This window comes from Sphingobacterium sp. UGAL515B_05 (genome assembly GCF_033097525.1).
GTDB lineage: Bacteria > Bacteroidota > Bacteroidia > Sphingobacteriales > Sphingobacteriaceae > Sphingobacterium.
In genome coordinates, this window is sequence record NZ_CP109907.1 from 2,941,247 (window position 1) to 3,056,589 (window position 115,343).

Annotated in this window: 92 protein-coding genes (1 of these 92 cut by a window edge); 44 read left to right on the top strand and 48 right to left on the bottom strand. The window is 38.8% G+C overall.

The features are described 5' to 3' along the window. The first annotated feature begins 503 nt into the window (after nt 1-503). Complete coding sequence (locus OK025_RS11865) at nt 504-923, top strand: hypothetical protein (protein WP_182984400.1); 420 nt, start codon at nt 504-506, stop codon at nt 921-923. 113 nt (nt 924-1,036) lie between these two features. Here the strand turns inward: OK025_RS11865 and rnr are convergent, their stop codons facing one another. The 3 genes from rnr to fsa form a co-directional block, all read right to left on the bottom strand. Beyond that, a complete protein-coding gene (gene rnr, locus OK025_RS11870; RefSeq protein WP_317669602.1) occupies nt 1,037-3,169 on the bottom strand; it encodes a ribonuclease R in 2,133 nt (710 codons plus the stop codon). Between the two features lie 256 nt (nt 3,170-3,425). Continuing rightward, nucleotides 3,426-3,854 (bottom strand): Fur family transcriptional regulator, encoded by a 429-nt coding sequence (locus tag OK025_RS11875; RefSeq protein WP_317669603.1) that lies wholly within the window; start codon nt 3,852-3,854, stop codon nt 3,426-3,428. A gap of 267 nt (nt 3,855-4,121) precedes the next feature. Next, nucleotides 4,122-4,781: a fructose-6-phosphate aldolase gene (fsa, locus tag OK025_RS11880; protein WP_317669604.1), complete on the bottom strand. Its 660-nt coding sequence runs from the start codon at nt 4,779-4,781 to the stop codon at nt 4,122-4,124. 181 nt (nt 4,782-4,962) lie between these two features. Here fsa and OK025_RS11885 point away from each other — a divergent pair, with 181 nt between their 5' ends. Continuing rightward, nucleotides 4,963-6,183, top strand: a complete 1,221-nt coding sequence (locus tag OK025_RS11885; protein WP_317669605.1) for an MFS transporter — start codon at nt 4,963-4,965, stop codon at nt 6,181-6,183. Here the strand turns inward: OK025_RS11885 and OK025_RS11890 are convergent. From OK025_RS11890 to OK025_RS11920, 7 genes are all read right to left on the bottom strand, one after another. Next, the gene (locus OK025_RS11890) at nt 6,169-6,612 is read right to left on the bottom strand and encodes a retropepsin-like aspartic protease (RefSeq protein ID WP_317669606.1); all 444 of its coding nucleotides are present in this window, start codon (nt 6,610-6,612) and stop codon (nt 6,169-6,171) included. The genes OK025_RS11885 and OK025_RS11890 overlap by 15 nt on opposite strands. A 126-nt stretch (nt 6,613-6,738) precedes the next feature. Then, entirely contained in the window at nt 6,739-7,677 is a 939-nt protein-coding gene (locus OK025_RS11895; RefSeq protein ID WP_317669607.1) for a malate dehydrogenase, read from the bottom strand. A gap of 357 nt (nt 7,678-8,034) precedes the next feature. Next, nucleotides 8,035-10,359 carry a BamA/TamA family outer membrane protein gene (locus OK025_RS11900; protein WP_317669608.1) on the bottom strand — a complete coding sequence of 775 codons (2,325 nt, stop codon included), beginning with the start codon at nt 10,357-10,359 and terminating at the stop codon, nt 8,035-8,037. Continuing rightward, a complete protein-coding gene (locus OK025_RS11905; protein ID WP_317669609.1) occupies nt 10,331-15,616 on the bottom strand; it encodes a translocation/assembly module TamB domain-containing protein in 5,286 nt (1,761 codons plus the stop codon). The genes OK025_RS11900 and OK025_RS11905 overlap by 29 nt, the downstream gene beginning before the upstream one ends. A gap of 379 nt (nt 15,617-15,995) precedes the next feature. Continuing rightward, on the bottom strand, nt 15,996-16,370 hold the full coding sequence (locus OK025_RS11910) for a DoxX family protein (protein WP_075994106.1): 375 nt from the start codon (nt 16,368-16,370) through the stop codon (nt 15,996-15,998). Nucleotides 16,371-16,390: 20 nt separating this feature from the next. Continuing rightward, a complete protein-coding gene (locus tag OK025_RS11915) occupies nt 16,391-16,732 on the bottom strand; it encodes a DUF4342 domain-containing protein (RefSeq protein ID WP_312338336.1) in 342 nt (113 codons plus the stop codon). 431 nt (nt 16,733-17,163) lie between these two features. Beyond that, nucleotides 17,164-19,800, bottom strand: a complete 2,637-nt coding sequence (locus OK025_RS11920; protein ID WP_317669610.1) for a valine--tRNA ligase — start codon at nt 19,798-19,800, stop codon at nt 17,164-17,166. A gap of 545 nt (nt 19,801-20,345) precedes the next feature. Between OK025_RS11920 and OK025_RS11925 the strand changes: the two genes are divergently transcribed. Beyond that, complete coding sequence (locus OK025_RS11925) at nt 20,346-21,968, top strand: LTA synthase family protein (RefSeq protein WP_317669611.1); 1,623 nt, start codon at nt 20,346-20,348, stop codon at nt 21,966-21,968. Nucleotides 21,969-21,972: 4 nt separating this feature from the next. Further along, nucleotides 21,973-23,898, top strand: coding sequence for an LTA synthase family protein (locus tag OK025_RS11930; protein WP_317669612.1), 1,926 nt, complete (start codon nt 21,973-21,975; stop codon nt 23,896-23,898). A 12-nt stretch (nt 23,899-23,910) separates the two neighbouring features. Here OK025_RS11930 and OK025_RS11935 read toward each other — a convergent pair whose 3' ends face one another. The 4 genes from OK025_RS11935 to OK025_RS11950 all read right to left on the bottom strand — a co-directional run bounded on the left by OK025_RS11935 (nt 23,911) and on the right by OK025_RS11950 (nt 30,840). Next, the gene (locus OK025_RS11935) at nt 23,911-24,981 is read right to left on the bottom strand and encodes a hypothetical protein (protein WP_317669613.1); all 1,071 of its coding nucleotides are present in this window, start codon (nt 24,979-24,981) and stop codon (nt 23,911-23,913) included. Nucleotides 24,982-25,337: 356 nt separating this feature from the next. Further along, the gene (gene odhB, locus OK025_RS11940; protein WP_317669614.1) at nt 25,338-26,579 is read right to left on the bottom strand and encodes a 2-oxoglutarate dehydrogenase complex dihydrolipoyllysine-residue succinyltransferase; all 1,242 of its coding nucleotides are present in this window, start codon (nt 26,577-26,579) and stop codon (nt 25,338-25,340) included. Nucleotides 26,580-26,642: 63 nt separating this feature from the next. Next, nucleotides 26,643-29,384 carry a 2-oxoglutarate dehydrogenase E1 component gene (locus tag OK025_RS11945; protein ID WP_317669615.1) on the bottom strand — a complete coding sequence of 914 codons (2,742 nt, stop codon included), beginning with the start codon at nt 29,382-29,384 and terminating at the stop codon, nt 26,643-26,645. 181 nt (nt 29,385-29,565) lie between these two features. After that, nucleotides 29,566-30,840, bottom strand: coding sequence for a deoxyribodipyrimidine photo-lyase (locus OK025_RS11950; protein WP_317669616.1), 1,275 nt, complete (start codon nt 30,838-30,840; stop codon nt 29,566-29,568). A gap of 464 nt (nt 30,841-31,304) precedes the next feature. Between OK025_RS11950 and OK025_RS11955 the strand changes: the two genes are divergently transcribed. The 3 genes from OK025_RS11955 (at nt 31,305) to OK025_RS11965 (ending at nt 34,624) form a co-directional block, all read left to right on the top strand. Beyond that, entirely contained in the window at nt 31,305-32,174 is an 870-nt protein-coding gene (locus tag OK025_RS11955; RefSeq protein ID WP_317669617.1) for a hypothetical protein, read from the top strand. Between the two features lie 197 nt (nt 32,175-32,371). Beyond that, on the top strand, nt 32,372-34,210 hold the full coding sequence (locus OK025_RS11960) for a UbiD family decarboxylase (protein ID WP_317669618.1): 1,839 nt from the start codon (nt 32,372-32,374) through the stop codon (nt 34,208-34,210). A 78-nt stretch (nt 34,211-34,288) separates the two neighbouring features. Beyond that, nucleotides 34,289-34,624: a HopJ type III effector protein gene (locus OK025_RS11965; protein WP_317669619.1), complete on the top strand. Its 336-nt coding sequence runs from the start codon at nt 34,289-34,291 to the stop codon at nt 34,622-34,624. Nucleotides 34,625-34,791: 167 nt separating this feature from the next. On the opposite strand, the gene OK025_RS11970 is transcribed toward OK025_RS11965, so the two are convergent. Together OK025_RS11970 and OK025_RS11975 are read right to left on the bottom strand one after the other, a co-directional pair. Then, nucleotides 34,792-35,253: a VOC family protein gene (locus OK025_RS11970; RefSeq protein ID WP_317669620.1), complete on the bottom strand. Its 462-nt coding sequence runs from the start codon at nt 35,251-35,253 to the stop codon at nt 34,792-34,794. 177 nt (nt 35,254-35,430) lie between these two features. After that, nucleotides 35,431-36,006, bottom strand: a complete 576-nt coding sequence (locus tag OK025_RS11975; RefSeq protein ID WP_317669621.1) for a Crp/Fnr family transcriptional regulator — start codon at nt 36,004-36,006, stop codon at nt 35,431-35,433. A 235-nt stretch (nt 36,007-36,241) separates the two neighbouring features. Here OK025_RS11975 and asnB point away from each other — a divergent pair, with 235 nt between their 5' ends. From asnB to OK025_RS11990, 3 genes are all read left to right on the top strand, one after another. Then, on the top strand, nt 36,242-37,930 hold the full coding sequence (gene asnB, locus OK025_RS11980) for an asparagine synthase B (RefSeq protein ID WP_317669622.1): 1,689 nt from the start codon (nt 36,242-36,244) through the stop codon (nt 37,928-37,930). Between the two features lie 326 nt (nt 37,931-38,256). Beyond that, nucleotides 38,257-39,825: a M20/M25/M40 family metallo-hydrolase gene (locus OK025_RS11985; RefSeq protein ID WP_317669623.1), complete on the top strand. Its 1,569-nt coding sequence runs from the start codon at nt 38,257-38,259 to the stop codon at nt 39,823-39,825. Then, on the top strand, nt 39,825-40,796 hold the full coding sequence (locus OK025_RS11990) for a polysaccharide deacetylase (protein ID WP_317669624.1): 972 nt from the start codon (nt 39,825-39,827) through the stop codon (nt 40,794-40,796). Before OK025_RS11985 ends, OK025_RS11990 begins: the two co-directional genes overlap by 1 nt. Nucleotides 40,797-41,023: 227 nt before the next feature. On the opposite strand, the gene OK025_RS11995 is transcribed toward OK025_RS11990, so the two are convergent. Both OK025_RS11995 and OK025_RS12000 read right to left on the bottom strand, forming a co-directional pair. Then, complete coding sequence (locus OK025_RS11995) at nt 41,024-43,207, bottom strand: S9 family peptidase (RefSeq protein WP_317669625.1); 2,184 nt, start codon at nt 43,205-43,207, stop codon at nt 41,024-41,026. A 261-nt stretch (nt 43,208-43,468) separates the two neighbouring features. Continuing rightward, a complete protein-coding gene (locus OK025_RS12000; protein WP_201667272.1) occupies nt 43,469-44,197 on the bottom strand; it encodes a DUF1080 domain-containing protein in 729 nt (242 codons plus the stop codon). Nucleotides 44,198-44,269: 72 nt separating this feature from the next. On the opposite strand from OK025_RS12000, the gene OK025_RS12005 reads away from it, so the two are divergent. The 3 genes from OK025_RS12005 (at nt 44,270) to OK025_RS12015 (ending at nt 46,252) form a co-directional block, all read left to right on the top strand. Continuing rightward, nucleotides 44,270-44,638 (top strand): dihydroneopterin aldolase, encoded by a 369-nt coding sequence (locus tag OK025_RS12005; protein WP_201667273.1) that lies wholly within the window; start codon nt 44,270-44,272, stop codon nt 44,636-44,638. Nucleotides 44,639-44,716: 78 nt separating this feature from the next. Beyond that, on the top strand, nt 44,717-45,427 hold the full coding sequence (locus OK025_RS12010; protein ID WP_317669626.1) for an ATP-binding protein: 711 nt from the start codon (nt 44,717-44,719) through the stop codon (nt 45,425-45,427). Nucleotides 45,428-45,808: 381 nt separating this feature from the next. Further along, on the top strand, nt 45,809-46,252 hold the full coding sequence (locus OK025_RS12015; protein WP_075994089.1) for an Hsp20/alpha crystallin family protein: 444 nt from the start codon (nt 45,809-45,811) through the stop codon (nt 46,250-46,252). Nucleotides 46,253-46,410: 158 nt separating this feature from the next. On the opposite strand, the gene OK025_RS12020 is transcribed toward OK025_RS12015, so the two are convergent. Continuing rightward, the gene (locus tag OK025_RS12020) at nt 46,411-46,848 is read right to left on the bottom strand and encodes a thioesterase family protein (RefSeq protein ID WP_317669627.1); all 438 of its coding nucleotides are present in this window, start codon (nt 46,846-46,848) and stop codon (nt 46,411-46,413) included. Nucleotides 46,849-46,965: 117 nt separating this feature from the next. Between OK025_RS12020 and OK025_RS12025 the strand changes: the two genes are divergently transcribed. From OK025_RS12025 to OK025_RS12040, 4 genes are all read left to right on the top strand, one after another. After that, nucleotides 46,966-47,469 carry a sigma-70 family RNA polymerase sigma factor gene (locus OK025_RS12025; RefSeq protein WP_317669628.1) on the top strand — a complete coding sequence of 168 codons (504 nt, stop codon included), beginning with the start codon at nt 46,966-46,968 and terminating at the stop codon, nt 47,467-47,469. After that, on the top strand, nt 47,459-48,100 hold the full coding sequence (locus OK025_RS12030) for a hypothetical protein (protein WP_317669629.1): 642 nt from the start codon (nt 47,459-47,461) through the stop codon (nt 48,098-48,100). Before OK025_RS12025 ends, OK025_RS12030 begins: the two co-directional genes overlap by 11 nt. Nucleotides 48,101-48,253: 153 nt before the next feature. After that, a complete protein-coding gene (locus tag OK025_RS12035) occupies nt 48,254-49,906 on the top strand; it encodes an ABC1 kinase family protein (protein ID WP_317669630.1) in 1,653 nt (550 codons plus the stop codon). Nucleotides 49,907-49,983: 77 nt separating this feature from the next. Beyond that, entirely contained in the window at nt 49,984-50,769 is a 786-nt protein-coding gene (locus OK025_RS12040; RefSeq protein ID WP_317669631.1) for an SDR family oxidoreductase, read from the top strand. A gap of 62 nt (nt 50,770-50,831) precedes the next feature. Here OK025_RS12040 and OK025_RS12045 read toward each other — a convergent pair whose 3' ends face one another. Both OK025_RS12045 and OK025_RS12050 read right to left on the bottom strand, forming a co-directional pair. Next, complete coding sequence (locus tag OK025_RS12045) at nt 50,832-51,425, bottom strand: YceI family protein (RefSeq protein WP_317669632.1); 594 nt, start codon at nt 51,423-51,425, stop codon at nt 50,832-50,834. 103 nt (nt 51,426-51,528) lie between these two features. Further along, a complete protein-coding gene (locus OK025_RS12050) occupies nt 51,529-52,116 on the bottom strand; it encodes a Crp/Fnr family transcriptional regulator (protein ID WP_075994967.1) in 588 nt (195 codons plus the stop codon). 245 nt (nt 52,117-52,361) lie between these two features. On the opposite strand from OK025_RS12050, the gene OK025_RS12055 reads away from it, so the two are divergent. After that, nucleotides 52,362-52,901 (top strand): GNAT family N-acetyltransferase, encoded by a 540-nt coding sequence (locus OK025_RS12055; RefSeq protein ID WP_317669633.1) that lies wholly within the window; start codon nt 52,362-52,364, stop codon nt 52,899-52,901. A 7-nt stretch (nt 52,902-52,908) separates the two neighbouring features. On the opposite strand, the gene OK025_RS12060 is transcribed toward OK025_RS12055, so the two are convergent. The 7 genes from OK025_RS12060 to OK025_RS12090 all read right to left on the bottom strand — a co-directional run bounded on the left by OK025_RS12060 (nt 52,909) and on the right by OK025_RS12090 (nt 62,237). Beyond that, nucleotides 52,909-53,310 (bottom strand): DUF1634 domain-containing protein, encoded by a 402-nt coding sequence (locus OK025_RS12060; protein ID WP_317669634.1) that lies wholly within the window; start codon nt 53,308-53,310, stop codon nt 52,909-52,911. A gap of 77 nt (nt 53,311-53,387) precedes the next feature. Then, complete coding sequence (locus OK025_RS12065; RefSeq protein ID WP_088162862.1) at nt 53,388-54,221, bottom strand: sulfite exporter TauE/SafE family protein; 834 nt, start codon at nt 54,219-54,221, stop codon at nt 53,388-53,390. A 232-nt stretch (nt 54,222-54,453) separates the two neighbouring features. Next, nucleotides 54,454-57,561 carry a CusA/CzcA family heavy metal efflux RND transporter gene (locus OK025_RS12070; protein WP_317669635.1) on the bottom strand — a complete coding sequence of 1,036 codons (3,108 nt, stop codon included), beginning with the start codon at nt 57,559-57,561 and terminating at the stop codon, nt 54,454-54,456. 21 nt (nt 57,562-57,582) lie between these two features. After that, nucleotides 57,583-58,674, bottom strand: a complete 1,092-nt coding sequence (locus tag OK025_RS12075) for an efflux RND transporter periplasmic adaptor subunit (protein WP_205400494.1) — start codon at nt 58,672-58,674, stop codon at nt 57,583-57,585. After that, the gene (locus tag OK025_RS12080) at nt 58,664-59,998 is read right to left on the bottom strand and encodes a TolC family protein (RefSeq protein ID WP_317669636.1); all 1,335 of its coding nucleotides are present in this window, start codon (nt 59,996-59,998) and stop codon (nt 58,664-58,666) included. The genes OK025_RS12075 and OK025_RS12080 overlap by 11 nt, the downstream gene beginning before the upstream one ends. A 176-nt stretch (nt 59,999-60,174) precedes the next feature. Beyond that, entirely contained in the window at nt 60,175-61,554 is a 1,380-nt protein-coding gene (locus OK025_RS12085) for a HAMP domain-containing sensor histidine kinase (RefSeq protein ID WP_317669637.1), read from the bottom strand. Beyond that, nucleotides 61,551-62,237, bottom strand: coding sequence for a response regulator transcription factor (locus tag OK025_RS12090; RefSeq protein ID WP_201667286.1), 687 nt, complete (start codon nt 62,235-62,237; stop codon nt 61,551-61,553). Before OK025_RS12090 ends, OK025_RS12085 begins: the two co-directional genes overlap by 4 nt. A gap of 160 nt (nt 62,238-62,397) precedes the next feature. Between OK025_RS12090 and OK025_RS12095 the strand changes: the two genes are divergently transcribed. Next, a complete protein-coding gene (locus OK025_RS12095) occupies nt 62,398-64,911 on the top strand; it encodes a phosphocholine-specific phospholipase C (protein WP_317669638.1) in 2,514 nt (837 codons plus the stop codon). A 93-nt stretch (nt 64,912-65,004) separates the two neighbouring features. Here the strand turns inward: OK025_RS12095 and bioD are convergent, their stop codons facing one another. Genes bioD through bioB form a run of 6 tightly spaced genes read right to left on the bottom strand, consistent with a single transcriptional unit; the run spans nt 65,005 to nt 70,721 of the window. Continuing rightward, nucleotides 65,005-65,637: a dethiobiotin synthase gene (bioD, locus tag OK025_RS12100; RefSeq protein WP_115046750.1), complete on the bottom strand. Its 633-nt coding sequence runs from the start codon at nt 65,635-65,637 to the stop codon at nt 65,005-65,007. A 54-nt stretch (nt 65,638-65,691) separates the two neighbouring features. Then, the gene (gene bioC, locus OK025_RS12105; RefSeq protein ID WP_317669639.1) at nt 65,692-66,441 is read right to left on the bottom strand and encodes a malonyl-ACP O-methyltransferase BioC; all 750 of its coding nucleotides are present in this window, start codon (nt 66,439-66,441) and stop codon (nt 65,692-65,694) included. A 5-nt stretch (nt 66,442-66,446) separates the two neighbouring features. Continuing rightward, on the bottom strand, nt 66,447-67,145 hold the full coding sequence (locus tag OK025_RS12110) for a DUF452 family protein (protein WP_317669640.1): 699 nt from the start codon (nt 67,143-67,145) through the stop codon (nt 66,447-66,449). Next, nucleotides 67,142-68,302 carry an 8-amino-7-oxononanoate synthase gene (locus OK025_RS12115; protein ID WP_317669641.1) on the bottom strand — a complete coding sequence of 387 codons (1,161 nt, stop codon included), beginning with the start codon at nt 68,300-68,302 and terminating at the stop codon, nt 67,142-67,144. The genes OK025_RS12110 and OK025_RS12115 overlap by 4 nt, the downstream gene beginning before the upstream one ends. After that, nucleotides 68,299-69,600, bottom strand: a complete 1,302-nt coding sequence (gene bioA, locus OK025_RS12120; RefSeq protein WP_317669642.1) for an adenosylmethionine--8-amino-7-oxononanoate transaminase — start codon at nt 69,598-69,600, stop codon at nt 68,299-68,301. Before bioA ends, OK025_RS12115 begins: the two co-directional genes overlap by 4 nt. A gap of 41 nt (nt 69,601-69,641) precedes the next feature. Continuing rightward, on the bottom strand, nt 69,642-70,721 hold the full coding sequence (gene bioB / locus OK025_RS12125) for a biotin synthase BioB (protein ID WP_115046756.1): 1,080 nt from the start codon (nt 70,719-70,721) through the stop codon (nt 69,642-69,644). A 143-nt stretch (nt 70,722-70,864) separates the two neighbouring features. On the opposite strand from bioB, the gene OK025_RS12130 reads away from it, so the two are divergent. Beyond that, the gene (locus tag OK025_RS12130) at nt 70,865-72,352 is read left to right on the top strand and encodes a PLP-dependent aminotransferase family protein (RefSeq protein WP_317669643.1); all 1,488 of its coding nucleotides are present in this window, start codon (nt 70,865-70,867) and stop codon (nt 72,350-72,352) included. Nucleotides 72,353-72,694: 342 nt separating this feature from the next. Here the strand turns inward: OK025_RS12130 and OK025_RS12135 are convergent, their stop codons facing one another. From OK025_RS12135 to OK025_RS12145, 3 genes are all read right to left on the bottom strand, one after another. After that, nucleotides 72,695-74,665, bottom strand: coding sequence for a transglutaminase domain-containing protein (locus OK025_RS12135; RefSeq protein ID WP_317669644.1), 1,971 nt, complete (start codon nt 74,663-74,665; stop codon nt 72,695-72,697). A 174-nt stretch (nt 74,666-74,839) separates the two neighbouring features. Continuing rightward, nucleotides 74,840-76,111, bottom strand: a complete 1,272-nt coding sequence (locus OK025_RS12140; RefSeq protein WP_317669645.1) for a TonB family protein — start codon at nt 76,109-76,111, stop codon at nt 74,840-74,842. Further along, nucleotides 76,098-76,676, bottom strand: a complete 579-nt coding sequence (locus OK025_RS12145; RefSeq protein WP_317669646.1) for a sigma-70 family RNA polymerase sigma factor — start codon at nt 76,674-76,676, stop codon at nt 76,098-76,100. Before OK025_RS12145 ends, OK025_RS12140 begins: the two co-directional genes overlap by 14 nt. A gap of 81 nt (nt 76,677-76,757) precedes the next feature. Between OK025_RS12145 and OK025_RS12150 the strand changes: the two genes are divergently transcribed. Both OK025_RS12150 and OK025_RS12155 read left to right on the top strand, forming a co-directional pair. Continuing rightward, nucleotides 76,758-78,620 carry a vWA domain-containing protein gene (locus OK025_RS12150; protein WP_317669647.1) on the top strand — a complete coding sequence of 621 codons (1,863 nt, stop codon included), beginning with the start codon at nt 76,758-76,760 and terminating at the stop codon, nt 78,618-78,620. A gap of 276 nt (nt 78,621-78,896) precedes the next feature. Beyond that, entirely contained in the window at nt 78,897-79,307 is a 411-nt protein-coding gene (locus tag OK025_RS12155; RefSeq protein ID WP_317669648.1) for a hypothetical protein, read from the top strand. 585 nt (nt 79,308-79,892) lie between these two features. On the opposite strand, the gene OK025_RS12160 is transcribed toward OK025_RS12155, so the two are convergent. Next, nucleotides 79,893-80,387, bottom strand: coding sequence for a hypothetical protein (locus OK025_RS12160; protein WP_317669649.1), 495 nt, complete (start codon nt 80,385-80,387; stop codon nt 79,893-79,895). 178 nt (nt 80,388-80,565) lie between these two features. On the opposite strand from OK025_RS12160, the gene OK025_RS12165 reads away from it, so the two are divergent. Further along, entirely contained in the window at nt 80,566-81,621 is a 1,056-nt protein-coding gene (locus OK025_RS12165) for a fatty acid desaturase (protein ID WP_317669650.1), read from the top strand. A 9-nt stretch (nt 81,622-81,630) separates the two neighbouring features. On the opposite strand, the gene OK025_RS12170 is transcribed toward OK025_RS12165, so the two are convergent. Both OK025_RS12170 and OK025_RS12175 read right to left on the bottom strand, forming a co-directional pair. Next, nucleotides 81,631-82,104, bottom strand: a complete 474-nt coding sequence (locus OK025_RS12170; protein WP_317669651.1) for a helix-turn-helix transcriptional regulator — start codon at nt 82,102-82,104, stop codon at nt 81,631-81,633. A 479-nt stretch (nt 82,105-82,583) separates the two neighbouring features. Then, nucleotides 82,584-82,766 (bottom strand): hypothetical protein, encoded by a 183-nt coding sequence (locus OK025_RS12175; protein ID WP_075994062.1) that lies wholly within the window; start codon nt 82,764-82,766, stop codon nt 82,584-82,586. 264 nt (nt 82,767-83,030) lie between these two features. On the opposite strand from OK025_RS12175, the gene OK025_RS12180 reads away from it, so the two are divergent. After that, on the top strand, nt 83,031-83,918 hold the full coding sequence (locus OK025_RS12180; RefSeq protein ID WP_317669652.1) for a sugar phosphate isomerase/epimerase: 888 nt from the start codon (nt 83,031-83,033) through the stop codon (nt 83,916-83,918). Between the two features lie 117 nt (nt 83,919-84,035). After that, the gene (locus OK025_RS12185; RefSeq protein ID WP_317669653.1) at nt 84,036-84,854 is read left to right on the top strand and encodes a universal stress protein; all 819 of its coding nucleotides are present in this window, start codon (nt 84,036-84,038) and stop codon (nt 84,852-84,854) included. Nucleotides 84,855-84,915: 61 nt separating this feature from the next. On the opposite strand, the gene OK025_RS12190 is transcribed toward OK025_RS12185, so the two are convergent. The 3 genes from OK025_RS12190 to OK025_RS12200 form a co-directional block, all read right to left on the bottom strand. Beyond that, entirely contained in the window at nt 84,916-85,359 is a 444-nt protein-coding gene (locus OK025_RS12190; protein ID WP_317669654.1) for a hypothetical protein, read from the bottom strand. Nucleotides 85,360-85,443: 84 nt separating this feature from the next. After that, nucleotides 85,444-85,947, bottom strand: coding sequence for a GNAT family N-acetyltransferase (locus tag OK025_RS12195; protein ID WP_075994058.1), 504 nt, complete (start codon nt 85,945-85,947; stop codon nt 85,444-85,446). A gap of 12 nt (nt 85,948-85,959) precedes the next feature. Further along, complete coding sequence (locus OK025_RS12200) at nt 85,960-87,003, bottom strand: prolyl oligopeptidase family serine peptidase (protein WP_317669655.1); 1,044 nt, start codon at nt 87,001-87,003, stop codon at nt 85,960-85,962. A gap of 455 nt (nt 87,004-87,458) precedes the next feature. Between OK025_RS12200 and OK025_RS12205 the strand changes: the two genes are divergently transcribed. From OK025_RS12205 to OK025_RS12230, 6 genes are all read left to right on the top strand, one after another. Next, the gene (locus tag OK025_RS12205; RefSeq protein WP_317669656.1) at nt 87,459-88,652 is read left to right on the top strand and encodes a DUF5009 domain-containing protein; all 1,194 of its coding nucleotides are present in this window, start codon (nt 87,459-87,461) and stop codon (nt 88,650-88,652) included. An 87-nt stretch (nt 88,653-88,739) separates the two neighbouring features. Beyond that, nucleotides 88,740-89,771: a glycoside hydrolase family 18 protein gene (locus OK025_RS12210; protein ID WP_317669657.1), complete on the top strand. Its 1,032-nt coding sequence runs from the start codon at nt 88,740-88,742 to the stop codon at nt 89,769-89,771. Nucleotides 89,772-89,825: 54 nt separating this feature from the next. Next, nucleotides 89,826-90,308 carry a thiol-activated cytolysin family protein gene (locus OK025_RS12215; protein WP_317669658.1) on the top strand — a complete coding sequence of 161 codons (483 nt, stop codon included), beginning with the start codon at nt 89,826-89,828 and terminating at the stop codon, nt 90,306-90,308. 69 nt (nt 90,309-90,377) lie between these two features. Next, the gene (locus tag OK025_RS12220) at nt 90,378-91,301 is read left to right on the top strand and encodes a hypothetical protein (RefSeq protein ID WP_317669659.1); all 924 of its coding nucleotides are present in this window, start codon (nt 90,378-90,380) and stop codon (nt 91,299-91,301) included. A gap of 126 nt (nt 91,302-91,427) precedes the next feature. Then, the gene (locus OK025_RS12225) at nt 91,428-93,152 is read left to right on the top strand and encodes a thiol-activated cytolysin family protein (protein WP_317669660.1); all 1,725 of its coding nucleotides are present in this window, start codon (nt 91,428-91,430) and stop codon (nt 93,150-93,152) included. 19 nt (nt 93,153-93,171) lie between these two features. Then, complete coding sequence (locus OK025_RS12230) at nt 93,172-94,737, top strand: S41 family peptidase (RefSeq protein ID WP_317669661.1); 1,566 nt, start codon at nt 93,172-93,174, stop codon at nt 94,735-94,737. Between the two features lie 81 nt (nt 94,738-94,818). Here the strand turns inward: OK025_RS12230 and OK025_RS12235 are convergent, their stop codons facing one another. Next, the gene (locus OK025_RS12235) at nt 94,819-94,962 is read right to left on the bottom strand and encodes a hypothetical protein (protein WP_317669662.1); all 144 of its coding nucleotides are present in this window, start codon (nt 94,960-94,962) and stop codon (nt 94,819-94,821) included. A gap of 406 nt (nt 94,963-95,368) precedes the next feature. Between OK025_RS12235 and OK025_RS12240 the strand changes: the two genes are divergently transcribed. The 7 genes from OK025_RS12240 to OK025_RS12270 all read left to right on the top strand — a co-directional run bounded on the left by OK025_RS12240 (nt 95,369) and on the right by OK025_RS12270 (nt 104,136). Continuing rightward, nucleotides 95,369-96,643, top strand: coding sequence for a C10 family peptidase (locus tag OK025_RS12240; RefSeq protein ID WP_317669663.1), 1,275 nt, complete (start codon nt 95,369-95,371; stop codon nt 96,641-96,643). A gap of 7 nt (nt 96,644-96,650) precedes the next feature. Then, on the top strand, nt 96,651-97,142 hold the full coding sequence (locus OK025_RS12245; protein ID WP_317669664.1) for a hypothetical protein: 492 nt from the start codon (nt 96,651-96,653) through the stop codon (nt 97,140-97,142). A gap of 240 nt (nt 97,143-97,382) precedes the next feature. Next, the gene (locus OK025_RS12250) at nt 97,383-100,475 is read left to right on the top strand and encodes a hypothetical protein (protein ID WP_317669665.1); all 3,093 of its coding nucleotides are present in this window, start codon (nt 97,383-97,385) and stop codon (nt 100,473-100,475) included. A gap of 10 nt (nt 100,476-100,485) precedes the next feature. Beyond that, complete coding sequence (locus OK025_RS12255) at nt 100,486-101,112, top strand: hypothetical protein (protein ID WP_317669666.1); 627 nt, start codon at nt 100,486-100,488, stop codon at nt 101,110-101,112. A 1-nt stretch (nt 101,113) separates the two neighbouring features. Beyond that, complete coding sequence (locus OK025_RS12260; RefSeq protein ID WP_317669667.1) at nt 101,114-101,458, top strand: hypothetical protein; 345 nt, start codon at nt 101,114-101,116, stop codon at nt 101,456-101,458. Between the two features lie 12 nt (nt 101,459-101,470). Further along, on the top strand, nt 101,471-102,517 hold the full coding sequence (locus OK025_RS12265) for a M12 family metallopeptidase (RefSeq protein ID WP_317669668.1): 1,047 nt from the start codon (nt 101,471-101,473) through the stop codon (nt 102,515-102,517). A 503-nt stretch (nt 102,518-103,020) separates the two neighbouring features. After that, nucleotides 103,021-104,136: a clostripain-related cysteine peptidase gene (locus OK025_RS12270; protein ID WP_317669669.1), complete on the top strand. Its 1,116-nt coding sequence runs from the start codon at nt 103,021-103,023 to the stop codon at nt 104,134-104,136. Between the two features lie 55 nt (nt 104,137-104,191). Here OK025_RS12270 and OK025_RS12275 read toward each other — a convergent pair whose 3' ends face one another. Continuing rightward, nucleotides 104,192-104,773, bottom strand: coding sequence for a hypothetical protein (locus OK025_RS12275; protein WP_293956534.1), 582 nt, complete (start codon nt 104,771-104,773; stop codon nt 104,192-104,194). A 303-nt stretch (nt 104,774-105,076) separates the two neighbouring features. Between OK025_RS12275 and OK025_RS12280 the strand changes: the two genes are divergently transcribed. After that, the gene (locus OK025_RS12280) at nt 105,077-106,333 is read left to right on the top strand and encodes a M12 family metallopeptidase (RefSeq protein ID WP_317669670.1); all 1,257 of its coding nucleotides are present in this window, start codon (nt 105,077-105,079) and stop codon (nt 106,331-106,333) included. Nucleotides 106,334-106,368: 35 nt separating this feature from the next. Here OK025_RS12280 and OK025_RS12285 read toward each other — a convergent pair whose 3' ends face one another. Then, the gene (locus OK025_RS12285; protein WP_317669671.1) at nt 106,369-106,824 is read right to left on the bottom strand and encodes a hypothetical protein; all 456 of its coding nucleotides are present in this window, start codon (nt 106,822-106,824) and stop codon (nt 106,369-106,371) included. A gap of 289 nt (nt 106,825-107,113) precedes the next feature. Here OK025_RS12285 and OK025_RS26780 point away from each other — a divergent pair, with 289 nt between their 5' ends. The 5 genes from OK025_RS26780 (at nt 107,114) to OK025_RS12305 (ending at nt 111,979) form a co-directional block, all read left to right on the top strand. After that, nucleotides 107,114-107,209 carry a hypothetical protein gene (locus OK025_RS26780; RefSeq protein ID WP_411567700.1) on the top strand — a complete coding sequence of 32 codons (96 nt, stop codon included), beginning with the start codon at nt 107,114-107,116 and terminating at the stop codon, nt 107,207-107,209. Between the two features lie 485 nt (nt 107,210-107,694). Next, entirely contained in the window at nt 107,695-108,849 is a 1,155-nt protein-coding gene (locus OK025_RS12290; protein WP_317669672.1) for a C10 family peptidase, read from the top strand. A 4-nt stretch (nt 108,850-108,853) separates the two neighbouring features. Beyond that, entirely contained in the window at nt 108,854-109,357 is a 504-nt protein-coding gene (locus OK025_RS12295) for a hypothetical protein (RefSeq protein ID WP_317669673.1), read from the top strand. 743 nt (nt 109,358-110,100) lie between these two features. Then, nucleotides 110,101-111,261 (top strand): sensor histidine kinase, encoded by a 1,161-nt coding sequence (locus tag OK025_RS12300; RefSeq protein WP_317669674.1) that lies wholly within the window; start codon nt 110,101-110,103, stop codon nt 111,259-111,261. 13 nt (nt 111,262-111,274) lie between these two features. Then, nucleotides 111,275-111,979, top strand: a complete 705-nt coding sequence (locus OK025_RS12305) for a LytTR family DNA-binding domain-containing protein (RefSeq protein WP_317669675.1) — start codon at nt 111,275-111,277, stop codon at nt 111,977-111,979. Nucleotides 111,980-111,986: 7 nt separating this feature from the next. Here OK025_RS12305 and OK025_RS12310 read toward each other — a convergent pair whose 3' ends face one another. Both OK025_RS12310 and OK025_RS12315 read right to left on the bottom strand, forming a co-directional pair. Continuing rightward, on the bottom strand, nt 111,987-115,070 hold the full coding sequence (locus tag OK025_RS12310) for a lantibiotic dehydratase (protein WP_317669676.1): 3,084 nt from the start codon (nt 115,068-115,070) through the stop codon (nt 111,987-111,989). Then, nucleotides 115,063-115,343, bottom strand: the 3' portion of a protein-coding gene (locus OK025_RS12315; RefSeq protein ID WP_248932189.1) for a hypothetical protein. It continues 106 nt past the right edge of the window; only the last 281 of its 387 coding nucleotides appear in the window; the start codon falls outside the window, past its right edge; the stop codon is at nt 115,063-115,065. The genes OK025_RS12310 and OK025_RS12315 overlap by 8 nt, the downstream gene beginning before the upstream one ends.

Genomic DNA, 115,343 nt, shown 5'->3' on the forward strand with positions numbered 1-115,343 from the left:
TAAATTTTATACCTAAATTATTTTAAGTTCGCAAAGATACTGATTCCCTTTTGAATATGAAATAGTTAGTGTATAAAATTTAGATTATTTTTTGAATTGGCGCTGCTCTTTTCTTGAATATCCTATGGCTTCTTTATTACCTCTTCATGCTTCTTTATTGCCCTACCATCCTAATGACATGGTCACCCTCTACGTTTAACCCACCTAAACTGTCATATATTGCAAAATTGGAGAGTTAACCCCTAATTGGTGGTTGTACAAAAATATAGACGGTTAAAGGATGGTTCAAGAGTAGAATAACGGGAGGGACGGTTTTTTCTTATTTCTGCTCTAAGCTGTTCTTTCTCTGTTTAATACTGTTTAAAAAACAGCCCTTTTTTAAATTTCTCTTCTACTGGTTTTCAGGTATATTGCACTTCCTGCATGTTTTTGCGTTCTGTTTGGCAAAGCGTTTGATAAAAACGTGTAAATATTTAGTAGAAACAAATTAATGTATTCAAATTATGAAAATCAAAATGAGATTAATGTATGCAGTGGTATTGGCCTTGGTAACCTTCGCTTTTGTTGGATGCTCAAAGGATAAAGATGAACCTATTCAAACAGGTGGAAGCATCGATGCAGCTGTTGGTACTTACAAGGGTAGTTTAGATCTATCGAATACAAGCGGACCGATGTTTGATAAAACCTTGACGGTTACAAAAATTTCTGACAATACTTTGAAAGTTGAGATTGGAGACAAAGCGCTAAAAATACCAGCAAAAGAGTTTAAGGTTATCAATAATATGAACATTGCAATTCAAACGGCTGGTGTTTCTCCAGAAGGATCATTTTTATTTGATGTGGAAAAAAAGACACTTCTTTGCCAAGGAAAGAAAACTACTGAAAATGAGGTCTTTTTCACTTTTGAAGGAACGAAACAATAAGTTTTTCCTTTCTTATTCAAAAAAAAGCGGTATTGACTTTAACCAATACCGCTTTTTTGTCGTATATCCAATTGGATGAGCTTAATACGCTGCCAATTATTGCAGATTTATTTTTAGGACAACAACGTAAAATCAATCTGCCTTTTATCCAGATCCACTTTCTTTACGCGGATTTGAACCTCATCACCCAACTGGAATTTCTTTTTCTTCCTTTGCCCAATGATCGCATAGTTCTTCTCGTCAAGGACGTAAAAGTCATCGGTGATATCCCGAAGTCTGACCATTCCCTCGCATTTGTTCTCTTCAATCTCCACATACATACCCCATTCGGTAACACCCGAAACAATACCGGTATATTCGGTGCCGATCTGATCCTGCAAGTATTCGGCCTGTTTGTACTTAATCGATGCACGTTCTGCTTCAGCGGCTTTTTTCTCCATTTGGGAAGAATGTTCGGCCATTTTTTCGTAATGCTCCGCATTGATTTTGGTACCGCCCTCCAGATAGAATTGTAAAAGACGGTGTACCATCACATCGGGATAACGACGGATAGGCGAGGTGAAATGGGTATAATAATCGAATGCAAGTCCATAGTGACTTGTCTTCTTTGTCGTATAGATCGCTTTGGCCATCGAACGTACCGCAAGTGAAGTCAGCATATTTTGTTCTTTGCTACCTTCTATCTTTGTCATCAGCGCATTTAAAGATTTAGCTGTTTCCTTATCCGTTTTGATGGTCAATTTATGGCCAAACCGCGCTGCAAATTGAGAGAAAGTTGTCAGCGTCTCCGGATTAGGAACATCGTGGAACCGGTATACAAAAGTAAGCTTGTTTTTTCCACGGCCTTGTTTACCAATAAACTCGGCAACCTTCCGGTTGGCCAATAACATAAAATCTTCAATCAGCTTGTGCGCATCTTTACGGACTTTGGTGTATACCCCTGTAGGTTTTCCATTTTCATCCAAGGTGAATTTTACCTCTTCACTTTCAAAGGCTATTGCACCATTCTTAAATTTACGCTCCCGCAGAATATATGCCAGTTCATTTAATTTTAGGATCTCTTCACTGAAATCACCCGATTTCGTTTCAATCACCTCCTGCGCTTCCTCATAACTGAAACGTCGGTCCGAATGGATAATCGTACGGCCGAACCATTGATGGTGCACATTGGCTTTTTCGTCCAATTCAAAAACAGCCGAAAAGCAAAGTTTATCTTCATGTGGACGTAAGGAACAAACGCCATTAGAAAGACGCTCCGGAAGCATCGGGATAACACGGTCCACCAAATAGACCGATGTACCACGGTTGAATGCTTCTTTATCCAATTCTGTGTCGGGTATCACAAAATGCGAAACATCGGCGATGTGAACACCAATCTCATAGTTGCCATTCTCTAATTTTTGGAAGGAGATGGCGTCATCAAAATCTTTTGCATCTGCCGGGTCAATGGTAAAGGTCGTAACGTTTCTAAAATCACGCCGCTTTGCAATTTCCTCCTTGCTTATTTTTTCCGAAATCTGATTGGCTTCAGCTTCAACTTTTTTCGGGAACTCCAATGGGAAACCATAATCGGCCAAAATAGCGTTCATCTCGGTGTTATTTTCCCCTTTGGTACCCAAAACATGTTTTACTGTTCCGACAGGATTTTTGCTCCCGCTTGGCCAGTCGATAATCGAAACGACCACTTTTTCTTTATCCTTGGCCCCATTCAGATTGTCCAAGGGAATAAAAATGTCGTGTAGCATCTTGCGGTCGTCCGCAATAAAAAAAGCAAAATTGTTGGAGATGCTGATCGTTCCTGTGAAATCAGTCTTGGCCCTTTGCAGAATTTCAACGACTTCACCCTCTTTCTTACGGCCACCTTTTCTTTTTTCGAAGGTATGGACCTTCACAATATCGCCATGGAGTGCCTGTCTAAGTTTCCGCGGAGCGATATAAATATCGTTTTCAAATTCATCATCAGGAATCACATAGGCGGAGCCATCGGCAGTCATATCTACCTTTCCTGTGACATAAACTTTAAGTTGCTTCAGATTAAATTTGCCGCGCTCGACCTCAATAAAAAGCCCATTTCTTACATTATCATGTAAAATATCGGCTATAGCGACTTTTGAGTCGTTATCGGTAAGATTCAGTTTTGACGAAACTTGTTTATAGTTGAGCGGCTTATTGCCCGATTTTTCGAAGATATCGATGATCAGTTGTGTTAAGACCTCTTTATATGGATTTTCTTTTCTTGTTTTCATTCACTTATTATTTATTATTATTCATTTACATCGGTCTTTGACAGCCCAATGGATCCTTTGACTGGCTACGATAATGGATTTTGAAAAACCAGTTTTTATCACAGATTACGAGCGCTGTACATCAAGATCGATGCCAATACAATATACGAAAAAAACTGCATTTGACAGGACAATAAGGAGCTAAACGGAGCATCTTCCGATAGCCAAGGAATAGACAGTTCAGCCGAAAAATAGTTTTGGATTCGTACAGCCTGATTTACTTTTTGCAATGATTGCACACACCGAGTGCATTGACGGCTATCGCTTCGAGACTAAAGCCTTGTGGGATCGATACTTTTGGTAAGGTCATATCTTCCAGACAGTACACAGAATTGCATACCCGGCAAATAAAATGTACGTGTTGGTCATGATGATCATGTTCTGAACAGTTTGTCGAACACATAGCGTAAGTAGCTGTACCATGTAGATCAAAGATTTTATGGATAATCCCTTTCTCTTCAAAGCTGGCTAACACCCGGTATAATGTGACACGGTCAATATCCTTGCCCAGTAATTTCTCCAGTTCCGGCTGCGAAATTGCAGACTCTTTCCTCGAAATAATATCAAGTACCTTCAACCGGGGTTGGGTAACTTTTAAACTATTTCGTTTGAGAATTTCTGGATATACAGTGTTGGAATCTTCCATGGATTTCTTCGTTAAGCCTTAGATCAAATACAAACTAAGAGAAATTTACTTTTATTTGCAAGTTAAAAAACTATGTGATGAATTTATTCATCCTATTTTTTCCCTTTCAATAGACCATTAACGAACGGGAACGGACCATTTCCTTTCTCAAAGATGCTTTTGACAGTACAAAAATACGGAATCTATTAAAAATAAGAAAACCGATAAGTTTAAGATTACTGTCATCTTACTTATCGGTTTTCGTTACTATATGGAAATATAGGAATCTTATTTGCCTGCAGCTTTCGCGTGATCAGCTAAGAATGTCGCTAGACCGCTGTCTGTCAATGGGTGTTTCAATAAGGCTAGGATCGCTGATAAAGGACCTGTCATAACATCAGCACCGATTTTAGCACAGCCTAAAATGTGTGCACTGTGACGTACAGAAGCTGCTAAAATTTGTGTAGGATAGTTGTAGTTATCATAGATTAAACGAATATCTTCGATCAACGCTAATCCATCTGTAGAGATATCATCCAAACGACCGATAAAAGGAGATACATAAGTTGCCCCAGCTTTTGCAGCCAATAGTGCTTGACCAGCTGTAAATACCAATGTACAATTTGTTTTAATACCTTTTTTACTGAAATATTTAATTGCTTTTACGCCATCTTTGATCATAGGGACTTTGACAACAATCTTGCTGTCAAGAGCTGCTAACGCTTCGCCTTCTTTGATCATTTCCTCATAGGTTGTCGAAATGACCTCAGCACTTACGTCGCCATCAACGATGGCACAGATCGCTTTATAATGGTTGATTACGTTTTCATCACCGCTAATACCTTCTTTGGCCATTAAACTTGGATTGGTTGTTACACCGTCTAATACGCCTAAATCTTGGGCTTCTCTGATTTGCTCTAGGTTCGCTGTGTCAATAAAAAATTTCATTGTGTATGTTATTGAATGATAATTATTTGATTATTCTAATGTCCAAAATAGTGATGCAAAGTTATTGATTATATTCCAGTATTGAAGCATCGATTTTCACCTATTGCATCATTATTTTTGCAAAAAAGAATCTCTTCTCCTTATTTTTTGTTATACTTTTAATATAGTATTATCTTTAAATATGCAGGTTTTCCGTTCTCTTCATTATAGAAATTTCCGTTTACATGTTATAGGACAAGCAATTTCCCTTATGGGGACCTGGATGCAGCGTATAGCCATCAGTTGGTTAGTCTATGAATTGACCGGATCTGTGTTTTGGCTCGGTTTTGTGCAGTTCATCTCCTTATTGCCTTCTTTGGTTCTGTCTCCATTTATCGGCAGTTTCGTCGATAAGCATAAAAAGTATAAATTGGTTCTGATGACCCAAATTGGTCTGATGATACAGGCTGGGATTTTGACCCTGGTCGTTTATCTGAAATGGGAGAGTGTCTTATGGCTTTCCGCCTTGGGGCTTATACAAGGGGTCATTAATTCTTTCGATGTTTTGGGGCGTCAGTCACTGATGATGTATTTGGTTGGGGACCGTAAAGATCTGCCGAATGCCATAGCGCTGAATTCAACAATTTTCAATGGTGCCCGAATGTTGGGGCCTGCAATAGGAGGTATTTTACTGAGTACATATGGTGAACTCGTTTGTTTTGCCCTGAACTTTATCAGTTTTGTTCCGGTCATTATTACATTATTGATGATGCAGGTCGATGAAACACATGTTCAACTGAGCAAGGGAAGCAATTGGGAAGGTTTGGTCGAAGGCTTTCGTTACCTCAAACGTTCGCCGCACATCTCCTCGCTGATTATTATCATGACATTCTCCAGCTTGATTGTTATTCCGTATACCTCGTTGCTGCCTGCCATCGCAAAAGAAATGTTTCATGGTGATGAACGTACGTTCTCCTGGTTTGAAAGTGCAGCCGGCCTGGGTGCCATGATTGGTGCTTTTAATATGGCCCGTTTAAAATCGGGTACCAATTTGCGCTATCAGGTGATGGGGGCTGCTGCCCTTATGGGAGTTGCATTATTGTTTTTGGCACATTCGAGTATGCTGCAGATGGCACTCGTCTATGTGATGTTGGTATCCTTTGCCATGATGATGCAAAACTCAAGTATCAATACGTATATTCAGACGCATGCCATACCGATCTATCGTGCCCGGGCGATCTCGTATTACGTCATGGCTTTTCAGGGGATATTTCCCATCGGTACACTGATGATAGGTTCGTTAGCCAGTTACTGTGGGCTTCGAACGACATTATACGTCATGGGTGGATTGGGGATATTGATCGCAATCGTGTACTATGGCTATCTCCGGCTCCATATCCACAAACGCCTATTTAAGTTTTAATTTCCGGGTTCTTAATTTTAAGGTGCACTTTGCATAATCAATGACAGCACCATAGTCTGCAAAAATATCTCCGCCCAGTACGCCGATCACTGGTTCTAGATCCATCTGCTGATAGGCATAGTTGATCGAGCTTAAATCCAGTACTGCAGTATTTAAGTTTTTTATCTGCCATTCACCTATGGTCAGACTTGGAATTTTTATGTTGAAACTCTCCATTGAATTGGTGCCAAGTCCTGTTGATAATGTTTCTGAAGGCTCAAGCTGCAATTGGTCCTCCAAAAGATGCCCCAATTGTGTTTTATCAAATACAGTTTTAGAAGCCCCTGTATCGATCACCATCTTGAACGAACGGTTATATATTTCTACATCGATTAAAATGTGTGTGCCCTGGCCTTGTAAATCCAATAATTGAAATGGTACTGTTGTCATATAGCCAAACATACCCAAAAATTCCCTTAAAAAAGAAATTTTAAAACCCGCAGTGTGTGTTGAACGCTCATAAAAAAAGCTGCTATTCTATAAATAACAGCTTTTCATCTTTTTATAGTTTATGCGCTACAGCGCTTTTATTTCTTTCAGTACATTATTCATTGTCCGTACTGCTTCTGCACTTTTATTGAATTTTTCTTTATCCTCTTCATCGAGTAGAATAGGCACGATCCGATCCCATCCTTTTTTATTGATGATAACCGGTACCCCAAGATTGATATCTTCTTGGCCAAATTCACCTTCCAGATACACAGAGGCCGTAAATAATCGGCCTTGATCGCGCACGATACTTTCGACAACTGCGGCAGTTGCAGCGCCCGGAGCATACCAGGCGGAAGTTCCGATCAAGCTGGTCAATGTGGCCCCACCAACCATTGTTTTGTGTACAATTTCGTCTTGCTCTTCCGGGGTAAGGAAATCAGTGACCGGAATACTGTTCCACGTGGAGTGCTTGATGAGTGGAATCATCGTTGTATCTCCATGGCCACCAATGACAATGGCATTGAGGTCGGCCGCAGAAGCATTCAGTTTTTCACTCAGTTGATATTTGAACCGGGCTGAATCCAATGTACCTCCCATTCCAACAATTCTATTCTTAGGTAATCCACTCGATTTAAGTGCCAGATAAGTCATGGTATCCATCGGATTAGAAACAATGACAATGATAATATCCGGAGAGTGTTTGACTAAGTTCTCTACAACTGACTTGACAATATTGGCATTTGTCCCAATCAATTCCTCGCGTGTCATTCCGGGTTTACGCGGAATTCCCGATGTAATGACGGCAACAGTAGAACCTGAAGTTGAAAGATAGTCATTGGTTACCCCTTTGATTTTTGATTCAAAACCCAATAAGGCAGCGGTTTGCGCCATATCTTGCGCTTTGCCTTCCGCAAAGCCTTCTTTAATATCCAATAATACAATCTCCTCGGCGACATTTCGACGGATTAAATTGTCCGCTGTAGTTGCTCCTACAGCTCCAGCACCAACAATAGTTACTTTCATATGTAAATAATTTGTTTATTCATGAGCTAATTTTCCGCTTAAGTATATACATCTGCCTTTTAATTATATAGCTGCCTTCGGCGGTCCTTATGCCACATTGGATATCCGGTCCATCTTCACGAATGCTTGTATTTTTTTATATGGATATTTCATGCGCATTTATGTGGATTATTAAATAATTCTTGAATTTAATCAATTATTATCAGTAAATCAATGTATTTAGCGGGAATAACTTGTTTTTTGACATAAGAAATAGAACCCTCCAAAATCGATGACTTTTATAAAATAGTAAAAAAATAACAGGCCTGAAATTTGTTCAAGCCTGTTATTTCTATCGTGTAAATCAAATTTGAAATCCTAGAACGGATAGCCGATGGCTAGGTTGAACATCAAATTATCCTTTCTCCATTTTGAACTTCCAAAGTCGATATCCTTAAATACCCAACGTTCTCCTTTTGGAAGATAGGGAATGCGGAAAGGTATTGACATATCTGTACGAATGATCAAAAACGTAAAGTCGAAGCGTAATCCAGCTCCACCGCCGACGGCTAATTCATTTAAAAAGTTCTTGCTGAACTTACCGCCCGGCTTGTTGACGTCATCCCGTTGCAACCACACATTCCCGGCATCTATGAATGCTGCCCAATGAACAAAGCCTGCTAATTTAGCTCTGTATTCTGTGTTAAGTTCCAATTTGATATCACCGGTCTGATCGGCATAGAAGAGGCCGTTGCTTAATTTTTCAGGGGCAACTGTTCCCGGTCCAATTGCACGAGCACCAAATGCCCGGATACTGTTAGGCCCACCTACATAATATTGTTTTAAATAAGGAAGTGACCGCGAGTTACCATAGGAATAGCTTAATCCTAAACTGACCCGTGAGGCAAGCTGCGAATTCTCCGACAATTTGAGATAGTGTCTGCCATCGCCACTGATCTTGATGTATTGGGAGAAATAAGCATCGAACAATTTGAACGTTTTCCCTTTATTGAAATCTGCTCCTTTTATCAAACCGAGTATGTTCCCCGAGAGGTCCAGGTTGCCTTTGAAATAAAATGTATTTTTCAAATGCTGCTTCATCGTGTTTTGAAACGTGAAGTTATAATTTGGGCCGATCGTAAATTGTGGATCTATTGCATGCCTTAACGCCGGAATAGTATCCATTTGTTTTTGGTAGTTTTCAGAAATACCTTTAGGCTGAACATAGGTAATCTCCATTAAAGCAAGATCGTGCTGCTTCTCCTCAGACTCCTGCCAGATGTAACCGTAATCCAATGCGATGGAATTTAAGGTATATGCTTTGCGGCGATTTAAAAATTCATAGCGGCCTTTGACGTAAGTCTTCGGAATAAAACGGCGCGTAGGAGAAATCCTTCCAAAAGGGGACAATATCCGCGGAAAGGTCAGTGTAGCCTCCATCCCGTAACGGTAATAACTCGAGTTGAGGTCGGCCGATCCACCGGTCTGGGTTTCATAACCACCGAATACATTAAAACTTAACTGCTCTGCGCCTTTAAATGCATTGCGTAAAGTCCAGTTGACATTAACTTCTGTACCATTGTATACCGAAGCCATTTTTCCCAATAGTTCCACGCGGAGTGATTTTTTTGGCAACGGGGTTAAGTAGTAGTAGACGTCAAGTGCGTTGGGAACTTCTTTGCTGTCAACAAAGTTGTTTTTGACAAATTTCCAGCTATTGAGATTCACCAGATGGCTGATGGTTTGGTTGTGGGCATTACGGTTGTAGACATCGCCGGGATGAAAGAAGATATGATTCGCGATAACAGGCTTTCTATAAAGATGCTGGCGGTCTATAAAATAGTAGCTGCTATCATATAGTTCCGCGTTACGGGTGGATCGCTGATAGCCAGAGCTTGTTTCCGTGTAGTTCGGGTAAATGTAGATTTTATTAATCTTTGAAGGTACCCTCGCCTGTGCCGGTGTTTCCTTCTTTACAGTAACATACATGTCGACCTTGTTGTTCCGGTGTGAACTGTCTACCTGAACCAGGATGTAATCAGGGCTGAAATAATAATATCCTTTATTTTTGAGGTCATTGTCGATGCGGTCACGCTCATTTAGGATAACATCAAGGCTATAATTTTTGCCCACCTGTAAGAGACTTTTATCGGAGCTCGAACGAATATCTTTACCCAGCTGCGTTGTGCTGTCAATATCAAATTGAACAGATCTTATTCGGTAGATAAAATTTGGCTTGGCTGTATAATTAACCGTTGCTTTTTTGTTTTCAACCAAAGTGTCGGATTTTACTTCAGCATTAAAGAAACCAAAATTCTCCAGACGATTGCGCAGTAGATTCTCATTATACTCGCGATTGACATCGCTCAACAATACCGGTTTCTCACCAATTTTCTTGAAAAATTTTTTAATGATATTATTCCCTACAGAATCGCCGGCCATATTGTTGAAGTACAACTTAAATGGTACGCCAGCTAAACGTTTATTGGGCTTTGGCATCAATGCCGCTTCTAAATGGGTCGCAATCTTCTCCTTATTTTCTTTGGAAATCGTGTCCGAATCGACTATCACATTGCCTTTGACATATAAGCTTTCCCCTTCTTTCAGATTCTTGGTTGACGAACAGGATGCTATAAATGCAGCGCATGAAACTATTCCAACAATATATTTTAGTTTAGTTTGCATGATAACTCCTTTCCTCATCTTCATTTTTTATAGCTGTCGTTCTGATGGTATCTATGTTTGATTTTGGACTATCGCTTTTCGGCGTACGTTTCGTTGAGTCCAACTGTTGTTTACGTTTTTCTTTTTCTCTTTCCTCCATACGTTTTCTGTACTCAGGGCTATGGGTCATTAAACTATCTCTGATGACTGTGCGTACGCTATCACGATAGACTGAATCGGTTTCCATACGTTCCACATCAAAACGTTTTCTGAAACCTTTGCTATTTGTGTCATAGTACTCTTTGAGTTTTTTCGAACTCATCCAGATTTCCTTAAACCGGTTGTAATCCATATTGATGATAAATCCGATACCCGTTTCTACATATTGGCCTTGGAGCGTGACCTGATATTGATTTTTACGATATACCCGTGCAAAATAGCGACCATCTTGCGAAAGTTGATAATCCAATTGGATATCTCCAGCAATATTGTTGGCGGTTTCTCCGGGGCGTGTATTTCCTTCAACTTCAAAATTAGAACCGACGGTAATTTTTAGACGATCATTTAAAAGCATTTTAGATACACCGATATTCAGATCTGTTCGGGTTTGGCCCGCTCCAGTAGCATAATCTTCCTCCGAAGTTAAGTTGAAATCCAGTTCTACTCCGGTGATAAGCTCGGAGGCTAGGCGGTTCAATTGACCGCTCAGGAATGAACTTATGCTATTTCTGACTATGGCTTCTGTGCCACCACCACCGGATAAACTTTCAAATGGATTGGTCGACATAAAGCGTCCTAAAACGATGAGTGAAAAGACCTGTTTGTTCAGCTCAGATGGATTTTCACGCAAGGTGGTCAATGCGTTATTTACTTTGCTGATCACATCTTGGGAAACAACCGAGTTGTTTTCGTCCAAGTCGATATCAAAATTCAGTTGCGGTTGGAACAATTTGTCTGTAATCTTCAACAAGACATTAAAAGGAATACGTTGCTTGTATAAATTAGCGTTTTCTGATCCCAGTTGCGTCGCTACAAGTTCCAGCGTTGGAGCTTTGGTTGTGTATGCCGCTGTGATATTAAGCTGCGCATCCAGGGGATCTCCGTTCCAGGTGATCGTACTTCCTTTTCGGAATGTAAAATCTTTTTTTACGGGACCAAAACTGAATGAGTAACTTCCTTTGTCTACGGTAAATGTACCTGACAAGGTAATTTTGCTGCTCGCATCAATGCCTGCATTCAGTTCCGCTTCTCCTTGGATATTCAGTGCATCCTGTGAACCGGCATCCAAGAGGATCTTAAATTTGGCATCTTTATCCGTTTGAAGATTCAGATCTACGTCGATTCCCGTCAGACGGGTTACGGTCATCGAATCTAATTTTGCAAATACGTTGGCTCTTGTGGTATCACTCTTATCAACAAATTCGACAACGCCTTTACGATCGGCCATCCCCGGATCCTCGTTTGGCATGACAAAGGTGAAATCGGTATCATCTAATACCTTGATTGTACCATCAACGATAGGCTTATCAAGATTCCCCCGGATGCGAAGGTTCGAGGTAAGATACATTTTACCATAGAACATATCGTTGTCGCTTTGTGTTGAATTGAGCACCTCAAAATTGTCCGTATTGATATTGAGATTAAAATCAAAATCAGTATACGTTTTGGTTTCTATGGATCCCGTTACCTTGGCAATATTCCCTTTTTTGTCTTCCAATGCAAATTTAGGGAAAGTAATACCCCTTTCATCCAGATGAATGGTTTCATCTTTAGCTTTGAAAAGTGCATTCAACATCGCAATATTGAATTGTGCATCTTTAAACTTCACATCGCCGTTAATGAGTGGTTTGGATGGCGATCCCGTTATTTTTAACTGGCCTTCAAGATTTCCCTTCGAGTCTTTTAGATAACCCAAACTGAATGCCTGAACCGTCTGCATGGAGAGTGGCGCAATATCTAAGGTGAAATCCAGGCTTGCCTCTCCCTGTGGAGGATTGATAAAATCACCACTTAATACCACATTGTTGCCATTTTCACTGATACTGATATTCGCATTATACGTGTTTTCTTTTTCATTGTTCACTTTTATGTTGACATTCCCGACAGTATCTTTTCCAATATAGAATTTGTCGATCACAAGATCGGATACAAAGACAGGGCTACTTTCCAAACGTGATATGGTTGCCTGACCATTAATCCCGCCGCCGAGATCGACAGTTTCACTTTCAAGCATTTTGCTTAATGTTTCAATGCGGAAATTTTTAAAGGCAATGTTGAGTGGCGAATTGAGCACACTATCCTGCGATGATATACTCAGCTCTTGTCCTTTATTACTTAAAATAAAGTCATTGGCCTGAATACCCGTACTGCCAAATTTGAGCACGTTGTTTGGATTTATCGTCCACTTGTCGTAGTTCAGCATCAGGCCATCCTGAAGTAGGCTAAAAACAAATGCTCCATTATCAACGCGCATATTGGCGCCCAAATGATACTGCTCTTTCTCTTTCTTGTCTTTAATCCAAAGGCCAAAATCCAAATTGTTTTGAATGACTTTACCACTGAAGACTGTATTCACCAGCTCGATATTGCTCACCTTGATTTTATTGATCAAGGCCGAATAGTAGAGCGTGCTATCGAGCGTATTTATATCTAAGGTAACGTTGTTGATCTCGGTACCATTATAAATAATCTTAGGGGCATCCAATTTGGCAAGAATAGTTTTTGACTGACTATTGAACATACCATCCAACGTAATATCAGACATTTCCGTTAGTTCTGGAAGAAAATCCTTTATAAATTTAGTTCTGGTCAATTGGGCTGAAAACTCAATATTCTGAGGCTCATATTTGGGAACTTTAACAGCTTTGCCTGGTTGGTAATATACCTGTAAAATGTCTTGAACTGCATTCTGCAATTCTAAAATTTTGTATTTTCCGACTAAGTGGGCATTTAGAAAGTCCGATTTTAAAAGCAGCAAGTTGCGGCTCGTATCCGCTTTTGCAATCAGTGAAATGCTGTCTAGCGAGTAATAAGCATCATTGTAAACAATAGATGAATTGGTAATATGCGCTTCTCCATTTAAGAAATTAGGATCAGCTGAACTAAAGTTTCCGACAAGTTTACCATGATATTTGAACTCGTCGTCCATTAATTTTAAATTTTTAAAATTAATGGTATCCACCATAAGTTCGAAATCGACCTGTGGATATTTGGACTTCATGTTGGCCGTTGCATTTAACTTCAATTGAATATTAGGGTCGGGACTAACAATAGAAGCTTTAATATCTCCATTGTCTGCGGTAAGGTTCATGTCTATATTCTGATAACGATAACCCATCGCATCCATCCGATTTACTTTACCATCGAAGTTGGCTACAAGCTTCTTGGGATCGGTACCATGGCCTTTAATTTTTCCTTCGAAGGAAAGTATTCCCAATGTGCTGTCCATTTTCATAATCTTACCAATGTCAAAATCACGAATACTGACAAATGCATCATAGGTTGTATCGCGGCCAATCATGCCTACTTTACCATTGAACTTGGCGGTTCCTTTTTCTGTTACTAAGGAAAGATTGGTATTAAAGGCATTCATTCCCCCTCTAAAAGTTCCGGTAAGGCCGATCGTATTGGGCAGCTCTATTCCGCTAGGCAGCATTTTTTTTGAAACCAGCTTTTCGATATCCGAACGACCTGTAGTTAGCTTTTTTAAATTAAGATCCATTGACATTTTATCGACATTGGGTAGCCCTTTTAAATGCAGACTTGCAATGACACGTGTATTGGACAGCGTTTGGAAATCAATTGCCGGAATATTTAAATCATTTACCTTGCCCACAACGCGGCCATCAATATTAAACTTTTTGTCCATTAATGGTTTCATCACCTGCATGGTATCCAAAAAAGGAGCAAAATAGTAGATGTCGCGCATATCTACGTGGCTCTTTTTGATCGTTGCATTGACATAGATCAGCTCTGGCTTTTTGGCAATAATATCCAAAGATGGATAGGTTACTTTTAAGTAATCACGCAGTAGGGTACGTGGTGTTTCTGCGTACAGGTTTTTGATCTCCGCACCTGTATTTGTATACTTAAAATCCCCCTTCAATTGCTTGATCATAAACCCGGAATGATCAGAGGCGACAAGCTCTTTTAATGATCCGCTGATCGAATCGGCGCTATAGTAAAGATCATTTAAACTGGTTTTCATTCCAGGGATCTTAATATTGAAGTAATCAAAGCCTTTCATACGGGCCTGATTGTCGTCTCTATACGCTAAGCTTGTATTGTTGATTTGGATATCTTTGGCTGAGACAACCCAGTTTATTTTGGTAGTATCCGCGGTGTTTTTCGCTCCTGTGTTTACTTTTTTCTGGATCTTTCCAAAGAGCACATTATTGTCCGAACCGTCAAGATTGATCGTTTGAATATCGACAAGTTCTTTATTAAGGTCGATCTTGTTAATGTCTGCATGAAGATTTTTGATATAAAATTTTGTATTCAGCAGACTGGATTGATCCTCATAGCGCACTAAGATATTGGTCAGGTCAGCAATCTGTATACCGACATCGGGAAGCAAGGTGGTTACTTGTGCCGTTTTATCTGTAATGCCAAAATCTTTGACCGTGGGTGCCGTGCCATCAACAACTGGTCGCCATTGTTTCACTGTAGCACTTAGACCATCTATCTTCACTTTGGGCAGATTGAAGGCCATGTTTTTTGTGAGGTCGAACTTCTTGATGTTGGTATTTAGGCTGTTCAGATAAACATCAGCACTCGTTCCAATAACATCATCGGCATAGACAATATGAAATTTATCAAATTTGACTTTATCGAGATTAAATAGAAGGGCTGAACTGCTGTCTGCAGTTGGTTTGCTTTCCTTTTGAGAAGCGAAAGCTTTAACAATATAATCAAAGTTGAATGAACTGTCCGGCAATGTACGGCGGATTTTTGCGGTGATTCCTTCTGCTTCAATGCTCTGAATTTCAACGGTATTTTTCAGAAGTTTTAGCATATTGATATCGACAGCTATGCTTTTTCCTGCCACTAACGTATCCTTGCTTTGGTCAGCTAAATAGATGTCCTCTAAAACCAGCTTTTTAGGGAAATCAATATTAATGTAGCCAATTTTGACGGGGGTACCAATCTTACCTTCGACATAGTGTGTTACTTTTCCAGCAATATAATTCTGAACGGCGGGTATTCTGATTAAAAATACGATTAAAATAGCCAGCGCAATTATTACTCCAATAATCCACAATATTGTTTTGAAAGCAATTCGGGTAAATCTGTTCAACGTATAATTTGATTTAAGTATCTATTAATAAAAATTAAAACGGAAAAAAGTTTGCTAAGTTTTCAGATATATAACGTATATCGCCATGATTTCAGCAAACTAAGATAAATTTGCGTGTAAATGCAAGTTTAATTTATGTGCTATACTTGCTAGCAAATATTAGACAGTTTTTCATTTCCCTTGTATAAAATTATTTTATCGTGGGAATATTCTAAAAACACATCAAATAATTGACCAAACCATTCTAGTCGTACAAAGTTTTTTGTTTTTTAATTTTATGTTAATAAAAACATTAAATACCTATCAATTTGTCAAAGTAATAGGTATTTAATAGATGCATTATCCTGCTCGATATTCGTTTGGAGAAGAATGTAAGCAATTATTCCATCAGTTTTTTATACTTGCCCCAGTTTTCGAATACCACCCATAGCCAAATAATGAAAAGTACAGCCCAAATAATTAGTCCCATTTGGCTATAAAAAATCATGTTGTGGGTAAAAATACCAATGAGTATGGGGAAGATGACCAGTGCACCCAGTGTTCTCGTTTTTGGGAAAATAAACAATAAACCGCCCAAGAGTTCGATGATTCCAACCAGTGGCATTAGCCATTTGATCGTGGCAAAAGCCTCAAATACCTTTTTCATGTCCATATCCATTGGTGGCGTAGGCATATAATGAAAAAGTTTATCCAGCCCCGCATTGATGAATAGCAAGGCGAATAGGATACATAGTATATTTTTAAAGATCTTCATAACGGTCAATTTTAAATTGATTATTTTACGGTTATCGTTGTAGGTGGATCAGTGCTGTTATCTTCTTTGTCTTCTTCGTCTTTGTTTGTATTTCGTTCTACGGTAATTGTACATTCTGTAAGCAATGCGGCTACAGCGCCAATTGCTGCAAAGACAGGTGCTAAGATCAAGCCTATTGCACCAATAGTGACAGGAAAGCTCATGATTTCTTTGCCATGTTTGTCCGAGATGCTGATTTTGCTCACATTGCCCTCAGCAATGATTTCTTTGATCTTTTGTAAAAGGTTTTCACCGTTAATCTGAAATGTCTCTTTGAATCCCATAATGATATAATTTAAGTTCGCTCTTATAAAGTTATTCATTTTTTTACAAGAATTTACACAAAGTTATCAGCATTGTTGATCTCCGGTTAATTATAAACTGTATGGTTATTTTGGAATAGAGGAAAGCGCTTTTGCCTTTTGTTTCAAAAGTTTTTATCGTATATCCTTGTGCTATATATTACCCGTGAATGATGGACCAAAATTTACTTGAGCCATCTGTTTGGCTCTTTCGTGAAAGCACGTGCTCCTCGTAGAGAACAACTGTCAATCAAATTCGCTCTTGATACGCTTTTTTATCGGATATACTTTGGATATTTAACGGTGCTTATTCGCTTGTAACCGAAGAAGCACCGAACAAGCTCCGAAGAAGTACCGAACAAGCACCGAACGATCTCCGAATTTGGTCGCTCGTTAAACATAAAAAAGTCCCGTGCATTGCACGGGACTTTTTGAGATGTATAGTGTAGCTGTTAACCTAACGCTGTTAAGCTTTCTTGAAGAATTTTAATCTTCGCTTCGGCATCAGCCTTTTTACTTTTTTCGTTTTCAACAATTTCAGGTTTAGCATTTTGCACAAACCGTTCATTGGAAAGCTTTTTGTCTACAGATACAAGAAAACCTTTTAGGTATTCCAATTCTTTCTCGATACGTTCACGTTCAGCATCCGCATCAATATTATTTTCCAACGTAACATAACATTCGTCTTTGCCGGCAAGGAAACTTGCTGCACCAGTTATTTTCTCGGAAACAAAAGTGACACCCTCCAAGTTTGCAATCTTTGTGATGATATCAATATATTGCTCCAGGTTGACGTCCGATTGTTGATTGATCGCTAACGGTAAAGCAACTTTAGGGGAGATACCTTTAGAATTGCGAATATTGCGAACTTCCGAAATAATCTGTTGAGCGATAGCGAAATCTTTTATCAGTTGCTCATCAAAATCATTCGCTGTAGGATAAGCGGCTACGATAATGCAATCTTTCTCGTCTTTCACACCGAACAGTTCGTCATGCCACAATTCTTCTGTTAGGAAAGGCATGAAAGGATGTACTAAAGTGAGTATACGTTGGAAAAAAGATTTTACTGTTGCTAAGGTTTCGCTAGAAATAGGGGAGCCATAAGCCGGTTTCACTAATTCAAGGTACCAGGCACAGAAGTCATCCCATACCAATTTGTAGGTTGTCATCAGTGCATCTGATAAACGATAGTGTTTGAAGTTCTCTTCGATATCGACCAGAGCTTGATTTAACCTTGCTTCAAACCAAGATGCCGAAATCTTATCTGAATCCGAAGCTGGAGTAGTTGTAATTTCCCAGCCTTTAACCAAGCGGAATGCGTTCCAGATCTTATTAGCAAAATTACGGCCCTGTACACAAAGTTCTACATCAAAAGGAAGGTCATTACCTGCTGGAGCAGTCAATAACATGCCCATCCGCGTAGCATCTGCACCATATTCATTCATCAAATCAATCGGATCAGGAGAGTTGCCCAGTGATTTAGACATTTTACGGCCCAGTTTGTCGCGTACAATACCCGTGAAATAAACATTTTCAAAAGGCAATTGTCCGCGGAATTCATATCCTGAAACGATCATACGTGCTACCCAAAAGAAAATGATGTCTGGGGCAGTGACTAAATCTTGCGTAGGGTAATAGTAGTTGATTTCTGCATTTTCTGGTTCATTGATACCATTGAAAACCGAAATTGGCCATAGCCAAGCTGAAAACCAAGTATCTAGCACATCCTCATCTTGACGTAGATCGGTCAATTGAAGCGTTGTATTACCTGATTTTTCCTGCGCTAAAACAAGAGCCTCTTCAACCGTTTGTGCAACCACAAAGTCTTCGTTTCCATCGCCATAGAAATAAGCCGGTATCTGGTGTCCCCACCACAATTGTCTTGAGATATTCCAGTCGGTAACATTCTCCATCCAATTGCGGTAAATATTTTTGAATTTCGTTGGATGAAATTTAATGGTATCATCCATAACATTATCCAATGCCGGTTTTGCAAGATCCTCCATCTTAAGGAACCACTGATTAGAGATTTTTGGCTCAATAACAGCACCTGTTCGCTCGGAAGTTCCAACATTATTGGTATAGTTTTCAACTTGCTCCAATAATCCTTTTTCCTCCAGCTCTTTCTCGATTTCCTTACGGACTTTAAAACGATCCATGCCGGCGTAATGCAGGCCATTGTCGTTTAGTTTTGCTTCGTCGGTAAAGATGTCGACAAATTCCAGGTTGTGCTTTTTACCTAGTGCGTAGTCATTCACATCGTGCGCTGGAGTAACTTTAAGGCATCCTGTACCAAACTCCAAATCGACATATTCATCTTCAATGATGTTCACTTTTCTGCCAACGATCGGCACGATTACTTGCTTTCCTTTTAACCAGGTGTAGCGCTCATCATTGGGATTGATACACACGGCTGTATCACCAAATATGGTTTCAGGACGGGTCGTCGCCACAACAATATATTGATCGGTGCCCTCAACCTGATATTTCAAGTGATATAATTTGCCGTTTTTCTCTTTATAAATAACCTCTTCGTCAGAGATATTTGTTTTTGCTTCGGGATCCCAGTTGACCATACGGTAACCACGATAGATCAATCCTTTATGATATAAATCGACAAATACGCGGATAACAGATTGATATAGCTCCGGATCCATGGTAAAACGTGTACGATCCCAGTCACAGGAAGCGCCAAGTTTTTCAAGCTGTTTTAAAATAATACCACCGTATTTTTCTTTCCATTCCCAAGCGTGTTTTAAGAAATCTTCACGTGATAAAGATCGTTTGTCAATTCCTTGTTCTTTCAACATAGCGACGACCTTAGCTTCAGTGGCAATGGAGGCGTGATCGGTCCCCGGTACCCAACAAGCGTTTTTTCCCTGCATACGTGCGCGGCGAATCAAAACGTCCTGAATGGTATTATTCAGCATATGCCCCATGTGCAATACTCCCGTGACATTCGGAGGAGGCATCACAATCGTGTAAGGTTCACGTTCGTCCGGGGTGGAACGGAAAAATCCATTCGCTTTCCAATAGCTGTACCATTTTTCTTCAGCTTCTTTTGGATTGTAAGTTTTCGCTATGCTCATTTTAAATTTTATATTCAAACTTTTAAGGAACACAAAAGTAAGGAATTCTATGTTATTTTCCTTAGTTATCGACTTATCTTGTTCTCAAACAACGAGAAGCCCTGTATAAAGCTTAGTCTTTCGATTCAATGAAGGTCCTGCTTCAGCTGAAGAGGGAGATATTCAAGCTGTGTAGTACATTATCCGCTATTTATAGTTTTTTAATCTTTTCTTCATATTACTAAGTAATTAGCCTGTATTTCATGTAAATTAATGTAAATTTGCCTGTTTTATTTTTACACGAAGGAATGCAACGATTTGCTAATGAGCTTAGGGCTTTAACACAATATTTTCTATTCTGGTTAATTATCTGTTTTATAGATAGATTAATTTTTATTACTGCTTTTTTTGAGAAAATAGTTTTTTCCAATTTTTCGGAAATTTTTAAGATTTATTATCACGGTCTGAATCTGGATTTTTCAGCTGTCTCTTATATTTGCGCACTACCATTTCTGGTGTATTGCCTGTTAGGGTTTTTCCCAAAACTGAAACCTAAAAGACTGCTCTTGGATATTTATACCATTATCGTCCTGGTATTGTTCTTTGTGACAAGTTTTATCAATGTCAATATCTATCGGGAATGGGGCGACAAGATTTCTAAACGTGCCATCGATGCATTTTTCGCCTCACCTTCAGGGGCCGTAGCTTCGGCAGAGTCCACACCGGTATTCCTCCCAATCGTCGGTATGTTGATCGGTATATTCTGTGGATATTTTCTATACCGCTGGATGTTTAAAAAAGTCTCTTTTTTCAATATCAAATCTCCTGTAGGTAACTTTTTCAAACTCGCAATCGGAGTTTTTGTGCTCTTTACGTTTATTCGCGGTGGTTATGGGAGAGCAACATTAAACCCTAGTAAGGCCTATTATTCCGAGGAAACATTTTATAATCATGCAGCAGTTAATACCCAATGGTCTTTTTTACGGGATTTCTTTGCCGAAAGTACCAAACTGAAAAACCCTTATAATTATTATGCGGATCAGAAAGAGATTCGGGACAAGTTGCGCCCCGCCTTTCAAAGCCAACCTGACTCTGCCGTAGAGGTATTGTCAACGACTCGTCCGAACGTCGTTATTATTATGTTGGAAAGTTTTGTCGGTGATCTTATTCAGTCTCTTGGCGGGGAAAAGGGAATTACGCCACACATGGAAGAGTTGATTAAAGACGGTATTTTGTTTGACCATATTTATTCTGCTGCTGATCGGTCCGACAAAGGCATGGTAGCGGTGTTGAGCGGCTTTCCGGCGCAAGGACCCGAGAGTATTATCAAGTATATCGACAAACATGAAAATATGCCTGCCATTGGGCAAGAGTTCGATCATGCCGGCTATGAAACATCATTTTATCATGGCGGTCAGAGTGAGTTTTACAATTTTAAATCGTATATGCTGACGCATGGGATGTCTAGGGTGGTGGATAACGCCAATTTTGAATTGGATGCCGAGCGTGCTTCTTGGGGTGTATATGACCATGTGGTCTTTAATCAAATGATCAAAGACTTCAGAAAAGAGAAACAGCCTTTCTTTTCGACGATCTTTACCTTAATTAATCACGAACCATTTGAGTTAAAACACGGCTATAAATTTGGCAACGCTACCAATGCGGATAAATTCCGAAGTACAGCAAATTATACGGATTCAGCTGTTTTTGATTTTATCAATAAAGCTAAAAAGGAAGCTTGGTATAAGAACACTCTTTTTGTTATCGTGGCCGACCATGGACATCGACTTCCATCTGAAAAATGGGAGCTATTTCACCCCAATCGCTTTCATATTCCGCTGATCTTTTTCGGTGATGTTATAAAACCTGAATATCGTGGGAAAATATTTAATAGAATCGGCAATCAAACGGATTTGGCGGCAACTTTATTGACACAATTGAAGCTCCCAACAGATCGTTATCATTGGAGCCGGGATCTTTTTAATCCGACGACGCCTCAAATTGCATTTTACAATTCGAAGGATGCCTTTGGTGTGATTACCCCACAACAGGCGGTTTCTTTCGATAATGTAGGCAGAATTATCAATTACAGATCCAACAAGGAATATCCTGCTGGCAAAACAGACAGCTTATTGAATATTGGCAAAGCGTATTATCAAGACGTATACCGTGAATTTTTAAAATATTAGGGCTATGAAATTAAAAGGAGTATTTGCACCTTATTTTGCTGTCGCAATTCGTTTTATCTTTCTTCTAGTCATCTATGCGTTATTGCGATTGGGGTTTTATGGCGTCAATGCTTCCTTATTTCCTCATGTCGATGCAGGTAAGCTCCTGGTGATGTTTGCGGGTGGCGTACGATTCGACATCGTGGCACTCCTGTATCTAAATATCCTGTATATTGTTATGCAGACTATACCAGGTCCATTTAAATCGAATAAAATCTATCAAAAAGTTGCAAAATGGATCTTTGTCGTGACCAATTCAATTGGTATAGCGTTAAATCTGATTGATTTTGCCTACTATCCATTTACCCTCAAAAGAACGACAGGAACAGTAATCGACCAATTTTCCAATGAATCCAACCTGATGAAGCTGGCTTTTGATTTCTGTTTGGATTATTGGTATCTCATTATCGTGTTGGTACTGGTTGTTTATGGTTTGATTAAATCGTATAAACTTGTTCAAATTGAAAGGATTACGAAATATAGCTGGAAGTCATTTTTGATCCAATTGCCTTTGTTTTTATTGACTGCTTTTCTTTTTATTGGTGGTGTGCGTGGCGGTTGGGCACACAGTACCCGTCCAATTACATTAAGTAACGCGGGTGATTATGTAGAGACGCCAGAAGAAATGAATATCGTACTGAATACGCCATTTAGTATATTGAAAACATTGAAGGCTGTTAATCTTAAACCTGTCCATTATTATTCCGAACAAGAGCTTGAACAGTTATACAATCCTATTCATGTACCGCAATCAGACCAACCTTTTGCAAAGAAAAATGTCGTCGTTCTGATTTTGGAGAGTTTTGCAAAGGAGCATTTTGGTGAATTGAATAAAGATATTCAAGGTGGTAAATACAAAGGTTATACGCCTTTTATGGATTCATTGATCCGCAATGCTTACACCTTTACCGATACCTATGCCAATGGTCGTAAATCAATTGATGCCCTACCATCAGTCATTACGGGCATTCCTTCCATAGGAGAGCCTTTTGTACTTTCGATATATTCTGGAAATGAAACCACAAGCTTAGCGAAGCTTTTAGGGAAAAAGGGATATGAGACTGCTTTTTTTCACGGAGCACCCAATGGCAGTATGGGCTTCTCCGCTTATATGAAACTGGCGGGTATTCAGCATTATTTTGGTAAAAATGAATATAACAATGATGCTGACTTTGATGGTATATGGGGAATCTGGGATGAACCGTTTTTGCAATTTGTAGCGAATAAGATCAACACTTTCCATCAGCCATTTTTCGCTAGTTTCTTCTCTTTATCTTCGCATCACCCATTTAAGGTACCTGAAAAGTATCAGGGGAAATTTCCTAAAGGACCTTTGCCCGTACAGGAACCCATTGGATATACCGATAATGCGCTGCGTGAATTTTTTGCAACAGCTTCCAAAATGCCCTGGTACAAAAATACCATATTCGTTATCTGTGCAGACCATGCTACTGTAAGCTACCTGCCGGAATATCAAACGGCAGCAGGGGGCTTCCAAATTCCAATAATATTTTATGCACCTGGGGATAATCTAGTTGGCAAAGCGGATAAACTGGTACAGCAAATAGATATTATGCCTACGATTTTAAATTATCTGCACTACGATGAACCTTATTTTGCCTTTGGTTCGGATGCCTTTAAACCCGGTAAGGATAATTTTGTGCTCAATAACAATGCGGGGACTTATAACCTTTATTATAAAGATTATATGATGTCTTATGATGGACTGAAAGTGACATCATTCTATGATCTTAAAAAAGATCGTTTGATGAAACAGGATCTGTTGAAACAACATCCCGCAGTATTGGATACCATGGAAAGCAAGATGAAAGCTTTTATTCAACAATATAACAACCGTATGATCGAAAACAAGCTGACCTATAAAAAATAGGCAGCTGGTTTTCTATTTGTTTAGCCTAGACCGAATGCTTCTATCGATCATAAATAACATTAAATCATAGACGAGGTAGATCAAAGGTAAGGTGAAGATGACCAACAGGATAAAGCCACGCGACTTATCGTCGAAAGAGCCATTGACAAGATAGTTGGCCAGACTGGACCAAAACCAGATGAAGAAGTAGAAAGAGCTTGGAATGATCAAATTGCCCAGGAGCAGTGCATAGTCGTATTTACCCAGTTTATATTTTAGATAGATATATCGGATATGGAGGCAAAGCAGGCATATTGACCCGATCAAAGCAAGTAATTCGGGACTTAACCAAAGTATTACTTTTGCCAATAAGTTGGTTTTTAAGCCGACTTCAATATGAAAACTTTCTTTGTTTTCTACCTGATCAATTCTCCATTGAACAATGGAATCTGTCTGTAATTTGGCGGTTCCCAGATCCTGTGTAAGTACATCCATCTTCCCATCGAGGTGCAGATACAGTTCAATCGGCCCAAAGGACGACCAATATCTGGAAGGAAATAAGAGGTAGTCAATTTTGTATCTCGTCCGAATATCCCGTCGGTCATAACCCATGTAAGCGCTGTATTGAATCTGAATGCTGTTATCTCCTTTGTGTAGTTTAGCGGTAAAATAAAAGGCATCATCCAGCGAAATACGCTTCCATTCATCGTTGTCATAACTGATTTCATAATAACCATCTTTTAGCCGTAAAAAGGGGAAGTTGGCATCGGGTTGATCCATTTTTTTTGCGTCAATTTCGTCTCCATTGACAAGGATGCGATCCAATCCATTCATATTTAGGGCGAGAAATACAAGTGGCAATTTGATATCTTCTTCGGCCTTGATGTTATAGACAATGCTGAAATGACTGTGATAATCAGTATCGTAGTCTATGGTATCTGTTGTCAGGTGAATGTCAATACGCTCATTGGTAACTTTCACTTTCTCTGCCGGAACAAGCTGTCCAGTGATACTATGAGGTGCCATTGGATTTGCCATGTTGGCAAACAATGTCCTTACAGCGAGCAATAGATAGACAGTTGTTAGTAGATTTTTATACTTCATTTGTATGATATTGCCTGTTTTTTATCAAGTTTCATATTCATTTTCCGGCCTTTACATAACATAATTAGGGCGGTTGAAGTTAGGATATGCTTGATCTTTAACAAGATGAAAGTATAAATTAAAAGGCAGAAATTAAAAAGGCGTTTTATATTCGTGTATCTCCGACTCATATTTGTCAGGGATGTGGCTTTATCCCGATACAAATAAAAGCCTTCATGATTTCGCAAACACCACTAGCAATGAAAGCGAACCAAAAGTCTTTCTGTCCAATAATAGGAGACTCTTTCAGAAAAGAAAAAGACCTATGCTTTGCGGCATAGGTCTTTTTCTTTTTATATTCCACTTTTTATTGCGGCTTATACACCCAACAATAAACGAGCTGGATCTTCTAATAATTGTTTTACACGAACCAAGAAGCTTACTGACTCACGACCATCGATGATACGGTGATCATAAGAAAGCGCAATGTACATCATTGGACGAATCACCACTTGTCCATTTTCAGCAATAGGACGTTGGATGATGTTGTGCATACCCAAGATTGCGGATTGTGGCGCATTGATGATCGGTGTAGACATCATTGATCCGAATACACCACCGTTGGTAATTGTAAATGTACCACCAGTCATCTCGTCAATCGTTAATTTGTTGTCACGGGCTTTACCTGCCAATGTAGCAATTGCTTTTTCAATTTGCTCCAATGACATGGCATCAGCATTACGGATAACCGGAACAACCAAACCTTTGGGTGCAGAAACTGCGATTGAAACGTCTGCAAAATCAGAATATACAATCTCATTATCTTCGATACGTGCATTTACCGCAGGCCATTCAGCTAATGCCGTTGTTACAGCTTTTGTAAAGAATGACATGAAGCCAAGGCCGATTCCAAATTTCTCTTTAAAGGTATCTTTATATTTAGCACGAAGATCCATGATCGGCTGCATATTGACTTCATTGAATGTTGTCAACATAGCCGTTTCGTTTTTAACGGCAACTAAGCGTTTTGCGATTGTTTTACGTAATGAAGATAATTTCTCACGACGTTCGTTTCTAGAGCCCGCTACCGGAGCAACTGTTGCAGCTGGAGCGGCAGCAGGTTTAGCTGCTGGAGCAGCGGCTTTAGCAACAGGTTGAGCTTTTTCTGCATCTTCTTTTGTGATGCGACCTTCTTTACCTGTTCCTTTTATTGTAGAAGGATCAATTCCTTTTTCTCTTAAGATTTTTGCAGCAGCAGGAGAAGCAGTACCAGCAGCGTAGCTATCTGGATCTTCATCTTTTGCAGCGGCAGCCGCTACTGGAGCTGCATTTGACGCTTCTGCAGCAGGGGCAGCAGCTGGAGCTGAACCACCGGCAGGAGCAGCACCTTCTTCAATTGTACAAACAACAGCACCGATTTCTAAAGTATCACCTTCTTGTGCAATGATTCTTAAGATACCCGCTTTTTCAGCTGGTAATTCAAACGTTGCTTTGTCTGATTCCAGTTCGGCGATGTTTTCATCCATCTCCACATAATCGCCATCTTGTTTCAACCATTGTGATAAGGTTACCTCCGTGATTGATTCACCTACGGTTGGTACTTTAATTTCTAAGCTCATATATAATGTTCTTTATTGACAATTGCGTCCTATAGCTAAGACGCAATTGATTTTAAATTGTTTTTATTCGAATGATTTATTTAAGATCTCTGCTTGTTGTGCAACGTGTTGTTTCATATAACCTGTTGCTGTACTTCCACTTTCTTTACGGGCAACAAAACCTGTAAATGCAATCTCAGTACCCATGAGTTTACGGCAGTAGTAAGACCATGCGCCCATGTTCTCATTTTCTTCCTGAACCCAAACAAATTCTTTTGCCTTGTTGTATTTTTTACGGATTGCTTTCAATTGCTCTGTAGGAATTGGGAATAATTGTTCCAATCTCACGATAGCGACATCTTTGCGTTTGTCCGTTTCTTGTTTTTCTAATAAGTCGTAGTAAACTTTACCCGAACAGAATAACACGCGTTTAACGTCTTTCGCCGCAACATTTGCATCATCAATTACCTCTTGGAAAGCAGCTTCTGTAAAATCTTTCAACGGTGATACCACTTTAGGGTGGCGCAACAATGATTTTGGCGTAAATACAACCAATGGTTTACGGAACTCACGTACCAGTTGACGACGCAACAAGTGGAAATAGTTAGCCGGAGTAGTACAGTTTGCTAAGATCATATTCTCATCTGCACATAACTCTAAGAATCTTTCGATACGTGCTGAAGAGTGCTCAGGACCTTGACCTTCCATACCATGAGGAAGCATCATAACTAAACCGTTAGAACGTTTCCATTTTGTCTCTGCACTCGATAAATATTGATCGACGATGATTTGAGCACCGTTATAGAAATCTCCGAATTGAGCTTCCCAGATTGTCAACGAATTTGGATTAGAAGATGCATAACCATATTCAAATCCCAAAACAGCATATTCTGAAAGTAACGAATTGTAGATAGAGAATTTATCGCCACCTTTAATATTGGCTAAAGGAACATATTTCTCTTCCGAATCTTCAAGCGTCAATACCGCATGACGGTGTGAGAATGTACCACGTTGTACATCCTGACCCGAGATACGAACACGGTTACCTTGATCCAATAATGTCGCGTAAGCCATCAATTCACCCATTGCCCAATCGTATGAATCAGCAGTGATCATTTTGGCACGATCTTCAAATAAACGTGTAATCTTACGGAAGAATTTTTTGTCCGAAGGTAAGGTTGTGATTTCTTTCGCTAATTTTAAGAATAGATCCTTTGCAACTTTCGTTTTATCCGAAGTTGTTAATACTTCACCTTTTTTAGCAGGACGTAATCCTTCCCATGCACCTTTAAACATCGGGATCTCTTCAGTCAATACTTCAACTGTTTTAGCTTCCTCAAATTTAGTTTGCAATTCAGCTTTAAATTCTTTCTCGATATTTTTAGAATACGCCTCGTCAATACTTCCTTCAGTAATTAATTTTTTAGCGTAAACTTCTTTCGGGTTCGGATGTTTTTCGATGATTTTATACAACAATGGTTGCGTGAATTTTGGTTCATCAGCCTCATTGTGTCCAAATCTTCTATAACATAACAGATCGATAAATACGTCTGTTTTATATTTTTGACGGTATTCAACAGCTAAATTAATCGCATAAACTACCGCTTCAGCATCATCACCGTTCACATGGAACACTGGTGAAGAAGTGATTTTTGCTACGTCTGTACAGTATGTTCCTGAACGGGCGTCTTTATAGTTTGTTGTAAATCCGATCTGGTTGTTGATGACAATATGTACCGTACCGCCAGTTTTGTAACCATCGAGTTTGGACATTTGGGTTACTTCGTAGACTACACCCTGTCCAGCAATGGCTGCATCACCATGAATGATGATCGGTGCAATTTTAGAAGAGTCACCTTCGTATTTGAAATCAATCTTAGAACGGACCATACCTTCAACGATTGGATCTACTGTTTCCAGATGCGAAGGGTTCGGTGCCAAACTTAAGTGGACAGATTTACCATCGTTTGTTTTAACCTCAGAAGAGAATCCTAAATGGTATTTTACGTCACCACCAAAGTTTACTTCAGGATCATCAGCGTAAGTCTTACCTTCAAATTCAGAGAATACTGATTTGTAAGATTTACCCATGATATTCGTCAATACATTCAGACGGCCACGGTGAGCCATACCGATAACAAATTCCTGGATACCGATTTCTGCACCTTTTTCAATGACAGAATCTAATGCTGGGATTAAACTTTCCGCACCTTCCAATGAGAAACGTTTTTGACCTAGAAACTTAGTGCCCAAAAAGTTCTCGAATACAACGGCGTGGTTTAATTTGTTTAAAATTCTCTTTTTTGTGTCCAAAGAGAATTTTGGCATGTTACGGTCCGCTTCCATACGGTCCTGTAACCATTTAATTTTCTCTGGGTTACGGATATATTTGAATTCTGCACCAATAGAACGGCAGTAAGTATCCTCCACCAATTGACGGATGTCTTTTAATGTTGCTGGACCTAAACCGACTTCAACACCTGCATTAAAAACGGTATTCATGTCTGCTTCGGCAAGACCAAACGTTTCCAATTCCTTACCAGGATAGTATTTACGTCGCTCACGAACAGGGTTCGTGTGTGTGAATAGGTGGCCACGGTCGCGGTAACCATTGATCATGTTCAGCACATTGATTTCTTTCAATACGTGCTCAGGAGTAGCTTCGCCTACTGAACTTGTTGTTCCACCAGCATTTTGACCGAAATCAAAACCTTCAAAGAATTTTTGCCATCCGAAATCTACCGATTGGGGATCTTGCTTGTACGATTGATATAAGCCATCGACATAAGCCGAATCAGCATTACTCAAATATGTCAGATTGTCCATTTACAATTAAAACTATGAAATTTGTCAAAGTTATGAATAAAAAAAGAGTTTCTAATACTGAAATTGAATAATTTAATCAATAAATCTATCCAATTCTTAACATTTTTAGCATGATTTAAAAGGGCCTTCCAGCGCACTACAAATTTATTTTCTATTGGAATTATTTATTTCTGCCGAAGATTTATTTAACCAATATTTCATCCAGTTTAGGAAGTCCATTTGGGAAGTGGGTTTTGATCAATTTTTGCCAGTCTAGTGCCTTATTGTCTTTTTCACTTGTTCCAACCCCAGCAATATGAGACCATTGGCCATAAACAGTTGCGGGAGAATAGTCCAATAGGTGCTCTTCGTACCAGGAAGCTCCAAGAAGCCAGTTTACCTGATACTCATGTACCAAATAGCTGGCTGCGATCAATCCAGCCTGGTAAGGAATATACCCCGTTTTTTTTAACTGTATCATGGTACTATTGATAAAATCGTGATCTGTCTGACCTGATTTCCACTTCTCAAAACGCTCGGCATTTACATTTAATGCTGGTATATCAATTATACCCGTGCTTTTGGTACCCTGTGTTTTAAAAAATATATTAGGATATTTTTTAAGCATAAATCGGAAATAATCCCGCCAAAGTAGAATATCTATTATTTTCTCAAATCGTTTGTCTTTTTTTCCTTCTCCTAATTTTTTGATATTGTTGTAGAGAAGTATTGGAGACAAAGCTCCAGCGGCAATAAATGGCCCTAATATAATCGGATCCTGCTCCGTTTCTGGAAAAGTGGATAAAAGCGAATGCATAATACTAAGCGCTGTGTCTTCGCCACCGAGAATATAGATGTCATCTACAGATTTGATTTCCTCCTCTGAATAGCCTAAATCTTTTAATGATGGGATTTTGGTGTCCTCGAGATGAGGAGGGGTGAGGAAATTGGTCGGGAATGGGATCGGTTGCCGAACTAGACTTTCCCGCTCAACTTTTTTCTTGAACATAGAAAAACCATTGGGTATATCTTTAATAGGGAAAGGAAGGTCTTCCTTGTGGTAAAGGGTGTGGCCTATGAAATGACGCAGATTGATCTTGCTGCTCCAAAGCTCACTTTCTACTTTTTCGGAAATAGAAGTCTCCCGAAGAGCTACTTCGCGGTGGTGATAAACTTCGTTGACCTGGTATTTTTGTGCTATTCTAGGAATAATATCTTCAGGTTTGCCGATGTACGTTAGTAAGTCGCTACCATGACTCTTTAATTTTTCTTTTAAAGCAGTTACGGCTTCAATGACAAAGGCTGCTCGTAAAACTCCTGTATTTAAGGTGCCAAACTGATTGCGGTCAAAATATCGAGGGTCAAAGCAGTACACCGGGATAATAAATGAACTTTTTTCAGAAGCTTGATAGAATACTTCATTGTCATGAAGTCTTAAATCATTTCGAAACCAGATCATTGTAGCCCTTTTGTCCATAGAGGTGAAGATAAATACTTTTTAGTGCAGCCTATTTTCAGAAGATTTACAAATATATAAGGATATTGTGTTCTTGAAAGTATTTATGCGTGAATTGACAAAAAAAGGACAATGGCGGCAGTAGTGTAGCTGATCTGCACGCTTGGGGTTAGGAAAAAATCAAAATAGTGTTAAACTTATTTGATGTTTCTCTGTTCTAAAATCAGGGAATTGTGATATTTGTAAGTCATTGCTGTTGCTCTAGAGACGATTGGGGCACACGATTAAAAGCGTAAGAAAAACATGGAAAAGATAGCTGCATCACTGATGAAACCATCCTAGGGATTTTGTTCGTTTAAGAGATTGAGAAGATAATACATAAATACAGCTTACTGGGAAGAAATGATCGCAATTAATGGCTCACTGTAGTGAGAATGAACCGTTAAATTAGGATGGTTTCATCGCGATAAATATAGAGAATTCGAATGAAAAAGGTTTTAATCAGCGGGCTAAATACCTATTTGGGACGACGGGCATCCTGTTACTTGCAATCCGGAGATTTTGATGTAACGGGATTGGTACGTAACTTATCCCTTTTTAATAAAATCGTGAAGGAAAAGGTTACGGCAAAGCTTTTTGAATTGGATCTGTTGCGAAAAGGAGAAGCCTTTGAGAATTTTCAGATTACTGATCTCAATTTTGGGATTTATTTTACGCAAGTTCCCTCGCTTGACAACGATATACAGCTTCAGCTTGAACTGCTCGGCCTGCGCAATTTTGTAGAAATTTGTAAACGTGCCGGCAATAATCGTGTGATCTATGTTGCTCGGTTAATGGATGAACATTTCTTGGAGCCTGTACGTGATCTGCTGGAGAACTTACGTGTCCAATATACCATTGTGATTAAAAGTAGCGTGATCGGGAAAGAGAGTGTTTTGAATCGGATATTTGCGAAACTTGCCAAACGGCAGACCATATTTTACTGGAACTGGGTGGCTTCGCTGAAGTTTCGACCGCTGCCTTTGCTCGATGTATACCGTTGGCTGCGGGAAATGCCTTGGGAAAATAATTTTATATCGGAAGTGATTTACCTCGGCGGCAATGAAGAAATGACATTTAGAGGTTTATTTTACCATTTCCTAAAATGCACCTCCGAAGGTCAAAAAAGGGAGATAGGTGTTAATAAATTCTTTGCCAAACTGTTGCTGACAAGGCTGAACGATATTAATAAGGAAGATATCGATGAATTTAGGAGGGTACTTTACTATGAAAAAAATGTAGATAATTCGACCTGGCAGAATGTACAATCGTTTGAATTCACACCATTGAAAACCTATGTCTGCATGGATACCTAGTGGGCTGCTGAAGCACTTACTCGATGCGCTTGTTTTTGTTTGAACGTTGCTTTTAGGCTGTTTTGGCCATTTATGGTCAGTAGTAGACGATTGTAGGGGAGTGGGATAGCAGATTGCTAAAGGTTTTTTCTTTATAGCCTGTTTAATCAATTATTCTGTTAAATTTGTGGATTAACGTGTTGAAGCAGATTTAATATATGGGATACAATAGTTTAGAAGCATGTGTTGCGGATCTTGAAAAACATGGTCATTTAATCCGGATCAAAGAAGAGGTCGATCCGTATCTGGAAATGGCTGCAATTCATATGCGGGTATTTGATGTTGAAGGACCAGCATTGTATTTTGAAAATATCAAAGGTTCGGAGTTTCCCGCTGTATCTAATTTATTTGGAACGCTGGATCGTTCGAAGTTTATGTTTCGGGATTCGTTGGATCACCTGAAGAAATTGGTGGATGTTAAGATGAATCCTGCCGCGGTGCTGAGAAATCCCTTTCAATATATTGGTTCATCGATGACGGCTCTTGGAGCTTTACCCTGGAAAAAAAAGTCGGGGGCTCCCATACTTTACGGAAAAACATCAATTAGTAAACTTCCGCAGATTGTCAACTGGCCAATGGACGGTGGCGCTTTTGTGACGATGCCGCAGGTATATACCGAAGATGTAGCCAAACCTGGTATTATGCAGGCTAATTTGGGGATGTATCGCATTCAGCTTTCCGGGAACGATTATCTGCCCGATCAGGAGATTGGTTTACATTATCAATTGCATCGTGGTATTGGGATTCATCAAACTAAGGCAAATGCACTCGGTAAACCTCTAAAGGTGAGTATTTTTGTCGGCGGGCCTCCAGCCCATCCCTTGTCTGCAGTAATGCCGCTACCGGAAGGACTCTCTGAGATGATCTTTGCCGGGGCATTGGGAAATAGAAGATTCCGCTATTTTTATGATGATGAAGGCTTTTGCATCTCTGCGGATGCGGACTTTGTTATTACAGGTACCGTTTATCCCAACGAAAATAAACCAGAAGGTCCTTTTGGTGACCATATCGGCTATTATAGCTTAACGCATCCGTTTCCGTTGATGAAGGTGCATAATGTGTACCACAAGAAAAATCCAATTTGGTCTTTTACAGTTGTGGGCCGACCACCGCAGGAAGATACGAGCTTTGGTGCTTTAATCCACGAAATTACGGGTGCGGCTATTCCAAAGGAGATTTCAGGTCTCCATGCAGTTAATGCTGTTGATGCAGCTGGCGTACATCCCTTGCTTTTTGCAATAGGATCTGAGCGGTATACGCCTTATCAGCGTGTCGATCGACCGCAGGAAATTTTAACAATAGCCAATCAGATACTGGGTAAAAACCAGCTCAGCCTTGCTAAATATTTGTTTATTTCAGCACATGAAGATAATCCGCAATTGGATATTTATGATATTCCGGCGTTTTTGGGGCATATCCTTGAACGCATAGACCTTTCTCGAGATGTTCATTTTCAGACCAATACGACTATTGATACCTTGGATTATTCTGGAGATGGACTAAATGCCGGTTCAAAGGTGGTTTTTGCTGCCGCTGGTACAAAGAAAAGAACATTAGGCCGTGAATTGCCAGCCAATTTTGAGCTGCCACGTCCTTTTAATCAGGCAAAATTTGTCATACCAGGTGTGATTGCGATCGATGGACAGGCATTCTCCACATACGAGAGCGAATCGAAAATTATGGCGGAATGGTGTCGCGCTGCCGCTGCAAGCTCCTGGGAAGGTTTTCCGTTGATTGTTTTATGTGATGATGCTAACTTTACCGCTGCTACTGTCAATAACTTTGTTTGGACAACATTTACCCGGAGTAATCCTGCGTATGATATTTATGGAATAAATAGTTTTACAGCATTTAAACATTGGGGTTGTGAAGGTCCACTGATTATTGATGCGCGAACAAAACCCCATCATGCCCCGGCTTTGATTAAAGATGAAGCGGTAGAAAGACGTGTGGATCAGCTTGCTGCAAAGGGAGGCTCGCTTCATGGAGTTATTTAAGAGCGTTTAATACCTGTTCATTCAGGTTTATGGTTGAGAAATTAAATTAGAATAGATTTTAAAAGGTATAACATCAAGATGAATACAGCAGAATTATTGATTAAATCAAAAGGAAGCGAATTACAGTTTCAGGAAGTATTGGCGCATATTGCCGATCAGTATAGCTATAGTCCCAGTGCATTTCAGAATGGGACGCTGAAAAATTCGAAAGAAGAAAATCAAGGTAGTGCAAAAGTTTTCTATTTTGCCCGGTTGAATAGTCTTTCAAAGGAGGATACCTTACGCCTTTTTGCCGAGCATTATCAGAATGTACTCGATAATCCTGAGGGAGAGGGACATCAGAACATTCGTCAATTTAGGACGAATGGCTGGGATGGGATCCTATTTGAGCAAGAGGTATTGGTAAAGAAATAATAGTCAATCTGGAGGGTGTAAGCTCGAGATGAAATAGACGACTTCCAGTAGCGATAGGTTCAATTGAGATCGCGTAAATAGGTAGAAGTCATCGAAAATAGAAAGGCCGGTAAACTGTTGTTACCGCCCTTTTTTTTGCCAAATATATTACGGACGGTTTCGCTTGCTTAAGGCTTACTTTCGCAATCTTCTTCTTTATTTCCGCCAAAATAAACCATCCAGCAAATGCCAAATTGATCTTGAAAAGCGCTGTATAGTTCGGCAAAGAACGTTTCGCCGAGCGGCATTTCAACCACCTTTGCATTGGTACTCAGTGCATCATATAATGTTTTTGCCTCTGTGCTGCTTTCACACATCAGCATGACATAGCTGTTGTTTCCTTGAATGTATTGTTGTCCAAAGGCAGGAATGACATCAGCACCCATCAGCATGCTGTCTCCATTGATCGAAATTGCGGTATGACAGATTTTGTTTTTGGCTTCATCTGGAACAGGTGGCATTTGTGGGTCAGCAGGGATATCGCCATAACGCATGTAGCCAGGATTTTTTGTGTTGAAGACTTTTTCATAAAAATTGAATGCTTCTTCACAGTTTCCGTTGAAATTTAGGTAAGCGTGTAATTTTGCCATGATTTCTAATTTTTGAATATAATGATTACTTCTTTTCGTTCTTTTTCTCAATTATTCTTCCCAGGGGACTATAATAAATAGCGTGGGAGTACATTCGTAAAATTAAACTGAAGTTTTCTTAAAAATCTTGCCTTAAGGCAAGATTTAAAAAAGTAGTCCTTAATTCAATAAAAAGGATTAATTTCCGTGAACAATTTCCTTTCGAATACGGCTTAGGGAAGTGTCAGTGATACCCAAGTAAGATGCGATATGTTTTAAGGGGGCTTGCTGTATCAATATTGGTTTTTCCTTAATCAGGCGTAGATAGCGGGCAGTAGCAGGTTCTGTAATCATGGCAATAGCTCTATTTTTACTGTGAACAAGTTCTTTAGCCATCCAGGAACGGCCCCATTCCCTAAATTCAGGAATCTGATGAAAGAGTTCCTGAAAATCTTCAAATTTTATTTTCCAGAGACGGGTTTCCATGAGCGCCTGTATATTTTCCACCGTTGGATTGCGTTGAAAAAAAGAAGCCACTTCAATGACAACGTCATTGTCACTACAGAAGCCGATGGTAACTTCATTACCTTCGTAATCATGTAAAAAGGAGCGTGTAAGTCCGTATTCGATTAAGTAATAAGCATTTGAAACCTGTCCTTTGGTCAATATAAAATCGCCTTTTTTTACGGTTAGGGCTTCGTGTTTCTCCGTGATGGCCGTTAATTCCTGTGGTGTGAGCGCAAGCTCACTATAGAAGGTTCTAATTAGATCCATGTCCTGGTTATTTGATTATGACGTCAATTTAACGATAAATCCGCAGATCAACTGTTAATCTATTGTGTGATTATTGTAAACAAATAAGTGTTTCGTTGATAATTTTGTTTGTTTATGAGTGTATTTTTAATAAAAACACAATAAAAATTAAAAAACATTATGAATTTAGTTTTTAATTGTTTTACTTTGTGTCAATAACATAATGTAAAAACGAAATATTTAAAATTTTCATAATATGTGTGGAATTATTGGCGCTTTTGAATTAAAGCAACCTGCAAGCTCATTGAGATCTCAAGTATTAGAAATGTCAAAACGTATTCGTCACCGTGGTCCTGATTGGTCGGGCATCTTTACTGGTGAGAAAGCATTGTTGGCACACGAGAGATTAGCTATCGTTGATCCCAAATCTGGAAGTCAACCTTTGTACAGTCCGGATGGTAAAGTTGTACTAGCAGTTAATGGCGAGATCTATAACCACCATGAATTAAGAAATAGTCTTCCCGACTATGATTTTTCGACTCAAAGTGACTCTGAAGTTGTTTTGGCTTTATATTTAGCAAAAGGCCCCTCTTTTGTAGATGAATTAAATGGCATTTTTGGATTTGCACTCTATGATTCGCGTGATGATTCCTTTTTTGTTGCACGTGACCATATGGGTATTATCCCTTTATATTACGGTGAAGATGAACAGGGACAGTTGTTTGTTGCATCTGAATTAAAATCACTGGAAGGTTTCTGTACGACGATTGAACAATTTCCTCCGGGACATTACTTGTATAGCAAAACTGGGAAAACTCCGCAGCGTTGGTACCAACGTGATTGGGAAACTTACGACGTCGTAAAAGACAACGAGACCGATATCGCCGTTTTGCGCAAAGCTTTGGAAGATGCGGTACATCGTCAATTGATGTCAGATGTACCTTACGGTGTACTACTGTCTGGTGGATTGGATTCATCCGTTATTGCGGCGGTAACGAAGAAGTTTGCCTCCAAACGTATTGAAAGTGACGATAAAGAAGATGCTTGGTATCCTCAATTACATTCATTTGCGGTGGGACTGAAGGGGGCACCGGATCTCATTGCAGCACAAAAGGCTGCAGATCATATCGGAACGATACACCACGAGATCAACTTTACAATCCAAGAAGGATTGGATGCTATTCGCGATGTGATCTATCACCTGGAAACTTATGACGTCACAACGGTACGTGCTTCTACACCAATGTACTTATTAGCTCGTGTAATCAAATCCATGGGCATCAAAATGGTGTTGTCGGGCGAAGGATCAGACGAGCTTTTCGGCGGATATCTTTATTTTCATAAAGCACCTAATGCGCAGGAATTTCATGAGGAAACAGTACGTAAGCTGAAAAAGCTTTATCTGTACGACTGTCTGCGGGCAAATAAATCACTTGCAGCTTGGGGAGTAGAAGGACGTGTGCCTTTCTTGGATAAAGAATTTATGGATATTGCCATGCGCATCAATCCTGCCGATAAAATGATTCGCGAAGGAAGAATGGAGAAATGGGTTGTACGGAAGGCATTTGAAGACTACTTGCCGGAGAGCATCGCATGGCGCCAAAAAGAGCAATTTTCTGATGGTGTAGGCTATAGCTGGATTGATACCCTGAAAGAGCAGGCTGAAAATAAAGTTTCTGATCAGGAATTTGCCGAGGCCTCATCGCGCTTTCCGATAAACACACCGAAAAATAAAGAGGAATTTTTATATCGGACAATTTTCGAGTCTCATTTTCCTTCAACAGCGGCAGCACAAACTGTTCCTTCGGTAAAATCTGTCGCATGCAGTACGCCAGAAGCCTTAGCTTGGGATGCTTCTTTCCAGAATCTGAATGACCCATCTGGAAGAGCTGTAGCCTCGGTTCACCAAGAGAGCTACGAAAAATCCAAAGTAGAAGCAGTGTAACTAATCAACCCTCATATCTATATTTAGTAAAGCCTGGAAAGATTCTTTTCAGGCTTTTTTATGCACTGGTTTTAAGTTTTTTAGTGAAATAAAACTTTATAATTTGACTGGATTAAAAATGAGTGTGCTTTTTTAAGAATTCTTTAGTAATTTTCGGGAAAACCAATCACAGGAAACTTTGGGTTTCTGATTAACTATAGTTGCCAAAAATGCTGTCTTTTTCAGAGGCTTCTTATTTGGGGGCAAACAGAATGTACGGAAAAGTAGTTTACGCTTGTGGAATCTGCTTATTAACGGATAACTATAAAATATATACTGATATACACATGAAGATAGATGCAATGAAACATCGTGGAATGAAATCTTTGGGACTAGCTCTTTTATTGTTGAGCACTTCAAGTATTTTTGCGCAGCATAAGGAAGCGATGGTCTCGTCAATTGTCCAGGAGGCAAATGCAAATTCACAATTGGAGAAGTATGCGTTTGAGCTTGTCGATATGATTGGCCCCCGTCTTGTCGGGAGTCCACAAATGCAGCAGGCGCACGATTGGGTCGTCAAAAATTACAATGCCCTTGGCGCACAGGCGCGTAATGAGCCCTATGGTGAATGGCGTTCCTGGGAACGGGGAACTTCTCAAGTGACGATGACCTATCCGAGAATAAAGTCGTTAGAAGGTACGCAGTTGGCTTTTAGCCCTATGACAAAGGAGAAAGGGGTCGAAGCCGAAGTGGTCGCTATGCCGTTATTTAGCTCCCAATCCGATTTTCAGTCCTGGCTTAAAACAATTAAAGGCAAGATTGTATTGATTGGGATGAATCCACTGTCTGGAAGATCTGATGCCAACTGGAAGGAGTCTGCTTCCCCGAAAGGTTATGAAAAATATCAAACCTTAAAAAATAATCAGTTGAAAAAATGGGAGGCGAGTATGTCCTACACAGGAAGCACCCGTCGGACATTGCCATTGGCCCTGGAGAATGCCGGGGCAGTTGGTGTTATTGATTCCTACTGGACGGAGTTGCCAGGTATCACGCGGATTTTTGATGCAAAGTCCAAACAAATTCCTGTATTTAATGTCGGCTTGGAAGATTATGGCCTGTTATACCGCATGGCAGAGCATGGAGTCAAACCTCGGGTATCGCTACAGGGAAATTCAAAAGAGCTTGGGACATCAAAAACCTATAATAGTATTGCGGAGATCAAAGGAAAAGAAAAACCGAACGAATATGTTGTGCTTTCGGCACATCTAGATTCTTGGGACGGCGCTTCGGGTGCTACAGACAATGCTACCGGGGTGATTACAATGATGGAGGCAGTCCGTATTTTAAGAAAGGTTTATCCGGAAAATAAAAGAACGATTTTGGTCGGTAACTGGGGTAGTGAGGAACAGGGGCTGAACGGTTCTTCTGCATTTGTCGAAGACCATCCCGAGATCGCTAAAAATATACAGGTCGTATGGAATCAGGATAACGGGACGGGGCGAATTGTTCGTATCGGGGGGAGTGGTTTTGAAAAGTCCTACGAATACATTAGCCGCTGGCTGCAATATTTGCCTGAAGAGTTCCGTAATGAAATCCAAACCAGTTTTCCGGGCATGCCGGGGACGGGAGGGAGCGATCATTCTTCTTTCGTTCAAAAAGGAATTCCAGCCTTTGGGCTCTCTTCCACTTCCTGGGATTATGGTAAAGTGACCTGGCATACCAATCGCGATACCTACGATAAGATTGTTTTTGATGAGGTGAAACAAAACGCCATTATCGTTGCGATTTTAACTTACCTAGCCTGTGAAGAACCAACTTTGGTCTCCCGGGAAAAGATCATATTGCCAATCGATAAGGATGGCAAGCAGACGGTATGGCCAACAAATCTACAATCAAAAAGAACAAGTGGTAACTGATGATGAAACAGCTCATTTTTGTTTGTCTATTTTTGATATGTGCCCTATTCTCTTATGGACAGGTTTCATTTACTAATTTGGAAAACTACAGAACCGAGTGGTTAATCCTTCGTGAAAACAATAAATCACTGGTGGGGATCCGTAGTTTCAGGACAAATGCTGTAAAATATTATTTAGCGGTAGATCCTGCTACATTGCAAACGCGTGTAGTAGGAGATCGTTCAGTCAGCGTTCTGTATAAAGATGCGGCTCAGGTTACGAAAAGTCTAAGTGGTTCGGTATATGAAAGTTGTTTTTCCTTGGTTAGAAAAACTGAAAATAACTTACAGGATGCGGGACTGAATTTTAGTCTTCCCAAAGAGGCTGGTATTAATTTGACTATTGATCTATGCCCTTCACATAAACCTTTGGACAAAGCTATTTTTGAGGATCTTCTCCTTGCGTTTAAGGGAATTGATAGCACCCTGCCACTGGCCGTTTCTGTTTCGGGTAAATGGATGCTAAATCATGCTGCAGATCTGGAATGGCTAAAGTCATTGGATACGAAGGGTATAAAGATTACCTGGATCAATCACACGTACGACCACGTTTTTAATAGTAAGCCTTTGACGTCCAATTTTCTACTTTCTAAAAATACGAATCTAAATTATGAGGTATTGGAAAATGAAAAATTAATGCTAAAAAATGGGCTTATGCCTTCCGTTTTTTTTCGTTGTCCGGGCTTAGTTTCAGATCGGAATATTATTGAACGGCTGTTGTCTTATGGTCTTATTGCGGTTGGTTCAGATGCATGGTTGGCTAAAGGGCAGCAAGCCAAGAACGGAAGTATTGTTCTGATTCATGGTAATGGGAATGAAGAACTCGGTGTGCGGGATTTCATCCAATTGCTTCGAAGAGAATCTCAGTCAATAAAAACAAAACATTGGACATTGTATAGCTTATCTGAAGGCTTGGATGAGGAGCTGCATTGACTATTGAATAACTTGTTTTTAAGGATCGCCTTTCCTTTGCGTAGCTGGATAGCGTGATCAGCACTTGGGCTGTCGTTAGACCAGTTTTTGAGCGGGAGGATAATAGCGATAATTTCCAGACGTGTAAGAAGGCCTAGTCAGATTGTTAACTGTATTAAATTGCATAAAAAAGGGTTATCCAAAAAGCTTGGATAACCCTTTTTTGGTTTTTCTTACTTTCCTGAGTTTTAGGATGGGTTTTTGAGGTGTTGATTGAAGTAGTCTGCAATTTTTTCGTACATATGAATACGGTCTTTCCCCATCACATTGTGTTCATGAGTCGGGTATAGAAAATAATCTACCTGCTTTCCGGCTTTAATACACGCTTCTAAAAACTCCATGCTGTTTTGTTGTACAACGACAGGGTCTTGTGCACCATGAATAATCAATAGTCTCCCTTTCAGTTGATCGGCCTTGTTGAGCAGAGAAGTCAATTTATATCCTTCGGGATTTTCTTGTGGAGTGTCCATGTAACGTTCGCCGTACATAACCTCATAAAATTTCCAGTCGATTACTGGGCCTCCTGCTACAGCAGCCTTAAAAATATCGTTATGATGTAACATGAAGGAAGTTGTCATAAAACCACCGAAGCTCCATCCGAAAATACCCATGCGTTGTTGGTCAACAAAAGATTTTGATTTTAGGAACTCAATTCCTTTCATCTGGTCGGCCATTTCATTTTGACCGAGGTTGCGATGCGTAGCAGTATAGAAATCACGGCCTCTGTAATTTGTGCCACGATTGTCCATGGTAAACACAATATATCCTTGTTGGGCCATATACATATCAAAATAACCAGCGCCTCCTAGCCATTTGTTGGAAACCAGCTGCGAATGTGATCCGCCGTACAAATAGTACATGACGGGGTATTTTTTCGCAGGATCAAAATCGTTGGGATAAATGATGCGTCCTGTCAATGGGTATTTTCCATCTGCAGATGTCAACTGTACAAATTCTATTTTAGGATTATTTATTTTTCCGGCAAAAGGATTTTCTGCATTGACTAAGGTTGTTTCTTTAGCAGATTTTACTTCTTTGATCTGAACTTTATTTGGTGTTTTTAAATTGCTATATTGATCATAGATGTACTTGCCATCGCCACTTAGCGCAGCATGGTGTATGCCGGATTCATTCGTTAATTGAACCGTTTTCCCTGATTTTAGATCGACTTCAAATAATTGGCGATCTAAACCGTTGTTGGTGACTCCCGTGTAACTTACTTTGTTGCCATCAGCCGAAAAGTCAAGCAATGACTCCATAACAATGTCTTTATAGCCTAATTTTTTGATCAAATTACCTTCCGTGTTATAGAGGTAAAGTTGATTATAGCCCTCTTTATCGGATTGATAAAGGAATTGATCCGGTTTGTTTGGTAAAAATGTCAATGGGTTTTCTGGCTCAACCCAAGTTGTCGCAGTTTCTTCGAACAGGGTTTTGACGAAGGAACCGTTTTCTGCATTGTATTTGTTGACTTTAAGATCATTTTGCCCACGGTTAAGTACTCCGACGTAGATGTATTTACCAGAAGGATCCCAAGTAACCATGGTTAAATATTGCTCTGAATGCTCGCCGGTTTGAAGGGTTACCTTTTGACCAGTGGTGGTATTGTAAACGATCAAAGAAACTTCTTCTGATTTTTGGCCTGTCATGGGGTATTTGATCCATTTGATATCCGCAATTTTCGGACTCCATTGCGGTAACGGATAATTGGCAACCATCGTCTCGTCTTTGTGGTAGTACAGCAGTTTGTCATTTTGATTGTTCCACCACATTCCTTTCTTGATGCCAAATTCTTGACGGTGTGTATAATCGCTTCCATTGACAATCCCTTTGTCTGTATCGTTGGTTACAGCGGTAATTTTGCCGTTTTTGTCAACAATTGCGATGTTGTTGTCTACTAAATAGGCGATTTTTGAAAAATCCGAACTGATCTCACGATTCGCTCCCTTGTTGTCATTACCGATAAAACTTTCAATATTTTTTGATTTAATGTTGTAAGCTACCGTATAGGTTTTATCTTTTCCTTCAACTTGCAGTAATAGTGCATTTCCGTCGCGCCATTTGTAGTCGTAAGGAAATACGCGCAAATTAAATGTTTCGTTGGGGATAGCCGTTTTTAGTGCTTTTTCGAGATCTGTTTTAGAAGCGAGATTTGTTTCGCTCCAGTTGCTGGAAGCGCTTTTGGATAATAGGTTCTGGTACGATTTATCGAGATAAGACAGGTTGTTTGATTTTGGGACCCAGGATGCTCCGGCAATCGATGTTGGAGCATAGGTTCGAGGTCCAAATACTGTTTCTTCTAAATTGAGGTTACGTTGTGCATAGCTGCTGATGGAGCTTGCCAACAAGAAGAATAGCGCAATTCTTTTCATTAAACTGTAATATTGTGTGAATATTAAACTCAACGGCATAAGTAAACCCATTTCAAGGGATATTTGCGCTTGATTGATCTACTCAGCTAGGCTTTGTAAGCTGCTGCGGTAGGAATTCGTAACACAAAGAACACATTACATTCCGTTTGTTTTAAATTTTATAGGGCTAAATTAGGGAAATAGCCCTATAAAACCTAGTACAGAATTGTTGCTTTTCTAACTTAAATTGTTTGCTGTAGTCTTCTATTTCTTGCTGTTCAGCTATAGTTTACGTAACCAGATGTTTCTGAACTGGACTAAATCACCATGATCCTGTAGTATAATTGGGCCTGGGCCATGGCTTATCTGCTTCGGTAGTCCTATATATTCTGTCGTACCGTCGATTTGGGTGTTATTTTGCACAACGACTCCATTATGTAAGACCGTTACTGTCCCTTTAGCGGTCAATATTCCATCTTTACTGAATTGAGGAGCCTTATAAATAATATCATATACATGCCATTTGTCTGGTGCAATTACTTGCGCCAATGGCGGCCGTTGTTTATAAAGACTACCCGCTCCGCCATTGACATAAGTGGGGTTATTATCGTTGTCCAATACCTGGATTTCATAGTACCCCTGTAAGAAAATTCCACTGTTTCCTCTTCCTTGGCCTTCACCTTTGATCACTTCGGGGCTTTTCCATTCAACATGCAGTTGAAAATCGCTAAAGTGTTCGTTCGTCTCAATCGCTCCAGCTCCAGGTTTTACTTCAAGGACGTTATTGGCTACAGTCCAATTGGCTTTTCCTTTTTCACTTTTCCACTTGCTAAGATCCTTCCCGTCAAAAAGGACAATTGCGTCGCTTGGGATACCGTGATCGATCGTTAAGGTGGGGGGGACAGGACTATAATATTCCGTGTCACTGGCTTTCATATTGGTTTGGGCCTGCAGTGCTGTGGCACCAAATAAGAGTGTTGTTGCTAATGCTGATGATAAAAATAAGTTCATCTGTTGGGTTTTTGGTATGGTTAAATATACAAATAATCCCATTTGTATGGAACAATTTCCTTAGGTTTGTACATGGCAACCATTTTACAAACAGTATCGCTGAAAGAAGCCCGATTCTATGCACCAATAGGTTACTATGAAGAAGAACAGGTGCTTGGCAATGAGTTTTTTGTTTCTATTGATGTATGTTTTCCCTTTTTGAATACCGAGACAGAGAACTTAAAAAATACGCTCAATTACGAAGAACTCTATCAGATTACCGCTAGCGTCATGCAGCCTAAACGGAAATTGTTGGAATCTGCGGCTTCAGAAATACTGGATCAGATTCGGGAAAGAGTATCCCATGCTCTGACGATCGAGGTTGTGATACGTAAATCTAATCCTCCCTTTGGAGGCGATCTTTCCTGCTCACAAGTTGGCCTCAAATATTTTAAGGATTAAAACGAAACTGGATCAGCTAAATATCGACTGAAAGATTTAGTTTTGCCAACCGTTATCTGATAGTCTTAAATTAACATTATGAATATTTACGATCTTGTCATTGCCGATAAGGAAAGGATAGCTTTGGAAGACGTCTTCTTGGAAGAGGAGAGCCGTCAGAAGCTCCATCAGCTGATTAAAGAACATCGTTATATTAAAGAGCTTTCACAATATGGCCTGCCGGTTAGCAATAAGATTTTACTGCACGGCTATTCAGGTTGCGGAAAAACAACAACAGCGAAAGCCCTGGCTACGGCGCTAGAAAAGCCAATTTATGTGTTGAATCTGAGCAACCTCATTTCTTCCCGTATTGGTGAAACCTCGCAGCATATTAAACAGGTCTTTGATAAAGCTGGACGTGAAAAAGCGGTGCTGTTTTTAGATGAATTCGATCAGATCGGAAAGGCGCGGATTAGTGAAGAAAAGGATGTGGGTGAAATGCGTCGTCTCGTAAACACCATTATACAGCTGATCGATTATTTTCCTGCTGAAGCGGTATTGATTGCAGCAACCAACCATCCCGAAATATTGGATACAGCCATTATCCGTCGGTTTCAGCTTCGTTTGGCTTTTGAGTTGCCAACAATAGTGCAGTTGGATGCTTATTATGATAAATTATTTAGGCCATTCCCGCATTATGCTGATGTTGTACCACGACGCTATGGGATCTCCTATGCGGAGGCCAAGGACTATATTTACGATGCTGTCAAATTCTTGTTGATCGCTACATTGGAACAAAATCAACCTTAATGATTTTTTTGAAAGCTCCGCTTGAGATACTTAATAAAAATAGCGATTTCTGATAAACTGTTTTTCTCTTCTAAGTGAGTCTGTTAGTTGAATGCTCTGCTTCAGATGCCTAATAAAAAAATAACAACTTCTGTTAAACTGTTTTGTCTCCTATACGTTAGTCTGTATGTGGAGACAATTTAGGATAGGGTGGGGCGTCAATGACAGATTGATCGCTAAGTCGCTAACAATAGTTTGTGAATGAGTCAAAATGGCATTTGTTTTTATTTTAAAATGACATTTTGTCTTTTAAAAACTGCTGGTACGCAAATTGAATAATTCTCTTCAAATAGTTAGAACAAAAAAGCTTAACAATAAAACAAAAAATTAGGAGGACAAAAAATGGCATTAATTAAATTCCCAACAAAAAGTTTAAACACTGATGCAGTAAATCCATTTGTAAATACTGTATTTGACAATTTATTCAATGATAACTTCATCTCAGATCGTTTGGTATCCCGTGTGCCGGCGGTCAATATATCGGAATCCGAAAAATCATTTAAAGTTGAAATGGCAGCGCCCGGATTGGATAAATCTGATTTTAAGATCAATGTAGATAAAAACCTGATTACGATTTCAGCTGAGAAAAAAGAGGAAAGTGTTAGTGAAGAAAAATTATACAGCAAAAAAGAATTCAATTACTCTTCGTTCTCAAGATCATTTACATTGCCAGAGACCGTAGATTACAGCAATATCGAGGCTGCCTATGAAGGTGGGATCTTAATTTTGACTGTTGGTAAGAAAGAAGATGCAATCATTGCAAAACGTTTAATTGAAGTTAAATAATTAAGCGGTGCACAAGAAATAGTTCATTTTGGAAATGACCAAAAGGTGAATAAAAGACAATAGTTTTTAGGTTTAGTTTATGTTTTAATCCCTCGGAGTTCCGTTTGTGTTCCGAGGGATTTTTCTTTTATAACGATGGTCTTGAAAGGATGAATAGACTATTCAGTTTCCGCATAGTTTTCAGATCGGGGAATTCTGGCGAGATAAGGCTCCATCTCTTCCGGTAATTTGGTTAATTTTCGCTTTTGAAGGTCCAGCCAGGCTCCATCGACGTTAACGGTACAGCACAAAACTCCGTCATTACGAAAAACCTGATGTATAAATGAAAAACGACTATTTGTTTTGTTGTATTTCGTAAGTTCTACTTTTACCTGTACATATTCATCCAAATGTACTTCTTTAGAATAGATGAGTTCTTCCCTGAATAAAATCGGACCGATATGAAATTCGGCAAATTTATCCAGTGAAAAGCCCATTTTGTTCAGCATATTACTACGGGCCTGAGCGCAGATGTCTGCGTAAGCAGAATGCCGCATATGTCTATTTGCATCGATCTGCGCCCATATAATTTGACCTTGATAAAATATATTCTCCATAATCTTCAGCGATTAGTCTCTTTTTTAATAACAATTTACATATTTTTAAATAAAGCTGTAACACTTTGTTTGTTTGCTATACTTATTACCTAAATATATTTAAAGAAAAATCGCTAGGTGAACCGATCGGAAATAGAATTTCTTCGACTGATTGACGAGAATAAAGGTATTCTCGTTAAGGTGAGCCGTATGTATATGGATGACCACGAGGGGCGGCAAGACCTGTATCAGGAGATCGTGTATCAGCTATGGAAATCCTATGCGACATTTAAGCAACAGAGTAAATTTTCGACCTGGATGTACCGTGTTGCTCTCAATACCGCAATGGTATTTTTAAAGAAAGAAAAGAAGCATCAGATTTATGATGTTTTAGAGGAGGGACATGATTTTGCAGAAGAAGCCTACGACACCGATAAAGATGAGCAACTGAAAGTTTTCTATCAGGCTGTTCAAGAGCTGAATGCAATAGAAAAAGCCCTGATCTTTTTGTTTTTGGAAGGTCAGAGCCATCGCGAGATTGCGGAGAATCTGGGTATATCGGAAGTCAATGCTCGCGTAAAATTAAACCGCACGAAGGAGCGAATTCAACAAATCATTAAAAAATACAAGTATGAATTTTGATGAGTTAAAAAAAACTTGGCAGGAACAGCCTACAGATGAGGATTTACAGAATCCAAATCTCAAATACTATAAGGAAGTTGGCAATATCATGGGCAAGTTGCGCAAGAATATCAAACGCGAGTTTATTTCTTGGGTCGTCTGTATGGGCTTTCTATTTTTGGTACCTATGTTGCCGATCTATAAAATCGAAGGTTACGCTGCATTTGCCTATTACTTTTTTATCGTACAGATATCATTATCAAGTCTTTTATATTATCGAAGGTTCTTTTATCTGGTAAAGAGCACAAAAAAGATAGAGTTGCTAGCTTCTAAAGAGCATTTGCTCAAGTTGTATTACGATTTGAAATATGCCGTTGAAACGTATCGTATTGCGGCCTATGTGATGATTCCGCAAGCTTTGTTTCTTTATTTGATCATGATCGCCCAAAACCGAACCACGATATGGTTTGATCGATTGTATCATTTCAAGGAAACTTTCCAGCAGGAGCCGAACTTTATTGTATGGTTGATTCTTTCCGCAATTGTGTCTATCCTCCTTGTTGTTGGTCTGACGGAAATTATGATTCGTTGTTATTACAGCAGGTATATTACTCAGATCAAGGAGAAATTGGATCAAATGGAAACGGAATAAGGGTTGTTGGAGCTAAAACAGGTAAGGTTTTTGTTTGATGTACTTATTATTTGTTTATTTAAGTCCATATGAAATATCTACTTTGTTTTACAGGTGTTCGTGTTTTTAGCGCATGGATATTTCGTATATTGTTATCGAAAACCATTGTCCGTTATGTATAATCCGACAAAGAAGTTGCAGCGTAGTTCCCAGATCTTAAGTATATTGGCCAAGTATGGTTTTAAAGATGCAATCGCTCGATTGCCGTGGAAGGGGTCACGAACTTCGATAGAACATTCTGTTGATGTTGATGAGATTAGTGTCTATGCCCGTATTCGCATGGCACTCGAGGAGCTCGGTCCTGCTTTTATCAAGCTAGGCCAGTCTGCTTCGACGCGGGAAGGGTTGTTGCCCAAAGAACTTGTGGATGAACTGAAGCGTCTGGAGGATAATGTTCCACCCTTCGAAGTGGACATTAACTCTTATCTCACTGAGGAATTGAACTTGGATATTGACGCACATTTTCAGGAGATTGCTGTCGAACCTTTTGCGGCAGCATCAATAGCACAGGTGTATCGCGCAACCTTAAAAGATGGAACCCAAACGGTTTTAAAAGTCCGGCGTCCCGGCATCGATGAGGTTATGCGCTGTGATCTGGCGCTCATGCGTGATATTGCCAAAATCCTAACCATGTACAATGACGTACTGGAAAACCTTAATCTGCTGCTGATTGTTGAATCTTTCGCTACGACCATGCAGGAAGAAATGTCTCTGGTGATTGAGCGGCATAACATCGAACGCTTCACGAAGAACTTTAAAGGAAACAAACTGATAAAGGTACCCCGTGTTTTTCCTGAACTCTCCTCGGACCGTGTTCTTTGCATGGAATATCTTGATGGTTTCAAGGTAACTGATGCCGATGAAATTAAGCGCCGGGGAATGGATGTCCAAACGCTGGTAAAAAATGGGATCAATTTATACCTTGAGCAAGTGATTATTCATGGTTTCTTTCATGGTGATCCGCATCCCGGCAATATGATGGTGATGCCGGATGGACGGATTGCTTTTTTAGATTTCGGAAATATGGGTAAATTATTGGGGATAGACCGTAGGCAGCTTGAAGAATTTATTCAATCGGCTATTTCCGAAGATGCTGTCCGGCTTGCTGACGTGATTGAAGACGTTGCCGTGGTGAGTCATATTCCGGATCGAAACCGATTTGAAAGATCCCTATATGAGATTTTCGATATGATTGATAATGTGTCTCTCGGGGATCTGAGTTTAGATTTATTGTTCAATAAACTGTGGAACATTATTGGTGACAACCGCTTGTATTTTCCGGAATATATCTATCAGTTAATGCGGGGTATTTCGTTGATGGAAGGTATTGGACGCCAGTTATATCCCGATCTCAATATTATGGAAAGTATCAAGCCTTTTGCACGAAGGATTATGATGGAGCGGCTCTCTCCAGAGGCAATCTTCAAAAAAGGAAAACATAAAGTTGAATCTTTTGCCCGTGATGTCGAAAAACTCCCCGAAGATATGCGCGCCCTTGTGCGTTTATTTCGAACAGGAAATTTTACACTCAACCATCGTCTAATCAGTGCGCGATCTTTTAATGCCATTTTACGCAAAGGGGTCAATCGTATTGTCATCGGTATTATGTTTATGTCACTCAATTTACTGGGCGGAATGATTATCGTTGCAAGGGTAGAACCGCAGTGGTGGGGAATTCCCATTTTTGCCTGGATATGCCTAGGCTCAGCATGGGTCTTTGCGGTATATTTATTTATCGCGATGATTCGGGCAAAAGACAACGATTAGCGAGATCTAGCACACATTTTCAGCGACGATGATGGGCTATGGATATATACACACTATAAAATAGAAAACAAAAATATATGGAAATCAATCTAAATGGGAAAAAGGCGTTGATCGGGGCGAGTTCTGCGGGTATAGGTGCAGGTATTGCCCAGGTGCTTGCTTCTTGCGGCGTATCTGTAACTTTAGCTTCCCGACATGAGGAAAAGCTACAGCGTACCTGTGAAAGTCTTGATACCTCTAAAGGACAGGTGCACCAATATATCCTAGTGGATTACAATGATCACGAAGCATACAAAAAGCAGATAGCACATTATTTTGAGTCGAATAAGGTTGATATTTTGATCAATAATTCGAATGGCCCACAAGCTGGAACCATAGACCAAAAAAATCTGGCGGATTACCAACATGCTTTTGAACTCTTATTTCAAAATCACTGTTACACAACCTCATGTGCGCATCCTTATATGTTGGCAAACCGATACGGGCGTATTATTAATGTATCTTCTTCAACAGTGAAAGAACCGGTATCTAATTTAGTGTTGTCCAATACGATCCGTACAGCATTGATTAGCTGGAGTAAATCGTTGGCCGAGGATGTCGCCAAAGACGGTGTGACTGTCAACAGCATCTTAACAGGTCTGTTTGATACGGATCGTATCCAGTCGCTAACTAACCTAGATGCACAACGTCTGGGAATTTCCTATGAGGAAGCGTTGCAATTGCGGTTAAAACAGGTTCCTGCACAGCGCCTGGGTAAGCCTGAAGAATACGGTTATCTCGTCGCTTTCCTTTGCTCCGAATATGCAGGTTATCTGACTGGGACCAATATTCCGCTGGATGGCGGTATGTTAAAAGGCTTATAAAAAAGTGGCTATCCTATATCAAATAGGATAGCCACTAAGTTTGTGTGATTTATTATTTTCAATTAGTTCAAAACCAATTCGGTATTGACAATGATGTCCACATCAGAAGCAACCGCCTCTACACCAGATGGTAATTTATCATTGTATTTGATGCCAAAATCCTGACGGTTAATTTTTGTTTTAGCAGTAAAGCCAGCACGTGTTTTTCCCCAAGGGTCGGTAATGATTCCGCCATTTTGAGTCACATCGAAAGTTACTTTTTTCGTTACATCACGAATAGTCAAATCTGCTATCATAATATATTTTCCTTTTACTTTCGCATTTTTAAAACTGATAGACTTTAATGTCATTTTAGGGAATTTTTCCGCAGCAAAGAAATCATCGGTCTTCAAATGATTGTCACGGGCAGCGATACGTGTATCGATGCTGTTGACGTCGATAGAAAAATTAACTTTAGCATTGTTAAAGCCTGTTCCTGTTGCAGTTTCAACTGTACCTTCTACCTTTGTGAATTCACCGTCAACAAAGCTGATTCCAAGGTGTTTTACATCGAATCTTGCATTTGTGTGCGCAGGGTCAGCAGACCACTTTACTTGTGCTGCAGCGGCATTAACCATTAATACTGCTGCTGCCAGAATTTGGAAAAATTTATTCATCTTGTTTTCTTTTTTATTTATCTAACCTTAAGAAGTTCAAATTGTTTGTTTGAACAAGCTTTGCAAAGGTGGGATAAACTAGCAAAGAAAAAATTGATGTAGGTCAAGAATTTCGATTAGGCTTCAATATTTGCCTTTTTAGACGGCTTAAAAACTCTTGTGTGACACCAAGATAGGAGGCTAATTGCATATTGGAGATCCGCGGGTAGATTTTAGGATACCTTTTGATGAAATCCAGATACCGCTCTTGTGCTGTAAAACCTATGCTCGAGATAATACGGTGCTGCGATGCTATTTGTGCACGTTGGGCCATTATCCTGGAGAGTTTCTCAAAGATTGGATGATCTTCGTAGAGTTTGTCTTTATTTTTTTTTGACAGTGTAAGTACCACGGAGTTTTCCAGGGCCTGGATGTTTTGTAGTGCGGGTTCCTGGTAATTGAAGCTCGCGATATCGCCGATCCACCAGTCTTCAATCGCAAACTGTAGAATATGTTCGATTCCATCGGCGGTGACATAGAATGATTTAAATAAACCACTGATCACATAGGCCTCATGATGGCAGACTTCGCCTGCACGGAGAAAGTATTCTTTTTTCTTTATTTTCCTTACCTGATAACGTGAAACGATGTCATTCAGTTCTTCCTCGGTGACATCAATACGTTGTTTTACAAATTCCTTGAATTGTTCCATTTGGCTGTAAAATACAAAATTTTGTAATACTAATTTAACAAGCTGTTTGATTCCTATCAATTCTAAGTTGAAATAATCCAGTTGATGGTTGTTGCTTTTATTCAATTTTATCAAAACAGTGATAAAATCAACATTTTGGTGTAATATTTGACTGGATATTGCCGTAATTTAAATAGTTTCATCAATAATTGGTATCTTCTGTCGGATTTAAAATAATTTGATTGCTAAAACCATAAATATGTCTCATGAAGTTTGTTGCACCCAATACCCTTGAAAACGATAAGGTCGTATTACGAATCATGGAACCAGCGGATTTTGATACGTTGTATCAAGTTGCCAAAGATCCCCTGATCTGGGAACAGCATCCCAATAAGGACCGCTGGAAGGAAGATATTTTTCGCCTATTTTTTGAAGGCGCCTTAGCAAGTAAGGCTGCTTATTTAATCTTGGATAAGGAAAGTGGAGCCTGCATCGGTAGTACGCGGTATTATGGGCTTGATGAAGCTGAAAAATCGATTTTTGTTGGGTACACATTTTATGCCCGAGCCTATTGGGGCGCAGGAATAAATCCACTGGTCAAAGAGATGATGTTTGATTTTGCGTTCAATTTTGTAGATCGCATTTACCTACATGTAGGTGCTGAAAATTTTCGTTCTCAGACAGCAGTTGAGCGCTTAGGTGCAACTAAAGTGGCCGAAAAGATGGTCAGTTACGTGAATGAGCCTGAACGGAAAAATTTTGAATATGCATTGGAAAAATCCACTTGGCTTCGTGCCAAGAGATAAAGCCTTATTATCCCTTGACACCGCTGAGAATACTCCCGATAATGACTGTTAATACGATCAAAGTAATGATGATGTAAAGCCTGTCCTTTTCGATGACAAACCCAAATAATGAACCAATCACCCTTACGATGGGGGTGCAAATCAATAAAAGGACACCAAGCTGTATAATTTGGGGAATGTTTCTGCTGAATGCTCCGGTAATAATTCCGGTCATTGTTGTGTTGGAATCTCCCTCACCCATAAAATCTTTATAATTCGGTACGGTTTCCTGTCCATGAACAATGAGGTATAGGATACCGCCGAGGATAAGAATAGAGGAGGCGAGTATAACGCCTATACGTAAAATTTGTCCGACCAAAAGTGAGATGTCCTTGTCTCCCCAATAGTGTTTCGAAAATACTTGTTTCATTTTGAGTAGTTATGTCCTTCATTGTCTAGCGGAAGGACGTTATAAACTAAAATTCTAAATCGTGTAAACGACCTTTTTTAGAATTTATGCTGGAATCCGTTGAAGATCATTTCCAATGCCACCAATGTAATGGCGACGGCGAAAATAATGCGTAAAGTCTTCGGATTCATACGTTTTAAGAGCTTGGATCCGGTAATGGCGCCGCATAATACGCCTAGGATAACTGGAAAAGCAATACCTGGATCCATATAGCCTCTTTGTAAATAGACCACTGCAGAAGCGGCTGCGGTGACGCCGATCATAAAGTTACTCGTTGTCGTACTGACTTTAAAGGGTATTTTCATCATGCTGTCCATTGCGAGAACTTTAAGGGATCCTGAGCCGATTCCTAATAGACCGGAAAGAATTCCGGCAACTCCCATCAAAGAGAAGCCTCCGGCTATGTTGGTAAGTTTGTATGGAATTAATTTGCCATCAGCAGGATAGGTACTGTTCAGCTTCAATTTTTCTGCCAGGACCGAACCGCCGGAAAGTGCGTGTTCGTTTTTCTTACGGACCGTCATTGCTGCAGAGAAGATAAGTACAACACCAAAGATGATTGCAATGGTATTTGTAGGCATGTAAATAGCAATAACAGCGCCGATCACTGCTCCAATGGTGGTTGCAATTTCAAGAAACATCCCAAGCCGGATGTTGGTGATACCTTCCTTGACGTAGGCTGTGGCTGCACCGGATGAAGTCGCTATGGAAGCCAGCAAGGCGGCTCCAATGGCATAACGGATGTCGACATGAAACAGAAGAGTCAATAAAGGGATGACAACGACCCCTCCGCCTAAGCCTGTCAGGGATCCTAAGAGCCCTGCTACAAAAGCACCCAGGAGAAGGATGATTGTAAAGGTGAGAATAGTCATAAATATTTGTTTGTTTGTGTGATCCAAAAAGCAGCAGCTGCTTTTTGGAAGGTAATTTGTTGTAAACTTAAGGGCTTTTTATTGTTTTTGAAATTTTTAAACCGGAATAGATACAAATGTTACATCAAAAGTATCCTAAAAAAAATGATACTGCCCGATCACTTCCCAGCGTGAGGCAGTATCGATGACCTTTTAATGGTCTAAGTATATAGTATATAAAATATGGACAATATTATTCAGCGATTGTTTGTTGTACCTTTTCTTTTCTGTTGAAGATATCGTAGATGATTGGAAATACCAACAACGTCAATATCGTCGCTGAGATTAGTCCGCCAATGATGACGATCGCCAAAGGTTTTTGTGATTCCGAACCTATACCGGTCGATAATGCAGCTGGCAATAATCCGATGGAAGCCATTAGAGCTGTCATGACCACAGGTCGTGTTCGCGATTTTACACCTTTATAAATTGATTGGTCATTGGGTAGACCTTCCTTCTTGTTCTGGTGGAATTCCGAGATCAGGATAACCCCATTCTGGATACATATCCCGAATAATGCAATCATACCTACGCCAGCCGAAATTCCAAAATTCATACCTGTAACGTGTAAGGCAATAATTCCACCGATAAGCGCAAAAGGAACGTTGGCCAATACGAGCAGCGAATCTTTGATATTCCCGAATAGAATAAACAATAGGAAGAAAATGACGATCAAGCTGATTGGTACCACCTGTGCTAGACGGTGGGTAGCACGCTGCTGATTTTCAAATTGTCCAGTCCAACCGATGGAATATCCTTCCGGAAGCTTAATTTTACTTACTTTTTGTTGTGCTTCAGCAATGGTGCTTCCTAAGTCACGGTCGCGGATGGAAAATTTGATGCCGATATAGCGTTTGATGTTGTCGCGATAGATAAAAGCAGCACCATTATCTTTTTCAATGGTCGCGATACTTTTCAAAGGAATTAATGTACCATCACCACATGGAACCATCAGCTGTGCAATATCTTTTTCTGTTTTTCGATATTCGGGGGCGTAGCGTAGGCGAATGTTAAATTTGCGTTCACCATCGTACAAAATGGAAGCGGTCTTTCCGCCGAAGGCCATTTCCAGTACCGCCTGTGCATCTGCCGGTAGCACATTGAAAGCTGCCATACGCGTCCGATCCAATACCACACTCACTTCGGGCTGACCAATATTGAGAATAATACCGGGTTCTTTAATGCCTTGAATACCTTTGACCTGAGCATAAACTTCTTTCGCCAGACGGTCTAAGGTCGCGAGGTTATCGCCAAAGATCTTGATGCCGTTTTCGGCCTTGAAACCAGCAACGGCTTCGGCAACATTATCCGAAATAGGCTGTGAATAGTTATAGGTAATACCCTGAAATTGTTTGAGTTTATGGTCCATTTCTTCGATCAACTGATCCATGGTGATTTTACGTGTCCATTCCTCTTTAGGTTTTAGGGCCACAGCAAACTGAACAAAGCCAAAGCCATTGGGGTCGGTACCATCGTTGCTCCGTCCTGTTTGCGACAGTACGCCGGTGACCTCAGGAAAGGTTTCCAAAGTACTCTTTAACAGTTTGGTAGTTTTAACCGATTCACGTAAAGAAGTACTCATCGGCATTTCTGCAGTAACCCATAGAGACCCTTCATTTAATGTCGGTAAAAATTCAGTTCCTAAAAATTTTGCAGAAAATAAGACTGCCGCTAGTAAAGTAATTGCAACGATCATACTCAGACGCTTGTTTCGGAATGTAAATCCAAAACCCTTGGCGACAATTCTATTCCAGAATTCAACAAATGGATTGTGTCTTTCTTTTACATTTTTATTGAGCAGAATATGCGATAAAGCGGGAACGAGTGTCAAGGTAAACAGTAATGCACCCAGTAAAGCAAAACCCAGGGTAAAGGCCAGTGGCGAGAACATTTTTCCTTCAACTTTTTGGAAGGAGAATATAGGCATCAAGGAGGTGATGATAATTAGCTTGGAGAAAAAGATTGCTTTTCCTAGGCCTGTTCCTGTCTGTTTGATCCAACCTGCTTTGGCCATTTTGTTGAATTTCTCCATGCCCAGCTTATGGGCTTGGTGGTCCAACATGACAAATATCCCTTCAACCATGACGACGGCACCGTCGATGATAATACCAAAGTCTACAGCGCCTAGAGAAAGCAAGTTGGCACTCATGCCTGCTAGTTTAAGGCATAGAAAGGCAAAAAGTAAGGCGAGAGGTATGATAATGGAAACGATGACCGTAGTGCGCCAATCTGCCATAAAAAGCAATACCATTAAGGTGACGAGTACAATACCCTCAATCAAGTTATGCATAACGGTATGGGTCGTGAAATCCATGAGATTGTCACGGTCATAGAAGGTTTGCATTTTGACATCTTTGGGAAGGATTTTGTTGTTGAGCTCGTCTATCTTTGCTTTTACCGCAGTTAAAACCTCTCTTGGATTTTCGCCTTTCCGCATTACGATGGTTCCTGCTACCACATCATCATTTTTACCAAAACCGGCTTGGCCCACGCGGGGCATCGCGCTTTCTCTTACTTCGGCTACATTTTTAACAAAGACCGGATTTCCCTTTTGGTTAATTACAGTGATGTTTTCGATATCATTGATTGAGTTGACCAAACCAATACCGCGTACGACGTAGGACTGGCCACTTTTTTCGATGACATCTCCACCGACATTCAGGTTACTTTTGCTGACAGCATCAAATACCTGCAAGGGAGTCAGATTAAATTTGTCTAGTTTGATAGGGTCAGTACTGATTTCGTAAACCAAATCCTGCCCACCAAAAACGTTGATATCTGCTACACCTGGAACACCACGTAAAGCGCGGTCAATGACCCAGGTCTGCAAAGTAAGGAGGTCGCGTGAATTGCGTTGATCGCTATGTAATGTATAACGGAATATCTCTCCTGTAGGGCCATAAGGGGGCTGCACTTCAGGGTCGACATTGTCGGGCAGGCTCACAGACCGCATGAGGTTGTTGACCTGGTTGCGGGCAAAAGTGTCATCTACACCATCGTCAAAGATGATTTTAACAATGGAGAGGCCAAACATGGTGGTGCTCCGTATGCTCGTTTTCTTTTGAACTGGACTCATGCCCAGTTCGATTGGTGTCGTTACAAAACGTTCGACTTCCTCCGCACTTCTTCCATTCCATTGGGTAATGATGGTTATTTGTGTATTGGTTACATCAGGAAATGCCTCAATAGGCATGCTTTTAAAGCTAATGAAACCAGCTATAGCCAAAATACCGACCCAAATAAAGGTAAATGCTTTATTTTTAATGGAAAAGGCAATGATATTTTTAATGAATTTGTTCATTCGTGTAAATGCTAAGACGGATTAATTATTCAGTGCTCTATAGATCAAAAGTTTATTGTTGACAACAACTTTTTCACCTTCCTGTAGCCCCGTAGCCATGTAGGTTGTTCCTTCATTTTGTTTGATCGGCAATATTTCGCGAATCTTAATATCATTTTGGGATTTATAGATTAATACGAAATATTTGTTTTGATCGAAAATAACCGCATCGGAAGGAACTGCGAGCGCTTCAGTATTGGAGCGATGCAATACTTTAATGGTCGCTTTACTATCCGGAATAAGTAAACCATCCTTATTGTCTAGCACCACCCGTGCCTGCATTGAATTCGTCTGTGGATCGATGATCTTAAAGATTTTATCGATACTGCCCTGAAATTTTTTGTCCGGGTAACTCAGGGTAGACACAATAGCTGGCATGCCCATACTAATCTTATCGATATCCGTTTCGTTGACGTTAAGAATTGCCCATACATCTTTTGTATTGGCCACATCGAAGATGTTGTCGCTGCGGTCACTACGCAGCTGCATGTCCTTATTGATGTTTTTTTGAACGATGTAACCATCGATTGGAGATACGACCGAATAAATATTGCCTGTACGAACATTGTAAATCTGACTTACAGCTTCTGAACGGCGTAGTTGCTCTTTGGCTTTGGTTAATTGTCCTTTTGCTTCCAACATGTCTTTATCTGTACTCAGTTTGCCATTATACATGTCTTCGGCTACACGGTAGTTTTTCTCGGCGAGTAATACATCGGTTTTGGCATCCGAAAGATCCTTTTGTATACCGGCAACTTCCGTACTTCTGATGGTTGCCAATACCTGACCTTTATGGACATAATCACCCAAAGAAACATTCACGGAGACAACATTCCCTCCAACAAGTGGGAAAATATCGATGTAATTGTTTTGATCGGCCGATATCTTTCCAAAAAAGTTGAGTTCTTCGGTCACATTTTCTTTTTTAACCGTAGCAAAACTTGTCGATTTAAGCATCGTCTCACTAATTTCGAAACCTTTGACAATGGCTGCATTATCTGTTTCTTTATGATTTTGGCAAGCGTAAAGTAGCACTATTGCCACAGTGGCTATAAGAAGTTTTTTAGTTGACATGAGTTGAATTGAATATAGAAGTTTGAGCCAGGTAGTTTAATTGTTCGGCGTTGAGAATAATTTCCTTTTTCATATCGTATAACTTAAGAATAGATATGCGATAGCTGTCCATAAAATCAGTGAACTCAACTAAAGAAATATTCCCTTTTTTAAAATTATTGAATATGCCATCATAGACCACAGCGATGTTGTGAAGGTCGTCTGAAGTAATGGTAAAATATTGGTTATATTGATTTTCCCATGACTGATAGTTGGAACGGATCTGTGACTCCAACAGCTGCCGTTGGACTTCAATATTTTTCTTTGCCTCTTCTTCGGCGTATTTCGCTTTGATAACATTTCCTTTATTTTGTTTCCACAACGGGATCGGAATGGCGGCTGTAACATTGAGCTCATTGCGGAATACACCGCCATTTTGGCTGTAGGAAAGGCCAAGGTTAATATCAGGTGTATTTAAAGACTGTTGCCATTTTGTAAATAACTGTGAGCTTTCAGAGGTCTTTAAGGCAAATTGATAATCGGCATTGTTTTCTAGGGCCAATTGATAGATTTTGTCCAAAGCCATGGTTGGCTTTACGGCAAGTTCCTGATCTGCTTCTTGATCTGTTAACTTCGGTAATACATCTTCCTGACTGGAAATAAGCACACGTAATTGCTGCTGCAGATTGATGCTATTATTGATGGCTGTCGTTTTTTCGTTGTTGAGATCGATGGCCATTGTTTGAAGACGAACCTGATCTTTCAAAGAAACATTTCCTTTTTTTCCTTGCTCTTTATAAGCTGCAAGTAGATTATTTAGGTAATCCAACTGAATTTTAATATCTGCCAACTTATGTTGCTCAAAGTAGAGAGCGTAGAAGGTTGTACGTAGCTGCGCACGGAGGCTCGCCAGCAATTGACTGAACTGTAATTTAGCAAGTTCAACATTTGATTTGGCAAATTCCACTTCATTCTTCTTTTTTCCACCGAGATAAATCAATTGGGATACACTTGCTTCCTTGGATTGACCAATATGAAATGCTTTTTTGTTCTGTGGGTCGTAGGCATTGGCAGATAGCTGCAATTGTGGTAGATCCCATATTTTGGCCTGTATGACGTCAGCCTCTGCTTGGCTGATGTCATATTGTTGCGCCAGGAGGGAAAGGTTCTTGCTGACGAATGCTTCTTCGCATTCCTGCAGTGTCATCTTTTTTCCCGAAATCTCACTTTGCTTATTCCCAAGTATATTTTCATGAATGCTCGTGTAATCTGCTTGTGGCGGTTTTTGTTGAGCAAAAGCCATACTATTGAAAAGCAATAAAAATATTAAAGGTTTCTTTGTCATGTGTTTCAAAACTTGTGTAACAAAATAACTGGTCGAATATTAAAAGCCCCTTAATAAATGCTTAAAAAAAGCTTAAAAAAGCATGTTTTTCAGATCGGTGGATAGGTATGAATAGGTATAGTAAATAGATGTGCTTGTTGCTAAGAGACCTGACATTGTCTTTCTTAATCAGGTAACTATACTTCCCGGTTAGGAAACAATTTAAATAGTAATACAAAAGTATGCGTAGATTGTTTTAGGTCTGCCTGATATGCTATTGTTGCTTGATGCGACTGCATGATACGCTGAACGATACGTAGCCCTAAGCCCGATCCTGTTGTTTCACTCGCGTTTTCACCGCGGCTGAACGCATCGAAAATCCGCTTTTGGTCGATTGTGCTCAAGGCAGGACCAGTATTGCTGACAAGTACCTTGAGTTCGAAGGTTGATTCTAGAATTGTAACTTTTACCTCCCTGGTATCGGAGTAGAGCGCAGCATTTTTAAATAAATTCACAAAAGCAATTTCAATCAATTGTGCGGAACAGAAAATACTAAGTTTTGGGTCTTCGATCCCACCGATTGAAAAATCCAGTTGCAGGTCGGGGAATACCTTGGCTACTTTTTCAAAAGCCATAAAGATAATTTCATCGATCCGCTCTTCCTTATAGGTCATTTTCAAACGCTCAGAGTCGAACTTTGAAAGTAACATCAGCGAATCGGTTACCTCCGAAAGATGTAAGGTTTCTTTGGATATGTTACGTAAAACCTGCTTTACGTCTTCACTCAGCTGATTTTGATGATAGAGGTTCTCCAGCTGAAAGGACATTCGGGCAAGCGGTGTGCGCAGTTCGTGTGAGGCGCTGGAATTAAATTCTTTCTGCGATTCGAAAGCAGCCGAAAGTCGCAGCAGCATGGTATTAAATGCTCGGGTTAGTACCGCAATCTCATCGGTGTGACCGGTATACTCGACAGGTTTGGTAAGTTTACTGGCATTAATCTGTGTAATATTATCTTTTAATTTATCGAGCGGGATCAACAGGCGCTGGATGAGGTTATAACTAAATACCCAGACCAGAACAGCGCTCAGGACAAATAATATCGTTAGGACGAGCGCTAGATGGTCCATTTTTTCATTTCCGGAGTAATCCTGTGCTTTTACGATAATATAATAGGGTAAACCGTTGATGCGATAATATTTGGCCAGCGTTTCATATTGGTCCTGATTGTAGAAGATCTGTTTTTCCTGATTTAGCCGATTGACAATCGAAGCATTCCAGGTAATGGTCTGATCCTTTACGGTACTGAAGACGAGCTGTTTGTTTTTGTCAAGGATGATAACATCTTCATAGAAAAGGCCATCTTCGTCATCGTGAAAATAGTTTTTGTAAGACTGGCGGTTGAAATAGGGGTTACTGGCGATATAATGGGAAATATTGTCCAATTTATCAATCAGTCGCTGCCGAAATTGATCTTTCCGAAAATCGAAACTAGCATAGTAGATAATCAACATCGCCATACCGAAAAGCACGGAGAATGCAATACTAAAGCTAATCGCTATTTTCTTCTTTAAATTCATTTTTCTGCCGATAGGTAATAACCAAAGCCCGGTCTTGTATGGATCAGTTTATTCTCAAAGTTTTTATCAATCTTCTTACGCAAAAAGTTGATATAGACTTCAATTGTATTCTGTGTTGTCTGAAATTGATTTTGCCATACTTCCTCCGATATATGTTGCTTGGACAAGGTGCGACCCTTTGCCTGTGCCAGGATAAGCAGCAGTTGAAATTCTTTTTGAGTAAGATTAATTTCTTCATTTGCACGTAATACTCGGGCCTCATCAGGATAAATGATCAGATCATCGACTACCAAGGTTTTTGTTTCATTGCTTTCGCTATGTTGTTGCCGACGTAATAGGGAATAGATGCGCATCAACAATTCATCTAAGACGAAAGGTTTAACCAAATAGTCATCAGCAGCCCGGAGAAATGCCTCCTTTTTATCATCTATATCATCGTATGCCGAGAGAATAATAATTGGTGTAAAGGCGTCATGGCTTCTTATCTTCTTACAGATTTCCAATCCATTGATTTTGGGGACATTGATATCTAATAGATAAAAACCATATTTCTTCTGGTGTGTTTTGGCCAAAAAATCAATTCCATCAAAGGCTTGATCACAGGTAAAGCCCTGGCTTAATAGAAAAGATCGGATCTCTTTAGAGAGTACCTTGTCGTCTTCGAGCAGCAAAATGTCCACCATATTTATATCTGTTGTCTTTTCGTAAAAATAAACAAATTTTTGTCATCCAATCAAGGAGATGTTTTCTTCGTACTTAATTTGGTAACATAAGATTTACACGAAGAAATATGAAACAAAAAGAAATCTAAGTAGATTCAAATCGAAATTATAAATAAGTGTTATGGAAACCAGAAGAGAATTCCTACGAAAGACCCTACTATTTTCAGGAGCAGCAGGTATTGCCAGCTTCATGCCCGCATCGATCCAGAAAGCCTTTGCCATAGACCCTGACCCAGGAAGTAGTTTTTTAGATGCCGAACACATCGTCATCCTGATGCAGGAGAACCGATCCTTTGATCATACGCTAGGTAGTCTTTCGGGAGTCCGGGGTTTCAATGATCCGCGTTCGATACGTTTACCCAACGGTTTACCCGTATGGTATCAAACGGACAAAGAGGGAAAAACGTATGCTCCTTTTCGATTAAATCTGAAGGAAAGTAAAGTGACCTGGATGGGTTCGCTTCCACATAGTCGTGCAAGCCAGGTGGATGCCTTTAACCAAGGTCGTTACGATCATTGGCTGTTATCGAAGCAATCAGGGAATAAACAATATGCGGCTATGCCCTTAACATTGGGGTATTTTACACGCGAAGATTTGCCCTTTCATTATGCCTTAGCAGATGCTTTTACCGTATGTGATCAGAATTTTTGCTCGGGCATGACCAGCACTACGCCTAACCGTTCCTTTTTCTGGTCGGGTAAGATTACAGAGATGAAAGATGGTCTGCAAAAAGCGAATATTCGGAATGATGACTTTGGCTATGGTAAAATGACCTGGGAAACTTTTCCGGAATTGCTTGAAAAGAATGGCATTAACTGGCGTTTTTATCAAAATGAGACAAGCTGTGGCGGCGGGTTTTCCGGACAGGAAAGGGCATGGCTATCCAATTTTGGGTGTAATCTACTGGAGTTTTTTCAGGCTTATCAAGTTAAATTTAAGGATAACTATATCAGAAGCCTGGAAACACAGGTTCGGGATTTGCCCATGCAGATATCCAAGTTGGAAGAGAAGTCTCCTTCTTCCGAAGAACAAGCCGAAAAGATACGCGCTGATATTCGCAAAAAAAGTGAGGCACTGGAGCGAGCGGAGACCGAACTAAAGGAATACAATCCAAACAATTATAAAAAGCTAAGTGATTTTACGAAATCATTAAATGAGCGAGCGTTTACGGTAAACAAGGGGGACAATAATTACAGATCGCTTGATACCTTACGTTTTAAGGCACAGGGGAAAAAAAGCACGCTGGAAGTCCCTAAAGGAGATATTCTTTATCAATTTCGGAAAGACGTTGATACTGGTAAATTGCCTGCCGTATCCTGGTTGGCCGGTCCGCAGAATTTCTCGGACCACCCGAGTGCGCCCTGGTATGGAGCCTGGTATGTATCTGAAGTTTTAGATATCTTAACGAAGAACCCCGAGGTTTGGAAAAAAACAATTTTTATCATTACCTATGATGAAAACGATGGTTATTATGATCATGTTAAACCTTTCCTTGTCCCTGATTTAAAGAAGAAAGATACAGGGGCATGTTCTCCTGGGATCGATACGGAGGTGGAGATGGTTCGTTTAGAAAATGAGCTAAAACAGGGGATTCCTAAAAAGCAGGCACGCGAAGGCGCTGTGGGTTTAGGTTTTCGTGTTCCCATGTATATTGCGTCGCCTTGGTCACGAGGTGGTAAGGTCTGCTCTCAGTTATTTGACCATACGTCTACTTTGCAATTTTTGGAATCTTTCTTTAACAAAAAGCTGAACAAGAATATACATTTGGAAAACATCAGTGCATGGCGTAGAACAATCTGTGGTGATTTGACAACCGCTTTTACACCTTTTACTCAGCAAAAGGAACAACTCCCTTTTCTTGATCGGAATCAATATATCGAAACGATATACAATGCGCAGTTCAAAGATGATCCGCGAGGCTTCGTTGAGGTCAAAGATCCTGATCTTGCGACTAAAAGCGGATGGATTCCGGGATTTGACCGTATACAGGAACGGGGCATTCGTAAATCCCTGCCATTGCCTTATGCGCATGATGCGGTGGGCTATGTGAAAGATGGACAGTTTTATCTAACAATGACTGTAGACGACAAGTTTTTCGGAAAAAGGACAGCCGGTACAGCCTTCAATGTGTATAGTCCGTTGGAATATCGTGATGAACAGGGGCAAAGTGAAACCTATCGTAATTGGAATTTTGCGGTGAAGGCCGGTGATCGTTTGGCATATCAGTGGGACCTGGCAAGATTTGTAGGAGATCGCTATGCTTTTGAATTGCATGGACCAAATGGTTTTTATCGAAAATTTTCTGGACAAAAAGGAGCTGCAGCACTAGAGGCTACCGTTTCTCCGGAACTGAAAGCGCTAACTCAGGCAGCGACAGGGAAATTGCAGTTGAGACTCAGGAACAAGAGTGACCAGCGGGTAACGGTAGTTGTCGAGAGCCTTAGCTATGGAAAATATGCCACAACGAAAGAAATAGCTCCCGCCGAAGATGTTCCATTGATCCTGGATGTTGAAAGTCAAGGAAATTGGTATGATATTGCTGTACGAATCAAGGGAGACAGCAGCTTCGTCATTCAGCTCGCAGGGCGCTTGGAAACAGGTGTTGCGTGTACAACTGATCCATTATTAGCATAATCTGTACTGTTTCAGCAGGGATGGCGGTCAATTCTTATTGAATGGGTTCCCTGCTGTTGCTATATATCGTCAATAGTATCCGCTTGACCTTATTTACACGCGAACAAATAAGGTCTCCGGATAGTTTGTTTCTATATAACGACGAAGATACAACTCCGTGTCCGTACTTATAGTGTGGTCTTTATGAACGGGGAATGTATTGTAAACCAAGGTATGTAGATTGATCTTGCGCTTGGTGATCGCTTCCAGACTAAGTAAGGTATGATTGATACTCCCTAATTTTCCAGAGGTGACAAAAATAAGCGGATACTGCATTTCTTGGATGTAATCGATAATCAGATAATCTTCTCTTAATGGAACCATCAACCCACCTGCACCTTCAATAAGAACAGCGTCGTAGCGTTGGCTTAATGTTAAGCTAGCCTGTCTGATCTTTTTAAAGTCAATTTCACGATTATCTAGACGTGCTGCTAGATGAGGGGAGGCGGGGTAGGTGAAAATCTCCGGCATCGTAATTTTCTGGTGATCTTCTGCTGTTAATGGGATTTCCATGAGTTGGCGATGGAGGACGATGTCTTCGGAAATAGTTGTATTTCCAGTTTGTACAAGCTTTTGGGTAATGGTGCGTATACCGCTTGTATTCCATTGTTTCGCGAGGAGGCCAGTTGCATAACTTTTTCCGATCCCGGTATCTATGCCGGAAACAAAATAGATATTTTCATTCATTGCTGTATTTCTTTTGTAGGTTGTTCGATTGTTTGTAATTCGAGTGCTCAGCTGTTATTTTTTTGCAATAATATAGATGGGATGGTAGGTTAGGGACACGCCCTCTTCTGTCCCATAGTCAGATGTATACTTAGCACAGAAAGCCCGAAGTGTGCCTTTTGTCCACCGGTGATTTTTTATTCCCGTTACCCCCGTTTGCTTCAGGTGAACAAGAACTTGTAGTGGGCTTTCAAAGTGTAGTTTTAAATGTTCTTCTTGTGCAACGAGGATCTTATAATTCAACGCTAAAAGTTCTGTGATAAGTTCCGATTTAGATCGATATGTTAGTCCAACATGTGCCGTTGCATTGATCTCGTGCATATTGTCATGTCCAAAAGTGCTGAAGGCAAGGATACCGGAATCCAGAAGGGATCCATAGCATCTTTCAAAGAAAGCGCGAGGATTGTTGAACCACTGAATCGTAGAACAGGACGCGATTAGATTGATGTCTTTGGGAAAAGCATAAGTTTCTGCATCAGCACAGATGAACGTGTGCGATGCTGTCAAAATATCCATTACTTCGGGCATCATTTCTGGACAGATATCATTTAAAACCATTTTTTTAGGTTTGATATGCTGTAGGATTAACCGCGAAAAAAGCCCTGTTCCGCAGCCAATTTCCAATACTTTTTGGGGTCTTAGCTGTATGTTCTCCTTCATCAACCTGATCATTTTTTTTGCTATTTCGTATTGGGCGATCGCTGCCGACTGATAGTTAGATGCCGCTTTAGCGAAACGGGACCTAATCCTTTGTTTGTCCATCATGATGATCATCTTAAAAGGTGCTTAAATAATTGTTCGGGATAATGAGTAGCATCGATTATCGTATATGCAGTACCGGGCCAGGCGCGTTTTTGATTCTCTAAGTTGAAGATTCGATCTTCTTTGCCTATATATATCTGATGCCATTGGAATGCCGCTGCTGATTTTGCACCAGCTGTTTTTTCAATCGCGATGAGCTCTGAACGGAGGTCTTCGATGTCGCGTTGGGGGGCTCTTTCAAGAAAGTAGTTAAAAAGGGCCTTGGAACCACACATGCGTAATCTGAATTTTTCCAACGTTTTATTGCTCAGTGTATCCAATGTTCCTTTAAATAACTGGCTAGGAATTCCTTTTTCGTCATCTATTGGAAATGGTGTTCCATTGATTGCAGTGCATGTGCTGATTGGGTAATTGTTGTTTTGAAGTTCGGGCAGTACCATTGATGCCGCCCATACCCCCATAGACCAGGCGAAAACCTCAATTTCCTGGTAGCCTGCCAGTAGACTTTTGTCCAACAGTAAATCCGTATAACTATGGGCAACAATAAGATCTTTGCCGACTGGGGAATAGTGCAAAAAAGGATGTTCATCCATGCCCCAGCCTGCAAAGAATAACAGTAGTTTTTCGTTGGATTTTACCTGAAGATGCTGCTCCGGCAAATTATCGACCGGAGTGACTCTTTTAGGAGCGATTCTTTTAAGTATCATAAGCTTGCTGCGAGTTGTTTGATCATGGACGATGTCATTGTTGCTGTCAATGAAATTCGGATTCTTGATGTTCCTTCTGGTACTGTGGGCGGGCGTATGGGAAGCACGTAAAATCCCTTTCGTTGCAGGTCTTCTGCTTTCAGTACCGTTTCCTTGTTATTACCGATAATGACCGGTAAAATATGACTCTCTGAGGGACAATTAAAGTCTTTGGCAATTATGTGCTGTTTGAGCAATAGGCTATTTTTGTGCAGCTGTTGGCGCCGGTCTGTAAACTCACTCAAGCGTTCCAAAATAAATATACTCCATAATAGATTGATCGGTGGTAAGGCGGTTGTAAAAAGTAAAGTACGTGCCTTATTGATCAAATAATTTCGGATGGGTTCCCTGCATAGGAGGTAGCCACCGACCGATGCCAAAGCTTTTCCGAAGGTGCCTGTCAGGAAATCAATATCGGCAATACATTGCTGTTCTTCTGCGCAGCCAAGTCCCTGTATTCCGCGTACCCCTACGGCGTGAGCTTCATCGACATAAAGTAAGGTATTGGGGAAACGTTGTTTTAGACTGACCAGATAGTTGAGGTCCGTGCAATCACCATCCATGCTAAAAATACTTTCTGTGACGATGATGATGCATGTGAAGCGATGGGCATATTTTGTCAATAAATGCGTTAAGTGCGTATAATCGGAATGCCGGTACCTGTAGCAGGTCGCATTGGATAGTCGGATGCCGTCAATTAGGCTTGCGTGGACACCCTTATCGGCGAGAATTAATGTCTGCGTATCACAAACTGCAGGAAGTATGCCTACATTCATGTGGTAGCCGCTGTTAAACACCAAAGCACTTTCCGTACCGAACATTTGGCACAGCTTTGTTTCCAATTGCGTATAGCGTGCATGGTTTCCTGTGAGTAGACGCGAAGAGGAAGCGCTGAATACAGCATTATCCTTTGTCACCGAGTTTAGGAATTCTTGACGAAGTATCTGATCTGTCGCAAGTCCAAGATAATCGTTCGATGAGAGGTTGTAATGCTCTTTAACATGCTCCTTTGCTGTGTTTTCCTGTTGTGTGATAAGGGGAAGTTTTCGTTTATTCCCTTGTTTTTCAAGGGCGAATAATTCATCTTCAATGCGCTGGATTAGACTGTTTTCAATCATTGGACTGTGCTGATTACGGCTAGCAATGCCTGTGTTAACTTGTGAAGCTCACCTTCATTTATGATAAAAGGGGGCATGATATAAATCAGTTTTCCGAATGGCCTTACCCAAATTCCCTCTTCGATAAACCGCTGTTGTATGCTGGAGAGATCGACGGAGTTTTTCATCTCGATGACTGCAATTGCACCTAGAATTCTGAGCTCCTCGACTTGGGGCAGCGCTGTTGCAGCGCTAAGTTCCCTTCTCAATTGTTCTTCGATTAACGTTACTTTCGCTTTCCAGTCCGTTGCCAATAGTAGTTTGATGGAAGCGTGGGCTACTGCGCAAGCCAAGGGGTTTGCCATAAAAGTTGGCCCGTGCATAAACGTACCTGGTGTACCGTTGGAGATTGTATTCGCAACATGATCTGAGGTGATCACGGCGGATAGCGTCATATAGCCACCGGTCAAGGCTTTGCCGATACACATGGTATCGGGCACTATTCCGGCATGCTCCCAGGCAAAGAGCTTACCCGTACGCCCAAATCCGGTAGCAATCTCATCAAAGATTAAAAGAAGTTGATTTTCTTTGCAGAGCTGTGCTGCCTGACGCAAGTACTCCGGATGATAAAAACGCATGCCACCGGCTCCCTGGACGATAGGTTCAAGGATGAGAGCGGCCAATTCGTCCTTGTGTGAGCAGATCAGGTCTGCCAAGGGTTGGATGTCATTGGCATCCCATTCTTGCTCAAACCCTATTTTTGGGGCAGGGGCAAAATAGCGTTTGGGTAAAGCATTGTCAAAGATGCGGTGCATGCCAGTAATGGGATCACAGACCGACATCGCGTTCCAGGTATCACCATGGTACCCCGAACGAATCGTGACAAAGTTTGTCTTGTTGGTCTTTTTTTGTGAGACCCAGTATTGAATAGCCATTTTAAGCGCAACTTCTACCGCAACAGAACCCGAATCGGCATAAAATATTTTGTTGAGTGAAGTAGGGGTGATGTCAAGCAGTATTTTACCGAGAGCAATTGCTGGTTCGTGCGTAAGTCCACCAAACATCATGTGTGACATGCTACTGAGCTGTGCTGCGACCGCAGCGTTAAGGATGGGGTGATTGTAGCCATGGATGGCGCACCACCAGGAGGACATACCATCTATAAGCTGCTGTCCATTTTCCAACTCGATTATACAACCATCTGCCCGTTTAACTTTGTAGGCCGGTAAGGGATTTGTCATGGTGGTATACGGATGCCAAAGATGCTCTTTATCAAAATTATCGATAAGGTCGTGTTGATTGATTTCTTCTCTTTCCATGATGGTCTGCCGAATTAGTTCTGTTATTTGTTTTGCTGCTGTTATTTGTCTTGCTGCTTGGCGATGTTGCGCTGGATTTTATGTTCGGGTCTTGACCATTTTGGTCTTTCACCAAGATCATGGTAATGTGCCATCTCAGTTGCGATGGTTTCGGGTTGATTTCTTTTCTCGAAAGGCTGTTGTGCTACCAAACCTAATGTTTTAAACATGTCCATATCTTGGTTGACGTCGGGATTGGGCGTGGTGAGGAGTTTGTCGCCTGAGAAAATCGAATTGGCTCCCGCGAAAAAACATAACGCTTGCCCCTCTGTACTCATGTTGGTACGTCCTGCAGAAAGGCGAACTTGTGTGGTGGGCAATAAAATTCGGGCTGTAGCCACCATGCGTACCATTTCCCATATCGAAACTGTTTCCATGACTTCCATTGGAGTACCGCTTACAGGAACGAGCGCATTGATCGGTACCGATTCGGGTTGTGGAATGAGTGAAGCAAGTGTGATCAACATCGCGGCACGGTCGTCTATACTTTCTCCCATCCCAATAATACCACCACTACATACCGTTATGTTTGTTTTACGGACATTTTCGATCGTTTGAAGGCGATCGTCATAGCTTCTGGTCGAGATAATTTCCTTATAGTAATCGGCAGAGGAATCGAGGTTGTGGTTGTAGGCGTATAGTCCAGCTTCTGAAAGGCGTTGTGCTTGGTTTTCGGTCAGCATTCCTAGCGTGCAGCAGACTTCCATGTCAAGTCTATTCAGTGTTCGGACCATATCAAGTACATGGTCAAACTCAGGGCCATCTTTAACATTGCGCCAGGCGGCCCCCATACAGATCCTTGAGCTACCTCCAGCTTTGGCTGCCAGTGCCTGCTCTTTTACCTGCTCTACACTCATTAAGCCTTCCGATTTTACATGCGTATGGTAACGTGCGGCCTGGGGACAATAGGCGCAGTCTTCGGGGCACCCACCTGTTTTTATGGATATCAATGTGGATACTTGTACTTTGTTGGGGTCGTGATATTTCCGATGTATCGATGCCGCTTCATAAAGCAGATCCATTATTGGTTTGTTGTATAAAGCAACAACTTCTTCCTGCGTCCATTTTGGTTTTGTTTCCATATTAATGCTAAGTTTTTATGCTATAATCAAATCTATTTTACCTAATGACCATTCGGATTTAGCAATTCAATGCGATTATTTTTTCATGATGATTGCAAAGATTATAGTTTAAATGATAACTTTGGTAGTCCGAAATAAACATAATGAGTAGTCCGGTTAGTATAGGTTTTCATTCCATTATTAAGATAGATCGCCGTAAGGAAGATGCCATCTATCTACAGATTGTATATCAATTTATCCATGCCGTCAAGCGAAATCTATTGGAAGAAGGGGATCTGTTGCCCGGAAGCCGGAAGATTGCTGAAGAGCTGAGCGTGCACCGAAAAACTATTGTAGCCGCTTTAGCGGAATTGCAGGAACAGGGCTGGGTAAAAATTTTGCCTAATCGCGGGACTTTTGTGAAAAATCCCGAGCTTATCGGTACTTCCGGGTCGGCGATTGAAGCCTTTAGACAGCCCCCTGATTTTGCGCCTTATTTTTTTAGAAAGGAACTCATATTGGATATGCCTATTTCAGAGGTTCCCGAAAGGTACTATTTTACGGACGGAACACCTGATTATAATGTCATTGGAGCGGAGGAACTGGTGCGTTTTTATTCATCCATGGTGAAACGGAAAAAGAAAAGTGATGATTTTCCGACGACGACAGAAGGGAATTTGTTTTTTAGGGATCAGTTAAGCTATTATCTGAATTTAACAAGAGGATTTCATCTTTCCCGGAATTTCTTGTTGCCGATTGCCAGCCGGGAACAGATTTTTTCAATTTTATCCCGATTATTGATCCGGCCAGACGATATTGTGCTGGTGGAAAATTTAAGTTATTTTTTACCTAACATGATCTTTAGTCAAGCTGGGGCCAAGCTAAAAACCATTCCGGTAGATGCGGAGGGGATGATTGTAGATAAGATCGGAGATCAATTTAAACCTGGGGAAATCAGGTGTGTTTACCTCAATACCAGGTGTCAGTATCCGACGACGGTTAACCTTTCCGAGCGAAGGAAAATTCAACTGTTACAGTTGGCCGAGCAGTATAACTTTATTATTATTGAGGATGATGTAGATTTTGAGTCTTCCTTTTTTAAGGAGAAAGGTGAATCACTTTTCCGGAAAAATGGCGGTAACCGCGTGATTTATACAGGCGCTTTCGGTAGTTTCTTTGATCCTGGTTTCCAAATGAATTTTTTGATCGCACCTCAGGATCTGCTGGAAGAGGGAAAAAAGTATTTGAACATCTTCGGAAAGCCGAATTTTATGATCGAGAAGACATTGGGTGAGATTATCCACCAGGGTGATATCTTTCGGTATCAGCGTAAATTTCAGAAAACAATTGCAGAACGAAAAGAATTGTTTGCACAATTGCTGTTACGGCATTTTGAAGATAAAATCAGGTTTGAAGTCCCGGCTTCGGGACTGGCCTTTTGGATACAGTTTAATACGGTTGTTTCGCTGACGGCCTTGCAGGAGAAAGTTCGGTCGCAAGGACTGTTGTTGCCGAGTAATTGCCTTTATCAAAATAAAACGGTCACAGCATTGCGGTTGGGATTTGCCCATTTGGACGAACAAAGTATGGTGGCTACAATTTCTTTATTAAATGTAGCATATAATGAGTTGGTTCAAACCTCTACTAGCTGACGGGAGAGCTCAGTGTTGTATCGTCGGTGTAGCATTAAGATGTGGGGAATAATAAGTTTTGGCCAAATTGGTGAACAACGGAGAAAAGAAAAAGCCCAGCAAAGAATGTCTGGGCTTTGAGATTATATAAGGGGAATAATACTTGCTAAAAAAGTGAAGACCTAGTCTTCATCGGTGATGATATCATCACCATCTAATTCGAAACCTTCACCAAGGAAGGTATTCTCTAGTTCGAACAAATCTGAATCTTTAATCATTTTACTATTTTTTTGATATTCAAAGTTATCACCCTTATTTAAGCTAATTATCAATATAAAATGAAGTTTGTGTTAAGGGTTGTTATTATATTTTTTTGAGTACAATATCTAATTTTTCCGCCTGGATGATTCTGCTGAAAAACTCCTTTAAATCAAAATATTCTTCGGGCATAAACAACGGTTTGTTTAATTGTGTTGCAGACTCGATTACGAGAACATCAGGTGCCGTATTATTGATTTTAAAAATATATCGTGCGGCGCGCTCAGGAAGGGCCATACTGATGTTTTTTAGCCTATCTGTTGTTGGGTAAGTGTAACCTTTTGGCAGTTTTATTTCAATGTAGCTTTCTTCTTGAACTAGTGAACCAAAGTCGATGGGATAATTCCGCTCTGTTAGATTGAAAGGGTTTTTAGACATCTTGGTATCAATATAAGGATTAAATAGAAGCTGACCATTTTGCAAGGTTGCAAAATTTTTAATTTCAATTTCAAACTCCTCTGTTAATGGTTTATCGAGTGATTCCCTATTGGATACTTTAAAACTGTTGATTTTAATGCGGTTGTTTTCTTCATCTATTTTTTCATAGAATTCTTCTTCTGAATTACTTCCTTGAAGGCGTTCACGCATTTTAGAAGCACCATAACCATTACGTGAAGTAATCCATTTTCCTTTTAATTCGCCATTTTCGGATAGTTCGCCATAGAAGAAGTTACTGTAAGTAGATGAAAGAATCGCATCGAGTTTCACCCAGTTGGATTCGCCTTCCAGCGGAATTGATCTTCCTTGATAGTTGACACATTTCATCGGGATGTTTCCAAACATCTCATAAGGGGAGGTGGCATCCAGCAGGTAGTAGTTTTCTCCTATTTTTACCTGTGCGATCACATGGTTGAACTCCGATATTGCCGGTGCATACAGTCCGGCATACCCATTGTCGCGTGTCGATAAAATAACAGGGATAGCATCTAGTTTCGCATAGCGTAAGGCATTGACGAGCCCGAGGTTGATATCCGCGCTATTCCCTGTTCTTTTTTCGATGGCTTCTTTAATGTTTTTTGCATAGATTGAATGGCGATTATTCCATTTTATTTGTTTCTGAAAATAAGTATACAGGCGTACCGCTTTTTCTAGATCATCTTTTGAGTCCTGCAAGACGGGATCAATGAAATCTTTCAATGCACTTTTTCTTTTCACTTGTCCACCAAAGCTTTCATCTTGTACAAGTTTATCTCTAACATTTTCCCAGGTGAGTGAGAAGTCTTTTGTAGGTCCCATAGGAACACTATATCGACCGAGTTCAAAGAAGATGATTGATCTGAAATTTTTGGAAGAAGTCATGTAATCTTCAGTATGGAAAGCGGGGATATTTTCCATCGTATAGACTGTTTTATTACCTAATATTTCGCCAACTTCGGAAAATAAGCCTGTGTTGTAATTTTCCACTTTTCGGTCGCTTACTCCGAAAGCGCCTTTTAAATTGGCTTTATAATGGCAGATTTCGGGAATACGCGTAACATATTGACTATAGAGTTTCGGAAGATCCTCCTGGAATTCCCAGGCATTTAGGTTAAAGATAAATGGAGATTCTGTGCGGTAGCGGTATTCAATAATTGTACCTTCCTGGACCTGCGGAATGGCCGCTTTCGTTACCGCATAGTTTTCAGAGGAATTTTCGTTAAAAATATTCGCTTTGGTCATCTCCGTTTCTACAACCTTTTCACCAACGAGATGATAGGATGCTCCTTTGATCTCCATTAGGACTTCGCGCTCATTTCCGCTTTTATATAATGGAATGCTGAAATTTGCATAACTATAAGCTTCCTTGTTCAAGATTTTAATGCGCACATGTTTAAAAAACTCAACTACAAGACCTTTATTCTTATTGTAACTGACTTCGGCTGAGCCATATTCACGTAAGACAAAGGCATTCGCCGCCGTGTCTATTTTGTCAACAGTAATGGCAAAATCTTCCTTTTTAATTTTACCGAATGAAAAATCTTGTGCTTGTAGGTATAAACCACTAAGCAGGAGGAGACCAGTGAAAAAACTTTTCATAAAAATGACTGTATGGTTAATAATTATAACGCTAAAATATGAAATAATTTTAAATCAAAATCATTTGGCAATTAAATTGATATGAAGAATTTATGTAATTGTTTTCTTGTTTGAACAATGCAATTAATTTGTGCGGCCTAGGGATATACCCGGTATTGTGTGCTTATGAGGCACTTAAAGGGTAAATTCGAAGGTTAATGTGACATAGCGGTAGTCTTCTCCTTTCCATTTTGGACCTGAAAGAAGGATTTCTCTGGCTTTCGAATCGAGATAATCATTTGCACTTTGGAGAATACTGATATTGGTTGGCAATCCATCTTTATCGATATAAAAGCTTAAGCGTACGGTACCTTCATAACGGCTTTTGGAAGTTTTTTTCTTGATGTAATTGTTGAATGATCGCCAGCCCCAGATCGGTTCGGCACTTTTTGTCTTGCGTGAGGACATCGTTGTGACGACGACTTCTTCAAGAAATGAGCTGGAAGGTTGCAGTTTGATTGTCGTATTTTTGTTGCGACGCATATTCAATGCAACCGAGTTGTACCCAAGAGCCATGATGTCGACGAGTGAATCCACTGTACTGGGTTGGATGGTCGCTTGTCCCTGTGCGTCGGTATTCGTAGCAAACTTGCTATTGGGTTGAATGAGTGTCACTCCCGAAATAGGTAAGCCTGTCTCTTTGTCCCGAATCGTAAGTTGTAGTGGTGTACCTTGCTGTTGTGGAATCGAAATACCTGGAGCTCTGCCTGCAAGTGTATTGTTTAAACTTGAGGTTCCCCGAATCATCATCGTTTGGGAAGCATCTTTTTTCTTTGCCATTGGCGCATAACCGATAACAATTGTGCTGTCTGTAGGTCTTAATCCAAATACAGGGCGATCGTTATTGAGACCTTCCTTCATTTCTTCCAGTGATTTTACACGTAAGGAGGGTTCACGCGACAAAACGGTTACCTCTTCCAGTGGATGCTGTTCCTGAAGTCGTGGTCTGTTATTATCTGCTAATTGTGGCAAATGTTCTCGCGATCCTATTTCTGAAGCGATATCATCTGATAGCGTCATAGAATCTGCTTCTGTAACTTTTGTTTTGGGCTTTTCCTGCGTAGTATTTACTTCAGCGGTACGTTTCGCTTCGGATGAATTTTTGTCCTGCTGACGGTAAAGAAGGAGACCAACCCCCAATACGATCACTGCTGCTGCGGCGATGCTAAGTCTCTTCCAATCAAAGACCTTTATTTTAGCGGAATTGTCTTTTTCAATACGTTGCGCAATTTGGTTGTTGATTGTTGTAATTACGGTTTTATTCTGATCCATTTCAATACCCATAAGAATATCCGCCAACATGGGGTCACGTTGCGCCTCCCGTTCAAGCGCATACATCTCCGTAGGAGATAGTTCGCCGTTGACGTATTTCTTTAAGTATGCTATGTCGTAATTACTGTTGCTCATTCCAAGCCTCCATGCAATTTTTTAAATTCCGTTTTCCATTCTGAATATAGCTTTTTACTTCGTTCAAGCTATAACCGGTAGATTCACTAATCTCTTTGTAACATTTTTCCTCCAAAAAGAAGAGTCTAACCGACTGTTGCTGTTTGTCTGGCAATTTTCCCAGACAGCCTTTCATGGCTGTTAGCTGTTCTTCTTTTTCATCATATTGTTCATACTGATGCATGTCTCCCGGAAATTTCACAAATTCATCCAAAGAAATTTGCGTTTTGTTCTTTTGAGACCTCAAATACATCAGACAATGGTTCTTGCTTAATACATAAAGCCACCTTGGGAAGTCCTTGATTTCTTGTTTGTTTACTTTGTGTATTAATTCTTCAAAGATATTCATGACAGCATCTTTGCTCAATTCGGAATCTTGGAGATACCGTAAGCAGACATAGTATACCATCTCCGTATGTCGTTGGTATAGATCACCCAATACCTGGAGCTCCTTAGACTCCTGGTAGTGCAGCAAGAGCTCGTGGTCTTGTGCTGTATCTATTTTTGACGACTTGAATGCGAACATTTTATTGGTTAAAAATATTTTTTTTTTCTGGTTTATGGAAATTTAATATTTGAGGCATCCCTTGGCAAAAATGTAAAAGATATGAGATCAATACTTTTTGTAATCGGCTTGTTGCTATCTTTAGGCGGATATGCCAAGCAAGGATATGAGGTTAGGGGGAAGGTTGTCGACGCGAATATAGGAGTTCCCCTTGTGGGAGTACAGGTGCGCAATATTGCCACCAAAGCGCTTGTGCAGACCGATGACAAGGGAAACTATCGTATTCAAGTCCTTGATGGTAAAAACATCTTGATTTTTAGTTATATCGGATATCTTGAGCAACGGGTAGCAGTCAACCATCGGTCAAAGGTTGATGTGGCGTTGGTGCAGCAAAATAATGCGCTGGATGAGGTTGTGGTTACCGGATATGCGCACAAGGCGAAGCGTCAGACGGCATCGGTGATGAATGTTAATGCAGCTTTGTCTGGGCAAGTATCGGGTGTGTATATTAGAGGAACGGTGTATGTGCCTAATCAGAACCAAGAATCTTATCAAAAGTTGAAGGAAAATAGCTTTATCAATCCTCGTAAGGAGCCTTTATCGACCTTCGCGGCCGACGTTGATGCTGCTTCCTATAGTAATGTGCGTCGATTTATCAATTCGGGAACACTGCCTGAAAAGGACGCGGTACGGGTTGAAGAGATGATCAATTACTTTCAGTATCAAGTGGCCGGACCTAAAAATGGTGAACCTGTAAATATCGTCACCGAATTGACGAAGGCACCCTGGAACACGACGCATCAGCTCATGCGCGTCACGTTAAAGGCGAAAGATATTCCTACAGCGAATCTTAAAGCTTCCAATTTGGTGTTTTTGATCGATGTGTCGGGATCAATGATGGGACCGGGGCGTCTACCTTTGGTGAAAGCTTCGCTGAAGATGTTGGTCGATCAGCTTCGTGCTGTGGACCATGTCGCCATTGTGACCTATGCTGGATCGGCAGGGGTAAAACTGGAGAGTACGCCCGGTGATGAAAAGATGAAAATAAAATCGGCTATTGAGGAGCTTGAAGCCGGTGGAAGTACTGCTGGTGCTGCAGGAATTAAGAAGGCCTATGAAATTGCGAAGCAACAATTTATCAAAGGAGGAAACAACCGGATCATTTTGGCCAGTGACGGCGATTTCAATGTTGGGGAGAGTAGTGACGAATCGATGGAAGAATTAATTTCCAAAGAAAGTAAATCGGGGGTTTTCCTCACAGTATTGGGGTATGGCATGGGAAATCTGAAGGACAGTAAGATGGAAATCCTTGCAGACAAAGGGCATGGAAATTATGCCTATATAGACAATATTTCTGAGGCACGAAAAGCGATGGTAACCGAATTTGGAGGAACTTTGTTTACCGTTGCTAAAGATGTCAAGATTCAGGTCGAATTTAACCCAAGTTATGTGCAGGCCTACCGTTTAGTGGGATACGAAAACCGCTTGTTGGAGGCTGAGGATTTTAATAATGATCAAAGGATGGGTGGTGATATGGGGGTCGGACATGTGGTGACAGCCTTATATGAAATTGTACCTGTAGGTGTGGAGTCGGGGGTGATCGGAACAGTAGATCCCTTAAAATATCAGCAGCAAGCGGATCAGGCAACTGGGCGGAGAAATGCTGAACTGGCAACAGTTAAATTTCGGTATAAGGAGCCTGAAGGGGAGAAAAGCAAGTTGCAGCAAAAGGTGGTCGGAACTACCGTTACGGAATTGAAGAGTGTGAGTGAAGATTTACAATTCGTAACAGCGGTAGCGGAACTAGGGTTATTACTTCGTGATTCTGATTTTAAGCAAAAGGCCAATTTTGATCAGCTCATAGCGCGAGCAAAAGCTTCTAAAGGCAAAGATGAGGAAGGTTATCGTGCTGAATTTATCCGTATTGCCGAAAATGCCCGGGATTTATCGAGATCGAAAGAATAAATAAAAATGACCAAATAAGGGTTTTCAGTAGCAGCAATTGAAATGCTGCTGCTGGAAATAGTTTAGTTTGTGAGACAATAGCCAAAAAAGTAAATAAAATCTATATTTTTAGATCATCAATAAAAGGAACGTATTTTGCTTTAGCTGATCGAAGCTGCGCGATCTTTGGTAGGTTGGTACAGTCAGATGAGTCAGTCGCTGGGCTTGATTGATGCATGGTATATGTGGCCGACCCTGTAGGGAACGAAATAGGTGGAAATAAAAAATGATAGATAAATGAAGAACTTTTTTTTGTGCTTTCTTTTGGCTATTGGTATTGCAATACCTTCGGTAGCCCAAAATGCGAGCTTGAATAAACAGCAGACCATGGCTTATATTAATAAGCTATATAAGGTTGCCTACCATTATAAGGATACAAAAATTGATACAGTAACAGTTGATGGGAAGGTGTTGACAGTCTTTCTTTCCAGTGGCCAGCATTTTCGAAGTGATATTGGCAAATCAGATGTACTGGTCATTGCACGTGTAAAATCAGGTTATCAAATTCGATTTAAGTCCTCGCCTAGTACGGATGAAATTTTATGGGCAATCCAAACGGAAGAGGATGCCAAACGTCTGAAAAATGCGTTGGAGCATCTGATTAAAATCGTAAAAACCGAAAAAAAGACAGATCCTTTTGGCAGTTAAGTCATATAGATGGACTGATCCGATGGGTAATAGAATGTTCGGCAAGGTATGAGCTTGCCGAACTGAATAGAGAAAGTAGTAGGGCTTGCACATGGATATGTGTTGAGGATTGCTGAGGGGGTAACCAAATGCCTACTAGATATAAAGACGATTGGCTTCATGGCCGAAATTGATGTGGCTGTTGAAACCATCGATTGTAAAATCACATCGTTTACACTAATTTAAGGTGTTTACATAAATTCAGGGTTAATATGTTGTTATCTTATTGTAATTAAGTGTTTTGTGTACTTATTTCTGAATGGTCTTATTTCTCCTGTTGATGAATTTATTACCCTGGAGCACCTTTATCTTCTTTCCAAGCTTATATTTCCGAGATAGCTGCTGTTGATGCTCCATTTGGTTCAGTGAGTGGCGATAAATTAGAGATATAGTCTCGCAAATCCATACGTTGGTTTCAAGTAAAACAGTGTAAGAAGCACAAACTGCCTTTTGCCCAATCGAAAGTTTATTGGTATTCTACACAAAAAAAGCAGATTCGATGTCGGATCTGCTTTGAGTGATATGTATTAAAAGTTGACTGCCACGTTAACATAATAGTAAGGTAAATAGTGGGATCAGGGCAACCATAGAAACCATCATTGTAATACGCTTTTGAAGGTATAAACTTATAGACAAGATCAATTCGCTATGCTCAAAGCTTTCTATTTTCCCGCCATTATTGAGCGAAGAAGGTGTGATTTCGACAACCTCCCCTTGCTCGTTCTCAATTTGCCAGGAGGTCATCCACATATTTTTCGACCTCCATGTATATTTTTTATCGATTAGGCTAATAGTGGCCTGACTTGTCCATGTATCATATTCGATATCGCCAATCAGTTCATTGTTTTGATTTCGAATCTCCGTGTATGGATTGAAAAAACCCTTATTTATGAAACGAAACTGATCGTTGTGGATAGAAACATGAGCGTCCAGATTCCAATCGATAGATTCTAAATTTCCTATAACTGCTTCATTGCGGTAGAGGGTTGATTTAGTTCCGAACAAATTATTCTTCCAGTTGTAAATTGATTTCTTTTCCATGCCTGTTTATGTTTATACGTTTATTTTAATTCATTAGTATCAGGCCCGCTCGTTTTGTTACAGCCTTTGGAAATATTTTTTAGAGCCTATTATAGCTTTTTGTAGGTGGGGGTATTCTACCTAACATGTTAGATGTCTGCGAAAAATTCCTTATTTTTACCGATAAAATCACATCGAATTGACACATCAGGAAAAGTCAAGCCAGATTAGGAGGGAAATAAATCTTTCCTATCAGCAGCTGAAAGGAATGTACCCCATCTTAAAAAGTCAGAACAGTATCGGAATGGCCATATTTGCACTAGCGATTCTGGGCATTGTTGTTGTATCGATAGCTTGGTCTCGCGCTCTTGTTCCGGCTTGGCTTATGATTGTCAGTAATGCCTTTTTTATGGGCGTTTTACACGAAATCGAACATGATCTGATTCATTGGCTTTATTTTAAAAGACAAAAAGTTATTCATCATTTTATGCTTTTTAGTGTATGGATATTACGCCCACTGACTGTTAATCCCTGGATACGCAGGACCTTGCACCATCATCATCATAAATTTTCGGGTACATTACATGATGTTGAGGAACGCAGTGTGACGAATGGCGAACAGTGGTCTATCAAACGTTTGGTAACAACGGCCGATGTTGTATTGGGCGGGCTCTTTCGGCTGCATCGTATGTTTAATGATATGGACAAAGAGGTGAAAAATGGGAATCTAAAATTGGAGACTTCTTCAAAACTTAAACGGATTATGTTTTTAAGCATTGTTCCAGTAACAATTTTTGCACATGTGATCTTATATTTCTTCTTTGCAGACTTATTATTTGATTGGTTAAGAATGGTTTTTGGGGTGGAGTTGAGTTTTCCACACTATGTGGATAACATGTTGATAAGTCTGCATTGGATCATTTATGTTATTCTACTGCCCAACTTATTGCGCCAATTTTGTTTGCATTTCATCACGTCAAACATGCACTATTTTGGTGATGTGGAAGCTGGAAATGTGATTGAACAAACGCAGGTATTGACTGTTTGGTGGACTTTTCCAATGCAATTGTTTTGTTTCTTTTTTGGATGGACCCATAGCATTCATCATTTTGTTGTGAATGAGACTTTTTACGTCCGACATATTGGGCGTAAGAAGGCGCAAGAAATCTTACGTAAGTATGGCGTGCGTTTTAATGATTTGGGAACGTTTAGAAGAGCAAACCGCTTTCGTGCGCTTCCCAACAAAGAAGTTTAGGACTTTGGTTTAGTCCTTTTTGCGATAAGTTTTATAATTTCCATGCTGTTCGTAGATAAGAGCACCTTCTTCACAATAGTTTGATAGGTAAACAGAGAATTTATTGCTTTGATTCCTGTCAATACCCAATTGGACCAATACCTCCGAAACGCGTCGTGCCGTCTGGAAGAATTCCGAATGATAGACGAGGTCATCCAGTTTTTTGCTCAGGTCTATTCTTTCTTGTGCATCCGGAGGTAAAGAGTAGGGTGAATTGAAAGCAATGTCATGCTGAAAAAAAAGTGCTGGTTGAATCTCCAGGCTACGACATAAAGTCAAAAAATTTGTAAGGGTTAAGTCCTTGCCTTTTTCTATACCGTTGAGTGTTCCTGTTGAAATGCCCGTTAGATTGGATAGATCACGCAGTGAATAATATAGATCATTTCTTTTCGCGCGGAAGCGCAAACCAATTATTTCCAACAGGGCTTTATCTTCATCCGTCATACAACGAATTGAATGACAATTTGCGCAAAAAATAGTTTATTATTTTGTTTAAAAATTTGCATTTAATTTTTTTTGTTCTATATTTGTTATAACAGATGTTTTTGATCGGTGATAAGAATCATTTCATGAAAGTCTAGGTTGATTTTGAATGAGTGCCAGAACTGAATCTTTAGAGTGACTGCTAGCACACCTTATATTTCCAACCTATGTAAATAACTTTAAGGATAGTTCGCTATCTTAATAGGACATAGGCGTATGAAAAACAAGATACTGTAAGAGAAAAACGTCAATTTGCCTGGCTTCGGCTTCCAAGAATCCGTCAAGTTCCGCCGGAGCTAAGGTAAATTGTCAGAACGTCAACACGTTGACCATTTTATGGTCGGTACCTACCAGGTCGTGAATGACAAAAAAAGTCGACTTGCCCAGCTTCGGTTTCCAAGAATCCGTCAAGTTCCGCCGGAGCTGTGGTGAGTTGCACATTATCGTCCACTCATAAAATAATAAATCAGATAAAATACGATCAATACACAGACTGCGATGATAAGTGTACGTTTTAAATTTCGTCCAGCGGGTTCATCATCTTTTTCCTCAATAGCAACATCAGGTAATTTCTCCTCCTGTTTTTGGTCGTTATGCTCGGGGATGTCATATTTATTTTCCATGATTCAATTTGTTTGTTATCATAAGTAGAACAGCGGTGGACTTTAAATCGTTGAGTTAGGCCAATTTTTAATTCATATAAAAGACCTGTTTTGTGGCACTGAGTGCGCGATGTGAATAAATAAAACGGTAAAGCATTGTGTTTTTTCGAGTATTTGCATACATTGCGGCTATATTTAACGCGATAAACCTAAACAACCTGTAAACGCTGCGTTTACAAATAATTTTGCGTTGAACGAAGTCTATAATAAATAATTGAGCACTAAATGAAAAGAAGAACTCTTATCGGAACATTGGTAGCTGGATGTATGATGTTGGCTGTTAGTCCAACATTTGCACAACAGAAAGCTGCAAAAAAGGAAATTGGTCTACAGTTATATTCTGTACGTGAAGAAATCGGGAAAAACCCGAATTTCGACCAGATTCTACAAAAGATCTCAGCATTGGGTTATACAGGAGTGGAAGCCGCTGGATACAAGGATGGTAAATTATATAACTTGAGCCCGCAAGAGTTTAATGCAAAAGTAGAAAAAGCTGGAATGAAAGTAATTTCATCACATGCAACGAAGACTTTATCAGACAAGGAGCTTGCTTCTGGAGATTTTACGGAATCGCTAAAATGGTGGGACGAATGTATTGCTACTCATAAGGCAGCGGGAATGAAATACATTGTTACGCCTTGGATGGATGTGCCTAAAACACTTAAGGATCTGGAAACGCAATGTCGCTACCTTGATGCTGTGGGTGCGAAATGCCGTCAGCAAGGAATCGTATACGGATACCACAACCACTCGCATGAGTTTAGAAAAGTGGAAGATAAAGTGATGTACGATTATATGATAGAGCATACAAATCCTGAGAATGTATTTTTCGAGATGGATGTGTATTGGGCCGTAATGGGACAAGTTAGTCCTGTTGATTATTTCAATAAATATGCCGGCAGATTCAAGGCTTTGCACATTAAGGATCATCGTGAGATTGGTCAAAGTGGTATGGTCGGTTTTGATGCAATTTTTAACAATTCAAAAGTTGCTGGCCTGCAATATATTTTTGTTGAGCTGGAAGAAACACGTAACGATATTTACACCGGTTTACAACAAAGCATTGATTATCTAAAAAACGCTTCTTTTGTAAAGGCTAGCTACTTAAAATAGCCGGAAATCGGGAGAAAATTGACCCAGTTGAGACAATTCTCCGTTTGATAGATTTATTATTTTTCGTTAACTTGAATGTAATAAAAAGGGATTTTTTATTGAATTAAATTAGACCATATGAAACGGATTATTGTTGCCACAGACTACGCTGAAGAGGCCGAACATGCCTTAAAGTTTATTATGGAAGTTTTCGCAAGAAAAGAATACGAGCTCGTTTTATTTTCTCTTCAAAATCCTTCCATCCATGCGATGAACGCTCGACTTTCTCCCGATTCTATGTTCAAGATTTTTGAACATCAAAGTAAGGTTTTACGACGTAAAGCCGAGGCTATTACGGCCGAAAGTGGTGTTTTGACTATTCCTTATCTGGCAGCAGGCTTGTTTTATGACCAGATTACCAAGTGCATCCATGAGACGAATGCCGATTTGTTGGTGATGGGAATGGCCAAACGTTCCTTTGATCAAGATATGCTTGGTAATACGACCACGGCAGCCATTAGTAAGTTAAAAATACCAATCCTTTCAGTTCCGCTGGGCGCAAAATTTACGGGTCTGGAGCATATTCTTTTTGCCTGTGATATTGTTCGTGGTGTGCAAAAGGAGATTCTTGAAAAGGTAAAGGATTTTGCCGCTGAGTTTGGTGCAGTACTAGAGGTACTCAACATTCGTAAGACTGTAGAGCAGCTAAATGAGGAAAAAGGAAAAGAAACACGGGAAACCATCAACGATGTGATGGGAATTGTAAGTTATTACTACAAAAACGTAACGTCCAATGAGGTCGTAAAAGCTATCCGGGACGAAGTAAAAGAAAGCAGTACAGATCTGCTGGTTATGATTCCTTATAAGTACGGTTTTTGGAGTTCATTGACCCATCGAAGTAAGACTCGTATGATGGCCTCGGGGCTAGATGTTCCTTTGCTGACAATCTCGATCTAATTCTTTTTCATTATAAAAGCCCAGTTGAGCTGAGATCAACTGGGCTTTGTTTTGATTGTATTTACTGAAATAGGGGGAGTATCTTATCCCAAATTTGCTGGTAGGCTTTATTGTCCCGGACGATTCCCTTATCTTCATCATAATAATTGGGTGCGTCAAAGCTCCCTCCTTTGCGCCTTTGTATTGAAAATATATTTAGAACTATTTTTGATTTTTCAGCTTGTAAAGGGCTGATCAGGAAGTTGAATATTAATTTTTCCCCTTCTTTGTTGCTTAGAAAATTACTGTTTTCAAAATACGTACTGGTTTGAATAAATCCCGAAGGCCGATCGAGCTGTACAATAAAATAACCACCATCCTGAAGCACTTGTATTATCTTGTTATATGCCGAATCACTTGCGATCGGGATAGTTTTAGTACGGTCTGGATTTTGTGCCAACAGGGGGCTGGAAAAGACCAATAGATAAGCAATCAACATCAAGGAGAATTGGATTAAATGTTTCATATTACCGAATTATAGATCTTATCAAGTTAATACTTTAATTTAACAATTTTATTTTTTGTGACAGCGACTTAGGCCGTCACGTTGTTATTTAATTCGTATGCCTAGTATTTTTAGACTACGTTCTTCCTGATCTAAGGTTGCTATATTGGGTAAGTTAGCCCATTCCTTGAAACCCATTTTTTCAAATAATGCAATGCTTGGAAGATTGTGTGCAAAGATAAATCCCAATAAGGTATGTACGCCTAAATCTGGAGCTTTATCAATGCAGTACTGGAGAATCTGTTTACCCAGGCCTCGACCACGTTGCTGTTCATCCAAATAGATACTGATTTCTACTGTTGCGTCATAAGCTGGACGACCATAGAAAGATTGAAAACTTACCCATCCAAGTATCTGGTTATTTTCATCTTCTATCAGCCACAGGGGTCTTTTCGAAGCGTTATGTTCGTCAAACCATTTTTGTCTACTGGCAACAGATACTGGGGCAGTGTCTGCAGTAACCATGCGGGAGGCTATTGTAGAGTTGTATATTTCTACTATGCGTGGTAAATCATGTTGTGCTGCGTCGCGAAATTTTAATTGATTCATGGTTTGTACTGTTTAATTGTTGTTTACTGTTTGGTTTGATTCTAATGCCCAAGCTAAAAAGCCATTCATTACCTCGTTCCAATGGGGCTTATTGTAATCGGGCCGGCCATCGTTCTGAACTTCAAAATAATTATGGTCCTGATTATAATAGCGTTTTATAGTGAGGTTGCTTTTCTGATTTTTTATAAAATAAAGAGGTACTAAATCATTTAATTCAGATACAATGTCTTCTGTACCGAAGACGAGATAGATAGGTTTATTAAAGGCCAATAGTTCGTCAATAGCAGGTTGAGAAAATGACTTCCAGGAACGCAAATTGGGATTGTTTTTTAATTTTTCTGGATTGTTGGCATCTTTATAAAACGCATAGGTTTGTTCAATTTTTTGAGCGGCCTGTTGCCAGGAAATTTTTCCTTTTTGAACATCGCGTTTTGCTTGTCGTATATCTTGGTCTATTCGTCCAAATATATTAGTTCCTGATAGGCCTAATTTACTTACTTTTTTATAGCGATAGGCTAGTTTGGAGGCTACATGTCCACCCTGAGAGTGACCGAATACAACTAATTGTGAATTATCGACCCATGGTTTTGCGCTAAGATAATCTAATACTGCAACGGCTCGGTCTACATAATTTTCTAGATAGTCTGCTTTTTGATACGCTATACTCGGGATATTTTTATCTTTTGAGTCACCATAGTACCAATAAGAGTCATTAAGCTGAGATTCGTCGACGATAACTGGAGTTTCTGGCATTGAAATAACAACGAGATGATACGATTTAATAATATCCTGGTAGTTAAAGTTGGTTAATCCTCCTCCAAAAAGACTTAATCCCTCTTTTTTGTAATTAAAGTATAGCGGCAAGGGTAACGATCCCTGGCAAAATAAAAACAGAGGTTTCTTACTTTGAGGATCGGGATCAATGACCAAAAAATCAATTTTACCGTTCGGGTTTTCAAGTTCAAAGAGGGTGGATTCTTTATTGATGACGCTGATATTCTGCCCAAAGATAGCCTGTGTTGCGAATAGCAAGCAGATAAAAAGAATGAATTTCATGAAGATCGGCTTTATATTAAATCTGTATTTGTCAAACTTAGATAAATTGCTTTTTATATACAATACAATTACCCTTCATAAAGGTAACAATTCATAGATGTGCGACATTTCTTGTTATGCTTCTGGCTGGTTTATATCGATAGCGGAGGTAAATTGCACGATTTCTGTGTTTTATGAATAAAATTTACACTAATTTGAACAAATATTTCACTATATAGTGTTATTTTTTTTTCATCTTAGATCAATCTAAAGAAGGAACATCGGCTTTACTGATGATAGGCCTTAGCGAAATAGCTTGTCTTTTCGTTTAGTTATACAGGAACATTTCTAAGCAGGAATTTTTCACCGAGTTCCGGTCGCCATAAAATCACTAAAAAATTATCTAAGTAGGATCTAGGGAAGAGATTGGCTAGCAGCTATGCTGTAAACTAATTTTTAAACATTACGAATCAATTATGAACGCATTGCAAGCTGTACCTAAAATCCGAATCCGTTCAATGGATGTTATGCGTGGTTTCACGCTGTTCCTGATGTTATTTGTCAATGACTTGTTTATTCCAGGTGTACCTAAATGGCTGGTTCATTCGGAAGCAGATGAGGATGGAATGGGATTGGCGGATTGGGTATTTCCGGGATTTCTTTTTATGGTTGGAATGGCAGTGCCTTATGCTGTTGCGGCCAGGGAAAAGATAGGTTCATCGACAACGGTCATTTTTGTTCATATTCTGATCAGAACATTAAGTTTATTGCTTATTGGTGTATTGATACTGAATGGTTCGCGAGTTGATGCACAGCTTACGGGGATGTCACATTTGTTGTGGTTGGGACTGCTATATGTATTCGTTTTTCTGATTTGGAATCATTATTCAAAAGACATGCAATATCAGTCCATTTATAAGGGGCTGCGTGCAGTTGGTATTATGGGGATTATTTATCTCCTATATATTTTCAAAGCGTCGGATGGAAAAGGCCTGGAAGTAGGGTGGTGGGGGATTTTAGGGCTGATTGGATGGGGATATTTTGCCGCGGCTTCTATTTTCTTATTGAGCAGGGGAAAGATAATTGTGGTTGTATGTGGTTGGTTGGTGTTTTTGGTACTCAATATGCTGAGCCGAATGGGATTTAAAGTTGAATTCCCTGGTATCGGAAGATATTTACATGTTCTTCTAGCTGGGAATATACCCTGTATTGTGTTGTCTGGAACAATCATAGGGATGCTTATGAAACGTTATGCGGCAAATCCAAGGGTATTGTTGCGTTTTTTGCTGGTGATTGGTTTGATTTGGCTAGTTGCAGGTTTTGTATTGCGTTTTTGGTTTATTTTATCCAAAATCCATGGTACGCCAAGTTGGGCATTGGTTTGTTGCGGGATTAGCGTATTGCTTTTGATACCACTTTATTATTTCATTGATGTGAAAGGCTACCATCGCGGGATAGGATTGTTTGAGGAGGCCGGAAAGAACTCATTAACGACCTATCTTGCTCCTGATCTGATCTACTTTGTCTGTTGGGGTTTTCATCTATCACTATTCTTTTATAAACAATCGGATTATATGAGCTTAGCTATTGCCGGTTCATTGCTTTGGGCTTTAGCCATGTTGTGGTATGCAATCTTGCTAAAGAAGCTACATATTTATCTGAAACTTTAGTTAGCGAGTAAGCATCAAATGTGGATGCTTTACGGATTATATATTAGAACGATCACTATCATCTAAAAATAAAATAAAGAAGCTATTATGGAATGTAAATTGAAATCAATATTTAGTCAGACCTTCACTGTTCTGTTATTGACTTTATTGTTGTATCCTAGTGTAAGTTGTGCACGAGCGAAAAACAAAAAAGTTGTTATCGCCTATGTCACTTCCTGGTCTAAAGTGATGCCTGATCCGACTTATCTGACGCATATCAATTATGCCTTTGCACATGTCAGCGATAGCTTTGACGGCCTACGTATAGATAATGAATCTAGATTGAAGGCTATTACGGATCTTAAGAAAGCACATCCACATTTAAAGGTATTGCTGTCCGTTGGCGGCTGGGGAAGCGGTCGGTTTAGCGAAATGGCTGCTAATGAATCTAATCGGCAAAAGTTTGCCAAAGACTGCTGGCGTGTGATGAAGGCGTTTAATCTGGATGGTATTGATATTGACTGGGAATATCCAACGAATTCTTCTGCAGGGATCTCGTCTTCTTTAGCGGATACGGAGAATTTCACCTTGCTCATGCACGATATCCGCAAGGCTATTGGTAAGAAGAAACTGTTGACTTTGGCTTCTGTTGCGAACGGTAAGTATATTGCTTTTGACAAGATTAAGAATGATGTGGATTTTGTCAATATCATGACTTATGATTCGGGTCATCCGCCTTATCATCACGCGAGTTTGCACCGTTCACCTTTATCTGGACATACAACTTGTGTGGAGGCCGTTAAGGCCCACATCGAGGGCGGTATGCCTGTTGAAAAATTGGTGCTGGGAATTCCATTCTATGGTCGGGGCAATAAAACTGAAGTCAAGGGTTTTATCGATTATAAAGATCTGCTTTCACTTCAGGGCTTTGAGCAGAAATGGGACGATGAGGCTAAAGCGCATTATCTTGTCAACGATAAAGGGGATTTTGTACTGACATATGAAACGCCAGAATCGATTGCACTTAAATGCGATTATGTACACAGGACAGGACTACTCGGTGCGATGTACTGGGAATATGCGGGAGATACAGCAGGAGGTGTCTTACGGGATGCCGTCTACAAAGGTATTCTAGAATAAACAAAAAAGCCTAACGATTCCTATTCAAGCGGAACCTACTATTCCACTAAATTCATGGCCAGTTATACAGTAGAGAATTTTACCTATTCGATGTCTGATCCTACTGCTAATGAGCTGATTGATATGGCTTCTATTCCCGCCAACGCTTTTGATGGTATTTCTCCGGTATATATTAATTCCGTAACTTATGGTAGGTTTGGATTATTGGTACTTGAATCTAACAACAATAGTTCCGAAATGAGAAGTGCTTTTCAGAAGATGGTGAAGAAGATTCTTAAAAAAACTACGGAATCCTATACTCAGGAAGAAACAAATCTTTTTGCAAGTTGTCGTATAACGATTTATCTTTTGGGAAGTACTATCGGAAATAATGTGATACAACTACTGATCAATCCAAGTCCTGATGGCGTATCTGATTTTATCGCACAAAACGTAGGTACATTTACTGCGAGTGATCCAGGAGTGCCGATTCATTATACTGCAAAATATCTAAAAGATAACTCGCCATTTAAAACGACGTTTAGAATTGACCATTAAATATATTTTATGATGATGAATACAACATTTAGACAAAAGAGTTTAGGGATTTTAAGTGTATGTTTACTAATGGCATGCTTCTTATTCTCATGTAAGAAAGATACTCCAGATGTTCCTGAGAAGAAAAACGAAAAATGGAGAACCGAAGCTAAAACCGATAGTGTGGGGAATCAATACTATGTTGTAAGTACACTAGACAATACATTGGAGATTAGGGTCGATAATAAGGATGGGAAGACGATCTTTTCAGAGGTCTGCCCGACAATCGATTCTACTGAAATACCTAAGGACATGCGTAATTTGATTGTTGATTTGGTTGCTCCAAATAGGTTTATTAACAGAGATCAAGCCACCTTATCATTGGAGATAGTGCTTGATGATCTAGAGACTAGGAACAAATACATCCAGCTTTTGGCGAATATAGATCTTGACAGCAAAAAGTTTTATACCAAAAAGTATAAGGTAGAAGAGCCTCTGGATTGGGCTTATGTAACTTTTCCTTATTCTTTGGTTCAGTGGTATGGTAATTCGTTGTTGGTCCGGGAGGGCACGGATAAAGACCTCAATAGAGGCGGGGGATATATGGGGTTGGGACAGCGCGGTACGCAGTTGGTCTGTTATGAGCGGGATTTTTCCATTCGTTATACCAAGGATATTGATGCTTCTGATGCTTACTATCCTTCTGGTAATTTATGGAATATTCCTATAAACAACTATGAATATATGCTGTTCTTAAATGACGGCTACGTGGGTAGAATGCAAATAGTCACCAGTGTAGAGGACAAATGGGCAGGAAAACAGGTTGTTATCTGGCGAGATAACCTAAAGGAGACAAATAATATTCCGGCAGATTATTCTGTGAAAATTACCGATTATAATATTCAGAATAATGTGGTAAGTGCTAGTTATAATATCTATGATGAAAAGGGGCAGTTAAAAGAGAAGAGAAGCCGAAAATGGGCAATAAGTAATGGAATGCCACTTGGTAGTTAATCTCCAAATAAATAGAATTTAGGGTTTGTAATAAAGATCTAAATTAATCAATAACACTTTTTTTAACCAATAAGCATCATGTTTCCTGTATGCCAGGGGGACCTATGCCTATAAAATCTTAAAAATATGAAAAGTAGAACGAATTATTTTTTGCAAAGGATCATTAAGGGTGTCCCTTTGTTATTGATGCTATTCTTAGCGGCTAGTTGTTCGAAATTGGATTCCGACTTAAACGGTGCAAATGGTAAACAAGCTTTGGATCAACTAAGAATACCGAAGATCCAAGGTTTTACTGTTGATTCAAAATCTAATCCAGACAATAATTCGTCTGCCAAAAGATCATCAGGAGGGAAAAGAGCTGACGTGACTATACCACCAGATGAAGATAATCCGTTTAAACCTAAAGCAGGTTCAGGAGGTTATAAAGACGGACCAGGGATCATTGTTAATGGTAGTAATACTTCAACCCCTGATCCAAATAAACTATATTTCTATCAGAAATATAAATCCCAGATGTTCACTATTTCAGATCAATCTATGGGACTTAATATTTATCCGGGCGCCATCCTAAGAGGTCAGAGCATTGAAGGTATTTTTTCGCCACAGATGCTAACAGGGATTTCCAATAATATCCGCCCGATTACCATATCTACTTCCATGCCTGTTTCTGGTTCCGCAGTTGCCCGAACCAGTCTTCCCCGTCCAACTTCTCAAGCGGCATTGTACAATGCTGCACTGACGGATCTAGAGAATACAAATCCCGGTGAAGTTGGTGCTGCTTCTTTGATAGTGGAGATGGATACTTTTCGTGTATATGAGGAATTAAAAACGATTTATGGATTCAATAAAGGCTTAGATGCATTTTTGATTAACACCAATACAACACAGCAAGGAGAGAACCATCTTATTGCCTCCACATCGGCAATTAAGATTAAATTTTTCCAGCACAATTTTACAATTGATATGGACGTTCCCCAAAATAATACTCAATTATTTGATCCTACAGGTCTAGATATGCAGGCCATTACTGGAGGAGTAACCCCGGTCTATGTGAAAAGTGTGACCTATGGTCGCATGGGTATTATGGTAATCGAATCTTCCTATAGTTCGACTAAATTGTATAACGCTGTATATAAACAACTCGGAATATTGAAAAATCTGATTGGCATCGGAACCTCGTTAACTAATGAAGAGAAAAATATTATAAATTCAGCAACGATAAAAGTTAAATATACGGGGATCGGCACGGATACTTCTCCTGCTGTAGCTGTTGCGGGATTAAATGGTTTTATTCAAGTATTAAGTGCTAATACAACGTATTCCAAGGCAAGTCCTGGAGTTCCTATTGCCTTTCAACTTGCTTACTTGAACAGTGGAAACGGATTGGTCGAAGCACCGTTCCAAATTAACTATGGCCCTTTTGACAAGCCTTATGTTCGTATTGAATATAAAAATAGCAATTGGGAGGCTAATTCATCTTCAAATCCAAAATTTACTTATTCGGATATCTACATGAGTTTTTATAAAGATCCAACGGCGAATCGAAAGTATAGTGATGCTCCGATTTTTATTGACTATAAATATGAGCGGGATTATGGTACTAAAAGCACCTATAATTGGGTAGGAAATTGGAGCACTAGTAAGGTAACAGACAATGTAATATGGAAGTATCCTGGATCCGACCAGTTGATAGAGAATTATAAAGTATTCTATTTTGTCCATTATGGATCAGATGCGACAACTTCCAGAGACTATTGTCATTTTGATATGGTTCCAAGTGAAAATTATCATGTGTTACCTAAAAAAGTGGATCATTATATGGCTAATAGATCTGACGAGATGTATCCTTAATCGGAATTTTGAAGGTATAATGAAACATATAAATTTTATTATTCTAATTATTGTTGCCTTCTTTTTGGTTCAATCTTGTACTAAAAAGAATGATGACATTCCTCAAATATCTAAAGAGAAAAATAGGATAAGTGAAAATCTGGACTCTATTTTTCTTCTCGCAAAAGGGGTATACCTATGGAACGATCAACTACCTTCGGTTGATCGTTTCAATCCATCGCGGTTTTATAATGAGGGGTTGAGTGAGTTTAGGTGTTATGAGAATGAAATATTTGAAATTACACAATTTGCGAAAGATGGAGAGACAGGCAAGCTCTTTGAACAGAATCCATTAGATCTGAATAGACCAAAATATTCCGGTATTGTGTTTAGGGAATTCCAAGATAAAGGACCTCAGAATGCTTATAATATAAGTAATACGTTTGGCCTTTCCGTGGTGGTTAAAAATAATATCCTCCGTTTATTGTATGTTGATCCCAATTCACCTGCAGGTAAAGCAGGTCTTAAGCGTGGGACACAAATTTTATCCATAAATGGGGAGCGTGTATTAACAGAAGTTTCGTTTCTAGAGCAATGGAAAAAGTCACTTTCCATGTCGTTCATTAAGCTTGAAGTGACAGAGGATGGTGTTAAAAAGCGGGAAGTACGTTTAAATGCAGCTTCATATGAGATAAATCCGGTGGTAAAGCAAAATATTTTGAGAAATGGAGAAAGGAAAATCGGTTATTTTGCATTAAATAGTTTCACCCCAATTCAAAATACGCAGAAATATCTAACTCCAATTTTTCTTTCTTTTGCACAGGAAAAAATTAATGAACTCATCATTGATCTTCGGTACAACCAAGGGGGATATCAGGTATCAGCTGATTTTATAGCGAATTTGGTTGCACCAAATAATGCAGATGCAAAGATTATGTATACAGAACATTATAACAGGCAAATGCAGGAAGGGAATTCAAAAGTATTAGAAAATTACAAATTGTATGATGAATATAATCGGCCTGTTATCATTAATGGTAGAGAGATAAGTCTTTATGATATTGATTATAGCGTGGAAGCCAATACAACGTATTTTCATAAAGATGACGGGTTGACGGATTTAAAAAAAGTTTACTTTATAGTGAGCAACAGAACTGCATCTGCCAGTGAGCTTCTGATCAATATTCTAAAACCGTATATGGATGTTCAGGTTATAGGCGTATCAGAGGATAACCTTTCTGCTGTATATACCTACGGTAAGCCCGTTGGATCATTTGGAATTCCAGTGGGTCAGTTTGATCTGTTTTTAGGTATGTACGAACTCAAAAATGCCAATAGGGAAAGCAACTATTTCAAAGGTATCAAAGCTAATGTCACCCTAAATGACGATACAGATACGGACTTTGGAGTACAAGATGACCCAGCTATTGCTTGGATTCTAGGATTAGAAAAGAAAACAATTGCACTAAAAGCTAGTAGTGAAATTAGGAAGAATAGATTTTCATTTTATTTTAATACTGATCGGTTAATTGGAAATATTAAAAATAAAAGTGAGTTAAAAATTAAGTTGAAATTGAGCCTGCATATTTTCATCCCAAAAGATTAACTTTAGATAAGTTAAGGATATCTAAATAGTTGATACTCATAAAAATCACACTATTAGATTTATCTAATAGTGTGATTTTTATCAGATCATAAATTTTTCTATTTTTTGATTATCCTCAGGAAGCTGTAACAGCTTACCTTCATTTATATCAAGGCGATGGGCATGTAATTTGGCTGGCATCTGTTCATCGTATGGAGTTAAAAGAAAACCTGATTTTTCTTTCATATCGGGCCAGTCAAAACGCTAGAAAATAAAATAATTATAACCTGTTTCGACCAGCTCATCGTAGGAATTTTGCCTCAATTGCATAAAGCGATTTTATAAAGCATATATAAAGTTATCAACTTTCATTTATATCTAAATATTTTTTATAATCATACTTCTTTGAAGTATTCATTGTCAGATATTAACTTGCAAAATAAGTTAAAGCTTACTTTAAGTTTGAAATTCCATTTAGGAATATTCATAGTTTGTATTGGTCGAAACACAGTTTGTCGAGAATATTTTATCCAATTTCCTCGGTTATCTAGCATAAAATACATTTTATCTAGGTCAAACTACAGTTTGTCGAGATTTTTTCTAGATACTCTTTGATATAAATACTTTTGGCCGATATTAACTTTTATTATCAATGAAGAAACTATTTATTTTATTTTTAAGTGGACTATTACTAGTCTCATGTAAAAATCAAGGTATTGAACAAGATGCTTTAAGCAGGGACGAGTATTTTATTCCATTGAGCGAAAGTGCTAGAGTCGCAGACTCACTACATTATTTTATTTTAGGAGAGGCAAATACAAAAGCATCAATTAAATTAAATATTGGAAATACTAATGCAACTTTAAAAAAGGAAATTTTATCAGAAGATGGAACTCCCTTAATGCGTGTTTTTAATTATGGGAAGGGTGGATTTATTATTTTGGCCGCAGATCGTCGGGCCAATCCGGTATTGGCATATTCCGATGAGACAAACTTTCCATCCGATACTATACCAGCCGCAACGGAAGCATGGTTATATGAAAATAAACTTCAGATAGAAGAGTTAAAATCAGGCACAAGAGAAAATGAGAATGGAGAAAACCTTTTGAAAAAGGGGAATTATGTCAAGCTTTTAGGAGGGGAAGTTCCAACAGTTAATGTAAAAAGAGCTTCTATTGAAAAAGTCGCTGGATTTTTCCCTCCGGCAGGAGGATGTGAACCAACGGGATTTGAAATAGGCCCACTTTTGCAGACAACTTGGAATCAATCTGGCGGCTATAACAATTTAATGCCTGATATGTCTTGTACCCCTTACTCTTGTAATGGAAAAGCGTATACAGGCTGTGTAGCTACAGCAATGGCCCAGGTGATGAGATATCATCAATATCCTGCTTCATATAATTATAGTATTATGCCAAATGCAGTTTCAAGTTATTTAGATGTTTCATCAGGAGCCAATGAAATCTCTAAGTTAATGAGAGACGTAGCCAATTCTGTAGATTCACAACCGGATTGTGATGGCACAGGTGCTGCTTCTAATCTAAATGATATTCCGTACGCCTTAGAAAATACTTTCGGCTATTCAGTCACAGCGACAGCAACCGACTTTAATTATAATACCGTAAAAAGTGAAATTCAAGCCAATCGTCCAGTAATCTTAAGTGGATATAAAGACAAAAGCGGCTTTATTTTTCATACTTTTAAAGGTGGGCATGTCTGGGTAGCAGATGGTGTTCGTGGTGGTACAAGCTGTGGCGAGCAAAATCCTGATGGTACCTGGACAGGTGGTGCTTCCTTCCTGTACTTTCATATGAACTGGGGTTGGGGAGGTTCAAACAATGGATGGTTTGGGTTCGCTAGTGCTGATGCAGGCGGAGGTTATAATTTCCAATATAAAAGAGGTATGGTTTATTCAATTAAAAAATAACGATAATATGTACAAATTAGGATTACTACTAATATTATTTACTTTATTTTCTTGTGAAAAGAAGGAAGAAAAATGTTGTGTGAATGTTGAGAGCCAAGTATTATTAAACTTGACTAACGAAGATAGTAACAATATTTTTGAGTTAAACGAAGGGTCAAAAGGGCTCAATGACCTAGATTTATACTATGTTGATAAATCAGGCAATCGGGAAATTCAAAACCAACCTAATCTTGATCTCCCCAAAAATATGCAAATTATTGATTGGGAAGTGCCGAAACAGAAAATATTGAAAGTTTTTGGAAATCTTACACCTCAAAGCGACGGCTATGCTGAAAGTATATTAGTGGTAAAGGGATACTCTGAAGTTTCAATAAAATTAAAAATAGAAAGCACTGATTCCTATAAAGGCTATTCACAATTATTGGTGAATGGAAAGGAGATTTCAAAAGGTCAACTTGGACGTCCTATTTCTGTTAAACTAACTCCGTTATCGGAATAGGACTTCCTAAAATTAAATTTCATAGTTAGGGTTTTATATAAACCACCATTAGATTATTTAATGGTGGTTTTTTATTTTATGTAGAATAATGCCATTTTATAACCTTAATTAATGAATATAAAATATAACATCGTGTAGATTGGGTATTTCGTATGGGTCAAAATTGAGTTGGTCGAGATTATTTATTTATTTGATAAATATAATATAGCTTTTCAGAAGTTTAGCCAAATACGAAACAACATGAAAAGAAATTTGATCAAAATCCTAGCTTTATTGCTTACGTTGTTTTTCAACGCGCCTTCAATTTTTGCACAGGGAGTTGAAGAAAATACCGATATGAGGAACTACCTCAATAATATGTTTTCTACTCTTGATAAAACTAAAGTGCCAGATGGACTATTAAGGGATTTTTCATTCGAACTTGTTGATTTAGATAAGTATTCAGGTACTCTTTTAAATAAGGATAATTTTATAGATCGACCAACTTATGAAATGTTCCTGCGTACTATAAAATCAGCTTCTGTTTCTACCTCTCCATTTGGAGATGTTGAAACTATTATGTTAAATCAAGGTAACGCTGGAACAAATACTACCGTTTCGTTAAGTGCTGCAGCCTACCGCTATTCCTTTATAAAGGCAAATGCAAAAAACGATCAATTGATAAATTATGCAAATGGTAAGGTTTCCGATAATGTTAAAAATGGTGTTTGGCAAAATCCTTATTCCAGTGGATATGCTTTGGGTTTTGCTCCACATGATAGTATTTTTAATGCTGGATCTCTTACATACAAACTCAATTCAAATGTGTGGTTTTCAAATTTATCTTATTCAAAGATTGAGATTGACCCAGGTGATGGTGGGGGGTATAGGCAGATTACTTTAGGAGGAAGCTTAACTGCGAATTATCCATCATCGGGAAGAAAAGAAATTAAAATGCGGATCACACTCACAGGTGGGAATCAATTGCAATCACATTCAAATATTCAAGTACTTTTACCAACTACCGCAGCTAGAGCCTTTGGTATAGGTTCAAAATTTTCTTACGCAACAACAAAAGTTGGTGGCGCATATAATGGAGTGAGTACATCGGCGGAAGTGTACACTATTTGTCGAGTCAATAATGAAATAAAGAAACCACTTGTTGTCGTGGAAGGTTTTGATCCCCGCGCTCTTAGCGTTTTAGTTGATAAGGATCCAAATACTGAATTAAAAGGTAAAGGAGTCGTAAGTGTTGAAAGTTTTATGAAGGTACTTAAACGCACTTATGAAGGAGAGCGTATACTGGATGAATATGATATAGTTTATGTTGATTTTGTAAATAGTGAGGAATATATTCAGGCGAATGCAAACACACTTAAAGAGGTAATACTTTGGGTTAATCAACAAAAACAACAGAATAATAGCGCCGAACCTAATATCGTTATGGGACAAAGTATGGGTGGGCTAATTGCGCGGTATGCCCTGAAAAAAATGGAGGTAGCCAATATTGCTCATAACACCTCTATATATGTTAGCCATGATGCCCCACATTTGGGAGCAAATGTCCCTTTGGGAGTACTTTATGGTGTATATGCCATCAATTCATTCTTAGAGAATAAATCAATTCTAAATTCTATCGCTGGTAGTTTTGATAATAACGATTATATAAACATGGTAAAAAGAATCATGCATAGTAATGCTGCTCGACAAATGTTGGTAAACTATGTTGACTTTGGAGGAAATCTAAATAATACTGACCATAATAATTGGCAACAAGAATTAGCGTCACTTGGTTTTCCAAACGGAGATGTTAACGGTTCTTTTAGAATGCTCTCCATTGTTAATGGTAGTTATGTGAGTAATCCTGTAAATCAATATTTTGTTGACGCTAATGTAAATGCTAATTCTCCTTTGCTAGACTTTACTCCTGGACTCAATGGGATTGTCCTTGGGGTTTTATTGCAAGATATCTGGGCCGGTTTACTGACAATTCTTCCCGGTAAAACAACTTTGCAAGTCAAAATGCAGATGCTTCCTGGTATATCTGTCGGAACTAAAATTTCTGATTTTCAGATTAAATACGTTAAAAAATTTCTTTGGACTGTACCAATTACCCGGACAATTTTCTCTTTTCAAAGAAATATGCCAAGCGGATTACTTTTTGATACCTATCCAAGTTCAGTATATTCAATTAACAACCAAGCAAATTTAGGTCAAGCTTCCGGTTCTGTGATATCGCCAATTCTATTAAAGTATGGATATGATGTGAAAATTGCACCGAATATTCCCTTCCTTCCAGCTTCTAGTGCTCTTGCTGTAGGATTTGGCACTCAACCCCTAACTGCTGCAATGTTTACTACTAAACCAGCTAGTACAAATACCCCGTTTGGTGGGAATGTCTTTTATAACAATATGGTTTCCAATGGCCATATAGACTTTGGTATGGAGGAAGCAGGATGGTTATTAGCTCAATTAAGATACTCAATTGCGGGACCTAAGTTGGGAAAAACAGGATCTCAATATTCAGTAATTAATCCTGGGACTGCAAGCATTACATGGAGTACCTCAAATTCAAGTATTGCTACAATTAATTCGTCTGGTGTTCTTACGGTTACAGGCAAAGGAATAATTGATATTACTGCTTATGTGAGTGGTACACAACTTACCACTCGAGTTGCTGTTGGAACACCTCGCTTTGTGCTAGCGGATGTGGTTCGAAAACCTGGTTTTTATACAATAAAAGCAAACTGTATTGATACAGAGCCGGGGTATGCCGATTTTATCATGGAGAATAAAAATATTGTTGTTTATCAATGGGGGGTTAAGAATGAAGATGGCCCTATAGAATGGTTTGATTCGCAGTCTCCAGAAGTTAAACTTGGTACTACGGAAGATAATGATAATACCACCATCTATCTAAAAGTGAGGGATGCAAATGGTAATGAAAGTGCGCCTGTATTTGTCCGGATTACCGGATATGATGTATGGAATCTACTTTTTAATAGTTGGATCGTCAATAATAAAGGGGAAGTTTATACTTCAACAGGGATTAAAGTAACATATAATAATGCTACAATGGCAATTATAAGAAGGAACACTTCTGGTGAGTATGCTAATGCTAGGTGGAATCCATTAGCAGCCGTAATTGTCAACGATGAAGGAAGTCAAAGAGGTATCCTTTGGTCACCTAATGGATATATCAAAGATATTTTACCTCCCGAAGAACTCGAAAGGATAAAAGCATTTCCGAATAACCAAGTGCTGGTTTATAGGTTGATGTTGCTAAATTATCAGGAACAGATTATTCAAAAAACTCCATTTACGGTTGTTTATAAAGAGAATTACCCGAATTAATTTGATAAAAATGAGACTAAATATTATGTTTATTAAATCTGTAGTGATGTTGCTGTTGAGTTTAACGACTATCGCATGCAAAAAAGAGCAAAAGCAAGAGGAATTAAGTTCTGACACTTTTAAATGTGAGGTTAATGGTGTTCAATATAAGGATAAAATGCCAATCTTGTTGCCTCCGGGTGCGACACGCTTTCCTTGGTTTGGTTATTATTACCTTAATGACCGTGAAAATTATAAATATTTGATTTTTCAGAGTTTCCCTAGACTGGAAAATGTAAGTTCTGATGTGGCGGCAAGGTATTACAATTTAGAAATATATTGTCCTTTGGATGCAGAATTACAAGTAAACAAAGAATATCTATTTGAGGCTATCCCGGGCGAAGACTACCTTATGCCAGTCAATTATGAGATAAAGTATAGAGATAAACAAAAAGCATATTCTAGTATTTCGGCAAATGGTGATTTAAATAATAATTGCTTCGGAACAGGGAAAATGGTCATTAAATCTATCGACACGGACAAAATGGAAGTTAGAGGCATACTGGAACTTATAATTCCATCCCCCATTGTAGCGGAAAATAAAAAGTTGCTAACGATAAAAGGCGAATTCCGGACGACACTTAACAAAAATTATTGATATGAAAAGTTTACGAAAAATCAAAACGTATTTATTTTTAGCGTTCTTATTGGGACTTATTACCATCGGATGTAGGAAAGATATTAAATCTATCGAAATGGAGAAAACACCGTCGCGTGCCGAAGTAAAGCAGGACAGTTTGGAAACTCTTTTTAAAATGCAGTCTAATGCAGATCTGATGTTATCAGATCGAATTATCTTAAAAAATTCAGTATATATTCTGGATATGTCTGAGAAGGAAGCAAGTGAACTTCACATTTCTCCTGAACTGTATCATAAGTACGTGGAAGCGGTGAAGGGTATGAACTATTCAAACGATAATAATTCAACTAACAAAATCAAATAATTAATCAAATCAATGAAAACTACCAATTATTTAAAATTAATGTCATTGGCGTTGCTGTTTGTCTCCTGCCAAAAAAATGACATCTCAAATTCGCAAGCTTCTGACCAAGAGAAAAAAGCGGCATCTTATTCTGTTCTCTATACAGATCAGCAATTGATAAATTGGAAAGAGACTGGGAATCCCTTTTTGGAAAGCGAACATAAAAATTCTAAAAATACGCTCATTGATAAGAATATTCCATCTCAGGGCGGTGTGTTTGAACCAATTCCAATTGGAACTAAAGCTTTTGGAGTTCATCCTTATCAGAATCGTTTCTGGTCTATGATCAGGTTAAAAGTTGGACTTACACTAGTTACACAGGCTGATTATGAGTTAAAACAAAATCTCACTGATGCCATATCGGAAATTGAGGCAGAAACCAATATTAGGTTCTATAATTCCCTTTATGATTTAGACGAGGACCCAGTTTATCATTTCAAATATCCTAATGTGCATATAAGCAAAGCCACAGGGAATAAAAAAGGATCTTCTTATATTGGTCTTCAGGGGGGAGAACAAAACATTTATTTACCTGAGGGTTCTACTGTTGCGTTTATTAAAAGAGCTTTAGTTAATGTTGCAGGTATGTATAATGAACAACAGAGAAATGATCGTGATACTTACGTAAACATTAATACGAATAACGTTGACCCGGATAACAGATATCATTTTGATAAAATTACTACCAATTACTATTCAATTGGATCGTTTGATTTTAATTCTATTACTTTAGCGGGATCAACAGAGTTTTCTAATAATGGTTTAAACAGTATTTGGAAGAAAGATGGTTCAACTATCAATTCTAATCAGACATTATCAAATACAGACCGAGCTTTTATAAACTATTTTTATCTTCCATACATTGCTAGAACTGATAATTATAGACAATTAGACGATGTGGTGTATGATGGTAATAATGTTCAGCTTACAACTACTCAAAGACAACAGTTGCAAGATTATCTCAATAATTACGCTCCTTACCCAGGTGATGGTAATATCATTAATCAACAACCTTTTTAATAAAATTGAACAAAGTTCCTCTCTTTAATGAGGGGAATTTTGTATTTCAAGGAACGCCTCAAATAGTATTTATATAACTTTTCTTCTTAATGAAATTTAAGCCAAAATTTTTAGACATATTCGGCATTGCTGGAATATTGTTCTTATTTCTTGTCAAAAAGAAAACGTTTCTCCTAATTTAGAAAAAGTTGGGAAACAAAATATTAGAACAATCGTTGATGCAAAGAGCGTTGCACTTCAATATTATACTGGAAGTGCCAAGTCTAAGGCAACTACAAAATCTAATACGGAAGTTAAACCGACGATTTTTCCGGTAAAAAGGGTGGTATGATTATATCGAGAAATACACAGTGTGAACCAGTTCTTGCTATTTTTGATGAAGGGGACTTTTCATTCCAAAATCTTTTGCAAAATACGGCTACAAAAATTTTTATTAAACAAGAGGCTAAATAATTTAAATTATAGAGTCTGACTAAATCGGCTCCTTTTTAATACGGTTAAACATGAGATTTATACTAATTTCTCTAATATTTGTGTTTCTTTTCTTTTCGTGTAAAAAAGATGCTCCTGTTGAACCTCCAAAAATTAAATACGATCAAACGATTATTGTCGTAATGGAGGCCAACAATAATCTAAGACAATACGCGCTTGATAATATTAATGATATGGAAATAGCAGCTAATACTTTTAAAAATGCTGCCGTTTTAGTTTATCTCCGTTCAAATAATGATGAAGCAATTCTTCTTCGAGTGAAATTTGATGACAACTTAAAAGTAATAGCCAGCGATACAATAAAGAAGTATAACATTTCAAATAGTAGTCCACAACAATTGAATCGGGCAATCAATGATGGCAAGGAATTATTCCCTGCAAAAAGCTATGGATTAATTTTGTGGTCTCATGCGACTTCCTGGGCGCCACCTGTGTCAAAAAGAATCGAAACTCGATCATTTGGAGAGGATCAGGGCAAGCAAATGGATATAATCGAATTGAAGAATGCAATTCCATCTGGATTCAATTACATTATATTCGACGCCTGCAATATGGCAAGTATTGAGGTACTCTGGGAGTTTAAAGAAAAAGCGAAATACATTATAGCGTCACCGACAGAAGTATTAGCAAGCGGGTTTCCTTATCGAAAAGTGTTGCCTTACCTTGCCTCTAAAGAACCTGATTTAATAAATGCTGCTAATCAGTACTTTGAACACTATAGTTCTTATACAGGTCAAATGCGATCTGCATCTGTTACATTGCTTAATACAGAAGAACTTTCTAAACTTTCAAGTTTATGTGCAGATTTATATTTAAAAAATAAGTCGGTTGGTATACCAATTAGGGTTAATGTCCAAAGATTAGATTACACAGCGGATTTTCCAGTGCCTGCATTTGATTTTGTAAATTATCTGGAGGTAAATTTTCCTCTTTCGGAGCTTGATCCTATTAAAAAGCAGATGGAGAAAACGATTATTTATAAGAACGCTACAGATCAATTTTTAGGAAAGCCAATTAAGGCTTTTTCTGGATTCACCTGTTTTATTCCAGAATCTGAGGATTTTTATTTAAACTATTATCGTACCCTTAATTGGTATAAAGATAGTGGTACTAATGTGTTATTTTAGTTCTTTAGATCTTCTCTTTGGTGGATCACCTTTTAAGAGAAGATCTAAATACAATTTATAACGTAAAAGTTCCTTTCAAAGATGTTCTACCTCCATTTTCATTTGGGATGGTGAATTCTATTATTCCAGAACCTTTAGCATTGCTTGGGTTGCCTCCATCATCAAAATGTGTGAACATGATGTAACCTGTCCCATAATAGTAGATTTTATCATTATCAGAGTATCGAATAAATGCATTGTCCCAATCATCAAAATATCTGTTTCCCTTTTCAATTTGGATTCTTTCTTTTCCAGCATTTGGCTTTATTTCATATTTCTTGTTTAAAACAACTCCTCCGTTTACGGGACAATAGATGGTAATGTCAAATCCTTTGGGATTTTCACCTTTTGTATATGGAGAGGCAGATAATGTGAAGTTTTCCTTATACTGCTGATACGAATCAGTTGGTGGGGGATTGTAAGTTAGAAATGGGCTATTAGGTGCTCCAGGTGTTAGAATTATATGTCTTGCATCTACATAAGTAATCCCATCTTTCTGTATTTCCAGTTTATTTGAACTAGGTAAGAGATTACCGTTTTTGTCGCAGGAATATAGTCCAATGGAAATGATTGTTAAAAATAATATTATCGTCCTCATAATTATAATGTTTTGATTGTCAGTTATACGGTTTGAACCTAAATAATGCTACAGTTATTAATTATTTGATTATTTATTAGTTTTTATGAATGATTTTGTATGGCAAAAAGTATTTATTGTGGATTATTTTGTCGAGGATTTTCCTAACGTTATATGGGTCAAAATCAAGTTGGTCGAGAAAATTTTGTGGATCGTAAATGTTTCAATATTATTATTCTGTAGAAGTATTTTGATAATCGCTTATCAATTTGGAACTTCTAAGAAGTTTTCGATGAAATTCTGGGTGAAATATCTAGGTATTAAATGTCTGATTATTTTTTAACCTTAATAAACACTATTATGATTAGGAAAACACTTAATTTGAAAACTCTATCATTATTGATGATAGCTTTACTTTTATCTTGCAGTAAGGACAAGATAGCTGACCAACCGAAACATATTCAAGAAATAGCGAAAAAGGCTAAAGGTGAATTTATTACCCTAGAGTCTGGGGCAACGGTAGAAAAACGTGGTGAGAATTATTTTATAGAAGGTGACATCTTACTGACACCTAGTCAATTTGAGCTGATAAAAATGAATAATTCTTTTGAAGCGGTTGCCAAAGAAGAGTTGGATCAACCTTATGAAAACGCGTCACCGGCATCTTCGGGTAGATTATTTAAAACTAATCCCAATACCAAAAGTGTTGGCGTTCATCCAAATGAAAATAGAATGTGGGCTATGGTAAGATATACTGTAAATTCCAATGTCAGTGCAGGAGCAAGGTTAGCCATTAGTGCCGCCATTCAACACATTGAATCAACTACAAATATAAGGTTTTACAATGCAACAGGCCAGCCAACTTATGATTCTCAATGGGGGTTTTATTATCCTTACATCGAATTCTTTCATGGTACTTCTACTAATCCTAGTGCTTGGAATGCAGAAGGAAATTGGTCAACTGTTGGGAGATGGGATGCCGTTAAGAATCCAGCAACACAGGGGCGGGGAGATGCTGGGCAATGGTTAAGCCTTCAGCAGGATGAATCAATGGGACCTTTTTTTCCTCCTTTTTCAGTTCCGATGGGTGTTGTGGCGCACGAAATTATGCATGCTATTGGTTTATACCACGAGCATACTAGACCTGATCGCGACAATACCATTACTGTTCATCCTGATAGATGTAGGCTAACTGGTGATGATTATAAAACGAATTTTGATAAGCGGACAGGGAATTATTTTATGTTTGGAAGTAGTGTCGATCTAAATTCTATTATGATGTATGGTATGACTGATTTCGCTAAAGATGCTAATTTTCCTGTGATTACATTAAATGCAGGGGGGACTTATCCTGTTAATAGAACTGCGCTATCAGATTTGGATAGGTCGTATGCTAACTATTTCTATTTACCATATATAGCTAGGTCAGACGTATATAGAGAATTGGCTCCAACTGTTTATAAATCTGATAATACTGTAATGACTGCTCAAGAAAGATCGAATTTGCAAGCATATTTGAACAATGGCAATCCTAATCCACCCAATTGTTGTAGGTTAACCAATAATCACACAAATTTATAATAAAAGAAACCCGTATTTTCCATACGGGTTTCTTGTTATCTTTTGTATTTGATACTTACCACAGGATCACTCTTTCCATTCCGAATAATCATTTCGGAGTTATTCAGAATTTCACAATTCAAGGAAACATAGGAGTTTCCCTGTCCTTTATCGTTTGGTATTTTTAAAAATAGTGAATCTTTCTTTTTAATAAATCCTTTGTATATTAAAGATGGAGTATTTATCTCAATATTTGCATTTATGCCATTATATTCATAAGCTCCAAACATAGTATCTGCATCAACTTTATAATCAGTATAAAGGCGAAGAATATTACCATTTGGAAGTTCCTTCCAATCTTCATTTCTCTTTCTTATAGCAGTTTCTTTCCATGTATATTGGTTACTATACATTGGAGGGTCTATAATTGGAGGCTCGGTATCATTTTCTTTACAGGATTCGTTAAAAATAAAAAGTACTGATAAAAGAAGGAATTTAAAAGAATTTCTCATGTTTATGCTCGTTTGATTAGTGATTAATTAAACGGTTTATGTCTAAACAATGCTACACCAAAACACATTTATTAATACTTATTTTGCTCAGAAACAGGTTTTTGTATTTCTTGTGAACCATACAAATTCTTTGAACTGTCAGCTTCCTATGTGCTTTTAAGGAACTTATTTGGCTAAGGAAGGAATTTATGACCTCATATCCAATTTTGAAGAAGACTATTAAGGCGATTACGATGATGAAGAGGATTTTGCAAGGGAGCTCGTTGAATAGCTGCACGATCTACCCTCAATTGCCAAACAATATTTTGACTACGAAGCATTCGCAAGGAATCTGTTCATGACCGATTACTGGTTTGAAGATGGCTTTGTCTTCCAAGAATCTTAATTATTTTTCAACCAGGCGATCCGACCTTGGGGTCGCCTATAAAATTCAAACAGATGAAAACAACAATTAATAAGAATAATATAGGAGTACTCACATTTAGAGAATTTGATGAAAATCTACTATAGAATTCCCACTTTGATACCGAAGAATTGTTCAAAATAATTCTTCATGATTTGGACGTTGTGCGGTTGGAGATCTTCGAGGAAAATCACGGATCTATGATATCAGATTAGAGAGGTCGGAAAAATATATCCCTTAGACAAAACTGAGGAAAACTATCATTTTTAAGCTTAATTAGATCTTTCAAATCCGTTGATATTCAGAATATAGTTATCACAGTATTTAATTCATAGAGTAAATAACCTAGTTTGTTTGGGTCAAAATAGAGTTGATCGAGAATATTTTTCCATTTATAGAATATTGGCTAATATGCCGAAGAATATTAAAACCATGGAAAGATATTACTTTAACAAATACTTATTTAAATGAAAAAAAATAAACTTCTATTTCCAATATTAGGACTGATATTAATGATTATAGGAATTCAATCCTGTCAGCGAGATGAAACATTGATTCCCAAACAGAAAAATGATAATTTTGATGAAGCATTAAACATTGGAAAAGCCATGTTGAGATCCAATTTAAAAGAAGGAGGATCAAATAATATTGCACGAACAAAAAAAACTTCCAAATACCAAAATTTGGAATTGAAAGATTATTCAACTAAAACTACCCGTAAAGGAAAGGAACTTTATTATATAATCAATTATAAACCAGAGGGATTTGCAATAGTTACTGCGTCCGATAGATTCAAACAGCGTGTATTAGCTTTTTCAGATTATGGTACTTTCGATTTAAAAAATCTCAATCCAGCATTGAACGAATGGGTTAACGGTATGGACAGCTTAATTAGTGTCAAACTTGAAAATTCAAATAAGTCTGTCGATCTTTTAGCTAATTCATCGGCGCAAACTTTAACAACAACGATAGTTGGTCCTCTTATCAATACACAATATGACCAAGGAGTTGGATTCAACGAATACGTTGAACTTTATGGTTTTGGAGATCTTACTACCAATTGTACAACTGTGGCTAATGGCAGGCCTCCAGCGGGGTGTGTACCAGTTGCAATGGCACAGCTTATGAATTATTGGAGACCGGGTAATATGTATTCATGGAGCTTAATAGATCAAGAAAATGCAGCGGGTAATAATGGAGGAAAGTGGACAGCACAAATGATTTCAAATCTTGGTAGTTTGGTTGGAACAGATTATAAATGTGGAGGTTCAGGGACATCTCCAAGTGAAGCATATCAATATTTTAAAACAGTAAGGAAGGCAGGTGCGACAACTACTATTTTTAATAGCTCGATTCAATATGTTTCATACAGTTTAAATACAGTTATTGCTAATCTTAACTCAAATAGGCCAGTATATGTTGATGGTTTTTATTCAAATAATCCAACCGGTCATGCTTGGATTATTGATGGTTACAGAATTGATGCAAATGGGACCTATCTATCTCATAATTGGGGATGGAGAGGGGTCGGTAATGGCTTCTATCTTGTCGGAGCATCATCTCCTCATCCTACTCAATTTAATACAAATAACAAAATTATCGCAAATCTTTTCTTAAATTAGTTTGATGAGAATCGTATCCTTTTATTTTATTTTTTTAATGACATTGTTATCGTGTAATAAAGAAGACATAGTTGGAGGAACTATGTCTGTAACCGGAGGTTACAATATAATGATTGTGGATAATGGAGAAAATATATCTTCTTATATTGAGAAGGATGTTCAGTTATTTTTTAGAGATGACAAAGGAACCGAAATATTATATTACAATCCTAATTTACAGAGTCCTTATGGAATAAATTATTATGATACAAAAGATCCTTACCTTAACATAATTGCATTTGACTTGTCTAAAACAGATTCCCTTATTCAGAATAGTACAAAGCAAGAGCAGATCCATAAATCAGATATGGTATTAAAGTATTTTGACAAAACTTTGAAAATCCAAAGTCAAATTGCTTATACCAATACATATATCGTTATTAACGAGATAATTATTAACGGGAAAAAGCTCTACGATCGATACACAAATAAACAAGAGACCATTTTAATTGATTACAAATCTCTATAATGCGTTATTTGACTACGATTCTAGAAAACTAATGATGAATTTACCGCAATAAATAACGATGGGTAATTCTCTAAACACCAGAACGGAGAATTACCCATTGATAGATTAGGCTTTAGAGCATGGCTTAGTTCCATTCGACGATTTAATTCAGCATATAGGGGGATAGCTAATCTTATTATAAAATAATATATTCCCTCAGTTTAAAATAACAATGGCAATAAAATATTGGCAATTATGAAGGTTATAGTCATGGGAAATCTGCAATGATTCGGTTTATGTCGAATTATTTTAGGGACTGATTTTCCACAATTCTCTTCAGTAGGCTCTATGATTACTATCTGCTCCATGCCTTTAATGCTATAAAAAGGGTGCAACATCATTAAGTTAGAGTTCTATCCAAAAATTGAGCGATGCGGATAAAAATTCTAACATCAATTTATAGCTGGGCAAATACGTTGATAAAACCTTAATATTAAATATTCTCGTCCAACGCTATTTTGACCTTGATAAATTAAGGAATTTGCCTGATATTTTGGAATGTAACGATTTGGTATCTTTAGGCTTACCAGAAAAAAGGAATATTTTTTTAATTCCTTTAGTTAGAGGTTGTTAAGTTTTGCGCAAAATATTCTTGTATCATGTTATGTATCGATTATCTTTCTTTAAGATCTTTCTTTATTATATTTAGTAAATTTTTGACTACATATTGAATAAAAAGATATTAGTAAGTAAACCAATATTACATGAGAAGTGAAATTATTTGGGGGAAATGGTATACTCCTTTCGTAAGGGTGATCGTGCATATAATTTTTTGGATATTGGTCTTTTTTACGTATTATTTTACTTATAGAAGGCTAGGAGGGAGCTATATCTGGATTTTAGTAGCAAAAGAACTTTTTGTCACTACATCCTTGTTCTATTCCGGTATTTGGCTTATTTCAAAATGGATAGAAAAAAGAAAAGTACTTCCCCTCATAATATTTATTATCCTATCATATATCTGGTGGTTAAATATTACTTATTTTGCATGTGACTTTCTTACTGATTTTGAATTAAAGGAAGGTAGTGGCATTTATAAGTATGTGAAATTCTTTACCAGTGATGGATATTTCGGTATTTATCAACTTAAAAAATTTCCTGGTGCATTTCCTGATTTTTTAACCCTTGTATCACTACCATTAACACCAAAATTGGTTAAGCATCTTATTGTTCAAGGCAACAAGATGCTCTTATTAGAAAAGAACCAGGCAGAACTCGAACTTGAAAAAGCAAATTTAGAATTAAAGACTACTAATCTTGAATTAGATAAAGCAAATCTGGAACGAGATAACCTTAAGATGGAATTAGAAATTCTTAAATCTCAGATCTCTCCCCATTTTTTATTTAATACGTTAAATAGCATATATAGGCTGGCTGAAAAAGGAGAACCCAGTACTCCTAATACCATAATGAAACTGTCTAATATGTTACGGTATTTGCTTTATCAGACCAATGATGATAAAATATTCATCGCAAAAGAAATTCAGTTTTTAAATGATTATCTGGACCTTATCCAGATCAGATTCGGTAATAACATAAATCTGAATTTTAATATAGCGAAGATAAAGGAACCTTATCGAATAGTCCCATTAATGCTGTTGCCTTTTATCGAAAATGCGATCAAACATGGACCAGAAAGAAGCAGAGCAGATGCATGGGTTGATGTTTCATTAACAATTGATTCAGGTGTATTGAAATTCGTAGTTGCTAATGGAGTAAATAAAAGCAGTACTGAACCACCAAAAGGTGGCATTGGATTGAAAAATGTTAATAGGAGACTGGAACTTCGATATAAGGATAGATATAAATTAGACATATCTGATAATCTGAATAGTTACACTGTCGTACTTGAAATTGAATTGTAATAAATCTTGAAAAATGATTAAATGTATTGTAATTGATGATGAACAACTGGCACAGGAAATACTCGTGTCTCATTTAGAGAAAATTCCCGATATAGAAATTGTGGGAGTATTTAATAATGCATTTGATGCAATGAAAGTGTTAAGATCAAACGAAATAAATCTGGTATTCTGTGATATTCAAATGCCTGATTTGGACGGTGTTAATTTTCTTAAAAGCCTTAAAAATCCTCCTTTATTTGTATTTGTTACTGGTGATCCATCACATGCTATCGAAGGATATCAATTAAATGTATTAGATTATATACTTAAGCCATTTGGCGTAGATCGTCTTTTGCAGACTATAGAAAAAGCCCAAGCTTACTTACACTTGGAGAAGGGAACCAAACCGGAACTGAACTTTCTTATAATTAAAGATAGGTCAAATATTATCATTACACCTTACGATGAAGTATATTCAATCAAGGCAGATAAGGATTACGTATGGGTTGAAACATTGGAAAAAACGTACCATGTGTGGAAAAAACTAATGGAAATGGAAGAATCCTTGGTCAATGCAAAGCAGTTTATCCGAGTACACAAATCTTACATCATTAATCTAGATTATGCCAAGCAAGTTGAAGGTAATATAATAAAAATGAAAGGTAGTTTAGACGATGTACCAATTGGTGGTCAATATAAAGCAGAATTGTTTAAACGATTGGGATTAACTGGAGGATAATTGTTTTTTAACATCCAGTTCTCTTGAACTCACTATTTAAGATCTTAGCAAGGAAATGGTAAATTACCATTTCCTGTTCTCTTTGTTTGGTGAAGAAAATTCTATTCAAAAGCATATGTGTCAGAGAGCCAATTATTCTAACGGTCATCATTTGAAAATCTTTATTCTTATAGCATTGATCTGCGACTAAAGTCATTTGAGCCTTATATTCGTTGAGTATCGAGCCGTAATTAATGTTCTCTATTTTCATAAATGAAGAAATCTCATCCTTCTTTTCCCGGAAATTTTTATCCAGTTTGTACTTTAATTTTGGTACAGTGTCAAATTCTTCAAGAAAACTGTCTCTCCATAAATTAAGCAATGATATTTGTTCAGCAATTGTATAATTGAATGCTGAAAGGAGATTCTTTGTCATTCCTAATGCCAGCTTCCATCTAAGGACCTCACCTTCACGTTTAACATAGGGTAATAATTTGGTAATCGTTTCACTCTCTAAGTGGAATATAGATTCGCAATTTTCAATGTTGGAGAAACCATAGCGTTCAAGTTCCCGTTCATAAGTATCAAGCATGAACTTTGAAATACGGCGACTTGTAATTAGTGGCTCCAAGATATTGTTAATACTTTTCGAGACAATTAGAAATGTACTTTCCAATTCTCCATTTAATTGAAATCGTACGCGCAGATGCGGTTCTGGATCGGCATATCTGATATAAAACCATTTTTGAATTTTATCATGTTGCTTTAGCCCTTGAACTATCCGTTGCAATTCTTCTTGAATTATCCTATCGCTTTCTCTTTCACCACAATAAATTTTGAGATATAGCCATTCGCTTCCCGGAACAAATGTTCGCTTAATATTACTTTCGGACTGAATAGGCAGGGAAGAGGAACCTCTAGTGGAATTTCCAATAATTGGAATAATCACTTCATTGGACAATACTTCGCCGTCAGAATTAATAACTGGGCTACTAAATTCATCATAAATATTTTCAATTAGCCTTAGACCCTTATGATTCAATTCTTTTAAAAAGATCTGTTTCCCAATTTCGTTACCTAGATCAATTAAAACTTCATTGTCTCCATTGGCGATTAAAACTTTTGTAGGAAGCTGGTATTTTTTTATAAAATATTCGATTTTCTCATTAGCATCCCTAAGATTCAAAGTCCTAAATTCTATATGTGGGATATGCCATTCGGCACGGGAAAGAATAAGATGCTTATAGCATATTCTGGGAAAGAAATTTTTTTTTGTGTTTGGGTGCCAGTCCCAAGAAATTTTAATGGAATTTTCTTGTTGTTGAACATCACATAAAAATCTATAAATAGTCATTCCATAATGGAAGTTATGAGCGCTGCTGAGTCTAGGAAGTACACGTTTATTTAGATTTTTTGATCTTAAAATTACCTTTCCGTTTACTACTTTTAAATATATATCACTTAATGGTATTGTATGATCCTTATCAACGGCAGCTTGACCAATAATCGGAATTTCATATTCGTATAAACTTGGCCTTGCAAGAATGTTTCCGGCATTGGATTTAGGATAAAATACGATCTCTGCCAGAATAGTTTCATTTAATTGGTTTTGTTCTTCTCGTGCAAGCTTTAAAAGTTTGGTCTTTAGTGTCTCATCAAGATATGAAAAACGGGTGAGCAACGGTAAAGACGATGAGCCTCCACAACCTTTTAAATGAAATCTGAAATCCTTAATATCAGATTTTGTTTCTAATAGGTTTCCGAATATATATAAGCCAAGGGGTAACTTGTTTTTTTCTGAATTATTCTTCGTCCCAAATATCTCAAAGTCTTTTTCTTTCAGTTCTATTGAACGTTTACTATAATCTGGCTTTTCAGAATACTTTTCTACAATTGATTCAACAAATTCAGAATAATCGGGGATATTGTTTGTTTGACTACCATTTAGTCCATTTAGCAGTGGGAGTTCTCTTTCTAAGATTGAGGCTTGAGTACCATATCCAATACCTTGTTCAAAATCTAAAGCCTCCATCAAGGAGATTTCCTGATCTCCATATCGTGAGTAAAATTTCTTTGTGAAAAGTTGTAGATCGTCAGCTTTTTTATTATGATTTAAATGTATTAATTCAAATATCTCGCGTATTATAATTGAAATTTCTATATCATTTAGATTGCCTTCGGTCATTTTTCTCATAGAATCCACTTGGAACAAATTTTTGGGATCTTTGTGAAATAAACTCGAAAAAGCTTCCTTGATAATACATTTCGATGAGCTGATTCCCTCTGACTCACTGTTAGCTAAAATTTCCGAAAGTTCAATAATACTATTATAAAAATTTGTTCCCTTAGATATATTAAGGGCTCTATTGAAAAAATTATTTAAGCTATCAACTGTAGTAATAGGATCGGTTTCTGGTATGAGAATTTTATGCTCGATTAGCTCAAATATGAATTTTCTAGCCTGAATTTCTTTTACCCCAAACTGTCCGATAAAATTTATTATTTGTTTGATTGTTTGCCCTTTGCTGGCATTGGCAATAACTGTTTTAATTAAAATGTTTGAGTTAATCCTGGACCAGTTAAATTTTCTGTCAGAAAAATGATCTGTATATTCGATGTATGAGAAGTTGTCGCCATTATCGACGAGCGTTGAATTTGGATAAAAGATTATATTCTCAATCGTAATTTCATCGTTTAATAACTGTTTATTTATTATTTCCTGGCTCGCATAATCCAAGCGGTATTTAGAAAGAAACTTGTTGTTTAAAACAAGTTTGGTATTTACATTTGAAATATTCCCAATAGAAATAGATGAAAACTTTCCAAATGGAGTAGGGCGGTTGGACATTCTACTGATGTATTTATATATTGAAGGCAATATATTTCTAGTTTCCTGTGTAAAAGGTTTATTTAATAATGTTTCTAATTGATTGAAAAGGTCTTGACTGGCTATAGCAATTGCATCAAGCAACTGTGGATCTTTGAAAAATTCAACGATAAAATCCCAAAATTCCAATTCAGTCTTGCAATTATTCACTCTATCGAAAAAGCTAATTGGCAATCTTGGGTTTCTAATTATAAAGAAATCTGCAGGTTTAACAAGCCTATACATTGGTTACCTTAATATTTCTTAAAATTTTGTCTATACATTTATTGAAATCTTCGAAAGAAATCGGCTTCAATAGTTCATATATTTCCCCACTGGGAATTTCTCCATTATAGTGGCTTATTGGTGTAGCAGAAATTATAACAAAAATTGAGGACTCTGGAAATTTTGAATAATTGAAATCATTTTTATCTCCATAAGGTATAACTAAATCAAGGAAAATTATTGTAGGAGAACAAATTCTCAGTAGACTTTGGATTTCTGATCGCTCTATAGCAG

Bases quoted from the DNA above. Each gene is read 5' to 3' on its own strand.
- OK025_RS11865 (WP_182984400.1), top strand. From the start codon at position 504: ATGAAAATCAAAATGAGATTAATGTATGCAGTGGTATTGGCCTTGGTA.
- rnr (WP_317669602.1), bottom strand. From the start codon at position 3,169: ATGAAAACAAGAAAAGAAAATCCATATAAAGAGGTCTTAACACAACTG.
- OK025_RS11875 (WP_317669603.1), bottom strand. From the start codon at position 3,854: ATGGAAGATTCCAACACTGTATATCCAGAAATTCTCAAACGAAATAGT.
- fsa (WP_317669604.1), bottom strand. From the start codon at position 4,781: ATGAAATTTTTTATTGACACAGCGAACCTAGAGCAAATCAGAGAAGCC.
- OK025_RS11885 (WP_317669605.1), top strand. From the start codon at position 4,963: ATGCAGGTTTTCCGTTCTCTTCATTATAGAAATTTCCGTTTACATGTT.
- OK025_RS11890 (WP_317669606.1), bottom strand. From the start codon at position 6,612: ATGACAACAGTACCATTTCAATTATTGGATTTACAAGGCCAGGGCACA.
- OK025_RS11895 (WP_317669607.1), bottom strand. From the start codon at position 7,677: ATGAAAGTAACTATTGTTGGTGCTGGAGCTGTAGGAGCAACTACAGCG.
- OK025_RS11900 (WP_317669608.1), bottom strand. From the start codon at position 10,359: ATGAGGAAAGGAGTTATCATGCAAACTAAACTAAAATATATTGTTGGA.
- OK025_RS11910 (WP_075994106.1), bottom strand. From the start codon at position 16,370: ATGAAGATCTTTAAAAATATACTATGTATCCTATTCGCCTTGCTATTC.
- OK025_RS11915 (WP_312338336.1), bottom strand. From the start codon at position 16,732: ATGAATAACTTTATAAGAGCGAACTTAAATTATATCATTATGGGATTC.
- OK025_RS11920 (WP_317669610.1), bottom strand. From the start codon at position 19,800: ATGAGCATAGCGAAAACTTACAATCCAAAAGAAGCTGAAGAAAAATGG.
- OK025_RS11930 (WP_317669612.1), top strand. From the start codon at position 21,973: ATGAAATTAAAAGGAGTATTTGCACCTTATTTTGCTGTCGCAATTCGT.
- OK025_RS11935 (WP_317669613.1), bottom strand. From the start codon at position 24,981: ATGAAGTATAAAAATCTACTAACAACTGTCTATCTATTGCTCGCTGTA.
- odhB (WP_317669614.1), bottom strand. From the start codon at position 26,579: ATGAGCTTAGAAATTAAAGTACCAACCGTAGGTGAATCAATCACGGAG.
- OK025_RS11945 (WP_317669615.1), bottom strand. From the start codon at position 29,384: ATGGACAATCTGACATATTTGAGTAATGCTGATTCGGCTTATGTCGAT.
- OK025_RS11950 (WP_317669616.1), bottom strand. From the start codon at position 30,840: ATGGACAAAAGGGCTACAATGATCTGGTTTCGAAATGATTTAAGACTT.
- OK025_RS11955 (WP_317669617.1), top strand. From the start codon at position 31,305: ATGAAAAAGGTTTTAATCAGCGGGCTAAATACCTATTTGGGACGACGG.
- OK025_RS11960 (WP_317669618.1), top strand. From the start codon at position 32,372: ATGGGATACAATAGTTTAGAAGCATGTGTTGCGGATCTTGAAAAACAT.
- OK025_RS11965 (WP_317669619.1), top strand. From the start codon at position 34,289: ATGAATACAGCAGAATTATTGATTAAATCAAAAGGAAGCGAATTACAG.
- OK025_RS11970 (WP_317669620.1), bottom strand. From the start codon at position 35,253: ATGGCAAAATTACACGCTTACCTAAATTTCAACGGAAACTGTGAAGAA.
- OK025_RS11975 (WP_317669621.1), bottom strand. From the start codon at position 36,006: ATGGATCTAATTAGAACCTTCTATAGTGAGCTTGCGCTCACACCACAG.
- asnB (WP_317669622.1), top strand. From the start codon at position 36,242: ATGTGTGGAATTATTGGCGCTTTTGAATTAAAGCAACCTGCAAGCTCA.
- OK025_RS11985 (WP_317669623.1), top strand. From the start codon at position 38,257: ATGAAGATAGATGCAATGAAACATCGTGGAATGAAATCTTTGGGACTA.
- OK025_RS11990 (WP_317669624.1), top strand. From the start codon at position 39,825: ATGATGAAACAGCTCATTTTTGTTTGTCTATTTTTGATATGTGCCCTA.
- OK025_RS11995 (WP_317669625.1), bottom strand. From the start codon at position 43,207: ATGAAAAGAATTGCGCTATTCTTCTTGTTGGCAAGCTCCATCAGCAGC.
- OK025_RS12000 (WP_201667272.1), bottom strand. From the start codon at position 44,197: ATGAACTTATTTTTATCATCAGCATTAGCAACAACACTCTTATTTGGT.
- OK025_RS12005 (WP_201667273.1), top strand. From the start codon at position 44,270: ATGGCAACCATTTTACAAACAGTATCGCTGAAAGAAGCCCGATTCTAT.
- OK025_RS12010 (WP_317669626.1), top strand. From the start codon at position 44,717: ATGAATATTTACGATCTTGTCATTGCCGATAAGGAAAGGATAGCTTTG.
- OK025_RS12015 (WP_075994089.1), top strand. From the start codon at position 45,809: ATGGCATTAATTAAATTCCCAACAAAAAGTTTAAACACTGATGCAGTA.
- OK025_RS12020 (WP_317669627.1), bottom strand. From the start codon at position 46,848: ATGGAGAATATATTTTATCAAGGTCAAATTATATGGGCGCAGATCGAT.
- OK025_RS12030 (WP_317669629.1), top strand. From the start codon at position 47,459: ATGAATTTTGATGAGTTAAAAAAAACTTGGCAGGAACAGCCTACAGAT.
- OK025_RS12035 (WP_317669630.1), top strand. From the start codon at position 48,254: ATGTATAATCCGACAAAGAAGTTGCAGCGTAGTTCCCAGATCTTAAGT.
- OK025_RS12040 (WP_317669631.1), top strand. From the start codon at position 49,984: ATGGAAATCAATCTAAATGGGAAAAAGGCGTTGATCGGGGCGAGTTCT.
- OK025_RS12045 (WP_317669632.1), bottom strand. From the start codon at position 51,425: ATGAATAAATTTTTCCAAATTCTGGCAGCAGCAGTATTAATGGTTAAT.
- OK025_RS12050 (WP_075994967.1), bottom strand. From the start codon at position 52,116: ATGGAACAATTCAAGGAATTTGTAAAACAACGTATTGATGTCACCGAG.
- OK025_RS12055 (WP_317669633.1), top strand. From the start codon at position 52,362: ATGAAGTTTGTTGCACCCAATACCCTTGAAAACGATAAGGTCGTATTA.
- OK025_RS12060 (WP_317669634.1), bottom strand. From the start codon at position 53,310: ATGAAACAAGTATTTTCGAAACACTATTGGGGAGACAAGGACATCTCA.
- OK025_RS12065 (WP_088162862.1), bottom strand. From the start codon at position 54,221: ATGACTATTCTCACCTTTACAATCATCCTTCTCCTGGGTGCTTTTGTA.
- OK025_RS12070 (WP_317669635.1), bottom strand. From the start codon at position 57,561: ATGAACAAATTCATTAAAAATATCATTGCCTTTTCCATTAAAAATAAA.
- OK025_RS12075 (WP_205400494.1), bottom strand. From the start codon at position 58,674: ATGTCAACTAAAAAACTTCTTATAGCCACTGTGGCAATAGTGCTACTT.
- OK025_RS12080 (WP_317669636.1), bottom strand. From the start codon at position 59,998: ATGACAAAGAAACCTTTAATATTTTTATTGCTTTTCAATAGTATGGCT.
- OK025_RS12085 (WP_317669637.1), bottom strand. From the start codon at position 61,554: ATGAATTTAAAGAAGAAAATAGCGATTAGCTTTAGTATTGCATTCTCC.
- OK025_RS12090 (WP_201667286.1), bottom strand. From the start codon at position 62,237: ATGGTGGACATTTTGCTGCTCGAAGACGACAAGGTACTCTCTAAAGAG.
- OK025_RS12095 (WP_317669638.1), top strand. From the start codon at position 62,398: ATGGAAACCAGAAGAGAATTCCTACGAAAGACCCTACTATTTTCAGGA.
- bioD (WP_115046750.1), bottom strand. From the start codon at position 65,637: ATGAATGAAAATATCTATTTTGTTTCCGGCATAGATACCGGGATCGGA.
- bioC (WP_317669639.1), bottom strand. From the start codon at position 66,441: ATGATGGACAAACAAAGGATTAGGTCCCGTTTCGCTAAAGCGGCATCT.
- OK025_RS12110 (WP_317669640.1), bottom strand. From the start codon at position 67,145: ATGATACTTAAAAGAATCGCTCCTAAAAGAGTCACTCCGGTCGATAAT.
- OK025_RS12115 (WP_317669641.1), bottom strand. From the start codon at position 68,302: ATGATTGAAAACAGTCTAATCCAGCGCATTGAAGATGAATTATTCGCC.
- bioA (WP_317669642.1), bottom strand. From the start codon at position 69,600: ATGGAAAGAGAAGAAATCAATCAACACGACCTTATCGATAATTTTGAT.
- bioB (WP_115046756.1), bottom strand. From the start codon at position 70,721: ATGGAAACAAAACCAAAATGGACGCAGGAAGAAGTTGTTGCTTTATAC.
- OK025_RS12130 (WP_317669643.1), top strand. From the start codon at position 70,865: ATGAGTAGTCCGGTTAGTATAGGTTTTCATTCCATTATTAAGATAGAT.
- OK025_RS12135 (WP_317669644.1), bottom strand. From the start codon at position 74,665: ATGAAAAGTTTTTTCACTGGTCTCCTCCTGCTTAGTGGTTTATACCTA.
- OK025_RS12140 (WP_317669645.1), bottom strand. From the start codon at position 76,111: ATGAGCAACAGTAATTACGACATAGCATACTTAAAGAAATACGTCAAC.
- OK025_RS12145 (WP_317669646.1), bottom strand. From the start codon at position 76,676: ATGTTCGCATTCAAGTCGTCAAAAATAGATACAGCACAAGACCACGAG.
- OK025_RS12150 (WP_317669647.1), top strand. From the start codon at position 76,758: ATGAGATCAATACTTTTTGTAATCGGCTTGTTGCTATCTTTAGGCGGA.
- OK025_RS12155 (WP_317669648.1), top strand. From the start codon at position 78,897: ATGAAGAACTTTTTTTTGTGCTTTCTTTTGGCTATTGGTATTGCAATA.
- OK025_RS12160 (WP_317669649.1), bottom strand. From the start codon at position 80,387: ATGGAAAAGAAATCAATTTACAACTGGAAGAATAATTTGTTCGGAACT.
- OK025_RS12170 (WP_317669651.1), bottom strand. From the start codon at position 82,104: ATGACGGATGAAGATAAAGCCCTGTTGGAAATAATTGGTTTGCGCTTC.
- OK025_RS12175 (WP_075994062.1), bottom strand. From the start codon at position 82,766: ATGGAAAATAAATATGACATCCCCGAGCATAACGACCAAAAACAGGAG.
- OK025_RS12180 (WP_317669652.1), top strand. From the start codon at position 83,031: ATGAAAAGAAGAACTCTTATCGGAACATTGGTAGCTGGATGTATGATG.
- OK025_RS12185 (WP_317669653.1), top strand. From the start codon at position 84,036: ATGAAACGGATTATTGTTGCCACAGACTACGCTGAAGAGGCCGAACAT.
- OK025_RS12190 (WP_317669654.1), bottom strand. From the start codon at position 85,359: ATGAAACATTTAATCCAATTCTCCTTGATGTTGATTGCTTATCTATTG.
- OK025_RS12195 (WP_075994058.1), bottom strand. From the start codon at position 85,947: ATGAATCAATTAAAATTTCGCGACGCAGCACAACATGATTTACCACGC.
- OK025_RS12200 (WP_317669655.1), bottom strand. From the start codon at position 87,003: ATGAAATTCATTCTTTTTATCTGCTTGCTATTCGCAACACAGGCTATC.
- OK025_RS12205 (WP_317669656.1), top strand. From the start codon at position 87,459: ATGAACGCATTGCAAGCTGTACCTAAAATCCGAATCCGTTCAATGGAT.
- OK025_RS12210 (WP_317669657.1), top strand. From the start codon at position 88,740: ATGGAATGTAAATTGAAATCAATATTTAGTCAGACCTTCACTGTTCTG.
- OK025_RS12215 (WP_317669658.1), top strand. From the start codon at position 89,826: ATGGCCAGTTATACAGTAGAGAATTTTACCTATTCGATGTCTGATCCT.
- OK025_RS12220 (WP_317669659.1), top strand. From the start codon at position 90,378: ATGGCATGCTTCTTATTCTCATGTAAGAAAGATACTCCAGATGTTCCT.
- OK025_RS12225 (WP_317669660.1), top strand. From the start codon at position 91,428: ATGAAAAGTAGAACGAATTATTTTTTGCAAAGGATCATTAAGGGTGTC.
- OK025_RS12230 (WP_317669661.1), top strand. From the start codon at position 93,172: ATGAAACATATAAATTTTATTATTCTAATTATTGTTGCCTTCTTTTTG.
- OK025_RS12235 (WP_317669662.1), bottom strand. From the start codon at position 94,962: ATGAAAGAAAAATCAGGTTTTCTTTTAACTCCATACGATGAACAGATG.
- OK025_RS12240 (WP_317669663.1), top strand. From the start codon at position 95,369: ATGAAGAAACTATTTATTTTATTTTTAAGTGGACTATTACTAGTCTCA.
- OK025_RS12245 (WP_317669664.1), top strand. From the start codon at position 96,651: ATGTACAAATTAGGATTACTACTAATATTATTTACTTTATTTTCTTGT.
- OK025_RS12250 (WP_317669665.1), top strand. From the start codon at position 97,383: ATGAAAAGAAATTTGATCAAAATCCTAGCTTTATTGCTTACGTTGTTT.
- OK025_RS12255 (WP_317669666.1), top strand. From the start codon at position 100,486: ATGAGACTAAATATTATGTTTATTAAATCTGTAGTGATGTTGCTGTTG.
- OK025_RS12260 (WP_317669667.1), top strand. From the start codon at position 101,114: ATGAAAAGTTTACGAAAAATCAAAACGTATTTATTTTTAGCGTTCTTA.
- OK025_RS12265 (WP_317669668.1), top strand. From the start codon at position 101,471: ATGAAAACTACCAATTATTTAAAATTAATGTCATTGGCGTTGCTGTTT.
- OK025_RS12270 (WP_317669669.1), top strand. From the start codon at position 103,021: ATGAGATTTATACTAATTTCTCTAATATTTGTGTTTCTTTTCTTTTCG.
- OK025_RS12275 (WP_293956534.1), bottom strand. From the start codon at position 104,773: ATGAGGACGATAATATTATTTTTAACAATCATTTCCATTGGACTATAT.
- OK025_RS12280 (WP_317669670.1), top strand. From the start codon at position 105,077: ATGTCTGATTATTTTTTAACCTTAATAAACACTATTATGATTAGGAAA.
- OK025_RS12285 (WP_317669671.1), bottom strand. From the start codon at position 106,824: ATGAGAAATTCTTTTAAATTCCTTCTTTTATCAGTACTTTTTATTTTT.
- OK025_RS12290 (WP_317669672.1), top strand. From the start codon at position 107,695: ATGAAAAAAAATAAACTTCTATTTCCAATATTAGGACTGATATTAATG.
- OK025_RS12295 (WP_317669673.1), top strand. From the start codon at position 108,854: ATGAGAATCGTATCCTTTTATTTTATTTTTTTAATGACATTGTTATCG.
- OK025_RS12300 (WP_317669674.1), top strand. From the start codon at position 110,101: ATGAGAAGTGAAATTATTTGGGGGAAATGGTATACTCCTTTCGTAAGG.
- OK025_RS12305 (WP_317669675.1), top strand. From the start codon at position 111,275: ATGATTAAATGTATTGTAATTGATGATGAACAACTGGCACAGGAAATA.
- OK025_RS12310 (WP_317669676.1), bottom strand. From the start codon at position 115,070: ATGTATAGGCTTGTTAAACCTGCAGATTTCTTTATAATTAGAAACCCA.